Below are 115,343 nucleotides of genomic sequence, written 5' to 3' on the forward strand. Positions count from 1 at the left end.
AGAACTACTTGGACGAGTTCTGCTACAAACTCAACAGAAGATATTTTGAAAACAATATCTTTGATAGAATACTAGTCGCTTGCACCCTTACCTGAGCTACTGGCAAGAATACGGATTGTCATTAAAGAAAAAACAACATCAACAAGCCTTTCTGTATAAAAGGAGTTTTTTGAGTAATTTTCAGGAATAGATCAAGTAGAAGGGCACTTATGGAAAATATAGTTGAGCTTATTCGGAAAGGGTATGTGGATTATGCTTCTTATTTATGGCGGGAAATCACCCATCCGCACTGGAAAAACTACTTTTATTGGCTTTTGGCTGTCAGTTTGTTTTTTTTCTTGTTGGAGTTACTAAGGCCCTGGAGGAAGGGACAGGCTAAGTTCCGGAAAGACTTTTGGCTGGATTTCTTTTATATGTTTTTTAACTTCTTCCTTTTTTCGCTGTTGATCTATAATGCGGCCACCGAAGTTCTGGTCAATTTTTTCAATAAGGCATTGAGCCAAGTCGGCATGACGAATTTGGTAGCGATTGAAGTCAGCTCCTGGCCGGTATGGGGGCAATTGCTAAGCTTGTTTGTAGTGCGGGATTTTATTCATTGGTGGGTGCACCGTCTATTACACCGGAATCGATACCTCTGGGAGTTTCATAAAGTACACCATTCGGTAGAGCAAATGGGGTTTGCCGCACATTTGCGCTTTCACTGGATGGAAACGGTGGTTTACCGCAGTCTGGAATATATTCCATTGGCCATGATCGGTTTTGGTATTGATGATTTTTTTATCGTTCATATCATCGCTTTGAGTATCGGGCATTTTAATCATGCTAATTTTACATTTAGCCTTGGGCCTTTTAAATACCTGTTCAACAATCCCGCCATGCATATCTGGCATCATGCCTATTATTTGCCGGAGAAACATAAGTATGGGGCCAATTTCGGCCTGTCGCTAAGTATCTGGGATTATTTATTCGGTACTGCTTATTTGCCCAAAAGCGGAAGAAATGTGCGCTTGGGGTTTCCGGGTATGGAAGACTTTCCTCATTCCTTTTGGAAACAGGCAATTTATGGTTTTCGAAAACTGAAAAAATAACTTTCCGGAAAAAATAAGGGCATTTTTCCGGAAAGTTAAGAATGCTTTTTTGCCTAAATACTAGTATTCTTCCTCTGATTATTTGTAACTTGTTCCTAAGAATACGGCAGTTATTCCGTAACCAGAAAAAATTGTACTAAACCTACCGGTCCTGCAACAATTAATTTTTTGCATCAATTTCACTCCCCTTTGATATTGATATGGAACAAGTAGTAGATTTTTTAAAAAAACTATTCCTTGCCGAAAGCTGGCCTCCCCGGTGGATTTGCGGAACTTGGACGGAGTTTCACGGTTGGTTGTATATTTTTTCCAATTTAGCGATTTGGGCGGCCTATTTTACCATTCCGCTAATCCTGTTCTATTTTATAAAACAAAGAAAGCACGAGCTCCCTTTTGTAAGGGTATTTTGGTTGTTTATTCTTTTCATCCTGGCCTGTGGTACTACACATTTGATGGATGCCCTTCTCTTTTATTACCCGGCTTACCGCTTAAGTGGCTTGATCTTGTTTATTACCGCATTGGTTTCTTGGGGAACAATAGTGGGTCTGGCGAAAGTGATGCCTCAAGCCCTAGCTTTGAAATCGCCTATTCAATTGGAAGAAATCATTCAGGAACGGACTTATGAATTAGAAAAATTATCTCTTAGTCTGGCGCATCAAAACGAGCAACTCAATGAGTTCAGAGATATAACCTCTCACAATCTGCGTTCGCCGGTCAGCAATTTGGTTTCCTTGATCCAACTGTATGAAGACGAAAAAAATCCGGCTAAGCAACAGTTGTATGTGCGAAAACTTCGCTCGGTATCCAATCAGTTAATGGTGGTATTGGACGAGCTACATAGTGTAGTAAAAGTGACGAAAGACCATGGCTTACATTATGAAGAATTGCAGTTTGAAAATGTGTTGTATGAGGTGACTCGTAATTTAACCAACCAGATTAACCATGCCAACGCCCAAATTACCTATGACTTTTCAGTCTGCCCATCTATTTTTTATCCGAAAATATACCTTGAAAATATTTTGTTAAATTTACTAAGCAATGCCTTGAAATACCGCTCTCCACACCGCGCACCGGAAATTCATTTGTCAAGTGCCAGGCAGAACGGTGAGGTTGTATTTAGTTGCAAGGACAATGGTTTGGGGCTGGACATGCAAAAATATGGGGATAAAGTATTTAAATTGTATAAAACGTTTCATAGAAGAAAAGATGCCCGCGGCTTGGGTTTATTTCTCACCAAAAGTCAGGTGGAATCCATGGGAGGCCGAATTTCGCTGGAAAGCAAGGTAGGGCAGGGAACTGTTTTTACCATTATTTTTCAATCTCAAAACAAAACACTATGAATGTGGATACTTTAGCAGTGGTTGACGATAATGAGGTGGTTCATTTTATCATTGATGAAATTGTAAAAAAGTATCAATTGGCCAAGCGCTTGTTACCTTTTTTGGACGGAGAATCCGCTATCGAGTTTTTTAAAACTGCCTGTGAAGAACAAGAGGCATTACCTGACTTGCTTTTACTAGACATTAATTTGCCAGGTTTGGATGGATGGGATTTTCTGGAAGAATTTGCTAAAATTCAATCAAACCTGAAAAAAGAGTTGACCATCTATATGCTTAGTTCTTCTATCAATGAACAAGATATGGAAAAAGCCGCATATAATCCTTTTGTAAGTGGGTACGTTACCAAGCCTGTAACGGCCGAAAAACTGAAAAATCTATTGGAGGCGAAATAAAGAAGGTGATGCCGTTAAGGTAAATAACATCTATCCAGGCAGTGCTAGTCATGACGTGAAATGATTGGGCTGCTTAGAAAACAAGCCGGCCCGGAAGTAATCTATTCCAGGCCGGATCGTATCCCTGATTTATTCTATTTCTTTAGAATTCCCTGATTTTAATACTTCTGAAGAATACCTCATCTCCATGGTCTTGCAATAAAATCGGGCCGGCAACTGCTTCTCCAAAGTTTGGCCAATCTTTGTATTTACTGTAAGCAACCAAGGCGCGGAATATTTGAGAGCCTCTTTCAAACTCCACTACTTTAGCACCGTTAAGCCAGTGCTCAACTTTATTGTCTTTTACCAGTATTCTTGCTCTGTTCCAGTTGCCGATACCTTTAAAGACTTTCCCTCTGTTGGGTACGGATAGGTTAGTAGCCGTGATTAAATCGTACAGAGAGCCTAAGGTACGGTTACCTTTTACGCCTTTTTTAGCATCCGGGTGCTTTTTGTCATCCAGAATCTGAAATTCCAAACCAATGGCCGAACCAGCTCCTTTGTTTAACTCAGGATCTACGAAATATTTGATACCACTGTTGGCTCCTTCGGTGATTTTGAAGTCTACGATCAATTCAAAGTTGGTAAATAGCTCCTCTGTGATAATGTCTCCACCATGAGCAGATTCTTCTCCTCCGGAAGATTCCACTTTCAACACTCCGTTTTTGATACGCCAGCCTTTTTTAGGGAATTTTCCCCCTTTGGCACTTTTCCAACCTTTGGTGGATTTTCCATCCCAAAGCAATCTCCACCCCTTTCTTTTTTCGTATTCGGTGAGGGTGTTGGGAATAAAGTTTACTTCTACGGCATTGGGTTGTACGGTCCAGCGTTCTTCTTCCAGGTTTTGGGTTTTGATACGGATATTTCTCCAGCTTACTTCCGCCCCTTCTATCGACTTGTCGTAAATGCTATGTACTTGTAAGCCAATAAAGCCTTTGGCAGTCACATCATCTACTAAATTGGCACATTGTACACCGTTGATATAGGTCCGGAGGGTATTGCCAATGGCCTCAATGCGGTATTTGTTCCATTTACTTACCTGAAAAGCTTTTTGTCCTTTTTCGTTGCGGGCTAATGGATATAACCATCCTCTGCGCCCTTCATCGTAAATTCCTCCGCTATAGGCCCGGTCACTGGGGTCTATTTCTACTTGGTAACCGTGTACTCGTCCATCTTGGTAGTTAGGCAGGCTATTGCTACGGATTTGAATTCCGGAGTTCAACCGGGGATCCACTTTTACTTCTACTTCGAAAATAAAGTCCCCGTACATTTCTTCCGTACAAAGGAAAGTGTTGGGAGTTCCCATTTTGGAAGTTCCAACGATGGCTCCGTTTTCAATTCTGTATTCAGCTTTTCCGTTTAAGCGTTTCCAACCATCCAGGTTTTTTCCGTTGAAGAGTTGAATCCAACCGTCTTGTGCAACCGATTGTATTGCTATTAAGCAGCAAAAAAACATGAAGTGTAGTGATTTCATTTTCATCTTTCGATCTACTTTAATTTTTGTTTTTAAAAAAATGAGGGAGTGTTCCCTGGTGAATACTTCTTCAAATATAAATAGTAGGAATGGATATGGCAGAAAGGCTTGATGAAAATTTTGTGTTTTGCGGCTTTTAGAAAGGTTGAAGGCTGTTTTGAAAGGGAGGGTATTTCCTAGGGGGAAACAAGCACTAACGGGCTTCATACAAAGAAACAATGCTTAGAAGGGGGGAGCCTTTTAAGCATTGTAAAAACTGTTATAGGGTATTCTGTTCAGTGCAAGTGATGCCATATGAACCAAGAGGGTTATTTCAAAGCGTAAAAACGTACCACCAGTTCCTTAATGGTATTGACCGGGTCATTTGAAAATATCACTACGGACCGGTCTTGTGTACCTATTTTCCCTATATTATTGATTTTAATGTTCAAATTAACACTGCTGTAGGGCGCTATTTTATAGGATTCCAGCGAAAGCACTTCACAACCGTAGTTCGGCGAGATTTTTTGAATTACCAATTCAGTCGGACCACTGTTAACTACCGTAAAACTGATGATTTTGGAATCTTCCAGCTTGATTTTTCCCAGGTTTTTGACAGGTGGGTTGATAGAGATTTTCGGAGCTTGTGAAGTATTTTGTAAAGATTCTTCCGAAAAATATTGTTTGATGGAAGCCGAGATGGTCAAAGGAATTCGGTTATCAACCTCATCTTCCGTAAATAATACAATATTATCTAACATAAACCCGAAATCATCTTTTATTTCCGGATGGTAGAACAATGTGAAGGACCCTATACTTTTTGGCGGAATTCTTTTCGTATTTTCAACAACCACTTCAATATGTGGAGGGGTGATCAGGGTGTCACTGATGACCACGGTATCTTGGCTATTGTTGTAAAACTCGACTTTCCTTCGCAGCACGCCTTGGTTGGTGATGGTTCCCAAATGGATATTATTGCCTTTGAAGCGCAAGTTGCCTTTCTCCACAGGGTAATCAACGGAAGGCTTCAGGTCAAATGCCTGAATAAATCCTGTGATTTTTAATGTAGTTTCCTGAGAATAGTTTTCTATTTTGAGTGTAAATGTTTTTTCAAAGAAACCGGGCTTGTAAGGGTCATAGGTGATTTGTATACTGTGTGAACTGCCCGGAGCCAATTCTTCCTTGGGAAATTGGGCAACCGTACAAGCGCAATCGGTCTCTATTTCTTTGATCTTGACGGGTTGGGGGGCTGTTACCCGGAAATCAAAGGTATGAGTGACCGGAAAGTTCTCTTGTTTGAACCTGCCTAAAAAAATAGAATCTTGTAATACCGAAATGGGGCTTCCCTGGGCAAATACTTGAAGAAGTCCCAAAAATAGCCCGCTAAAAAGTAATAGTATTTTTTTCATAATTCGGCTCACTGAAATTGGTGTAGAGGTACATATGTGAAAATATGTGGTAAAGTTCATAAAAAAAATCTATTCCTCAAGAAGCAAGCCGAAGAAAGGCCCAAACACCAAAACTTATGCCTTGCCGGAAAAGTGGACTTGGGGCTTGGAAAACAGTGCCGTATACAGGCTTAGAAAACCTTGTTCATACTTCTTAGCCAGAGGGGAGAAGACACACTACGAAGCAAATATTTTGCTTTCTCTCTTTTAAATATTGGTTGCTACAAGGATAGTTTTTAAGTTTGTACCTCTTGAAAATAAGAAATATAAGCCTGTCTTATCGCTCTCTGCAGAAGCAGAGGGAGGAAAGTCCGGGCAACACAGAGCACCGCACTTCCTAACGGGAAGGGTTCCGGGCAACCGGAATACAGAAAGTGCCACAGAAAAAATACCGCCTTCCGGAGCAATCCGGCAAGGTAAGGGTGAAAAGGTGGGGTAAGAGCCCACCGCCCTGCTGGTGACAGTAGGGGCAGGGTAAACCTTGCGGGTTGAAAGACCAAATAGGTTTCGCTTGATCTTGAAAAAGATGATAGGGTTGCTCGCCCTGTTTCTCTGATGAGAATGGCGAAATGGGTAGGTCGATGGAGCTGTTTGGCAACAAGCAGCCTAGATAAATGATAAGACTCCACGCAAGTGGAGACAGAACCCGGCTTACAGGGCTTATATTTCTTGTTTTTTTATTGCTAAAATAGCTTTACATTTGAATGAGTACCATCCAACAATTGGCGGAAAGGTAAGAGTATGTTGAAAACTTGCTGTGAGAGGTGCGCCTCTTTGGTGATATAAATGTTCCGTTTAGGGTTCTCAAAATACTGCGCTGAGGTTCTTGATGTGAGAGCTTTTGAGCCAAAGGATGAAATTTAAACCTGCTCTAAAGTTCACAGAGAAAGAAAGGGAACTGTTCTCATTGTTGAAATGAACTCGCGACTTTACTTGCGTTTGAGCAGGTTACTTTGAATGTGTAATCCTTATTTCAAAATATACTTACAGCTCCTTTCTGTTAGGTGTGTTTCTCCTTCAGGATAGGTTGTAGCAATCTAATATATGTCAACTTATGGCCAAGATTCTGATTATTGATGATGAAAAGAGTATCCGCTTTACCCTACGTGAGATTCTTGAGTTCGAAAAGTACAAAGTAAATGAAGCCAAGGATGGAGAGGAAGGGATTCAGATGTTGGTAAAAGAGGATTTTGATGTGGTATTGTGTGACGTGAAAATGCCTAAGATGGATGGCATTGAGGTATTGGAAAAAGCCATGGAGCTAGGCTGTAAGGCTCAGTTTATCATGATTTCGGCCCATGGAAATATTGAAACGGCTGTGGATGCCACCAAAAAAGGAGCCTTTGATTTTATTTCCAAACCCCCGGATCTGAACCGTTTGCTTTTGGCAGTGCGCAATGCATTGGACAAAGGCAGTTTGGTAGAAGAAACCAAAGCCTTAAAAAAGAAAATTTCCGGGGCCACTGAAATTGTCGGAGACTCACCGGCTATTCAGGATGTGAAAGATACCATTGAAAAAGTAGCCCCCACCGAAGCCAGGGTAATGATTATGGGGCCCAACGGCTCGGGGAAAGAGTTAGTAGCCCGTTGGATACATGAACGCAGTTCCAGAGCGTCCGCTCCTATGATAGAGGTTAACTGCGCGGCCATTCCCTCCGAATTGATAGAGAGTGAGTTGTTTGGGCATGAAAAGGGTTCTTTTACTTCGGCTCACAAACAACGCATTGGAAAATTTGAACAGGCCAATGGCGGGACCTTGTTTTTGGATGAGATCGGAGATATGAGTTTGTCTGCCCAAGCCAAAGTATTAAGAGCATTACAAGAGCATAAAATTACCCGTGTAGGTGGGGATAAAGAAATCAAAGTAAATGTGCGGGTGATCGCGGCAACCAATAAGGATATAAAACATGAGATAGAGGAAAAGCGCTTCCGGGAAGATTTGTATCACCGGCTTAGTGTTATTGTGATTAATGTGCCTCCCTTAAAAGACCGTATCGGGGATGTCGCATTACTGGTAGATAAATTTGTAGAGGATATCGCAGTGGAATACGGAGAGGCGAAAATCAAAGTCATGGAGGGAGCCATCAAGAAATTGCAGGAGCATGAATGGTCAGGCAATATTCGTGAGTTACGCAATGTGGTGGAACGCTTGATCATCATGTGCACCAACAAAGTAATTACAGAAGAAGATGTAGAAAAGTACTTGTAAATACAAAAGCTGCCAGCCTTATATGAAACCGGCTGGAGTTTGTGTTTTCGAGAAGCCTCTTGGCATCGAATACGGAATGATAAAAAGGCCCGCATTGGTATAGGTGCGGGCCTTTTGTATATGGGAACTTTACTTTAAGATTCTGTCAAAGTTTTTAAGGTATTCAATCGCTGTGTGATTTCGGAAAGACCTTGTTCGGCCAAGTCAATGGCTTTTTTTAGCCTTTCTCTGTCATTGTTACTCAGAGGTGTATGACTGTTTTCTACAATACCGTCAAAGTATTGGGTAAGGGTTTCGATATACTCCTCCGTTTCTTTAAAATAATTCAGGAGTTCTGTTTTAGTGTTAATTTGTGGAATATACGCTTTCATTTCTGCCGCTAGTTTGTGGATTGTTAACGATGACTGGCCCATCATCAACGACTTAAGCCAGCCGTATTTAGGAGTTGTTCTTCAAAACGAGATTTGATGGAAAATTGTTATTGCAAGCGAATCAAAAATTCACTGTAGGTGAAAAGAGACGAATTGAAAATTTCTAAATAGGATGAATCATATTTACAATCTCTTCTACTAAAGAAAGATATCAATAAATATTTATTTATGAGGTGGCCTGCTATAGAGAGTAAATTATGTTTGACGCGCTAAGTTACTTAGAAATTTTGTGAGTTATCCTATGTGAAGGTAAAAAAATCCTTTGTGAAAATGCACAGTGTCCGTCACGAATATTATTTCAATGGCAGTTTGGTTATGAGGGGGTGAGGCTTTGGAATAACTTGATAATTAAGTGGTTTCCGAAGAAGGGTTTCTTTCAGTAGAGGGCGGAAGTTTGTTTGTAAGAATGAATTTATTACTTTTCGGTTTATGCCTACTTGAGTTTTGATTTGGGATATTTTACTTCCAGCATGTATACATATTCAAAACTGGAACGCCTAAATTGGAAAAATTCTAATTTTACGGCTGAGTTTCTCCTTTGAGAAGTTTGGAAAGCCTTTTCAATAAGTAAAGTGGCATTTCGTTCGGCTTTATCATCATTAAATTCTTCCTCCCAATAATAGTGAGGTGCCGTTAGTACAAATTTGTAAATCATAATAAACGTTGGTATTAAGTGTAAAAGATTTACTAAGGGAAAATATACCTTTGATGATGTATGTAATTAACTCTCAATCAATGGGATTCATTGTGTTGTTTTTGTATGGAGAAGGAGGAGAAAGCTGCAAGGTTAGGCTCGTGTTTACTGCAAAAAAGTTCGATGTACATATGTTATACTTTTTGATTGTGGTAGTTGTTATGGTTTTTTTGAAGGGTCATCAAAAATTCCCCTAAAAAAGTTTAACCTAAACCGAAAAAAATTACGTACACCCAATTGACGCACAAGAGTACTTTCAAGCCCAAATTCGACCAGCTTCAAATGAGAATTGTACCTAAACAGTTCCGATAACCAAGTAATTATACCATAAACTTAAATCACTTACAAGCTAATAAATTGACGTGAAATCTAATGAAGCAGCCTCAGAAAGAAGAACCTTCCAATTATGAATTGCAGGAAGTGAAATTGTTTGAAGACTGGAAGAATGAAAAAAAGGTGCCCGTATTTTTACAAACCCTACAAAGGTCCATTGCCAAAGCCGGGCAGTTTATTAAAAAAATTCCGGGGGTAGAAGCCGCTCTGAACAAAACCAATCAAACTTTTTTGGAAGTATGGCAGGACCTGGCTAATTGGGAGTTTAATCAAACGGAAATTTATTCTAAATTTATTCAAGCAGGCCATCAGCATATTGTATCTGCTCAAGATATTGCTACTCTCGATCTGGAAGAAATTGAAGAGGTATTAGGTGATGTTTGCAATAAGTACAAAACGCTTGCCTCTGTCAAGCAAAAGTCTTCTAATACCTTGTCAAGTATGCCTACAGACATCATTGCATTAGTAACTTTAAATCAACAAGCCATTGGTGAATACGCTACTCATTTTGGGTTTGATATCTCTTTACAACAGGAAAAACTGTTTGCCTTGAATATCCTGGAATATGCCTCCACGATGGACGAAGCGGCCAAAGAACAAATCAAAAGTCGCTTAATAAAAAACGCTTTGGAAATGACAGGATCACAAAATAGAGAGGTAGATAAACCGACCTTTATCCAAATGCTCAAAAAGCTATCTACTTCCGTATCTATTCAATTGTTGAAAGCAAAAGTCGGCCAACTTATTCCCATACACGGAGCGGTGATTGGAACCGGTTTTAATGCCTACTTTACTACCGAAGTGTGTGATATTGCCCATTGGCTATATAAACAGCGCTTTTTAGCTGAAAAATACGGAACGGAAGTGTTTGAACTGAAAGGAAATAATGTAGAATTGTTGAATGAGGAAAATCAAGCTTCGGATTGGGAACAATAGAGAAGCTTTATATTTCTATTTCCATTTTCTCTTTTGCCAACAGGCAGTTTGGAAATAGTTTTTGGCATTGAACCTCTATTTTCTTTAAAAACTGATCGTCATGATCGGGGTCATGGTGAGTCATCACCAATTGTTTTACGCCAGCCTGTCGTGCTACCTCAATCGCTTGCTCATAGCTACTGTGCCCCCATCCTGATTTTGTGCGTAGTTCTTCTTGTGTAAATTGTGCATCGTGAATCAAGAGGTCGGCATTTCGGGCAAATTCCACAATATTTTGATCAATGGATGGGCCATGTTCGATGTCCGTACAAATGACCACGGATTTGTTGCCTTGATCTACCCGGTAGGAATAAGCTCCGCCGGGATGTTGATGTGGAATAGCTTTGAGGTGCGCTTTACCTAAAATGGCAGAGCCGGATTGGAAAAAAGTAAAGTGAAAATTGGCACCCATCTCGTTCAGTTTTACAGGAAAAAAGGCCTCTTGCATTTGATTCTCAAAGATCTCTTTCAAATTCGTAGTGGCGCGTTTTTCTCCCATAGCCAATAGCGTTATGGACTGTTGAGGGATATAAGCCGGAGCAAAAAAGGGAAAGCCCTGTATATGGTCCCAATGAAAGTGGCTGAAAGTTAAAAAAATATCTTTCGGCAAAGCTCCGGGAGCATTGACTAGGTCTTTTCCCAAGTCCCGGATGCCGGTACCCGCATCAAAAATACCAATTGCATCAGAGTCGGGAGAAGAGAGTAGGATACAAGTGGTGTTTCCCCCATATGTCTGAAATTCCGGATTGCATACGGGAATGGATCCGCGGGTGCCATAAAATTTTACCTTGATACTCATCAATATGTATTCAACCTATTTTTTATTCATATAAATTTATCAAAAATTCACGCATTTCATAACAATGCCTCTTCAGTGATGCATTTTTGTATCAAGTGAAGTGGGGTTTTTTCGAAATAATAATTGCTTACTTCAATCAAAGAAGGGGCTCCGGGCCACAATTCGTCTGCTGGTTTGCGAGCTTCCTTAAGCTCCGGAGAAACTTTTTGCCGGGCAAGTTTCCGGCTGTCCGCCAAAAGAAACAGAGGGCGTTGTAGCTCCTTACAAGCCAAGCCGATGCCATATGTACCGATTTTATTAATAAACGCATCCTGAAAGATTGCATCCGCTCCCACTATGGCCATATCCCATGGTGGAAATTCCCGTGTGATGGCGGTATCGGCAACCATCGTCACTTTGATGCCGGAGTTGGCCAAATAAAGGGCTTGTTGCCTCCCTTCATGCGCAGGGCGGGATTCCGTTTGTATGATTTTGAAATTTTGCCCCTGGGCTTTGGCAAGTTGACAAATCGCTTGGATAGCACCACTGTTGGAATGTAATAAGAGAGTTTTGCGATCCAGGTTGAGATAGTTTAAGGCATTACTGGCTACTTGCTCGTTGATTGCAGACCATTGTTTTTGGTAAGCCATGATAAAGGCTGGGATATCTGTTTGGCTTGGGGCTTTCCGGAATGCTTCAATGAAATGTTCCAATACTTTGAACAAAGGGAAGACTTGTTGAACTTCGAGCAGGCCTTTGTATAAGGTATTGCGATCCACTCCGTCTTTCATGTATTGTTGAAGCTGACAGATCAGGTTTTTCAAATGGATGGAAGAGCCTGAAGTCGGGTCTTTTTTGATTTTCGCAAAAAGAGTTTTCATCATCAAAACGGAATAAAGGGTGAGCCGTAGGTAAGGATAAAGGTACAAGATTAAGCAGAAGAAGGTTGGCAAATAGAAAAATGATTGTTTGGAGCTTTGTTCCGGGGAATTGCAAGCATCCCATCGTTTTCTGTACTCTTTGTAGGTATGAGGAAGAACAAAATAAATGAAATTGACGCTTTTCAAGAATTTTGAGCATATAAAATCCAAATATAATTATAAATTAGTACCTGATAATCTGCTGATTTAAGGAATACATATGTCAATCAAAACAAAAGTATATTTAATAGTAGGAGTAGGGATTTTGATCTTTTTTTCTATACTAGGTTACAAAGCAGCCACCACCCGCTCACATAGCCCCAAAGATACCGTTCGTTATGTGCTGGATGATGTTTTATTGGAGATGGTATATTGTAGGCCTTATAAGAAAGATCGCTTGATTTTTGGAGAAAAGGGTTCTGGAGCATTGGAGTATTATGGGGAATACTGGCGTACCGGAGCGAATGAAGCGACTACATTTGAAGTAAACCAAGAGATTTATTTTGGCGACAAGCCATTGAATGCGGGCCGTTATTCTTTTTATACCATTCCAAATGAACAAGAATGGGAGATTGTACTGAACAGGGAAGCTGACCGTTGGGGGCTGTGGGAACCTGACTACTCGTTGGATGCCGTGAAAATTAAAGCCCCTGTAGTGCGCCAGCCGGAAGTGTTGGAGCAGTTTACCATTTCGATGGAAGAAACGGAGAACGGAATCCTCATTCACCTGAAATGGGATGATCTGGATATTGCCTTTCCCGTACGAAAACGTTCCTGATAAACTTAGCCGAAATTGTCACTGATTTGGGTGAGCTCCTGTTGTAAATCTTCTAAGGAATAACAAGGTAAAATCAAATCGATTCGGCGTTGGTCAAGTCGGGTGCCGGCAAGTTCATCCGCCCAGCCGGATTTTCCGGTGAGGGCCAAAATAGGTTTGTGGTACAACCAGGCAAAAGTGATTTCCGATAAAGTGCCGGCTCCACCCCCCACTGCCACAACCACATCGGCAGCTAAGGTGGTTAGTGCGTTGCGGGTATGTCCCATTCCGGTTGGGATCACTATATGACAATACGGGTTGGCTTGACTGAGGTCGCTTCCGGGTAAAATTCCTACTACCGTTCCCCCGTTATCATGAGCTCCTTTGCTCACCGCTTCCATGATGCCACCCCGCCCTCCTGTAATCACGGTAAAACTTAATTCTGCTAAAATTTGACCGATCTTTTCACCCATTTGATAAGTGGCCTCATCGGTTTCGGAATCGCCAATTACAGTTGCTTGCGGAAGTCGAAGTGGTTTCATAATTTCAGGTTTGTATTTTGGGTAATGTAATTTCAAATTTCGTCCCTGTTTCCGGTGTACTCTGTACCGAAATACTGCCTTTATGGCTTTTAATAATCTCCAAACAAATCGAAAGCCCTAAACCCGATCCTTTTTCAGTGGCTTTGGTCGTGAAAAAAGGATCGAAGATTTGTTCCTTTACTTCTTTAGTCATTCCTTTTCCGGAATCTTCAATACCGATGGTAATGCTGTTTTCTTGCTCTGTTGTGTGAATGCTAATGCTTTTTTCTACTAAGTCGTGCTGGTCTTCCAGGGCATGGATGGCATTGGTGAGTAAGTTCATAAACACTTGGTTCAATTTGCCCGGCATACACTCTATCGATGGTAAGTTTCCGTAGTATTTGTTTATTTTAATGGCATTTTTGGTCCAGTGTTTCAGAAGCAAAAGGGTAGAGTCCAAGCCTTCTTCCGGGTTGGAAAATTGCCATTTATGCTCGGGGATTCCTTTGTACTTTCTCAGTCCGATCGCGATCTCTTTTATCCGTTTTGCACCTTCTTCTATCCCTGCCAATAATGAATCAATTTCGTCAAAAAGAAATTCAGAGTCAACTGCCATTTCCTCTTTTACTTTGGCCAGGTAATTTTTGGGAATATGTTGATAGAGTAAATAGTAGTATTTTTTTAATAAGGTAAGGTCCGATCGCAATGGCACTACCCCGCTCGAAAGGAAATTGACCGGATTGTTGAGTTCATGAGTGATACCGGAAGTCATCCGGCCTACAATGGCCAGCTTTTCGGCTTGGACCAATTGCTGGAGTGTGTTTTGAGAGGTATGCCGTAGGCTTTCATTGCTAAAGGCCATATGAATATATCCTGATAAACTGAGGAGAAGTTGGGTCAATGAGTTTGTGATTTCCTGTTGGCTAAAAGCAATAAATACTTGTTGATTGTTGAATGCGAGGAGAAATAGCGATTGTAAAGGAATAGAACTCTGTATAAAGAAGGGAGGGGGGCTGAAGAATTGGGAGGGTTGTCGAATGATTTTATAAGTATTGGGTACATTCATAAAATCTAAGTTATTGAAAGAAAGTAGGGATAAGGAAAACGGAGGAGGCTCTTCTTCTTTATAGATAAAGTGCTTTACGTTTAAAGTTGCTTCTTTGAATTGCCCTATACCTAAGGCGCAAACCCCAGAAGGTTGTAGGGCGGCTTGTAGTATCCGAAGAATTTCTTTGACCGAACTCTTGCCTGAATGAATACTTTTTCCAACTTCCAGGTGTACTTGAAGAGGGTTCGAGTCTAAATGGTTACTTGAAGTTCTTAGCATTTAACTTGTCGTCTAATAGATTGTTGATTGTTTGTTTTATTAAATTATTTGTTGATTGTAAGACTGAATGATGGTTGCCTGTTTCAGGCTTGTGTTGAGTAAGTATGTTGATTGCAATGATAGTAGGGGAGAGGTATTGAAAGTAAGAAATTAATAATACCTTTTATTAGGTATTTAAATATATATAGATTTTTTTAGAAAATTTAAGGAATAAGTAGATAAAGAATTTATAAATAGTGGATTTTTTATCAAAAAAGACTAAAAAATAGTGATAAATACCTAAAAATAATAGTGAAATCTATTTATTTAAAAACTGCTGAAATAACCAGAAAAAAAGAGGGTTATTATAGTGATAACAAAGAGAATAATAGTAAACAAGTAGATATAAATTCCCTGATTTATTTAGTAATTAACCCTCACGTTTTATGAGTAAAGCACTTGACTTAGTGATGTTAGTGGACGATAATGATACTGATAATTTCATAAATAAACGTATCATTGAACTGACCGGCTTCGCGTCCAATATAATCATAAAAAATTCAGGAAAGTGTGCATTGGAGTATTTGCAAGAACATAAAGATCAACCGGAAAAATTACCTTCCATAATCTTTTTGGATATCAATATGCCAGTGGTGGATGGATTTGTATTTTTATACGAATTTGATAAGTTTTCTGAAACAACCAAGAAAAATTGCCGGGTGGTAATTCTATCCAGTTCGGATAATAAACGGGACATAGATAAGATCGTGGATAATGACTATGTATTGAAGTTTGTCACAAAACCACTGACGGAGGAGGCCCTCAATGGAATCAGGGAGATTATACAACATGTTGCCGTATAACCCCCCTCAAAACAGGAATCATAGAAGACTATGATTCCTGTTTTTTATCTTCCGTAAACCACAATTGGTTGTAGTCATATTTCTCGTGGTTGGGAAAGATCTCGTAGAATTTTTTAGATACCTCTTCAAAGAGGACTTTTCTTAACTCTTCAATGTTTTCCTTTTGGATTGCTGAGATAAAAATAGCCTTTTCATCCTTGCCCATATACAATTGCTTCCACTCGGCAATCGTACTGGGGGGATTATCTTCTTCAAACGGAGGGTATTCTTTATTGGTAAATTGATCGATTTTGTTGAACACGAGAATGTTGGTTTTATCCTGTGCCCCGATTTCAGCCAACGTCTTATTGACCACATCAATCTGTTCCTCAAAAGAGTCATGTGAGATATCCACTACATGTAAAAGAATGTCTGCCTCTACAATTTCGTCCAACGTAGATTTAAAACTTTCAATCAGCGTAGTGGGGAGTTTACGAATAAAACCCACCGTATCAGTCAGTAGAAAGGGTATATTATACAATACCATTTTCCTTACGGTAGAATCTACCGTAGCGAACAGTTTGTTTTCCGCAAATACATCGGCTTTTCCGATCACCTGCATCAAGGTAGATTTGCCCACGTTGGTATAACCCACCAAGGCAACACGTACCATCCGGTCTCTGGACTTTCGCCTTACATGGCTTTGTTTGTCCAATTTTTCCAGCTTCTTTTTCAACAAGCTGATTTTATCCCGGATAATCCTTTTATCCGTTTCCAGTTCGGTTTCCCCAGGGCCTTTCATCCCGATACCTCCTCGCTGTCTGGAGTGGTGTGTCCATAAGTTGGTCAGGCGGGGAAGCATGTATTGATACTGGGCGAGCTCCACTTGCGTTTTGGCTTGAGCGGTTTTGGCCCGCTTCATAAAGATTTGCAAAATCAACAAGCTCCGGTCGATGACCAAACAGTCTTTTAATTCACGATCCAGGTTTTTGACATGCGAAGTGGATAGATCATCATCAAAAATGATCATATCTACCTCATATTGTTTTACATAATTGCTAACCTCTTCCAGCTTTCCTTTTCCCACAAAAGTCCTTGGGTCAATTTTATCAAGCTTTTGTGTGAAGGATTTCAGGGTTTTAATCCCCATGGTTTCTGCCAGAAAAGCCAATTCATCCAGGTATTCCTGGGTTTGCTCAGCGGTTTGTTGATGGTTGGATACGGCCACTAAAACCGCGGTAGGTTGTTTCTCTTCTGTATAATAAAGTTCTTTTTTCAACGATTCCTCTCCTTTTGATGTACATTAATTTTCCATACCGGAGCATGTCCGGTTTCGTAGGCTTTGCTGAGGTGTTATATTATCTGTTACATAGGATTTGATGTTATTTTACAAAAATACATATAATTCTTTGCTTAGAGGTAAGGTATAGAGAGAAAAGCCCCCTTAAGAATGAAGTACTTAAGCTATGCTTTCTGAAATAGTTGGCATCATGAATGCTTACTTTATCCTTTCCTGTACAAGAACTTTGGCCTGTATGGTGTGCTACATTTAGTACAGCGAACTTAAAACCTCCAAAGATTTAACTTGTCCGAAATTTTCCAAATGTAGTTGGTAAAATTTAATCAACGTATTTAACAAGCTGTGGCGTTGGTGCCGGTTAAGGGGAATATATTCTTGATAAGTGCTGTCAATTACCTGTTTTAGTTTCTCTGTGTTGACAGGGTCTTCCGGATAAAAATGCAAGAGCTGGTTGGCTAACTCCTGGTGCGTGTTGAAACCAAAGCCCAAATAGTCCGGCAATTGACACATAAACTGGATATGAAAATTTTCGAAATGCTCAGTTAATTGATCCAATGTAATAAAACTTTGCCATAAGAAATGAAATAATTGCGGGTTTTCTTCCTCTTCTTTGATGGCTTTGCTCAGTATTTCAGTAATAAAAATAGCAATGGTGGTTTTAAAGGGATGTAAGGAAATCGTTTGGAAGGGGTGAAGCAATTTGGCCTCCGAAATGCGATGAATGTTGGAGGACTCTTTATGGTAAATCACCGTATCTAACAATGATAACGGTTGATACATGGCTATATGGTTGGTTTTGGCTTTTTTGCTACGGACTCCATTGACAATAAAAGACTTCAAGCCAAAACGCTCGGTATATATTTTGACAATGATTGAGCTTTCCCGGTAACGGATAAAAGTGAAGACGATACTACGTGTTTTATAAATCATTCTTTGAATGCTATGAGTCGGTAACCTGCAAAGGTACGAGTTTCACATACATTGAAGTACGTTCCGGTAGAATTATAAAATATGAAAAGAAATAGCCCGAACAGCCTCTTCTGTATACCGTAGATATGGCTTGCCAAAAATAGCCGTGTTTTGTATGAATTCCTTACCTTGTTTTCTGTACCTTTGGCTCTGAATTCCTGAATTTTTCTTACTGTTTCAATAGCTTTCAAAGTAATTTTTGATTTGTAATTCATAATTGTAATGTTAAAACCCCGCACTTTGTATCAATGCCTGACAGCCGGATTGTTGTTGGGCTTCTTCGCTTGTAATAACAATAATGAAAGTAAAGCCCCGGAGGAACCTGATATTGAATATGCATTTGAGACAGCCTTAACGAAGGAAGGGACTTTGGCAAACGAAGAAATCAACGAAGCTTCCGGCTTGGTTGCTTCCCGGAGCAATGTTGGAATGTTTTGGACACATAATGATAGTGGGGATACGTCCCGGATTTTTTTATTTGACAAAGAGGGAAAAAACCTGGCTACCTATTATCTGAATGAACTCCCGGCACGCGATTGGGAAGACATCGCTCTTGGCAAAGGACCTGAAGAGGGGGTGCATTATTTGTACATTGCCGAAATGGGTGATAATAATGCTCAATATGATACCAAGCATATTTATCGCTTGAAAGAACCGGTGTGGGATGCGGAAGGGGAGCACTTGGTGAATGAGGTAGAGGATATACAGTTTGTGTATCCCGATGGAAAACGTGATGCCGAAGCCTTGATGGCTGACCCTTTGACGGGAGATTTATGGATTGTTTCCAAAAGAGAAGAGAAAAATCGGATCTACCGTTTGCCCAGTCCTCATTCTTTGGATACCGTGATCGTAGCAGAGTATTACGGTGAAATTCCTGTGCATAATAGTAACGGAGGAGATATTTCTGCCAACGGAACGGAAATTCTGTTGAAAAACTACGACAAGATATTCTATTGGCCGCGTGCCGAAAACCAAACCGTGGCTGAAGCCTTGTTGAGTCAGGTTCCACAAGAATTGTATTATGAGGTAGAGCCTCAAGGAGAGGCGATTGCTTGGGATCCTTCAGGCAATGGATTTTATACTTTGAGCGAAGAGCGTAGTAATGTAGAAGCGGTGCTTTACTACTACGAAAGGTTGGATAAATAGAAAAAGAATTGTTCTAATAGCTCAAAAGCGGTGGATGTTAATTCCACCGCTTTTGTTGTTTTTACTTTAATGTGGCTTTGACGGCACCGCACTTTAGCATTTTATTGCCAAAATAAGGATTCAATACTTCATTTTTGCTGCTGAGCCAATAAGCACCTTGGTTGCCATTGGCCATAGGGCAATAGGCTTTGTAAAGTGCACCTGAAGTAAATTCACTTTTTTCAACCAAAGCAATTAAGGCATTGGACAAAGAACTAAAAGCAACTCTTTGTTTATCTAATTGAGTGCTCGAAGCAATTTTTTCAGCATATTGCAAAATCGTTTGGTTATTTTTTACCTTTTTCAGAGCAGTCTGCAATTGTTGAGCTGCCTTTTGAGCTTCTCCCGCATCAGAGGCCACGAGTTTATTTTCTAAAATTAAATACTGTTGAACAGCTGTTCCCAGTGCTTTTTCTGAAAACCCGGCTTGTTGTGCAACTACTACAGTAGTCGAGAATACCAGAGCGATTGATGCAATTATTGATTTGAATTTCATAACGTTGATTTGATTTTTTTGAATAGAAAAAATGCTACCCCGTGTTTTTCTTCCTCTTCTTTGAGGAAAAAGCGGAGGAGGAATGAACAGCGGTGTAAAAATGAACAAGGAGAGTATAATTCTGCTTAGGGTAACCCAAGCGAACCTTATAAGAATATTATAAGAGGAAAGACTGGACCCACAAAAAAATAACTGGCCCAATCAAGGGAGGGAGGTAACGTTTGGCTTGTAAATACTGAAGTTTATTTGCAAACGTATTGAATGTATTCGTATAGAAACCGCCAATAAATACCTGTGAGAAGGGCACTTTCACACTTGAAAGTGTCGGCGGGTATTTTTCTTTGGCAGGTACCGAAAGTGCTATTTCACTGCAACAATCTTTCTGGTGTTGCCGGTTTTTAAATTCAATTGAACAGGTATCGGAAGTGCTGGCTTGCGGTAAAGCATGTTCACAAACTTGCGCTTGTGCAAACAGCGCAATGCTTTGTAAAGCCCCTTTACATAAATGCCCGTTGATGGTAAAGCCGGTAGAGGAAACCAGCACCATGCATGTCATTAAAAAAGCTCCTATGGATTGTAACTTTTTACGCATTATAAGTGCAAAATTCCACAATCCTTTTGAGTCTGTGTTTATATAATTTCCGGAAAATGTTATAAAATTTTTTTGCCGGGTCGTTTCTGCTCTTTGGCAAAGGCTCATTCCTTTATACATAGGACAAATTTATGTACATATTCGTACAGTGGTTGTATCATTATAGATCATAAGCATAAAGTCGTTATTGAGTTGATTTGCTTGTAACTGTTTGATAAATAGTGTCTTGTTTGTTTTTGGTACAAGCTTGGCAAAAGAAAGGAAAAGTGTCGAATTAATTTTTATATAACTTTACTTCTACTATGAACTATTCAAAATCGTTTGGATTCAAATCGTTGATTGCGCTTGTATTAGGAATGGTATTTATCAGCATGTCCGCATTTGCGGATGGAGAGAAAATCACTAAAAGCCAAGCAAAAGTATTGAAAAAAGCCAAGGCAAAAGTAGAAAAAGCCAGTCCTGATGATTGGAAAACTTATGCATTGGCGGCCGAAATGTGCTTTGGTAAAAAAGTCAATATGAAAGAGGCGTACGAATGGTTGAAAAAATCCATTGAAATCAAGGAAACTCCTTTAAACCTGCGGATCAAAGGGGACTATTATACTCAAAATAATTTGCCGGAGAAAGCCATTGATGCCTATATCAAAAGTATGGAATTGGTGAAAGCCAAAGATCCTTATGCTGACTTTACAGAAATACAGGAAAAAATTGCGATGTTATCCAAAGAACTTAGCTCTTACGAACAATAAAGTCAACTTGAGCATTTTATAATTTCTAATTAGTTAGTGCATTTTCTTATATAAATTTTATTTGCAGCTCGCTAAATCCCAGTGTATTCCACTGGGATTTTTTATTCGATCACGGCTAATTTACCTACAAAGGTTTCCTCCCCCTCTTCATCGGCACTGAAGATCAGGTAAATACCCGTTTTGGCTTTTTTGCCCTTGTAGTTGTGGGCGTTCCAAGTAGCTGTACCCCCATTGGCCTGGGTTTCCCAAATCAATTTTCCGGACACATCGGTAATTTTTATGATGGCATCTTTGGCCAAGCCCGAAATTGTCACCCAGCCTCCATATTCCGGACGGACAGGGTTGGGAAATATTTTTACATCCTGATGAGTCTCTTTGGCTTCTGTGGCATCCGAGCGAAAGGATATGATTCCTTGAGAGGTACCAAAAAATACCTCACCGCTATTAGCTTGTATGGCAATACTATGGATGGCGTTCGCAAGTAAAGGACTATTATCTGTGGTAAAATGATGGATTAGTTCCGAGCCGTCTTCTGAGAAAAGCCAGACTCCTTTGTCGGTGCCTATCCATTTCCGGTTGCCTCCGTCTACGGCCAAAGCCGTGATTTTTTCATCCTTTAATAAAGGCCGTCCGTCAAACCGTGGGAAGGTCCCATCAATTTGATGGCTGTTGAGGACCGCATAGGTATCAAAGAATTCCACGATGCCGTCATCTGTCCCTACCCAGAGGCTGCCATTTTGATCCAAAGCCAAACAATTGACTCCGTTCGTAGGTAAGTTACCATTGTTTTCTCCGCTTTTGAGCAATTTGAAGCGTTGCTCATCATCAAATACCAAAATCCCTCCGCCTTGATGTTTTGCTATCCGGACCCATTTGAAGTTGTTCTTGTCTACTACCATTTCCACAGGGTAAGAAGCTGCACTTACAGGCAACCGGACAGATTGCCAGGAGCCATCCGGAGCGATGCGATGAAAGGAAGCACGGGAGGAAGGGACACCGTAGTTTGCCAGCCAAAGGTTGTCTTCTTGATCTGGAACCATCCCCGTAATATGTACCTGGCCATTGTTTGTACTTACCAAAGGAGCATCTGTCTTTTTGGAAAAGGAGTTATTTTGAAGATCCCAAAGAAATAAACCCTCTCCTAACATACCTATATAGATAAGAGATTGGCTTGCTTGGTATCCCAAGGCTACAGGATCTTTCATCAATGGTATTGCTTCGGCTCCGATATAATTGGCTCGTGAAGTATAATTCGTCCATGAGCCGTTTTCAAAGACATAAAAACCAAGCGTATTGTTCCAGGGTTGAAGGTCCGGGTCATAGCCTCCCGAAAGACAAATGATTTTGTCCTGAACGGCAAATAATTTGAAATTGGTAGGAGACAGCGGTCCGCTGGGAAAGTAAGTGCTCGATTGGTTTGACTGATGTTTGACCAAACCGGTTTCCGCATCGGCTACCCATAATACGTTTTGTTTGTCAAGTAAAGCTTTATGAGGAGCAACCAGGGGGTCGACTTGTAAAGCCGTGGCTTGTAAATTAGCATCAATCATCCATAAGGTTGAGCCGGTACTAAGTAAAAGTTTGTTTTGGGACGAGGACAAGTACGTATAGTTTTGTCCCGCTGCAATGTCCAAAGCTTTTACCTTGCCGTTTTGATATTGATAAAGATGATCTGATGCGATGGGAAAGAAAACGCCTTGTCCTGATAATGCGGCAATATGTTTTACTGCTTGCCCGGGGACATTTGCCAATGTTGTCCAGTTGCGAAAGTCCAAACGGTTGATTTCCGGGGCCAAGGATGCTACTTGTACCCCTCTTTCCGTAGCGATAAACAGACTATCCTGAGAAATACAAGAAGCGAATACTTCTACCCGGCTCCCTTCCGGTCCGATATTCAGATAGGTTTCTTTGACTTCCGGTTTGTTGATGTCCAGCTTTACTAAGCCAAAAGATGTGGCAAGGTAGGCAAAGTGATTATTCAAGGTAATGTCATATATCCGGATATTTTCAATGCCGGAGTTTAAGAGGGAGCGGATGTTGATAATTTCCGCTTCGGTAATCAAGTCGATGTTTCCATTGGTATAGGCGATGAGTAAGGTTTGATGCAGACTGCTGTATTCCAGGTCGCTGATGCCATTGTCGCTCAAATCATCCAGTTTCGATAGGGTGCCCAATTGACCATTGTTTTTTTCCAGGTAAAATAAACCGTTTTGCGAAGCACAATAGATCCGTTCGGGGGTTGCTGTCAGTGAATACGCATTGTGGTAAGTGAGGTGGGTTCTCCATGTATTCACCGGAATGTTTTGTTGTCCATAGCTAAACAGAAACTTCCCCAAGCCTAATAGCAGAAGTAAAACGGTCTTTTTCATACAAGTCTTTTCATCTCTATACCTTCATACCACCTGTAAGGATCTATTAGGGTACCACAGATAGTACTGGAAAATTGAAAGATACGAATTTGAAAGCAATATTCTGTACTTACATGTGGCCAGATGTATCCCATCGGGCTTTTATGGACAAGCTTAAATGAATAGCTTGATATTTTAAATAGATGATAAAAAAAAGAAGGCTTTTTTAGTAAAGTGCTAAAAAAAGAAGGAAATAATTTGATGAATTAAAAATCCGGGAGTGTGTAAAATATGTTTTAGGAATTTTAAGTGTTTGTAATAAATTATTCTGTATTCTGCATATAAGCAAAATATAATTCTGTGTAATAGGAGGGAAGCGGATTGCAGTATCCTGTCATTCGAAAAAATATTAAAATAATATTTGGAAATTAGTTTTAAGCTGTTTTATCTTTACTATCCGAAAGACAAAGAAGATGCTATATAATACTCTTACCATAGTGCTAATTCACCTAGTCGTTGTCATTATTCCTGAGAGAGTGATGATGGTTTGAGTATCTTTTGATAAATTTTATAGGAACCAAAAACCATTATCACTTGCCTGATAGTGGTTTTTTTTTACTTAAATCAATACACCTTAACCAACATGTCAAACACCAATACGAATGCTTTATCCAACCAAAAATACGATCGTCTTTCATGATGGCAGTTTTGTCAAAGGAGAAAAGTTAGGGGTTAACCCCTTTTCTCAGACCTTGCATTATGGCTATGGCGTTTTTGACGCCTTACGAGCTTATGATACGGCCCTGGGGCCACATATATTTAAAGCCCGTGAACATTACGAGCGCTTTATACAATCAGCGGAGAACCTGCAGTTGAAGGTGCCTTATACTACGGATGAGTTGATCAATATCACTTACCAACTGCTGGAAAAAAATAGTATGACCAATGCTTATATCCGCCCTATGTTGTACCTGGGAACCAATATGGAATTGGTGCCTGCTGAGAAAAAACATTTGTTGATTGCCGTATGGAAGTGGGGGAAATACATGGGGAAAGACCTGCTGGATGTCAAGGTCTCCTCGGTACAGAAACCCAAGCCTAAGAACTTTTTGGTAGAGGCAAAAATTTGCGGGCAATATTTATACTCCATGGTAGCAAACAATGAGGCCCGGAAAGAAGGGTACGATGCGGCCTTGATGTTGGATTACGAAGGATACGTGGCAGAAGGCCCGGGATCTAATTTTTTTTATGAGAACGAAGGAAAATTATACACTCCGCCTCGCGGAAGTATATTGCCCGGGATCACCCGGCAAACCATCATAAATCTTGCTGCCGAGCTGGGGGTAGAAGTGGAAGAGCGGCTTTTTACTCCCGAAGAATTGGCAAATGTGGATGCCGCCTTTTTTACAGGTACGGCTTCGCAGATTACCGGTTTGAAGTCAATTGATGGAAAACCTTTCAAGAAAAAGTGGGAAGATACCATTGGGAGTGCCTTACTGATTAAATACGGACATAAGGTGACCCAAAGCGAATACGACGGCTATTCGATTATCTAAACAGGAAAGAGGGTCTCTATTCAACGGGTTTTAGAGTAAAGTGCCGGTTTTGACGGCAAATAAAAAATAAATAGTGATAGTGAATTAGGTTGTATTTGTGAAAACATATCCGGCATTTCGTGCCGGGATTGTATCAACCAACAAAAACAACCATTCTTACAAACATTCGAAAAAAAGTTCAAATCAAAAAAATTAACAACAGTGGGTAAAGAATTAAATAAATACAGTAAGCATATCACGCAGGATCCTACACAGCCTGCCGCTCAAGCAATGCTTCATGCAATAGGCATGACCGATGAAGACTTGCAAAAAGCGCAAGTGGGGATTGCTAGTACTGGGTTTGATGGCAACCCTTGTAACATGCACTTGAATGACCTGGCGAAACAAGTGAAAGTGGGAGTGCAGAATGCCGGATTGGTGGGGTTGGGTTTTAATACCATTGGTGTGAGTGATGGCATTTCGATGGGAACAGCAGGGATGCATTATTCTTTACCTTCAAGAGATGTAATTGCAGATTCAATTGAGACAATCGTTGGCGGGCAATGGTACGATGGAGTGGCCACGGTAGTGGGTTGTGATAAAAATATGCCCGGAGCCATGATTGCTTTAGGCCGGTTGAACCGTCCGGGAATCCTGATTTACGGAGGAACTATTGCCTCCGGATGCTATAAAAACAAAAAACTCAATATTGTTTCTGCCTTTGAAGCACTGGGAGAAAAAATGGCGGGGAGCATGAACGAAGAAGACTTTAAAGGAGTCGTTCACCATGCTTGTCCGGGAGCAGGAGCCTGCGGTGGAATGTACACCGCCAATACCATGGCTTCAGCCATTGAAGCAATGGGAATGAGTTTGCCTTATAGTGCTTCTAACCCGGCAAAAAGCCCTGAAAAACTTCAGGAATGTGTAAAGGCCGGTGAGCAAATGCTGCGTTTGTTGGAGCTGGATCTCAAACCTAGAGACATCGTTACCCGCAAGTCTTTGGAAAATGCCGTTACACTGACCATGGCTTTAGGAGGATCGACCAATGCCGTTCTGCACATTATCGCAATCGCCAAAGCTTTTGAAATTGACTTTACCATTGATGACTTCCAACGCATCAGTGATACTACTCCTTTCTTAGCGGATCTCAAGCCAAGTGGAAAATACCTGATGGAAGACGTTCATCGCATTGGTGGTACACCTGCTGTGATGAAGTTCTTGTTACAAGAGGGCTATCTGGACGGTAGTTGTATGACCGTTACCGGAAAAACCTTGGCCGAAAACTTGGAAGCGGTTCCCGGTTTGGAAGAAGGGCAAGATGTGATCATGCCTGTTGACAAGCCTTTAAAGCAAACAGGTCACTTACAAATCTTGTATGGTAATCTGGCCGAAGAAGGTTCCGTAGCCAAAATCACCGGAAAAGAAGGAGAAACCTTTACAGGTCCGGCCCGCGTCTTCGAGAATGAAGCGGATGTTATCAGTGCCATCGGAGATAAAAAAATCCAGGCAGGTGATGTGCTTGTGATCCGTAATTTAGGTCCTAAAGGCGGTCCGGGAATGCCGGAAATGTTAAAGCCTACCTCTGCCATTATGGGAGCCGGACTGGGCAAGTCCGTTGCCCTGATTACGGATGGGCGTTTTTCAGGAGGAACTCACGGATTTGTGGTGGGCCACATTACGCCCGAAGCATATGAAGGAGGAGGAATTGCTCTGGTGAAAGACGGTGATGTGATTACCATTGATGCGGTCAATAACAAACTGGAGGTTGACCTCAGCGAAGAGGAACTGGCTAAAAGAAGGGCAGAGTGGAAACAACCTGTACCCAAAGCCACCAAAGGCATTTTATATAAATACTTGAAGTCTGTTGCTTCAGCTTCGGAAGGCTGTGTTACTGACGAAAACTAATGCAAAGGGAGAGGAACATTCTTAAGGTTTGCTCCTCTTTCTACTATTATCCTAAAAACACATTCTGTATAACATTTTACTACCAAAGGGAAATTCCTTCAAGGTTTCGGTTTGCAAAAACTGATTCGAGATCATTGGACAAAGGAGGGGGCTGGCCTCTTCCTGCAAAAGATCGAACCGTGAAGGCTGGTTCGGTATATGCCAAAAAGTTTATGCCGGGCAAAAGAGTGCGCTGATCATCAGCTAATTGATAATGAAACTTTCAAATCAAATAAATTCGATATGTCTTCTACATTGAAAGAGAGCACCTTAGAGGCGGATCCCTCAGCCGGTCAAAGTAAAAAAGTGACAGGAGCTGAAGCAGTAATTCTATCCTTACTCGAGGAAGGCGTTGATACCATTTTTGGATATCCGGGTGGAGCGATTATGCCCGTTTATGACGCGTTGTACCACTATCAAGATCAAATCAACCATATTCTGGTCCGGCATGAGCAAGGAGCGACCCACGCAGCTCAGGGCTACTCCCGGGTAACCAACGAAGTCGGTGTCTGTTTTGCTACTTCTGGTCCCGGAGCAACCAACCTGATTACCGGAATTGCGGATGCGATGATCGACTCTACGCCTATGGTTTGTATTACCGGGCAAGTGGCCAAACATCTACTGGGTACGGATGCCTTTCAGGAAACGGATGTAGTGGGGATTTCCATGCCTGTGACCAAGTGGAATATCCAAGTGACCTCTGCCGCAGAGATCGGCCCGGCAATTGCCAAAGCCTTCTATATTGCCCGTAGCGGAAGACCAGGGCCGGTAGTCGTGGATATTACCAAAAATGCTCAGAATGAAGAATGTGACTTTGAATATCAACCTTGCACACATATCCGTAGCTATAAACCCGTCTCGGACCCTAAAGAAGAGGCTTTAAATGCGGCCGCTGCCTTAATTAACTCGGCGAAGCGACCTTTCCTCTTGATAGGACATGGGGTATTGTTATCTAAAGCGGAAGAAGAGCTCAAGCAAGTTATCGAAAAAGCAGGTATCCCTTCAGGCAGTACATTGCTGGGGTTATCAGCTTTCCCAACGGATCATCCCTTGTACGTGGGTATGTTGGGAATGCATGGAAATTACGGCCCGAACGTAATGACCAATGAATGTGATGTACTGATTGCCGTGGGAATGCGCTTTGACGACCGGGTAACCGGTGATTTAAGCCGGTATGCCAAGCAAGCCAAAGTGATTCATATCGAAATTGACCCCGCTGAAATTAATAAAAATGTGAAGGCGGATGTGCCGGTGGTGGCCGATGCCAAAGAAGCCTTGACAAGACTCCTTCCCAAACTGGAGCGGAAGTCACATGCGGAATGGCTGGAAGGATTTAGAAAATGTGATGAGAAGGAATTTGAAAAGGTTATTAAACACGATTTCCACCCTCATTCTCATCGAATTCATATGTCGGAAGTCGTAAAAATGCTTTCGGACATGACCGAGGGAAAAGCCATCATCGTCACGGATGTAGGACAGCATCAAATGATTGCATCCCGGTATTATGAATTCAAACAAACGGACAGTAATGTAACTTCCGGTGGCTTGGGTACGATGGGATTTGCCTTGCCGGCAGCCGTAGGGGCAAAACTGGGACAGCCAGACCGGGAGGTAATTGCCATTATCGGGGATGGTGGTTTCCAAATGACTTTTCAGGAATTAGGTACCATTTTCCAATACAAAATACCGGTCAAAGTATTGGTGTTGAACAATCAGTTCCTGGGTATGGTGAGACAGTGGCAACAGCTGTTTTTTGACAAACGCTATTCCTTTACGGAAATGACCAACCCGAATTTTATCAAACTGGCAGAAAGTTTTGATATTGACGGAAAACAAGTGGTAGAACGAAGTGACTTAAAGGATGCTTTGCAGAAAATGTTGGATTCGAAAGATGCCTACTTCATGGAAGTAGTCGTGGAGAAGGAGCATAATGTGTTCCCTATGGTTCCTACGGGAGAGTCGGTTTCGAATATCCGTTTGGAATAGTAGCGAAACAGAAGGGACGAATCCCTTTGTTTGTCTGTGTAGCCTTTAGCTTTTTGCTCGAAGGCTACTATCCAATTCACCAATTGTCTAATACTATAAGCTCATGAAAAAGCGATTTACGCTATCGATATTTACAGAGAATACGGTGGGGTTGACCAATAAGATTACCATCATATTCACCCGAAGAAGGCTCAACATAGAAAGTTTGACTACCTCTGCCTCTGAAGTAGAAGGAGTACACCGGTTCACCATCGTGTTGGAAACCACCGAGGAAGCAATTGAAAAACTGGTCAAACAAATTGAGAAGGTGATTGATGTCATCAAGTGTTTTTACTACGAAGACAAAGAGATCTTCTTTCAGGAGATTGCTCTTTATAAAGTAGCCGTTTCCGGCTTGCAGGATGGCAACAAAATCGAGCAAATTGTCCGGGCAAATCACGCAAGGATTTTAGCGGTAAAGCCGGATTTTATCATCATTGAGAAAACCGGGCACGAACATGAAACTCATGCCCTGTACGAAGAGTTAAAACCCTATGGCTTGTTACAGTTTGCCCGTTCCGGCCGGATTGCCCTTTCGGAATCCGTTCAAAATGTGAGTGAACTGTTGAAGGAATACGAACAATAATCCTTCAAGTTTTCCCATACATGGATAAAGACCGGGGAAAGAAAACAAGATATACGATCATTTCGTATTTTTGCGAATACTCTGTGAAATCAAGCAGAAAAGTTAAAGTTTAAATCGAATCTTATTTAAATCAATTTCAAAAGTTAAAGTTTATGGCAAAGATTAATTTCGGAGGCGTAGAGGAAGAAGTAGTCACCAGAGAAGAGTTCCCATTATCTAAAGCTCAAGAAGTATTAAAAGATGAGGTGGTTGCAGTGATTGGATACGGGGTACAAGGTCCTGGCCAAGCATTGAACATGAAAGAAAACGGTATCAATGTAATTGTAGGTCAAAGAAAACCTTCGAAGAGCTGGGATAAAGCGGTTGCAGATGGATTTGTACCTGGTGAGACCCTTTTCGAAATCGAAGAAGCATTGGAAAAAGGTACCATCATCTGTTATTTGTTGTCAGATGCTGCGCAAATCGAGCTTTGGCCAACTGTGAAAAAATACTTGACTCCGGGAAAAGCTTTGTATTTCTCTCATGGCTTTGGAGTAACTTATAACGACCGTACAGGTATCGTACCTCCTGCAGACGTAGACGTATTCTTGGTAGCACCGAAAGGTTCAGGAACCAGCTTAAGAAGAATGTTCCTGGAAGGCAGAGGGTTGAACTCTAGCTTCGCGATCCACCAGGATGCTACCGGCAAGGCTCAAGAAAGAGTGGTTGCTTTGGGTATTTCTGTAGGATCCGGATACTTGTTCAAAACAGATTTCAAAAAAGAAGTATACAGTGACTTGACAGGTGAGCGTGGTACTTTGATGGGAGCTATCCAAGGAATCTTTGCTGCTCAGTACGATGTATTGAGAAAGAACGGACACTCTCCTTCTGAAGCGTTCAACGAAACAGTAGAAGAATTGACGCAAAGTTTGATGCCATTAGTGGCTGAAAACGGAATGGATTGGATGTATGCGAACTGTTCTACTACCGCTCAAAGAGGTGCTTTGGACTGGTGGAAAAAATTCAGAGACGCCGTATCTCCTGTATTTGAAGATTTGTATGACAGCGTAGCCAAAGGGGAAGAAGCACAACGTTCTATCGACTCGAACAGCCAAGCGGACTACCGTGAAAAGCTGGAAGTGGAATTGAAAGAATTGCATGACTCAGAAATGTGGCAAGCAGGTGCGGAAGTACGTAAATTACGTCCAGAAAATAACTAGTTGAAGATATTTTTCAGCTCAAAGGGACTCAATTTTGAGTCCCTTTTTTATTTCATTTATTTACCTTATGTTGCCGCCTTTATGCTTGGGAGTAAAGAGGAGCTTTTTTAACAATCTAATGAACAGTATGAAAGGTAAAATTGAGGGCTGTGTGTTTGGAATGGCCATTGGAGACGGGTTTGGACTACCTACGGAATTCCTGTCCTTTCAGGAAATTTTGGAAAAGTGGCCACCAAAGGGATTGATGGAGCCTCTGGGCAACCCCATCATGGTGTCTGACGATACACAAATGGCGATTGCCGTAGCCAAAGCACTGATCGAAAACCATCGTAATGGCCTTCAGCCTTTACATTTGGAGAAGAGCCTTTCTCATTATTTCATCGAATGGCTGAATGATCCCGAAAACACCCGTGCACCGGGGATGACTTGTATCGATGCCTGTGAAAAACTGGAAAGAGGACTCCATTGGCTTCAAGCGAGTTCGTTGAACTCCAAAGGATGCGGAGCCAATATGCGTGTAGCCACTGTAGGACTGCTTGGCCTGAAAGGGTATGACCAAACTACCATTGCCAAAGTAGCTCAATTGCAAGCCGCTATTACCCATGGGCATCCTACGGCATTGGCAGCATCCGAACTCACAGCCATTGCGATTGAACGGCTAATCCATGGAGTGGGTCCGGAGAAAATTCTGGAATATTTGACGGAATATGCTGAAAAGCAAAGAACCGTTTATCACACAGACTACCTGCAATCAGTATGGGACCGGCCTCCTTTTCACTCTCCCGAAGCATTTATCGAAAAAGGTTGGGACGAGTGCTCCAGGGTTTTACAAAAAGTGAAAACAAGTTTGAGGGAGCAACATGCAAAGGAAGACCCTTGTTTGTTGACGGGAGCTGGCTGGGTGGCGGAAGAGTCTTTTGCGACCGGGCTTTTCTGTTTTCTTTTACACCCGGATGATCCTGTTCAGGCACTGAGACGGGCTGTCAACTCATCGGGTGATTCGGATTCCATCGCTTGCTTGACAGGGGCTTTCAGTGGGGCATATTGCGGAATTGAGGCTTTTCCGGTAGATTGGGTGGAACGGATAGAATATCAACAAGAATTGGAGGAAATCGTGAAGTTTTTCCAGTGTACCACCAATCCGTTGCCAAAGAACAAAGGGAATAGAAATCGGTAAACCCTTTTGAATTAAGCTCCGGCTTTGTTATTTGTATTTTTGGGATGACTACAGTGAGCCCACTATTTTGCTCTTTAATTTGACCTATAGTGTATCTTTGCTTTGAAATGGGTGATTTTTCTAACAGTTCGTAAAAGCATATAAAATGGAAAGTGAAATAAACCTTGCCGTATTGGTTGACGGGGATAATATCCCGGCGGGCTATGTGAAAGAAATGATGGAAGAAATTGCCAAATACGGAAATCCTACCATTAAGCGGATTTATGGAGATTGGACAAAACCGCATCTTAGCAAATGGAAAAATATTTTGTTGGAAAATGCCATTACCCCGATCCAACAATATAGCTATACCACCGGCAAAAATGCCACGGACTCGGCCATGATTATTGATGCCATGGATATTTTGTATTCCGATAAGGTACAAGGGTTTTGCCTGGTATCCAGCGATAGTGATTTTACCCGCCTGGCTACCCGTCTGAGAGAAGCAGGAATTAAAGTGATCGGTATTGGCGAACGGAAAACTCCGGAACCCTTCATCGTAGCCTGTGATAAGTTTATCTACCTGGAAATACTCAAGAAAAATAAAGAAACGGAAATCAATCAAAACGATGGAAATAAAGTCTCCGCAAAAGAAGGCGTAGAGAAAATTACGCCCAAGCTGATTCGCCTGGTGGCTTCCACCATTTCCGATTTGGCGGATGACGATGGTTGGGCTTTTCTGGGTGATGTAGGAGGTTTGTTACAAAAGAAGCAACCTAATTTTGACTCTCGTAATTACGGTTTCCAAAAGTTGACTCCTTTGATCAATGCCATGAATAAATTTGAGATTGAACAACGGGAGAATCACAAAGGAAGGTCCAGGTTAATTTATGTTAGGAATAAGGATTAGGCTTATCAATTTAATCTATGTATTGATAAATAATATCATTTTACGCTATGCTGAGCCTTGTGTATCTTTGTCCTAAACCAAAATCCTGATAAAACTATGTCAATTGCATTGCATACTCAAGCGCCAAATTTTCAAGCTCAATCTACACAAGGAGAGGAACCGTTCGATCTTTACAAACAGGCACAAGGCGAAGCAGTCATCCTGTATTTTTACCCTAAAGATTTCACCCCGGTTTGTACGCTGGAAGTCTGTGAATTCCGGGATACATTTGAGTTTTTCAAAAAGTTGAACATCCGGGTGTTAGGCATTAGCAAAGACGATATCGAAACGCATAGGAAGTTCAAAGAAGCTCATCAACTACCTTTTGAACTATTGGCCGATCCCGATGGCGAAGTGGCCCGGTTGTACGATGCCTATATGCCGGAAATTAAATTTACCAAACGCGTTACCTATCTCTTAGATACAAACCACCGGATTGTGCATATCAGCAACAATATTTTTGAAAACCAGGAAGGAATCCTGGCCATGGTGAAAGAGCTGCAAGAGAAAGCTACGGTTTTGTAAATAGATACCGTCAATCCACTGAGCGTATTTATAGAATCCTCCCTTCTTTTTACATAAAGAAGGGAGGATTCATTTTAGAGAAGAAATGCCAATGGAAGCGGTTGGGCATTTTTGAAAAAATAAAGCGAATTCCTGGTTATTTAACACCGGTAATAGATTTGTGAGGAGAGTATTTTAGCTGTGGATTGAATAATTCTCAAATCTACTGACATAGGGCTGACATTATACACTCATACATTTGTGTATATACTAATATTTAATCAGAAAAAAATGAGTGACTTTCAATTGGAAGAATTTGCGATAGTGGGTATTGCGGTAAGAACAAGTAATGAAAACGGGCAAGCAGCACAAGATATTCCGGCTCTTTGGGATACTTTTCTTTCGGAAAGTATTCCTGACAAAATCCCCAACAAGGTAGATAATGTGGTGTACAGTGTATATACCGAATATGAAAAGGATCATACCAAGCCTTATACAACTGTACTGGGTTGTAAAGTAACGAGCCTGGAGTCCGTTCCCGAAGGGATGAAAGGAATTGTTATAAAAGGAGGGACGTACCAAAAGTTTATTGCGAAAGGAAAACTGTCCGAAGGGGTGGTGTATGAGGAGTGGACAAACATTTGGAACACAGATTTACCTAGAATTTATTCAACTGATTTTGAAGTGTACGGAGAGAAATCCCAACACCCGGAAGAAGCAGAAGTGGATATCTGGATAGCTGTCAACTAGGCTCCGGAGGTTCGTAAGAATTATACAATGCCAGGTTTCTTTAATAAACCTGGCATTTTTTATTAAAAAAAAATAATAGACAAATTTGTCTATTTATAAAAAAATACTCACCTTTGCTGCATGAGTTGGTCGAAACAAAGGTTTGTACTATCGTCTGGCTTTTGTTTATTGATAATGGAATCATTTTTCTATGGCCAAAAAATCTAATCCGGAAGAGCGTTTAATCCAAACTGCCGGTCGCTTATTTTATCATCAAGGGTATAATTCCACCGGAATTAACCAAGTACTGGAAGAAGCCAAGGTCGCGAAGGCGAGTTTGTACAAGCACTTTGGCTCAAAAGAGAAATTGGGTTTGGTGTATCTGCAAAAGGCGAGAGTGGAATGGTTTAACGGTTTGGACAAGGCGACTGCCAAAGAGGAAAAAGCCTTACAAAAGGTGTTGGCATGTTTTGATTTTCTGGAAAAGAATATGAAAGAAACCAACTATTTGGGGTGTAAATTCATCAATATGCTGTCCGAACTTGCCGAAGCAGAATCGGAAATGCGGGAGCAAATCATTGCACACAAGGCCCGGCTACGGAGTTATATCGGCGATTTGGTGAGAGAAGCTTGCATTCAAAAGCACAACCCTAAGGGAGAGGTTTTGGCTGATACGGTGTACTTACTATTTGAAGGGGCCATTGTCGAAAGTAAAATCGTAAAGGACACTTGGCCTATTGAAGCAGCAAGGAACAGTGTGAAATTTTTAATAGGTTCTTGAGCAGACTGTTTTTTTTATATAAATATAGACAGATTTGTCTAGTTATGCAGAAGCTGGATTCTTGTAAAGAGGTTCTTATTTGACAGTTTGATGATGTAATGGGTAAACCACGTTATAGAATAATTGAATGATTTTTTTTGAAATATAGTAGACAGATTTGTCTGTTTTGTTGTTTGGATATATTGATTATCAATAAAATACTTTAAATTAATTATTTTAAAATTATGGACAAAAGACATCCTATACCGCCTTTTACTTTGGAAACGGCAACGCAAAAAGTACAGGCAGCCGAAGACGCCTGGAATACAAAAGATCCTGTAAAAGTAAGCCTAGCCTATACCCCGGATACAGAGTGGAGAAATCGCGATAAATTTATTCAGGGGCGAGAAGACGTGAGGGCTTTTTTAGAGAATAAGTGGAGCAAGGAGTTGGATTATACATTGAAAAAAGAGCTTTGGTCGTATACGGATCATCGTATTGCCGTGCGCTTTGAATATGAGTGGAGGAATGAAGAAGGGCAGTGGTTCCGTGCATATGGTAATGAATTGTGGGAGTTTGATGAAAACGGTTATATGCAAAAACGCTTTGCTTCTATCAATGACGCACCTATTTCCGAAGACGAAAGAAGATTGAAATAAGCAACCTTGTTTTGCTAAATTTACCGTACCTTCAGAGGAGTAATCCTTCTTGATTGCCTTGCCTGTTCATTGTGTATCAGGCAAGGTATTCATCCGATTTATTCATCATTGACCATTAAAAAAATGTCACTTATTCAAACTTCCGTACAGCGTTTGTTAACGCTGGATCTGACAAAACTTAAAGAGGAAATTAGCTTATTCCAAAATGAAGGGGATTTGTGGAAAGTTCAGGGAGAAATCAGTAATTCCGCGGGAAATTTGGCCATTCATTTGGCGGGGTCCCTGCATCATTTTGTAGGGGCAATTTTAGGAAAAAACGGGTATGTGAGAGAAAGGGACAAGGAATTTTCGGATAAAGATATTCCCAGAACCGAGGTTTTAAATCGAATTGACCGGGCGATAGAAGTGATCAATCAAGTCATTCCTGCTATTTCCGAAGAACAATTGGAAGAGGAATTTCCCCATAAAACTGCCGGAGAACCTTTAAACACAGGGATGTTTTTGATTCATTTGGTAAGGCATGTGAATTATCACTTGGGACAGGTGAATTACCTTCGGAGAATATTGAAATAGTTTTAGCTCTTGTAAGAAGAATTACGAATCCCGAATCCCGAATAATGAATGCTCTATAAAGTCTTTGATACAATGCTTCTGTAAGCGGCTTTTATGAAGTCCGGTTGGCGAGAGTAGTATCTGGTATGTGCAAGCTTCGCCATTCTTGATTCGTAATTCTTCTATTTCATTTAATGAAGTGAATTAAACTTTTTCTTTTTCCTAAAAAATGTTTCAAAAAGGCCTCCTCTGTGTTACTTTTTTCAACAATAGCTTTGGCTATTCTCTTCAAAAAGTGCCTTGATGAGCCGATTTTGATTCCATTTTCGGTCAAAAACCATAAGTTTAAACCACTTCAATGATAAAAATATTTCTGGCCTTAGTTACCGAATTCCAAAATGCCTTTTTCGCCTCCTGTTGCTACAATCAAGCGAATGGTACTGAGTAGCTGTTGTCCCAAAAGTTGGGCGGATAACCGTTCGGCTTCCAATACGATTCTTTCCGCGTCTACTACTTCCAGGTAAGTGACCAGACCTTTTAAATACCGTTGGCCGGAAAGTTCCGCAGCTTTTTGCGCGGCTTGGAGAAACTCTTGTTGGGCTACTAATTGCTCGTTTAACCTGAGCAAATTGGACAAGGCCCTTTCTACTTCTTCATTCGCCATTAGCTCTTGTAGCTTGTATTCTTCTTGTACTGCCTGCACTTGATACTTGCTGATGCTGAACTGGGATTTTCTCCTTCCTCCTTCAAATAACGGAATAGACAGAGTGACGCCCGCCAGCCAATTCCTGCTTTCACTTTCAAAAAGATTATCAAAACTACCGGACAATAGGCCTAAGGAGCCATCTAGGTACAAAGAAGGATATAACTTTTTCTTTGCGTTTTTCACTTGCTCCTCATAAGCTCTTATCGAAAACTCCCTTACTTTCAGATCAGGTCTGTTGGAGGCCAATGCCCCGGATGCCACCGGGTTGATATGAGGGGGTAAATACTTGATTCCAGTTTGTTCAAGTGTAAAGGTACTTGCATTTTGCCCGGCCAAAGTGGCCAGCGCCAACTCGATTTCCGTTCTACGGAGTTGGTTGTGTTTCAATTGTACCGCCACAGACGAGAGTTCTGTTTTGGCCCTTTGTAAGTCAATCTCATTGGCAAGTCCGGCCGAATACCGGGTTTTTACAATTTCCAGATTTTCCTTTCTTGTCGTCAAAGTTCTTTCCAGAATTTTGTTTTCAGTGTCCAAGGTAATCAATTGAATATAGTTGCCGGCTACTTCGGAAGCGATAAACAGAGTAATGCTCTCCTGGCTGGCATTGCTTGCTTCCAGATGGTATTTGGATGCCTTTACATTGCTTTGCGCCTTGCCCCAAATGTCCACTTCATACCGTAAATCCAAAGGAACCGAATAGGTGTTCAGGCTTACTCTTTGTGCCGCTACATCAAAGGGCATCGGGCGGTTGGCTGAAAACTCTTGCCGGGCAAAGGAAGGATTCAAACTCACAGAAGGATACAGGTTTGCTTTGGATACTTTTACCTGTTCTTGTGCTATCCCCACTTTGCTTTCTGCAATTTTAATATTTTGGTTTTCAGAGATGGCCAACGCTGTCAATGCATTTAGTTGTTGATAACCAAATATTTCCCACCAATGTTGGTTTTCGTGAGAACCAAACGCAGGCGTGGCGCTGAGGGTATCCTCTCCCAAGGTCATGGAGGTCTGTTGTTTGGGAAGTTGCCACTTCCACTGTCCGGAATCTGCTTGCTGAGCAAGGGCCGTTTGGTTGAACAACCAAACCGCAGCGATGGCAAATATATGTTGGATTGTTTTGTTCATGGTGATTTGTCTCTTTTAAGCGAATTACTCCTGCCTCGGGAGGAATAAAAGGTGGTGACACCTTTTATCCTCCGTAAGCAAGAAGCGTCACTTACACGTATTTATAGTTTGTTATCGGGCAACTGTTCAGGCAGTTACCAATTCGTTTTTGTCTTTTTTAGGAAGGGAAATCATCCCCAGTTTTCTACAAATAACATAGAAAACCGGTGTGAACAGAAGACCAAAAAAAGTGACTCCCAACATGCCGCTGAATACGGCCACACCCAAAGCTTGCCGCATTTCGGCTCCTGCTCCGGAGGCCGTCACCAAGGGTACCACTCCCAGGATAAATGCGAAGGAAGTCATCAAAATAGGTCGCAGTCGTAGTTTGGCCGCTTCGGTAGCCGCTTGCCACAGCCCTTTGCCTTGGTCTTCCAATTGTTTGGCAAATTCCACAATCAAGATGGCATTTTTACTGGCCAAGCCGACCAGTACAATCAAACCGATTTGGGTAAGAATATTATTATCCATATTGGCGATATCCACCCCGATCATTGCGGAAAGCAAACACATCGGAACAATCAGAATGACTGCCAGGGGCAAAATCCAACTTTCGTATTGGGCGGCTAATAAAAGGAAGACAAAGAGTACTGCCAACCCGAAAGCGATGATGGCCGTATTTCCCATCCGCTTCTGTTGATAAGCGATTTCTGTCCATTCATAGTCAATTCCTTCCGGCAAGATCTCATCGGCCAGTTTTTCCATGGCTGCAATGGCATCCCCCGAACTTTTACCTTTCACCACATCTCCTACCAATTCCGAAGCGGGGTATAAGTTGTACCGGGGCATCCGGGAAGGGCCGGCTATGTCTTGGAAGGTACCCAATGTTCCGATAGGGACCATTTCACCGTTTTTGTTTCTTACTTTAATTCTGGAAATATCGTCCGGAGTCAAGCGGTAGGGTGCATCGGCTTGAGCTGTAACCCGGAAGGTCCGTCCCAGATAATTAAAATCGTTGACGAATGCAGAGCCCAAGTAGATTTCCAAGGCACTGAATACTTCTGCTACCGGAATGCCCAGTTTCTCTGCCCGAACCCGGTCAAAGTCGAAATACAATTGTGGCGTGCCTGTGTTGAAAAAGGAGAACACATTGGCCAAGGTAGGGTCTTGGTTGGCCGCAGCCGCCAATTCATTGGTGGCGTCTTTTAAGGCTTTGACGCCTCTTCCTTGCCGGTCCTGAATCATCATCCGGAAACCTCCCGCATTACCGATACCCCGTACAGGTGGCGGTGGAATTACCACGACAAACGCTTCTTCTATACCGGCCATTTTCTGACGCATGGTATTGAGTAAACCCTGGTGGGTAATCCCTTTTTTATTCCGTTCTTCAAAGTCGGCTAGCACCGGGAAAATAGTGGCCGCATTGGAAGCATTGGTGAAACTGGCACCGTCAAAGCCTGCAAAGGCTACGGCATTGACCACCCCATCGGTTTCCAGTAATTGGTCAATGGCATTCTGAATAACATCGTCTGTTCTGGATAAGGAAGACCCCGGGGGTAACTGAATGGCCACAATGAAGTAACCCTGATCCTGGGCGGGGATAAACCCGGTAGGAATCCGGTTGAATTCAAACAAGGTGAATCCCATTAATAGAATATAGACAATTCCTACTCCTGCGCTTAACTTAATCAGTTTGTTGACCAGTTTTCCATACCGTTCTGACAACCTTTCCATAAATTGCTCAAACCCCTTTAAGAATGTCGAAACCGGGTTTTTCCAAGAAGATGTTTGCGGTGTTGTTTTCTTTTTATGTGGTTTTAATAACAAGGCGGCCATAGCCGGGCTCAATGTCAGGGACACAAACACCGAGATCATGGTGGCGACTGAAATAGTAATTCCGAACTGTCTGTAAAACTGGCCCGAAATGCCTTCCAGAAAAGTAGTAGGGATAAATACGGCTACCAGCACCAAACCGATGGCGATCAAAGCACCACCCACTTCACTCATAGTTTTCCGGGCGGCTTCTTTCACGCTCATTCCTTTACTCAGGTTGTGTTCCATGTTTTCCACCACCACAATAGCATCATCCACCACAATTCCAATAGCCAGTACCAACCCGAAAAGGGTAAGGTTGTTCAGGGAAAAACCCAAGGCCTGCATTACGGCAAAAGTACCGATCAGAGAAACCGGAATCGCCAGAATCGGAATAATGGTAGCCCGCCAGGTTTGTAAAAAGAGCAAGATCACAAATACTACCAGCACGACTGCTTCAAGAATAGTATGGCCTACTTCATCGATGGACTCCTGAATAAAATCAGTGGGGTTGTAGGCAATGTCATAACTCAAGCCGGGTGGAAAATCTTTCGCAAGCTCTTCCATGGTCGCTTTGATTTCATCGGCCGTTTCTACTGCATTGGTGCCCGGGCGTTGAAAAACCGGTAAGGCGACTGCTTTTTTATCACCCAAATACCCTTTGGTAGCATAACTGGCCGCTCCCAATTCCACCCTTCCGATGTCTTTTACCCGTACAATTCTACCGTCTTTACCCGATTTTACTATGATATTTTCAAATTCCTCAATCTCCTCCAGACGACCTTTGGTTTGTACACTTAGCTCAAAAGCATGTTGCTCTCCGGTAGGCGGTTGGTTAAGGTTACCGCTGGCAATCTGCACGTTTTGATTTCTCAGGGCTTGGAGGATTTCTCCTGCTGATAAGTCCATAGAAGCGATGACATCAGGGTTTAACCAAATCCGCATTGAATACTCACTGGCGCCAAACAAACCCAGGTTACCCACTCCTTTGATCCGGGAGATGATGTCTTTGATTTGCAAGGTGGCGTAGTTGCCTATATAAATCTGGTCGTAACTGTCATCCGGAGAAAACAAGTTGATGACCAACATGAGGTCCGGAGAGTTTTTCCGGGTGGTTACCCCAATACGCCTTACTTGTTCCGGAAGCCGGGGTTCTGCAATGGCTACCCGGTTTTGTACCAATACCTGTGCTTCGTCCAGATCCGTACCTAATTCAAAGGTTACGGTAAGCGTCATGACTCCGTCCGCAGTGGACTGCGAGAGCATATACATCATATTTTCCACTCCGTTGATTTCTTGTTCAAGAGGAGTGGCCACGGTTTTGGAGATGGTTTCGGCACTGGCCCCGGGGTAGGTAGCAGTCACCACAATGGTGGGCGGAGCCACTTCGGGATACTGAGACACCGGAAGTGAAAAATACGCCAATGTACCCACAATAATGACCAGTATGGAGATGACAGAAGCCAATATCGGCCGGTCTATAAAATTATGAGAGAATTTCATGGTAAGTTCATTTCATTGGGGTGTAGGCTTCCAGGGTAGGAAGCCCACACCTACCAACTGTTTTCAAATAGTTTTTAATCGTTTTCTACTGGTGGTTTGCCAGCGTTAGTTTTTGGAAAGGCCTTCTATTTTTCTGTCTTCGGGAGTTACCTTCATACCCGGTCTTATTTTTAAAATATTACCTGTTATTAATTGATCTTCAGGGTTTAATCCGCTTCGTACGATCCGTAAATCTTTGTTGTAAAGAGGGCCCAATTGAACCGGCTTGGCTTGTACTTGGTTGCTGTCCGTTACCACAAAAACAATCTTTTGTGATTGGTCGGTACCAATGATGGCATCGGGGATCAAAATCGCCTCATGCTCTGCGCTACCTGCCAAACGTGCACTGCCAAACATTCCGGATTCGATGGCGTAATCCGTATTGGAAAAAACCGCTCTGGCTTGAATGGTTCCCGTTCCCAAATCCACCTCATTGTCGATAAAGTCCAGCTTCCCTTCGTGCACATAGCCATCCTCTCCAAGGAGTTGTACTTGGACTTTGGCTCCATCCAGGTTGCCATTATTTTGCTTGGAATATTTCATAAAAGCAGACTCGCTCCCTTCAAAATAGAAGTATATCGGGTCCAGGGTAACAATCGTTGTGAGCAATGTTGATTGATCGCTTCCACCACTGATCAGGTTCCCCGCATTGACAAAGTCTTCACTCACCTTGCCGGAAATCGGGGCTTTGACCAGGGTAAATTGCAAGTTCAGTTCGGCATTGTTTACATAGGCTTTGGCCGCTTCTACTTGTGCTTTAGCGGCATATAATGCTTGTTCCCGTTGGTCGAATTCCTCTTGAGAAATGGCCTTGGAACCTTGCAAAGATTTTACCCGGTCGAAAGCACTCTGGGCTTGCCGTTCTTCTGCTTTGGCCTGTTCCAATTGCGCCTGTGCTTGTTGTAAAGCTATTTTAAAAGGTCTTTGGTCTATGATAAACAAGACGTCTCCTTTGTGTACCATTTCACCATCTTTAAACTTTACTGCTTGAATGTAGCCACTGACCCGGGCCCGGACTTCCACTCTTTCCATGGCTTTGAACCTACCGGAATATTCGTCCCATTCGGTGATTTTCATTTGAACAGGTTTCGCAACCGGTACTGGCAGTTCGGCCGCCGTATTTTCCTTTTGTTGAGGTGTACCACAACCTCCCATGGCTATGACAAAGGAAATAAACAGTAATAGCCGCAGGTGCCTATTGTTTTTGATTAATGAGGATATATACTTAAAATTTGACATTGTTTTAGAGCCGTTTGAAATTTGAATTGGATATAAGTGTAGTAAAATCAATCCTCTGGCATTCCCAATGCCTGTGGATTTGTATCGTATTTTGTCTGAATTATTGAAAGCACATATGTGTCTGAATTTAGAGGGTGAATGGAATATTACTCTCTTTTTTGTGAATCCTTTTACTACTCGGCCGGAGTGAAAGGCACTCATTGGCCATCCGGTAGAATTAGTTTGCCTGAGAAAATCTTTCGTTAGCACATGGTTCTCAAAATTTACAATAAAAACATTTAAATATTTGAATGTATATATTAATTAAGTGTTAATTGTATGCCGGACAAAAGCTTCTTTTCCGGGTAAAAATGTCTTTTAAAAAGGTTGAAATTTGAATTTGGGACCAAGCCTGGAACCAAGTCTGAGACTCAATCGAAATTTCCGGACTTAGCTTTTTAGCGGCTTCCGGTATGTCTTATTATGGCAAAAGAAGCAGCCAACAATCCATTGTGAATGTTGCCCGAACAAGACAAAAGGTAAACTTGATGTAAATCGGTAGGCAAATATAGATTTATATATCGAAATATTTCAATATATCTTTTTATTTTTTTTAACTTTCTTTCAATTCTTCCAAAAAAGCGATGTATTCGTTCAAAACTTTTTTGTTCAAATTGTACTTTACATTTCTTCCTTCCTTAGAATACAATACCAAATCCGCTTCAATCAACTGTTTCATATGGTGTGAAATAGAAGGTTGAGTGAGTTGCACCATATCGTAAATTTCCGTACACTGTAAGCAGCTGGCTTTTTTCCTTATGGCTAATAGAATTTTCAGGCGGTTATCGTCCGATAAGGCTTTAGATATCTTTTTTATTTTTGAAAACTCCATAGTTTCTGTGTTTATCAGTAAGATTACAAATATATTAATTATTATCTATAAATATGAATGATGTAAAAAAGTGCCAGTATTGATGCATTTTCTGCCGGAAACTACAAATAATTTGATGGAAGAGGTTCCTTCTATAGCGGTTTTTGATAGCCATCCGGTGATATGTTCTTACTTGACTTGTTCATCACCGGATGGCTTGTTTTATTTTTCTATTAGAAGGCTTTTAATGTAGCATTTAATTTTATTGTTCCAACACTTCGGGAACCGGTTTTTGTAATAAGTATCTATAGATGAACTTATTGTTCTCACTTTTGTAGTGTTTGCCTTTCTTGCCTCCGATGCCATGTCTGCTTCCAGGATAAAACATCATTTCAAACTGTTTGTTGGATTCCTGTAAGGCATTGATCAACTGAAGGCTGTTTTGCAAGTGTACATTGTCGTCCATAGTACCGTGGATGATGCGTAGCATTCCTTTGTATTTGTCCACATGATTCATCACCGCACTGCTTTTGTACCCTTCCGGATTTTCCTGGGGGCTGTCCATATACCGTTCGGTGTAATGGGTGTCATACAAATGCCAGTCAGTTACACTTCCGCCTGCCAGGCCGTGAGTAATATAATCCGCTCCGCGGGTCAATGCCATGCAGCTTAAGTAGCCTCCATAACTAAACCCGGTGATGCCTATGCGTTGAGCATCGATGAAGGGGTAAGTATCCAACAAGTATTTGATGACGGTTGAGTAATCTTCAATTTCCCAGTGTCCCAAATCGCGATGCAGATAGTTTTTTCCTTTTTTGCCAAAGTGATTAGAGCCCCGGTGGTCGATATTGATTTGGATTAAGCCTTCTTGCGCCCACCATTGGTTGGTTCCGATATGATTCCATTTGTCAAAAACTTTATCGGTACTGGGTCCCCCATAGATGCTGATCAATACGGGGTATTTTTGGGATTTGTCAAGCTTGGTGGGCCAAGCAATGCGGACTGGCAAGTCAAAGCCATCTGGTGTTTCTACCCGGATAATCTCATTTTTAACCAAATTATATTCGTCCATTTTAGGGCCTTTGCTGTCACCCAGTTCCCGGAGGATTTTTCCCGTATTATCCACCAAGGCCTGGCGGGCAGGAGTTTTGTGATTGGAATAGGTAGTGATAAAGTATTGGCCATCGGGAGAAACCGAAACCGAATGGTGGAAATCCCCGAAAGTTAAACGCTGTAGTTTCTTTCCGTCCAGCTTTACTTTGTAAAAATCCATGCGGGTAGTTTCTTCTTTCCGGGCAGTAAAATACACCCAACCCTTTTTTTCATCCACATGCAGAAGGTCGTTTACGGCCCAATCTCCTTGTGTTACTTGGTTGACTAATTTGCCTTGCATATCATAGTGTGAAATATGCATCCAACCACTTTGATCGCTCATCAACAAAAAGCCTTTGTCATTTTCCAAAAAGCGCAGGCGTTTGCCATCGTCCAGTGCGATCCAGGTTTTTTGTTGTTCTTCGTAGATAGGCGTTTTTTCCCCGTTTTGGAGATTCACTTCGTAGATTTTCAAATGATCTTGTCCACGGTTCATCCATTGTACCCAAAGCGCTTGCCCGTCAGGCCGCCAATAGGGCTTGCCAAAATACTGATCGTCTTTTTCATTGAAATCAGCCCAAAGAATGTTGCCGTTTTCTATCGTAGCGATACCCATTTTCACTTCCGGGTTAGGGTCGCCAGCTTTTGGATAGCGCATCTTTTCCAACGTACCATGTTGGCCTTCGGAGCGGTATATCGGGAAGACCGGTACCTGACTGTCGTCAAAACGCATAAAAGCCAGGCGTTTGCTGTCGGGGCTCCACCAGAAAGCTTTGAACCGGGTGGATCTTCCCAGGATTTCTTCCATGTAGACCCAAGAAGCATAGCCGTTGTAAACGGTTTCGCTGCCATCTGTGGTCAAGCGGGTTTCTTGCCGGCTGGCGATATCAATGACGTACAGGTCTTTGTCCCGGGTAAAGGCGACTTTTTTGCCATCGGGAGAGAGGAGAGGGGTATGCTCGATGGCTGCTGTTTGGGTCAGGCGAAGGTTTTCTCCTTTGGAGTTTTTGTAAAAGATATCAAAATTGTTCAGGCTGACAGAAGCCTGGCCCGTGGGTTTTTCCTCCAAAGCAGTAGCCTGTCCGCTTTTGACATGGACAAGAAAATCCCCAAACCTTCCGTCTTCTTTTTGACGAAGTTCCCGGTAATGTTTGGCATCTTGCCAACCTTTTATGCGAAGCAGAGGCGAGTATAAATCTTGCCATTGCCCCTGAAAAATTTGTTCATAACTTACCGGTTTTTGTTGGGCCCGGGCATTGAGCGGCATCGCCAAGAGAAGCCCCAGGGCAAACCGGTACCATACGTTCTGATAATTCATTTTCAAAGGGATTTGATGTATATAGTTATTGATTCGGTATTGTGTACATGCTGCCAACTTGCTCATACGGATAAAGCTCCATTTGGTGGAGAAAGAAGGGTGAGCAAATATAGTAAAAAATGAAGGGAAGAGGGGAAAGTGGCTTCTTGACGGAGCTCTTAAGTCCGTTACAATCTTTTCACCTTCCCTAAACCGTTACGATCAAAGAGTTTAGTGAATTTTGTTAAAAATACCTCTAATTACGCATTGGTTTTTTAATAAGCTTTTCTACATTTGGAAATTATCCCAAATAACAAGTAACCATATATTTGTTTTTCAACCAGAAAGCTCTTTGAATTATGAGTCTAATTGCAAAACTCTACGTTGAGGATAAGGAAATTAACATTCTTGACTTCAAATTCCGCTTTACCCGTTCGGTAGACGAACACGGCAAACCGATGGGAAAGCCCAACGGGACCTTATTTGACATCACCTTTGAAACCACTTCCGATCAAAGCTTTTTTGCCTGGTCGGTGGGCATGGACATGGTGAAAAAGGTAAAGATTGTCGTCTCCCCGGTCACCCAGGACAGCAAAAGCCGGGTCTTCGAGCTGTACGATGTACACTGCGTCTTCTTTAAGAATAATTTCAACGGGGTAAACGGTGAACCCATGACCACCCAAGTCAAACTCTCCCCGGCCATCCTCTACGATGGAGGGTATAAAATCCTGGAACACTACTGGAAGGAAACCGACCTGAGCGCCCGGGATACCCCGGTAACGACCATTGCCCCGGAGAAGGAGTTGGAGATTATCAAAATGCATTACGAAGATCAAAACGGGGAGGAAATTTCAGAGCTCTTTTATGGAAATGTCACCTTGGTGATCCGGACCCGGAACGGCAGCAATAAAAAGCTGACAATCGACCTTGATGACAAGCACCACGATTTTATTTACCGTGGACAAAGCCTTGAAGACGACCTCCTCAAAGACATTGCCCTTGTAGGAGATGTCACGCGGGTGGATGTGGAAGTCGTACCCCCTCAACACTAAAATAATCCGAACTACTTAACCTTACTATCCTTATGTTTAAAGTTTCTGAATCGGGTAACCCCGGAAATTTCATTCTTGTTAAACCGCTGCAACTAGCTCAGTCGCCTTATATCGTTTCTTTTTACCGCTCCCAAATACAAGCCAAAAATAGCCTCAACAGCGGAGACTATGATACGGCTTATACCGGTACCTTTGGCTTTGACCGCTTTGACGCTAGCATTATGTCGAGCGGGCTTGTCAAGGAGTACACCAAGTTAAACGGTATAGAAACCAAGAAACCTTCGGTCAAAAGCGAAAAGGATCATTCTTATTATTGCCCTTATTTGTCCCTTTGGCCACCCAATACCGCTGGAGTAAACAGCGCCAATATTTATATAAGGCTGGAAAAAAGCAATTACTTTGACAAGGGGAATGACAAAACCGAAGTGTTGGTGGACTTTGAAAGTGAGGACGGCCAGGTCATTACGGTCAATGGAAAAACCAAAACGTCCGTTAAACTGGTACTGGATGATAAACCTGGCAATTTACCTGCCCTAAAGGTTGAATGCATAGGCGAGTTTGAAAAGGAGCTGGCCATCACAGCAAAGGTTGGCAAGGTGGTGATCGGTAAATTGCTCCTTTACCCGAACAAAGTGCGTTACAAAGGGGTGATCCAGCCGGTATATGTGCGGTTGGGCAACGCCACCAGTGATCAGCTTACGGAAGTACCCACGGCTACGATTGCGGATATTGACGAGCAGGGCTTATTGACTTGTGCCAACCAACACGGACTGAACCAAGCCTTTATCCAGTGTGAGGTAGCGCAGAAGACTCATCAAATTACTTTTGATAGAGAAGAGTTAAGGACGTATCTAGATGTGAACAGTGAAGATAGTAAAATCTACCTGCACAAAAAGGATGGTTTACGGCAAGATTTCAACCTAAAGGTAAAGGATTTGTATAAAACAGTTGTAGCAGGTGGGGTTGTAGCAGAAGAAAGGGTTGCAAAAGACAGTGCTTTTCACAGTAGCGGGATACATCAAATCCTAAAAGACTTTGCAGAGAAACTTGAAAAGAAATTTGAGGTATTTAAAGATGTCACATACAACGCAAACAATCCAAATAGCAAGTATTCATTTAATGACACTTATGAAGGGTATCACAAAAAGGTTATGAACCGTTTTTGGACTCATAAGAGCATAAACAACGGTAGAAGAGGTCTGTATGATAAATTTGAGCAAGCGGAGATGCGAATGGAACATGAGCTTGCACAACAAGGGATTGTCAACAATCAAGCAAAACATGGAGAGGTAGATAGCTTTAAAGAAAAGACACTGTATGTGTTTTATTTTCCGGATATTGAAGCAAGCTATCCCAAAACAACGACAACGGAACTTAAATATGGGGCAGTGCCCGGCTATACTCAAACAGGAAGAGGGATATCGTATATTTTTAAAAGTGGTTTTGGGTTGCCCGATGCCATTGTACATGAAATTGGTCATGGCTTAGGTTTACCCCATCCTTTTGAACACAACAAAAGTTTTGACAAAAGTATACGGAGCAAACAGCTCATTGATTCAGAGATAAGCATGTTCAATAATGATATAAGCTTTCATAAAAAGATGCAAAAGTCAGGTGAACAGACGTTAAGTGATATTGAAAAGTGTAAACTTACCAGTTATCAGGAGTATCAACGGTATAAATACTTTGAAAATGCTTATAACAAAGTTGTGGCTGAATTAGATAAAGTAAAGAAGAATTCCTACGATGCATATGTTGATTTTAGAGAGTTGGTTGTAAAGATCAGGGAGCTTGCCGCAAAAGAAAATGGGAATATTCCTGTAGAGGTAGAGGATGTAACCGCCACTTTGGAGGAGAAAAAGCAAAGAATAAAAGATGATATAGAGGCCAATGATAAAAAAAATGAGAAATTAGAGAAAAACATAGAAGAACTTAAAGTAGAGAGGAAAACGGCTCCTGATGGGAAGGCAATAGACACCTACCATCCGCAAAGTGATACCATGGAAAACTTTATGGATTATGACTTTGATGACAGTGGTAAGAAAGATAAATTCAAGAGAAAAACTTTCTACAAATGGCAATGGGATAAAATAAGAGAAACCGGAAGTGGTAATAATTTATTAACCGAGCTAAACTAATGAAAAAGTTATATGTATTGCTTTGTATCGTACTTTGTTTTCATTCCTGTAAGACGGTTCCCAAAGGGAACAGGGACAAAGTCTACTATGAATATAATGAAAAAGGTGTTCCGCAATATGCTGTGATGATCTACGACCCGAAAACAGATTATGTTACTTATATTACTACCCATGTGAATGGTAATTCCATTGTTTGGATGAAGGGTAGGAAATTTCGAACCGATGGTTTATTAGGCTATCAATACATGTCTTCTGTAGTCCTTATTAATGGCTTGTCTTTGGACATTTGTAGTCCGTCTACAGATAAAGGCTATGATTTGACTTATTTGATTGACGAAGAAAAAAATGGGGGGTCGGAAATCTATTTTGTAGGAGTCCTTCCCACAGATGACCGGTGCATCGTACCTCACAAAGCTGATTTTTTTCCCCGGAAGCTCAAACGAACTACAGGTATTGATTACAACCGGTTTTGGCCTCCCCATCACGATGTGATTAATGCGCTGAATGAAGATAAGTTTAGAGAAGCAAGGGTAATTTTGTTACAAAATGTCAGGGAAGAAGGCAAACGACAAGATGAAAAACAAAGAAGAATATTAGAAAGACTTAAACAGGAACAAGACTCTACGAAAAAGGAGTAGTGTAAAAAGCCGGGTTTGTGGTGTAATTGCTACAAATCCGGCTGTTTACCCATTGAGCTAAACGAATGAAAAAGTTATATGTATTGCTATGTATAGCACTTTGTCTGTGTTCCTGTAAGACGGTTCCCAAAGGAAATATGGACAAAGTCTATTATGAGTATAATGAAAAAGGTGTTCCGCAATATGCTGTGATGATCTACGACCCGAAAACAGATTATATTACCTATATTACTACGCATGTGAATGGTAATTCCATTGTTTGGATGAAGGGTAGGAAATTTCGAACCGATGGTTTATTAGGCTATCAATACATGTCTTCTGTAGTCCTTATTAATGGCCTGTCTTTGGACATTTGTAGTCCGTCTACAGATAAAGGCTATGATTTGACTTATTTGATTGACGAAGAAAAAAATGGGGGGTCGGAAATCTATTTTGTAGGAGTCCTTCCCACAGATGACCGGTGCATCGTACCTCACAAAGCTGATTTTTTTCCCCGGAAGCTCAAACGAACTACAGGTATTGATTACAACCGGTTTTGGCCTCCCCATCACGATGTGATTAATGCGCTGAATGAAGATAAGTTTAGAGAAGCAAGGGTGATTTTGTTAAAGAATACCGAAGCAGAAACAGAGAGGCGGTTGAAAATAATAAAAGAGTTTCAAGAAAAGCAGGACTCTATAAGAAAGGAGTAGTGTAAAAATCCGGGTTTGTGGTGTAATTGCTGCAAATCCGGCTGTTTACCCATTGAGCTAAACGAATGAAAAAGTTATATGTATTGCTTTGTATAGCACTTTGTCTGTATTCCTGCAAGACGGTTCCCAAAGGAAATGTGGACAAAGTCTATTATGAGTATAATGAGCAAGGAGTTCCGCAATATGCTGTGATGATCTATGATCCAAAAACAGGTTATATTACCTATATAGCTACCCATGTGAATGGTAATTCTATTGTTTGGATAGATGGGATAAAGAGCGGGTATAATCACCAACTGGGTTTCAGAATCATTACAGATATAATACGCATCAATGGTTTGTCTTTAGAGTCATGTAGACCCTTAGGAGAGCGGTATGATTTGACCTATTTTATTGACCATGAAAAAAACGGAGGGGCAGAAATTTATTTCGTAGGAGCTCTTCCCACAGAAGACAAATGTATAGTGCCTCACAATACCGACTTTTTTCCACAAAAGCTTAAACGAGTTTCAGGTATTGACTATAATCGGTTTTGGCCTCCCCATCACGATGTGATCAAAGCACTCAATGAAGGAAAATCAAGAAACGAAGCAAGAGAGATTTTGATCAGGAATGTCAGGGAAGAAGGCAAACGACAGGATGAAAAACAAAGAAGAATATTAGAAAGACTTCAACAAGAACAAGACTCTACGAAAAAGAAGGAGTAGTTCAAAAAGCCGGGTTTGTGGTATGATTGCTACAAATCCGGCTGTTTACCCATTGAGCTAAACGAATGAAAAAGTTATATGTATTGCTATGTATCGTACTTTGTCTGTATTCCTGTAAGACGGTTCCCAAAGGGAACAGGGACAAAATATACTATGAATATAATGAAAAAGGTGTTCCGCAATATGCTGTGATGATCTACGACCCGAAAACGCATTATGTTACTTATATTACTACCCATGTGAATGGTTATTCCATTATGTATATGATTGGTGTAGATAAGTTGTATAGTCGTAAACTATTGGGGTTTAGCCGTATCAGTAGAGTAGTACGTATCCATGGGTTGACATTAGAATCTTGTCATCCTATTTCAGAAGAGTATGATATTGATTATTTGATAAAAGAAGAGGAGAATCAAGGAGAGGAGATTTATTTTACAGGGACTCTTCCTACAGCAGATGAATGCTTGGTACCTTATAAGGTAGATTTCTTTCCTCAGAAACTCAAAAGGACTACAGGCATAGATTACAGCCGGTTTTGGCCTCCCCATCGTGAAGTGGTAAAAGCCCTGTATGAAGGGAAATTTGATGGAGAAGCAAGAGAGATTTTGATCAGGAATGTCAGGGAAGAAGGCAAACGACAAGATGAAAAACAAAGAAGAATATTAGAAAGACTTCAACAAGAACAAGACTCTACGAAAAAGGAGTAGTGTAAAAATCCGGGTTTGTGGTGTAATTGCTGCAAATCCGGCTTTTACCCATCGAGCTAAACGAATGAAAAAGTTATATGTATTGCTATGTATAGCACTTTGTCTGTGTTCCTGCAAGACGGTTCCTAAAGTAAATAAGGACAACATTTATTATGAATATAATGAGAAAGGTGTTCCGGAATATGCTGTGATGATCTACGATCCTAAAACAGGTTATGTCACTTATATTACAGCCAATACTGTAAGCAATGGAATTGTTTGGATGAAGGGTAGGAAATTTCGAACCGATGGTTTATTAGGCTATCAATACATGTCTTCTGTAGTCCTTATTAATGGCCTGTCTTTGGACATTTGTAGTCCGTCTACAGATAAAGGCTATGATTTGACTTATTTGATTGACGAAGAAAAAAATGGGGGGTCGGAAATCTATTTTGTAGGAGTCCTTCCCACAGATGACCGGTGCATCGTACCTCACAAAGCTGATTTTTTTCCCCGGAAGCTCAAACGAACTACAGGTATTGATTACAACCGGTTTTGGCCTCCCCATCACGATGTGATTAATGCGCTGAATGAAGATAAGTTTAGAGAAGCAAGGGTAATTTTGTTACAAAATGTCAGGGAAGAAGGCAAACGACAAGATGAAAAACAAAGAAGAATATTAGAAAGACTTAAACAGGAACAAGACTCTACGAAAAAGGAGTAGTGTAAAAATCCGGGTTTGTGGTGTAATTGCTGCAAATCCGGCTTTTACCCATCGAGCTAAACGAATGAAAAAGTTATTTGTATTGCTTTGTATCGTACTTTGTTTTCATTCCTGCAAGACGGTTCCCAAAGGAAATGTGGACAAAGTCTATTATGAGTATAATGAGAAAGGTGTTCCGGAATATGTTGTGATGATCTACGATCCTAAAACAGGTTATGTCACTTATATTACAGCCAATACTGTAAGCAATGGAATTGTTTGGATAGATGGGATAAAGAGCGGGTATAATCACCAACTGGGTTTCAGAATCATTACAGATATAATACGCATCAATGGTTTGTCTTTAGAGTCATGTAGACCCTTAGGAGAGCGGTATGATTTGACTTATTTGATTGACGAAGAAAAAAATGGGGGGTCGGAAATCTATTTTGTAGGAGTCCTTCCCACAGATGACCGGTGCATCGTACCTCACAAAGCTGATTTTTTTCCCCGGAAGCTCAAACGAACTACAGGTATTGACTATAATCGGTTTTGGCCTCCCCATCACGATGTGATCAAAGCACTCAATGAAGGAAAATCAAGAAACGAAGCAAGAGAGATTTTGATCAGGAATACCGAAGCAGAAACAGAGAGGCGGTTGAAAATAATAAAAGAGTTTCAAGAAAAGCAGGACTCTACGAAAAAGAAGGAGTAGTGTAAAAAGATCTCCATGAGAAACCCAATCTTATTTTATACCGCCCTGCTCTTGTTTTTCGGCTTCTGCCGGAAGGTTGAGGGTCAAACTAAATCTGACGATCTTTTATTTTATAAAGGCTCAACAAAAAACTATTCCGTTTATGTTTTATTGACTTTTCGGATAGCCTCTTTTTGGTCGGTGAAAAAATTAAATGTCGTAGTATTTCGAGATGCCACTCAATAGCGCTTACTTTTAGACAATAGGCTTCAAAAAGGAGAGAACCTGACGGGTAAAGGTTTAATTTACTGATCCTTGAAAATAAGGTTGTTTATTCGATAAAAAAACAGATATTTGGGCTAGGGATATCCGGTGTAGTGGGCGAAGATATGTATTGTGGACGGATATACTGGCTTTCTGTTTCTTTCAAGAGCCTGTTTAAGCATAGTATTTAGCGTGGTAAAAAGGTTGAAGTCAATCAAATTTCTCCTTATCAATAGAAATTATATCGCTTAAATATGCTCTGAATTTGTCCAATTGTACGGTATTAGCAAGTTCGTTATAGATTTCGAAGAGGAGGTTTAAGATGAATGTTGTTCAATTTAGTGTGCCCGTAGCCAATGAGGCTTCCGTGGTAATTGAAGAGGATATTTTACCCTATTTTTACAATGTATTTCACCGGCATAGAGAGGTGCAACTTACCTTTATTTTAAAGGGAGGAGGTACGCTATTGGTGGGAAATTATACCCAGACTTTTCAAGCTGGGGATATCTATGTGATTGGCGCCAATCAACCACATCTGTTCAAATCAGAACCGGAACATTATTCGATGTACGAAGCAGGGCAGGTACATGCGATTCATGTGTTTTTTGATCCGGAAGTTACGCTGAAAGAAATGTTTGCCCTTCCGGAATGCAGTGGTATCCGCAAATTTTTGGATTGGACCAAAAACGGAATTCAGGTTTCAAGAGAAAAGGTAGAAGAAGTGAGTTTAGACCTTCAACGTTTGAAAAGAGCCGATAGCCTGGAGCGTTTGTTGATGTTCGTACAAATCTTACAAAAGCTTTCCAAAGATGTGAACGGTTACCGCTCACTTTCCAATGGCTTTTCCAAATTTCCATTGCCTGACTCCGAAGGTATCCGGATGAACCGCATTTATCAGTATACGATCAACCACTATGGGGAAGACATTTCTTTGGAAAAAATCGCGGCAGTGGCCCATTTAACGCCTCATGCTTTTTGCAAGTACTTTAAAAAACACACCCGGAAAACGTACCGCAAGTTTTTGAATGAAATCCGGATTAACGAAGCGTGTAAAAAGATGATCCGGGGAGAGTACGAAGGCATTTCATCGGTGGTGTATAGTTCCGGGTTTACGAACCGGATTACCTTTAACCGGGTGTTTAAACGGGTGATCGGCATGTCTCCTACGGAATATTTAAGAACCCGGAAACGAAAACCCACAGACGATTCCCGGTAGTTGCCAGGAACCGCCCGTTAAGGTTCTTCAATTAGAATTGATAAAACTTCCAAGAGCTTTTAAAATTCCTCTTGGGAGCCTGGTCTATAAGAAGATACCTAAGCATTTCTACAGGGATGTTATTTTCTCTGAGAATGACATCGTGAAATTGCTTGAAACTCATTTTTCCACTGTCCACCAATTCCTTTTTCAAAGCATAAAACTGCAAGGCCCCGGTCATATAAGCCAATTGGTATAGAGGGCCGTAATTGCCCGTAAACGATCTCCGGACCTCCCCTTCGGCATTGGCCCTTTCGTGCCCGACTTTTTCCACCAAAAAATCAATGCACTGTTGAGGCGTCCATTGTTTTAAATGATAATTCAGGGAGAAGATAATCCGGGCACAACGGTGCATTCTCCAAAACAACATTCCGACACGGTCTTCCGGAGATCGGGGGAAATCCAGGTCCCAAAGGATCATTTCCCAATACAAAGCCCACCCTTCGGTCCAAAAAGGTGTCCGGAAGTTGCGATAAGCTTTAAAGCGTTGGTTCATATACCCTTGTAAATGATGTCCGGCAATGAGCTCGTGGTGGACTACGGCCCGGGAAAAATGAGGGTTATTGCCCCGGAAGCTCATCATCTTGGTCTCATGGCTCATCGCATCGGTAGGGTAGGCAATCATCAAAACTTCCCCGCCCAGAAAAAACGGACTGATCCGTTGCTGTTCTGGACTCATCATGACCATGCGCCAGGTTTCTTCTGCTAAGGGTGGAATCGTGACCAAGTCATGTTGTTTAATAAAATTTACGGACTCATTGTACAAGCCCATGATCATTTGTGGCTGTTGCCCTTCGGAAACATAAGTGTTTTTCACTTTTTCCAAAGCTTGTTTCCAGTCATTGCCAAAGCCCGTTTCCTGCGAGGCTTTCAGCATTTCTTTTTCACACCAGGCAAATTCTTTATGAGCGATTTCCACAAGCTCTTCCGGTGTATAAGAAAGCATAGCCAATTGGAGTTGTGCTAACAATTCCTGGCGTCCGATGGGATTGCCGATAATACCACTGCCATCATCTTTTGCCTCTTGTTTGATCTTTTGTTTAGCCAGTTGAGCGAATTCTGTCAGTCTTTCATCAAATTCTTCATATGGCTTTTTGACCCACCAGCTGAATTGTGGATCGTAACCATGATAAAATTGGTAAACACTTTGAAGAGCCATTTGTAAGCCTTCTAGAGTTTGGGATGTGCGGATGGCCAATTTCTTGCTCATTCCGCCGGATGCGGAAAGGGCCTCATAAGCTCGGGCAAGCTCTTGTTGTAATTCCTGAAGTTTTTGTGCCACAGCTTTTCCTTCGAGTTTAGCCCCTCTTCTGCGTAGCTTTTCCAGATGATAAATGTATTCACCAAAGGAAATATACTTTTGAATTTGCCGGTACTCTTGGGCCTCTACTTCTAATAAGCGAAGTTGATTTTTGAGCTTTCGTTCAAACAAAAGATAGTCTACCTTGTCGCTTACGGAGAGCGTTTGAAAATTATACCGGTCGAGTTGCCGTAAGTAATCCGAATAAAACTCTTGGAAGCGTTCTCTTCGTTCGGGGCTGTTGGCGATTACATAAAACCGTTGTAAACTACCGTGGTCCGCCTTATAGTTGATCAACAAATGGTGTAGTTTCCCTGTGGAATAATAGCTGTCCGGTTGTTGGTTTTGTGCTTGAGAGAAAGGAGCGTATACGATCAGTAGAAAATTGAGAAATACTACGTTAGCAATAGATTTAATAAGCATATATATGGAAAGGTTTGGGTTTCTTTCAAAAGTAATCCTTGGAGGGCGGAAAAGCTATCTGACCGTTACAAACCAATTGTGTAGCCCCAAAAGGGTTGTTTGTATGGGCTGATAGCCAGGGTTTGGGTTTGCGCGATGGTTACAACCATCGCGCAGGCCCTCCAAGGTACATATGTGCTTATTTTATCTGTGTTGGTTAGTTGTTATTCGTCTTCGGATAAGTTCTTTTTGAATCAATTCCAATTCTCTACCTGTCTGCCCGGAAATCGAACTGTTTTCCTGAGCTCTGCGCAACAAGTAAGGAATGACATCTTTAATAGGGCCGTAGGGCAAATATTTACTGACCTTACAGCCGGCTTTGGCAAGGTTAAAGGTAATATGGTCACTCATCCCGTAGAGCTGTGAAAAGTGCACATGGGGATGATCTAACGGTATCTGAGAGTCACTCATTACGTTAGTAGTAAATTCGTTACTCCATTCATTATGGGAAGCCACCACCGTACCGATACTGTTTACTTCGGCCAGGCAATATTCCACAGCGGCATTGTAGTCCCGGTCAGTGGCTTCTTTGTCGGGCTGAATGGGGGACAGGTAGCCCATTTGTTGAGCCCGCAAGTTCTCCTTCTCCATATAAGCGCCTCTGACCAGCTTGGCTCCTAATAGAAATCCATGCCTTTGTGCATAGGTATGGTTGTCTATTAAGAATTGTAAACGGTCGTGCCGGTACAGTTGATAGGTATTGTAAATCAGTAGCTGTTCATGGTTGTATTTTTCCATCATATACAGCGCCACAGCGTCAATAGCTTGTTGTATCCAGGATTCTTCGGCATCTATCAGTACACCCACTTTATGGATGGCCGCTGCCGCACAGATACGGTCAACCCTTTCAATGACTTTGAGCCATTCGGTTTGTTCCTCGGCATTCAGTGTAATACCAGAGAGGTTCACCATGGCCATGTTCTTGTCCAGCTGGATTTCTTCGGAAAGCTTCTCCAACAACTGAAAACGGGCCAAGCCGGTGAGTTTAATACTGATAAAAGGAATATTGGGTTGGGTAGCCGTATATTCAATCAAATGAATAAACTCCTTACAAGCTTGCTCAAAGCTTGCCTCCGTGGCTTTACCTTCTACACCATAGTCTAGGATAACCTCCACATGATGGTCCGCCAGTTTTTGGACTACCGTAGCGGTACGTTCAAGACTTTCTCCACCTACAAACTGCTCAAAAATAGTACTCCTTATCAGCCCTGTAATAGGGAAATTCCAATGAATTAATGTAGGAGTCAGCCGTATCCCCAGGTTTACCAACCAGGGATAACGCATCGAACTGAAAATAAACTGAGCTTTTTTCAGTTCGGCATCACTTTTATAAGCGAATGCATCGCTAGTGTTGTCAAAGGATAACTTAGATTGAAGGCGCATGGCATTTTCATTTACACATACTCACTGGGACAAATGTAAAAATGTAAACCAATTTTGCTTCTCATTGAGCAATTTTGGATTTAAGGTGGATAATTTAAGTTATATCTTCGAGTGTATTTTCCTTAAAACAGGATAAAAACGGTTACCTGATCCGGGAATGCTTCTTTGTAGATAAGGTGTTGATAGGCACTGTAAATCAGTTGGTTGTGTCCTGTTTTATGTCCGGGAAGCGTTATGACTAAGCCCCGTTGTAAGTTTTTGAGGAATGAATCCCTTTTTAACCTTATTACAAAAAGTATCCATCCCTGGTTTATCTGGAATTATCCACTTTTAGATTAAGATCTTGCAAGTCTTTTTGGATGACTTTTTGCGCTTTGTGAATTTTGTCGACAGACTTTCCTTTGGTAGAACGAGTGATAAATTTTCCCCAGGTAAGGTTGGAATGTTCTTCCTGATGTGCTTCTGCCCGTTGAATGGCCAACTGCGCGGTATGTTCTACCAGCCATTCGAAATTTTGGGCCCCTATGATAGAGTCATCAGCCAAAGGAACAGGGTTATAAACATCAATTGGATAAAGGGTTTTTCCTTTTACGGCAATTTCCACGGTATTGATGTCATATCCCAAGGACTCATTCAGTTGTAAGACAAGCTCTTTTATTCTTTTGTGCAGGAGAGAAGGAGCCTTATCCGTTTGTGCGGAGTATCGCTGTATATTACCGTTTTCTGGAGTGAATTCCATACAGTATACGTCTTTTTGTCCCAGACAATAACAGCGAAAGTATTGATCATAGGAAATGGCCTCTTGCAATATCATGACCGTTTTTCCCGTCTCTCCGTAACATTTGAAAAATTCCTCTTTGTTTTCTACTCTATGAACTAACTCCCGGTGGTTGCCTTTATAGGGTTTGAAGTAGGCCGGGAAGCCCACATAGTCAAAGATATGGGGAAAGTCCAAGGGAAAGTCCAGGTTTCGAAAAGAGTCGGCCTGGGTGTGCGGAGGCCGGTGATGGGAGGGTAAGATGACTGCTTTGGGGCTTTTGATGCCCAGTTTTTCGGCCAAAGCGCCATTGAAGAATTTATCATCGGCTACTTCCCAAAAAGGATTGTTCAACACCGCGGTGCCGTTAAGGGCTGCATTTTTTAAAAAAGAGCGGTAGAAAGGGATATCTTTGGAAATTCTGTCGATGATGACGGCATATTCCGAAGGCGCGTTTTGAAGAACTTTGTCAATTTTTACGGGTTCCGCAATAATTTTTTTTGGCTTTTTCTGGTTGATCCGCTCGATTACGGCTGTAGGAAACTTGTTTTCATCACCGTATAATAATCCAATTTTTTTCATTTGAGAGGTTTGTTAGTATGGTTGAATAATTTTAAGGCTAAGGACTTTAAGTTAAATATTTTTCAGTTCAGGAAAAAGAAATAAGCCCTTCGAAAGGTATGAATGATGCCACCAGTCGAAGGGGGATGTATCTCTGTGATCAGAAAGTTTGTTTACCTTCAATCGTACTTTTATCACTCTGCTTTCCGGTCCCCTTTTTTCTTTGTTTATTTAGATCATTGCTAATTATTCCCGGCTTGTTTAATATTGGATTATAATTGTCCATAAGTATAAAAAACAACTATCATGAGTAAAGAGAGTGTACAAAAAAAACAAAAAATTGCCGTGATTGGCGGGGGGAATTTAGGAAGGTCCATTATCGAAGGATTATTGAAGTCTAACTATGTGAAACCCAGTGACATTACTGTTACCCGGAGAAGAGTGGAAGCGTTACAAGACTTAGCTGCCGAGGGAGTGAATACCTCTAAAGATAATGCTAAAGCTGTAGGTGAAAGTGAAGTGATTATCTTGGCAATCAAACCTAAACAAATCAAACATGTGTTGGAGGAGATTCAACATGAAATCAACCCGGAAAAACATTTGCTCATTTCGGTGGTGACAGGTATAGGATTAAAGGAGATTCAGTCGGTGATCGGTGTGAAGGTTCCTTTGTTCAGAGCCATGCCGAATACGGCCATTGCTATAGGAGAGTCCATGACCTGTATTTCCACTAATAATGCCGGAGAAAACTTGCAACAAAAAGTGCTGGGCTTGTTTGATCAAATGGGTAAGTCTGTTATGATTGATGAAAACCTGATGGCAGCCGCTACCGTGTTGGGGGCTTGTGGCATAGCCTATGCCTTGCGTTTTATCAGGGCTGCTTCTCAAGGGGGAATCGAGATCGGATTTAACTCGGAATTATCGCAACTGATCGCCGCACAAACCGTAAAAGGAGCATCCAGTTTGTTGATTCAGAGCGGGCATCATCCGGAATATGAAATCGACAAAGTGACCACACCTCAGGGCTGTACCATTGCCGGGCTGAATGAAATGGAACATCAAGGTTTCAGTTCATCTTTGATCAAAGGTGTGTTGACTTCTTATAATCAGATTGCCAGTATTGCAAAGGATTTTGAATAGAAGTGATTGCTTGTGTATTACATGCGATGGCTTGGAGAATTCGGGCATGATGATAACTTTTTGCAGTGGCATTGATTTTTTTATAGGAGGGAAAAGACGAAGGCTAAAAGATTTAAGATACTGTAGCTCAGGCAATTTTGATTAAACCATGATTGTATTTATCGTAAAAACAATTTTTTATCCATGACTTCCAAAAAACTTTCGGCCAAGGAAAAACAATTTCAACGGAAAGCTTTCCTGGATCGCATTAAACTAGGAGCGAAAATTTTGTCGGTGACTTTGTTGTATTTAGGGCAGCGCTTTCTCCCGGAATTGTACAAGGGAAATGAGTATGTGACCCGTTTGGTGGATGCTTTGCTCTTCTACCTGACGGCATGGCTTGTAGTATCAGTGGTTGAAATCATTCTGGTAGAAGTTTATTCCAAAGGGCGAAAAATCCGGGCTGGCAAGAAAGATAACTTTATCCTGGGAATTTCTTGGATTGCCTCCATTCTGTCTTTTATCTTTTTGGTCATGGCGGTGTTTATGTTCTTCAAAATTGATGTAAAGGGGCTGTTTACCTCTCTGAGTATCATTGCTGCGGCCATTGCTATTATTTCCAAAGATTATATTTCAAATATGATCAATGGAATGCTGATCATGTTTGCCGACCGGATTTCTTTGAATGATTATGTGAAAATCGAAGAACACAAAGGAAAGATCATCGATATTACGCTCATGCATGTACACTTGATGGACGATGAGGACGACTTGGTGTATATTCCGAACAATACGGTATTTTCCGGAGAGGTGATTAACTATACCAAACGCCAGATTAACCGGATTAATTTTGAGTTTCAAATGGCTTATAAACATATGGAAAGTGTGGAAGTTTTGGAAGAGTATCTGAACGAAGCCCTGTATCCTTACAAAGAGTTAATTGTTCACGATAGTCAAAATTTGCGTACGGTTGAAATTAAAAGTGATTTGGCCATTTTGAATTACCAATACATTATCAAGAAAAGCAATAAGGAGATTGAAACGGAAATCCGGAAAGTTATTGCCCGGAAGGTGATTCAGTATGTGAGTGATAAAGAAAAAGTAGGGCAATAAAAAAACAAAAACCTTCCGGAAAGTGAATCCGGAAGGTTTGAAGCCGATAATGTTACTTACTACTTGTTCATTGCTTTAGAAAACTTTTTCTGGCTTGCCGGCCGTCTATTTGCACCCATAATTGATACAAGCCGGCAGGCAATGTCTGTAAAGAAAACTGTCGCTCAAAGTGTTCGCGCTGTTTGACCTGTTGTATATCTACCAATGTTCTGCCCATCAAATCAATTACTTTTATTTGAAGTGTTCCTCTGGCCGCATGATTGAGTTGCAAATGGAATTGCCCTTCATTGGGGTTAGGGTAGAGGAGTAGAGCGGCTTTTAGGGTAGGGTCTTCGAGGGCATTGACCACGGTGGGTTCTGAAATGAATTTGCATTGTGTGTCAAATACTTCTATTTGATAGTTGCCTTGTCCTTGAAAGTCCAAGGTGCGCGTGTTGCCCTGTGCAATGGCTTGCCCGTTAAAATACCATTGATAATTCGGAGCGATTACGGAACTACGCATGACGTTGCCTTCTATTTCTATAGATGGAGTGGAAAATCCCGAAGCGTTTTCTTCAATGGTGATTTGCCGGGAAATTGACCGTTGATTGGCTCCGTCCGAGACTTCCAAGGTGACAATATACACCCCGGGAAAACTATAGGTATGAGTAGGGTGCTGTTCCGTTGAGCTGTTTCTGGCAGGAAACTGATCGTCTCCAAAATCCCATGACCAACTGCTAGGGCTACCGGTACTTTCATCCATAAATTCTGTTTTGCCCATTTCGCAGGTAAAGGAGGTGGAAAAGTCGCCAAACAACACATCTTCACAATCGCCAATGACCCAGCCAAAGCTACTGTTGCTGACCGTGCTGTTGTTTCCGGAAACATAAAAAGTCTCACCGATGACGGAGATATTTTGCACATTTAAATAGTCAAAACAAAAGCGTAAGTTAGGGTTGTCGGTAAAAATTTCCGCATTTTCGGTACCGCTGGTTTTTAAAGTAATGATTTGCCCCGAAGTGCCCAAAGCCTCAAAAGCTTCGTTGATGGCAAATTTTCCCTTGGAGGCAAAAATCAATTCCGAACCTTCTGCCACAATTAAGGAATCGATACTACTGCTGTCACTTTCCAATTCCAGGTTGCCATTCACCAGCAGTTTATTATAATTATTCTCCCCGATAATTTTGAGATTTACCCCATCTGCAATGATGTTGTGAAAACTTTGTTGGCCGGTGGTAAAGGTGAAATCATTGACTCCTTGACTATTGGAAAAAATGATGGTGGAGTTTTCAAAATTCCCCCGTACATCCTGGTTGATGGAAAATGCCTGGGTGATTGTCAACGTGCTATTCCGGAAGTTAAGATTTTGAGAAAGCCCGGAAGGAGCGGTAATATTTTCCAAAGCCAACTGAATACCTGAGCTGCTGAGGGTTCCGGCCAAAAGATTAACATTCTTTACTTTGGCATCACTTAAAATATTCCAGCTGCCTGTAGGAGCATTGATTTGCAAGTTGATTTGTGCAAACACTTCATTGGGGATGGCTAAGCTATTGCTCTTAGAGGTTTGTCCCCGAAGTTCCACCGTCCCGTTGAGAAAAGCGACTTTTTCACTTTCTATATTCACCGAGCCGTTAATATTCAGTGTATTGCCATTTAATTGGAACGTAGTATTTATATCCGGAAAAAAGTTTATACTATAACAGGACGCATTGGCCGGAAACGTAATTGTAGGGGTACTACTGCTGAATGAATTATTGTCAAAAAAGACCGGGTTTTGAATTCCCGGAAGACTTCCAGCGGTTGTTCCACCACTACTCAACGACCAGTTGGCCGGATCGTTCCAGTTACCACCGCTTTTGCCAATCCAGTAGTAAGGGGTTAAATCAAGGTCCAGATTTTTGGAGGAAACAACCAAAGAGTAATCCTGTTTATTTCCGTCCAATTCACCTTTATGCGCTATCCGGATGATGTACAAACCTGGTTCCGGATCGTTAATTTCAATTTTCTCAACATTGTCGCGGGTATTGTCTCCTGGCTCTGCCGCTTTGCTGGGATTGATGGGGTCTAAGGTCCAAGGAAGAAACGTGTTCCCGTTTTGATCGAATACCTGGATGTCCAAGTCATTGACTAACAGTAAATCACTGGGGTTTAAGCCGGGAGGGGGAGGGGTGCCCGGTACATCCGTCCAGCTTAAGGTGACGGTAATGGGACTGGAACCGTCTGCCTGAAAGGGAATAAAAGAAACTTGTTGGTTGTTGAGTGTCGCTTCGTTGATTTGCACACTTTGATTGTCATCTTGAGTAATCAGGTTAGCAGCCCGGTCGATACTCAACAGACCCCAACCTTGCTCATAATCGGGGCCGGGATTCAAGCCGGCTTCCCGGGCGGTATGAATGGCCAAGGCCTTTAAGGTGGCGGATTTCATAAATTCCCCCCCATGGGTTTGAGCATAAAGTTGTTGTAAGAGAAGTAAGGAGCCCGTGACTGCCGGAGCGGCCATAGATGTGCCGGAGAGTAAACCGTACTGACCGTCTCCTTCGGCAATAGGAGAGAGAATATCCACACCGGCCGCTACGATATCAGGTTTGACGCGTCCGTCATCGGTAGGGCCCCAACTACTGAAAGTACTCATGATGACATCGTCCCGGGTTTCGTACCGTTCGGGAATGGTTTCCACGGCTCCTACGGTTAACACATTTTTTGCGACCGCTCCCGGACCCAGACAATCGTACGGCCCATCGGGAGGACGGCTGCCATCTCCTTCATCACTGCGGTCGTTGCCTGCCGCCCGGACGTGCAAGTAGTAAGGAGCGTTGAAAGCAAATTCATCCAGGTCTCGGCTTAACTCCGAATAATACCCAAAGCGGAAGTCCTCCGAAGCACCTGGGTCTCCCCGCCACTGCCATCCGCTTTCGGAGGCATTCCAACCTAACACCAAGCCATACGAATGGTTAGAGAGGAGTAAGGGCATATCTTCATTGGCCAGTTCATTGGCTAACTCTGCCATATCATCGCTAAAATCGTATAAAAATCCCTCCGCTTCGGGGGCCATTCCTTCCGCTTCTTTGTTTAACCCTGCGGAAAAGATGGTTCCGCTGACATGCGTTGAATGGTTACCGCCTAACCCTAAAGGCTCGCTGGAAATAGATCCCCGGGTTTCTACTCTCCCTTGGAATTCTTGGTGGGTTTCCCGGAAGTTGTCTCCGTCCCACACACCTGCCATCATGCCTTTGCCTGTCAGATTGAGACCTAAAGAGCTACCCGGACGGAGAAAGTCCAGGTTTAAGGTGAGAATGGAGTTTTCATTAAAAGTTTTGTAATAATAGGGTAAGCCTTGTTCGGAAACCCATTGCAAAGCCATGACATTGCCGTTGAAGGAACTTTTGAGAGGCAACCGGTTCGCTTTGGCAAAGGTCGTTGCCGCTTGTTTTCGGGCGAGAGACTGACTGGTAAGTGCTTGAGCTTTTTGTTTGAAATAGTGGAAGTTGGTTTCCTTTTTCCAGGATTGAGCCCAAAGTGGGTGGGCGAACAGTAGGATAAGGCTGATGAAAGTCCAGGTCTTCATAGTCAATGCTTAATTTGCGAGTGCTTTGAATGTATACATGATAAATCCAGGTTCGTAAATCGGTATATCGGAATTGGAAATGTCAAATGCCGGAGTAAGTTTGAAGCCAAACTTAAACGTGGTGGGCTGTATCTCCCGGACTTCATAATCAATTCCTCCGAGGGTAAATTGCCCGCTGGTATTGTCGAAGGACCAGACTGTAACAATGGGTTCCGAGCTTCCGCAAAAGTGGTCGGAAATAATCAGTTCCCGGTTTTGCTTCACAAATGTGAGGGTACCCGTCAGAAAACAATCCGGTTGAAGGTTGATTTCCCCAAAATCTTCCACATCGAAGATAAAGACGGCCGCTTCTATTGTCCAGGATTTTTGCGTACCGCCTGTCAGGACATCCGAGTAAGTGGCCGGAGTGACATCCGGGTCTTCGGAACAGCCGGACCATAGCAAGCTGCACAGGCAGCAGAAAGTGTATATTTTTAGATGTTTGAAAGTCATAATCAAGCAGGGTTAAGAAGGTAATGGTTGAGATAGCAATCAAAGTTGCGCTTATTCCTCCTGAATCGTAGCGACAAGCACCCAATTGACACTTCCCAGGCGGTCGAGGTTATAGGTAATGCGAAGGATGCCGCTTTCTTCGTCAAAAGTGCCGTGGCGGAGAGAGCGGACATTACCCAAGTTTTCACTTCCTCCCGATACGGCCTGTTCAGGGATGAAAACCTGTTTGGAACAAAGGTCTAAGTTGGCAAATATACTGGCTCCCTCAATGCCAGCGAAATTGGTGATGCGGATGCGGTTGTTAAAGTCAAAGTCCACATCCACTTGAAATTCGTGTGTGCGGGCTTCTACCGTGGTGTCGTTTTCTACGGTTTCTTCCGCTTCCCATAGGCCATTCATTTTGCGCAAATCCGCCAGGCAATCATCGTCCTGAAGGGTGTAGCGCATGGTTTTTCCGATAATGCCGTTCAGTCCCCGGCCTTTCTCCAAACCGTTATTGACACCGGTGATGTTGAAGAGGATTTCCCGGTCGCCATCCCTTTCCTGATTGTTGAGCGGAACAAAGTATAAATAAGCGAAGCTTTCGTTGGGAGGAATGACCAACTTTTGTGATTCGGGCTCTATCAAAATATAATCTTCCCCTTCTTTGGCATCTCCGAGCATCTCAAAGGTTATTTCGGTATTATCGGACATTTGAGGGCCCACCAGATGCACAGATACTCGAGTGGCCAGGTTTTGATTTTCAGTAAAGGGGTAATTGTAATTTTCCAATACACTGCCTTCCATTTCGGTAAACCGGACATGATACGGTCCCTCGAAGAGTGTTTCTTCTTCCTCACAGGAAAATAAAAAGCCTAAGCTGGTGAGAAGTATCCAAAATGATAAGTTTTTCATTGGTTGAAATTTGAGTAATGGTATTGAATTAATAACCTGGGTTTTGATCTCCTGCCAAAGCAGGATTATTGGAGATTTCCCGTTGGGGCACAGGCCAAAGTTTGTTTTTTACAGTCCAGTTAGAGGTGACGGCACTCATCACCGCATCATCGCGATTCGTTCGTTTCAAATCATACCAACGATGTCCTTCAAAGGCCAATTCAACCCTGCGCTCTTCTTCAATGGCGGTTAACAAGCGGTTTTTATTGTCGAGGTTCAAGGCAGGGACCCCTGCCCGGTTGCGGATGCGGTTGAGGTCGGAAAGCCCCCCTTGTAGCTTGTTTTGTTGTGCCCGGGCTTCGGCACGAATCAGGTAAATTTCCGCTAAACGGATGACCTGAACATTGTCAAAAGGTCCGTACCGGGTGACGGTCCAGCCATTGTCATTACCTACTGCCAAGGCCGCATCAAACTCAATCATTTGGCTGCGGCTTCCGCCATTGCTTTGCAACTCGAAGATGATTTCGTTTCGGGGGATGATTTCCCTCCGGCTCTCGAAAAGGTTGTTGAGGCCGAAGTTGGTAGAGGTGCCGGGGTTGTCATTTGCACTGTAGACGACTTCTAAGATGGATTCATCACTAAAGTCACTGAGTACATCCACAAAATTACTTTCCAAATTGTAGTTGGCTGTGTTCTGTCCGTTGATGATTTCGGAGGCATACTGTTCTGCCTTTGTCCAATCTTGCCGGTACAAATAGTAACGGGCCAAGAGGGCTTTGACCGCCCCATTGCTGAGCATTCCACTGTTATCCGGATCGGTGGGCAGTTTATTCAGTGCAAAGAGTAAATCTTCTTCAACAAACTGTAAAACCTCATTGGCGGGCGTTCTGGGTATTTCGCTGTTGGCCTCCACATCGGTGCTGGTGACCAAGGGCAAATCTCCATAAGTATTGACGCCTGCGAAATAGCCATAAGCCCGGAAAAAGCGAGCCGTAGCAAGGAATTCATTCAACAAGCTTTCCGGGATGTCATCCAATTGCGGTAAGCCTTCTATCAGGAAGTTTACAGTAAACATCATTCCGTACATCGTTCCCCATAAGGCTGAAGCCGAGCCGTTGGAGGCTGACATATTGAAGGTGCCGATTTCAATGTATTGTGTAAAAGTGCCGTTATGCCGTAAATTATCGGCACTCATGTCTCCTGCAATGATGTTAATGGCACTCAGGTTGGCAAAATTCCGATACAAACCATTGACCACATTGAAGGCCGAACCGACATCCTTAAGCACCAAGTCATCCGTGATTCGGTCTACGGGTTTGGGCTCCAATACACTTTCTTCGCAAGCAAAGTTGCCACAGAGTAAAGCGCCTATCAGGGGCAGTTGAATGGTAAATTGTCGAAATAAAGTAAATACGTTTTTCATGGTTGAAAAAGAGCAAAGTCAAGAATTACAATCCTATATTGATTCCCACTAACAGCATTTTTACCGGAGGCAATGTGAAGAAATCCATTCCTTGAGAAGCCGTAGAGCCGTCAAACGTATTGACTTCGGGATCTACCCCGGAGTAATCACTCAAGGTAAATAAATTCGAAGCGGAGACGTATATCCGGGCATTGCTTAGCTTGTACCGGTCTACAAAGCCTTTTGGCAATGTGTAGCCCAGTGTGAGGGTTTTGAGACGCAGGTAGGAAGCATCTTCTACAAAACGGCTACTGAAACGGTTGTTAAAAGTGTTGTCTAATTCGTAACGGGGTACATCGGTAATGTCTCCGGGCTTTTGCCAACGGTCCAAAGCTTTACGCACTTGGTTGGTTTCGATACTTTGGCCGGAGTTGAGCAAGTTGCTATTTGTGAAATTGATGATTTGATTGCCATAAGAATATTGGAAAAAAACGGTAAGATCCAGCCCCTTGAAGTTGAAAGTACTGGTAAGACCTCCGGCAAAATCAGGTTGGGCATTTCCGATGATTTGCCCGTCTTCTTCCGTAATTTGTCCGTCATTGTTAAAATCATCATAAATCGCGTCTCCTGTAGCGGGATCTACGCCCAAAAATTTCAATCCCCAAAAGGTACCCAAAGCTTGTCCGGGGGTTACGATATGCGTGCTATTGGTTGAAGTTTGGTAGCCGGAAAAAATAGGCTCATCGGTGGCCATCTCTTTCACTTTATTCCGGTTGACGGATACATTCAAATTCAAATCCCAGGTTAAAGGAGTTTCGATGACCCGGGCATTGATTCCTAATTCAATACCCCTGTTGGTAACTTTTCCGATATTTCCTTGAATGGAACCGAAGCCGGTGGTCAATGGAAGGGTGACCCCGAACAACAGTTTGGACGTCTCCATATGATAAACATCCGTAGTGACCGAAAGGCGCCCCTGATACAGAGACAGGTCAAAACCTACGTTCAGTTCAGCCGTGGATTCCCATTGTAATTCGGTATTGGCCAGGTTTACAGGTACTACCGTAGGCAAATTATTATAAGCGGTGGAAGAAGCCCAAGCCTCCAAGAATTGGAAATTACCGATCCGCTCATTTCCCGTATAGCCAAAGCTGGCGCGGAGCTTTAATTCCTCAATAATTCTGTTGTTTTGCAAAAAGGGCTCTTCGCTGACTCGCCAACCCAAGGAGAATGCCGGAAAAAATCCATAACGCTTGTCACGACCAAAACGAGACGAGCCATCGTAGCGGGCATTTAAGGTAAAGAGGTATTTATCTTTTAAACGGTAATTTACTTCGCTGAAGAAGGATACCAGGCCACTGTTCACTTTAAAGGAGGAACCTGAAAAGACAAGTCCAGCCGAAGTGAGGTAGGTAAAGTCATCGCTGGGGAAAAGAATTCCCTGTACATTGGACGACCGGCTGGTACGTTGTAGCATCTCAAATCCCGCCAGGAAGCTGAGTTGATGATCCTTGTTGATGGAGTAGTTGTAGGCCGCAGTGGTGGTGTTCATGAGGGTAGCGAATTCGGAAGTGCTGTAAATCCCATAGCCTTGTCCGCCTACACTTTCCAAAAAACCTCCGATAGCCGTAGTGGAGGGTTCAAACTGGTCTTCTTGTACTTGATTGTCATCAATGCTGAACTTGGTTTTGAAAACCAGATTACTGAGTGGTTCGTATTCGGCAAATATTCCGGCAACCAACTTGGTGGTATGGGTGTCGAAGCGGGGTTCGATGGCTTGTGCCAAGGGATTGAAATTGGGGAAGCCGGCATATCCTACATCCCCCGGGGCAATCAATCCTCCCCCTTCATCATAGGGACTAAACCATGGCAAACTTTGTAAGGCTCCGGAATAGACACCATCTAAAAAATTATCACCTTTGATCCGTTTGTTGAGGGTACGGGCAGCACTAAGGTTCAAGCCGAAGCGCAATTTTTCACTGGCATTGTGGTCTAAAGTGGCGGTACCGGTAAAACGGGTGAATTGGTTATTATGAATTACCCCTTCTTCGTCCCGGTAGGAACCACTCACGTAGAATTTGGTCATATTGCTCCCTCCCTGAGCCGAAAGTTGGTATTCTTGCAGGTAGGCTGTCCGGCTGACAGCATCTATCCAGTCAGTATTCACTAAGTCGGTGACCCCTTTAACCCCGGCAATTTCGGGATTGTTTTCAGGGTTTTGATTGACAACTGCTTCTTGAAACAGGTCCAATAATTCCGTAGAGTTAAGCAAGTCCAGTTTGTCTACGGGTTCGATCATGCCGGCTTGCATCCGGAAATTGATTTTGGTTTTGTCCGTGCTTCCCCTTTTGGTAGTGATGACCACCACACCGTTAGCAGCTCTGGAACCGTACATGGCTTTGGCCGAAGCATCTTTAAGTACTTCAATGGATTGAATATCATTGGGATTGAGAGTGGCCAAGGCGTTGTCTTGTTGCCCTCCGAAACTCCGGGAAGACAAGGCCCCGTCTTCAATCGGAATTCCGTCCAGAATAAATAGTGGGCGGTTAGAACCGGAGATAGAGGAGTTTCCCCGGATACGGACCATAATGCCCCCTCCCGGTGTACCGGAAGATTGCACCACTTGCACTCCGCTGGCTTGGCCTTGTAAAGCCTGATCGACTCCCATCAGGGGCATTTCCGCAAATTTCTCTGTGGCAACCGAAACGATGGATCCTGTAATGTTTTTCTTCTCTTTGGTTTGGTATCCGGTGATGACTACCTCTGTTAAGGTTTTGATATCTTCTTCCAGGGCTACATTGATGACCGGGCGGTTGTTTACCGGTATTTCTTGAGAGAGGTATCCTACAAAAGAAAAGATCAAGGCCTCGTCTTGAGGGGCAAGATTGATCTGATACTTTCCATCCAAATCGGTGATGGCTCCTACGGATTTTCCTTTAATGAGGACTGTTACGCCAATTAAAGGAGTTCCGTCTTCCGCAGAAGTAACGCGTCCGGTCACCGCTCTTTGTTGAGCGTGAAGGGTTGAAAGGAAGGCAAACACGAATACTAAGGGTAAAAGATGCTTCATAGCATTTAATTCATCATCATGTCCATTAAACTAGAGATATAGTTTGCTAATGTTGTTGTTTGGTAAGGTCGTATCATTAGAGCCAAGTGGTGAGAGTTGAGCTCTATAACAATCCGTAAAAGCTAACTTCAGGGACACTAAAGTTTATCCGTTTTTGAATGCAGTGGTATGTTTGATGTTTTGATAAAGTTTGAAATCAACTGTTCCCGAATCAAGAAAGAATATAGGCCATCCATCCGGTGTTTTGCTGGGTATGGACTTTTTGAACAAATTGTAAATGATTTATACCCAATAAATTAATTTGGAATTAGAGCATATTTAAAATTCGTTGCGGGACCACCCTTTTGCTGGTAAAAATTCTCAGTTCAGAGTTCTCAGAATGTGGCATTGAGGTTCCTGAAATGGGAGTTTTTAACCCAAAGAATGAAATTTAAACATGTTCTTAATGCTTTTGGCTTATTCTGTTTTTCAAGCTTTGTTTTTTTAAAAAACATCACCCCTCAAGGGTCAGGTAATAAAGCCCCTATGTTGGCAATGGGGCGAAAATGTTCGACTTGTATGATTCTCTTAACTACTTGATAAAAAAGAAATTGGAAACTTGGAATAGAGCTTCCTTATCTTATTCAAATACATTTTAAAAAAGTAATTTCTAATCTACAAGCTTTTTGCAGTATTTTCTCTATTTAAACAAGCAATTCCCCAAAATTGATTTGCACTATTTTAAGCATTGTTATTATTGCTGCTTATGATGACCACATGAGAGACAGAATGCCGGGCCGTACAAAATATGATGATGTTTCTATTCAATGTCTTCTTTAAGATAGGCAAAGTCAAAATCGTTAATTTCTTTGAATAAAAGCTAAAAAATCAAGGCCGGATAGTTAAACAATAAAAAAAGTTTAATATTTTAAGCATAACAAGTAGCCACCCATTAAGGATATCACTACACTACACAAGACTGAAACAGCATACGCTTTGGCATCTCGGGAAAGAATGTGTCTTACTATGAAGGCAGTAGGACCGGTTCAAAGGCGTAGCTTCTGAAGAGTAGTTGAAAAAGCAAAGCAAGTGTTGAACCCTGAATTCAACAGGGGTTGAGGTGCATCAAATCCTCAACCTTCTGTAAAAAGGCCCACCCGTTGACAGCTTTGCCCAGGTAGTAAGAGATACACACTGAAAGTATCCGGAATAACCTTCAATGTAGATATCAACGATTCTATCATTTTAAATAAATACTACAGTTATGCGAAGCATTTATAGTCTTTTATTTATTATCTCGCTTTTTGTTGTGGCACTGGCCTGTAAAAGCGATGATTCAGATCCTCTACCAGCTCCTACAGCCGAATTTACCATGGACAAGCGATTTGCCGAACTGAATGAGCTTGTCAGTTTTACCAATAATAGTGCAAATGCAGTAAGTTATAATTGGGCTTTCGGAGACGGTACCTCTTCCACTCAGAAAGACCCTTCGAAATCGTATAATGTTTTGGGGAAACATATAGTAGAGTTAACCGCTACCACCGAAGATAACCAAATGGACAGCTTTAGCGATACGGTGACGGTGGGCAACAGAACTTTGCAAATTATTTTTGTAGGAAGAATTAATTGGTTAAACCCTGAAACTTCAAACCCTTGGGATGATGATGGGACAGGTCCGGACCTTGTCATTGGTTTTACAAGAAGTGCCCTTTTCCCTTCTTTTGAAACCTTGGCTTTAGTAGCAGAAAACGCCAGCCAAGATGACATAGCGAATTTAACAGTGGGCGTGCAATTTGACGAAGATGGATTAACGCTCAGGGACGAGAACTATATCATAGCACTCTTTGAATATGATGAAGACAAACCTGAAGAAGAGCAGTTAGAGTTAATGTCCCTGAATGAGTTGAATCCTATCGATGCATCAGCATTTGATCCCGACAGTGGAGATCCAGGTAAAAATCCGGAGACGGGAGAAGGCTTTTTTGTTTCGGGAGCCAGTTCTGAAAATGATTCTACACTCAATTACTTTTTATTTAATATCCGTTAAAGTTGCATTTTTATTAGAATGCGTTGGATGGCTGTCACCCTGAGGGAAAATGTCCGTATATTGATTATAAACAAGAACCCATTTTATAATCAACTAAAATCGAATTAAACATGATTCTGTCCACCACAAATTCTATTGAAGGAAAAGCCATCAAAGAATACAAAGGGATTATTACCGGAGAAGCCATTATCGGGGCCAATTTGTTCAAAGATTTTTTTGCCAGTATCCGGGATATTGTCGGCGGGCGGGCTGCTTCTTATGAGCAGGTATTGCGGGAAGCCAAAGACAATGCCTTGGCCGAGTTAGAAGAGAACGCCAAGCGAGTTGGGGCCAATGCCGTCATCGGAATTGACTTGGATTATGAAACCATCGGAGGTCAAGGAAGCATGTTGATGGTGAGTGCCAGCGGTACGGCTGTCATCGTAGAATAGTATTTGTTTCGATATACATAATAAATTGCCACTTTTAGGTTGATACCAGAGAAGTGGCAATTTTTTTATTCGGTTTTTAACCTGCTCCGTTTTCAGGGAATGTACTCTTAATTCTGGGTAAAATGTCTTTTCAAAAGAGGTGAAAAGAAGACCTGTTTTTCAGCCAATGCACTTATTGTTTCATTAATAATGAAAGAGGTGTTAACTTTACCCCGCACCAATTAACTTTTATTGAATACTCAACGACAAGGAAACATAGGATGTTTTCAAAAATACTTTTATATTGAACTAGCTGATTTATTGACTAATAACTTAACACATTGACGATTCAAGTTATCATAAAATCAATGTAATATTATATAAAAAGCTATATCACTTGAACCCTGAATTTCATAAGTACACGGTTTTATTAGTCATCGTATTTATCTTTTTCAGTCTTTTTAAGGAAATCGTTCGTCCTGCCATCAGCTTTTTAATTGGCGCGCTTGTCCTCCTGGTTTTGGGGGTGATTTCTCCCGAAGATTTTTTGACCGGCTTTGCTAATAAATCCATCGCGACAATTATATTGTTGATCTTGATTTCTTCTGCCTTCCGGAAGAATTTTGATGTCAAACGGTATTTTGATCAGACTTTCAAAAATGCCAAAAGCCCACGGAAATTTCTCGCGTTATTAATGGCTTCGGTGGCTTCGCTATCATCGATCATTAATAATACTCCGGTAGTGGCAATGATGACCCCTTATGTGTATGATTGGGGAAAAAAGCATAATGTAGCGCCTTCCAAGCTTTTAATCCCCTTGTCCTATGCTACAATACTGGGAGGGATGATTACCGTTATCGGCACCTCTACCAATTTGGTCGTGAACGGTTTTATTTCGGAAAACGGGCAACAAATTCTTACCTATACGGATTTTTTGTATTTAGGTCTAATCGTGACGTTTAGCGGGCTAGTTTTTCTGGTCGTGGCCGGCTATCGTATGTTACCCAATAACCAAGATACCCTGGATGCCTTTCAAGAGCATCCAAAGGAATATATCGTAGAAACCATTTTACAAAAAAGCTCTCCACTTGTCGGAAAAACCGTAGCGGAGGCAAAGTTAAGAAACCTGAAAGGGGTCTATCTGGTGGATATTTTGCGAAACGGAGAAACCATTTCTCCTGTGTCACCGGATGAAAAGCTACTGGGAAGAGATGTGTTGATTTTTGCAGGAGATACCTATAAAATCGTGGACCTGTTCAAAAAAGACAATGGGATTGTATTGCCCAAACATGGACGGATCTTAGATCAAAAACAGCTGAATGTAGTAGAAACCGTGATTCCTTATAATTCATACCTTTCCGGAAAGTTGGTGAAAGAGTCGGATTTCCGGCAACGTTACCAGGCTGCTATTATCGCGATTCATCGCAATGGCGAACGGGTTAAAGGAAAAATCGGAGACATGCATTTGGCTACGGGCGATTTGTTGTTGTTGACCACCAGCGATGAGTTTTTTAAGATCAATGAACGGACCCATGATTTCTTCATTGTCTCCCGGAAAGATCAAACCATCGAGCCGGAATCCAGTGCTAAAATATGGGGGTTACGTGTTGGTTTGCTTCTGCCTTTATTGTTATGTTTATTTGGCGTAATTGAATTTTTCGTTGCCTTGATGTTGATTTTATTGGTATTGTTTGTCCTAAGGTATATCAATATCAAAGAAATCAAATACGAACTGGATTTGAACCTGATTGTCATTCTGGTCTGTGCTTTGACCCTGGGCAATGCCTTGATAAATTCCGGGGCAGCCGAACTGATCTCCCACCTGATGATGGAATTTTTAAAGCCGTATGGTGGGATAGGAATATTAATTGGCTTATTTTTGCTCACTGTATTACTAACTTCATTCGTAACAAATGTTGCGGCAGTATCTATAGCCTTTCCTATTGCATACAGTTTATGCGCAGAGTTAGGCCTGCATCCTACCCCATATTATGTGGGGATTGCCTTTGCCGCGTCCGCAGCCTTCATGACACCAATCAGCTATCAGACGAATCTGATGGTTTTCGGGCCCGGTGGCTATACATTCAAGGATTATTTCCGTATAGGCCTTCCCCTCACCATCTTGTATTCCATAGTCTGTATTTCCTTTATAGTACTGAGATATAATATATCATTTGAATGATGGAAAAACTCAATATTATTCCGCACGATCATAAAGTAAACAAAGAAGATCGGCAGCGGCATAAAAAACAAAAACCTGTAGTGATCTGGTTTACAGGTCTTTCGGGATCTGGTAAATCTACCTTGGCGAACATGCTGGAACAAGGCCTGTACGAGTACGGTTTTCATACATACATTTTGGATGGAGACAATGTACGGATGGGACTGAATAAGGGTTTGACGTTTAGTGAAGAAGACCGGAAAGAGAATATCCGGAGAATCAGCGAGGTAGCCAAATTGATGGTAGATGCCGGGCTGGTGGTCATTACGGCTTTTATTTCTCCTTTTAAGAAAGACCGGGCCATGGCTCGAGAACTGTTAGAAGAAGGCGAATTTATTGAAGTATTTGTTGACTGTCCTTTGGAAGTGTGTGAACAGCGAGATGTAAAGGGCTTGTATAGAAAAGCCAGAGCGGGAGAAATTACCAAATTTACCGGGATTGATTCTCCTTTTGAAGCCCCGGAAAATCCGGAAATTCATATAAAAACAGCGGAACAATCCTTGGAAAGTTCTATAAATCAATTAATTGACTTAGTTTTGCCAATAATTCAGATAAAGAATTAAAGTAATGCATAGTTATTATCTCAACAATCTGCAAGAGCTCGAAGCGGAATCTATTTATGTGATTCGGGAAGTGGTGGCTCAGTTTGAAAACCCTTGTCTGTTATTTTCAGGAGGGAAAGATTCAATCATTTTGACACATTTGGCCAGAAAAGCCTTTTTTCCAGCTAAAATTCCTTTCCCTTTGGTTCATATTGATACCGGGCATAACTTTCCGGAAACTATCCAGTTCAGAGATGAATTGGTGAAAGAACTGGGTGTGAACCTGATCGTAGGATCTGTCCAAAAGTCGATCGATGAAGGCAAGGTAGTAGAAGAAAAAGGGGTGTATGCCAGCCGTAATGCCTTACAAACGGTGACTTTGTTAGACACTCTGGAAGAACATAAGTTTGATGCCGCCATGGGAGGGGCACGGAGAGACGAAGAAAAAGCCCGTGCCAAAGAGCGTTTTTTCTCCCATAGAGATGACTTCGGTCAGTGGGATCCTAAAAACCAACGCCCCGAACTGTGGAACCTGTTTAATGGCAGAAAACAAATGGGAGAGCATTTCCGGGTGTTTCCGATCAGTAATTGGACGGAGATGGACGTATGGAACTATATCAAATATGAAAATATCAAAATTCCTTCGATCTATTTCACTCATACTCGTCAATGTATCGAAAGGGACGGAGGTTTATTGGGGCATTCGGATTATTTGAATTTGAAACCTACGGAAAAACCGATGGAAAAGCGGGTTCGCTTCCGTACCATTGGTGATATGACCTGTACCGGGGCTGTGGAGTCTGAAGCAACTACCCTGGATGATATCATTGCCGAAGTTGCGGCCTCCCGTCAAACGGAACGCGGTACCAGAGCAGATGATAAACGTTCGGAAACGTCAATGGAAGACCGTAAAAAACAAGGGTACTTCTAGAATTTTTCCTTCAATTAAAGCATAGATGGATTTTGTGAAGAGGTTGAGAGAAGAAAAGATTTGTCTCAACGTTCCGCAAGCCATGAAAATTATTTATTTCGAACTTATTAAATAAGGATATATACAATGTCTCAAGATTATTCGCATATGGAATTGCTCCGGTTTACTACAGCCGGAAGTGTGGATGATGGGAAAAGTACATTGATCGGGCGGTTACTGTACGATTCCAAATCAATCTTCGAGGATCAATTGGAAGCCGTGGAAAAATCCAGCCAAAAGAAAGGCCTCGGACATGTGGACCTTTCCTTGCTGACGGATGGATTGAAAGATGAAAGGGAGCAGGGAATTACCATTGATGTAGCCTACAGGTATTTTGCTACGCCTAACCGTAAGTTTATCATTGCCGATACACCCGGTCACGTACAATATACGCGCAATATGGTGACGGGGGCTTCTACCGCAAATCTGGCCTTAATTCTGGTAGATGCCCGGAAAGGTGTGGTAGAGCAGACTTGCAGACACTCCTACATCGCTTCACTCTTGAAAATTCCTCATATCGTCTTATGTGTAAACAAGATGGATTTGGTGGATTATGATGAAGAGATCTACAATAAAATCGTGGAAGATTACAAGCGCTTTGCTTCCAAACTGGAAGTAAACGATGTGCATTTTCTGCCAATTAGTGCTCTGGAAGGAGATAATGTGGTGGATCGCTCTGAAAAAATGGATTGGTACAAAGGCTCTACACTTTTGTATCTCTTAGAAAATATCCATATCGGTAGTGACGAAAACCATATCGATGCCCGTTTTCCAGTGCAAACAGTCATCCGTCCTCATTCTACGGAATACCATGACTACCGGGGCTATGCAGGCCGGGTAGCCGGGGGGATCTTTAGAAAAGGGGATGAAGTAAGTGTATTGCCTTCGGGGTTCAACTCCAAAATTAAATCTATTGATACTCTGGAGGGAGAGTTGGAAGAGGCCTTTGCTCCGATGTCTGTGACGATGCAATTGGAAGACGATATCGATATCAGCAGAGGAGATATGATTGTGAAAGTCAACAATCAACCCAAAGCTTCTCAAGATCTGGAGGCCATGGTATGTTGGATGAACCCGAAAGCGCCTGTGCCCCGGGGAAAATATTTTATCAAGCATACGAGCAATGAGGCACAAGCCATGTTGAAAGAAGTCGTATACAAAGTAGATATCAATACACTGCACCGGAATGAGGAAGATAAAGAAATTCAAATGAATGATATCTTCCGGGTGAAAATCCGCACTACCAAGCCCATGTTTTATGATAGCTACCGGAAAAACAGAAATACAGGTTCGTTTATCCTGATTGATCAAGCTACAAATGAAACGGTGGCTGCAGGAATGATTATCTAATACCTTTGGTACCGGAAATATATTCTTAAATATCAATATTTTGGCTGGTAGTCTTTTTCTGATTACCAGCTATTTTTTTTAACCCCATTAACCCTCACACGTATGCTTAGCGAAAACTTTTTGAACGAATGGATTGAAAAATCAAAGTCCGTAGCGATTGAAGCCGGTGAACAAATCTTGACGGTATACAATTCCGGAGAGTTCGGAGAAGAGGCGAAAGATGACAAATCTCCTTTGACCTTGGCCGATAAGCTTGCTCATAAGGCAATCGTGGCGGTGTTGGAAACTTCTTCCGTGCCTATTTTAAGTGAAGAAGGCAAGGATATTGATTATACGGAGCGAGCTAATTGGGATAGCTTTTGGTTGGTAGATCCATTGGACGGTACCAAGGAATTTATCAAGCGCAATGGGGAGTTTACAGTGAATATTGCACTGATTGAAGGTGGGAAGCCCGTCTTGGGAGTTGTTTATGTTCCCGTAAAAAAAGAAATGTATTGGGCTGTGAAAGGTCAGGGGGCCTTCAAGTCGGTAGAGGGGCAAACTGCCGTGCAACTGCAATGTGCGGATTATCATCTCAGTACTCCCAGTATGAAAGTAGTGGGTTCCCGTTCGCATATGAACGATGAAACGGTGGCTTTTATGGAGCAGTTGAAAGAGCCGGAAGTGGTAAGTATGGGCAGTTCTTTGAAATTTATGTTGGTGGCAGAAGGGAAAGCCCACGTATATCCCCGCTTAGCCCCTACTATGGAATGGGATACGGGAGCGGCCCAAATCGTCGTGGAAGAAGCCGGTGGATCAGTCATCAATTATAAGACCCAACAACCTCTGGCTTATAATAAAGAAATTTTACGAAACCCATATTTTGTGGCCTACGGAAAGCGCTAGGTTTTAGGTGAAAAAACAATTCCCGGGTGAAGGTATTTCGAATGCCTTCATCCGGGAATTGAATAAGGGCTTTAACACCTATTAAAAATGTTTTAAGGTAATATCCGCGATGGTTTCACCAATGGCCAAGGAAGAAGTGGCGGCAGGTGATGGAGCATTTAACACATGGATACTCCGTCTATCTTCCAGGATTTTAAAATCATCCAATAACCCACCGTTTTTGTCACAGGCTTGGGCCCTTACTCCAGCTCCGCCTGGTTTTAAATCCTCCTCTTTGATTTCGGGTAACAAACGCTGTAGTGCTTTGGTAAAGGCTGCTTTTGAATAGGAACGGTACATTTCACCCAGTCCGGTTTGCCAGTATTTTGCCGCCACTTTTTGAAAGCCCGGCCAGCTGATCGCCTCATAAAACTCTTTCAGATCAAAATCGGTCTTTTGGTATCCTTCCCTTTTGAAAGCCAATACCGCGTTTGGCCCGGCCTCAATGCCTCCGTCCATCATCCGGGTAAAGTGGACTCCCAAGAATGGGAAGCTGGGATCGGGTACCGGGTAAATCAGGTTTTTGACCAGATGCTCTTTTTCCTTTTTCAATTCGTAATATTCCCCTCTGAACGGAATAATCCGGACATTGACTTGCTGACCCGCCATTTGCGCTATTTTATCGCAATACAACCCGGCACAGTTCACCAAAAGTTTGGTGCTGTATTCCGATTGGTCGGTTTGGATTATCTGACCACTGCCAAATGCCTGAATACTTTTGACTTCTTCATTGAAGAAAAGCCGGCCTCCGGCTTCACGGATCTTATCGGCAATTTTTTGAGCCACTTTTTTATAATTGATAATGCCTGCATAGGGCACCCAAAGCCCCTCAATACCGGATACGTAAGGTTCTTTGTTTTTTAGCTCTTCGGCAGACATACGGCTGATTTGGTCCAAGCCGTTTTCCTTCCCCCTTTGATAAATTCGCTCCAAGGCAGGCAGTTCTTTTCTATCCGTAGCCACAATGATTTTTCCACATAATTCGTACGGAATTTCCTCCTGATTGCAGAATTCAAGGAGCTTTTCATAGCCTTTGCGGCAATTGGTAGCTTTGAGACTACCGGGTTTGTAATAGACACCGGAATGGATGACCCCACTGTTGTTCCCGGTTTGATGTGTGGCCGTTTGAGCTTCCTTTTCAATGATGGCTACCTTGAGTTTTGGTTGCTGCCGGAGTAGTTGGTAGGCACTTGCCAAACCAACGATTCCTGCTCCCACTACTACTATATCGTATTTCATAGCTTGGCTATTTTTTAGATTATTTTGCGATTGATTTACTCTGTGGGCAAAGTTAAAATTACCCGGGTAATTTTAGTGTAATGCTTGGTGTTTTTACGAAAGAAGGGCCGTACCCCCCATTCTCATAGAAGTAAATTTTATTCAAAAGCATATTTGCGTAACCCTGTTTTCCCGATCCTCGTAAATTTTATATCACTTGACATGGAACATATACTTTTGCAAAGCATCTTTAAGTTATATTAATTAAATTTGCAACATAGTCAGAGATATCTGAAATAATAAACATAATGCTTATTGCACTTTTTTAACTATCTGATAATTAGAGTTTTTATAAAACAAATTTAACCAATCATGTTTGACACACAGGTTGACCGGGCAATGATCGAAATCATTGAGAAAAAAAATAAACTCAATGCCCTGGATTACAATGACGAGCAATACGATCGTCTGGAAGATGAATTACATAAAATTGAAGATGAATTTTTAGCCAAGTATGGTTCGGAACTCGAAGAAGTGATCGCCGATATCCACGATGAGTATTGTCCGGATATTGATGTGCTTTCCCCCCTCAGCTATATTGCTCGGGAGTATAATAAAGTAGGCGAGAATGAAATCGGAAGCATCTATGATGTAAAAGCCAATCAAGGCGTCACGGTGGATTTGGACGATTTCCCGGATAATGAAACCAAACTGGCACTGATACCGAATCCTATGAGAGTGGTATTAAACATAGACAACCAGCAACAAGAAGAAATTTGGTCAAAAGAGAAATCCTCCTGGGTCTAAGGAGACTTTCAGCTTTAATAAAAAAAGGCTCTGTCTTAATTCATAAAGACAGGGCCTTTTTTGTGGAGCATGTTTTTCTTTTAGCTGTAATGCATGAGCAAGCATTTTATAGTTTTGTATGAATTATTAATTTTAATGAGTTTTTAAAGAAGTATGATGGAGAGTGTAGAAATAATTCAGAAATACTTAATTCATCAAGTCATTGGAAGAAGATAAAAACAAAGAGGATTCTCAAAAGCCCCGAGAAGAGTTGTCGGCGGAAGAAGCGAAAAAGAGTATTCAGGAGTTCAGAAGACTTCTGACCAATTACCGCTTTAGTCATAAATTCGAGGACCCTATTTATGCTAGTTTAAAAGAAGATGAGGTCTATAAGGCCATTTTTGAAGCAGGAGGATTTACCAAGCACGAGCAAGAGCTGATTACCCGTTTGTATCCAAGCCTGGAAGAAATGGAAGAGATGCGTAAAAACCGTTCGGAGGAAGAACGGGAGGGAACAATCAATTGGAAAAATTACGAAAATAAAGTCTATGTAAAAGAATTCTTAAAAGATGAGGCGGTCATTCAAGAAGAGATTGCCCAAATGAAATCACAAAAGGAGAGCAAGAAAGGCCCTTTATTAGATAAAATTCCTACAGACCTTCCGGAAATTAAAAAGGATCTGGAAGAGTACATCGGAGAAAATATTATCAACAAAGTAGCCGTCCTGATCATCTCCATTGGGGTGCTCATTTTGTTTCGTTACGGTGTGTCTACAGGAATGGTCAGTGAGGGACTCCGGGTTGCTACCGGCATCCTGATTGGAGGAGGCTTTTTTGGCCTGGCCCATTACTTGTTAACACAAGAAAAATCGTATACCAATATTTTAGTTTCGGCCGGTACCTTTGTACTGTATTATACCACCTTGTTGGCGTATGAGGATTATGGCTGGTTTAATCAAACCCAGGCATTTGTCACCATGGTATTGATTACCTGCCTTTGTGTGCTTTTTGCCGTGTGGTATAATAAAGGAAAACTGTCTGTGGCAGCATTGATCGGAGGCTATGCCACACCTTTGTTGGTGAGCGATGGAGGCGGTAATTATGTTGCTTTCTTTTCGTATATCAGTGCTTTGAACGTTTCTATGTTGGCAGTGGCCTACATGAAACGTTGGAAAATAATTCATGTAATAGCTACCGTCATCACCACTTGCTTTCTTGGCGGATGGATGTTTTTAGAGAAATCTACCGGAGTGGAAGTGTATTTGTGGTTTTTGTTTTTTACTTCTCTGGCCTATTTGACTTTAACGACTTCCAACCTGTTATTTCATGACCGGAATAAGAAGACCTTCTTCAAGCCGGACCATTCTCTTTACCTACTCTTAACGGTTTTATATGCTTTTTCTACCTGGCTTTCCTTAGTGAAGTTAGCGGCTCCCACCAGCTGGTATGCGGCCTTTTCCATCGGAATCGGCATGGTCAATTTAGCGTATTTTTTGGTGGTGTTTCACCGGCATATTGTCAATCAGGAATATATCAACAACTTTTATTTGGTCATCGCTTGTGCTTTTACGATACCCGGTTATTTATTAATTCCTACCGTTTACCTCAATACTTTTTTTGCAGTAGAGGCGATGGTGATTTTTTGGTTAGCCATACAACTGGAAGAAAGTTATCTGAAAAAAATTGCCTTTTATATATGCCTCTGCACAGTGGCAAGTCTGGGATATACCTGGATAAAAACCTACTTTACCCCGGAGAGTGGTCTGGAATTTATGTTTAACCGGGGATTTTGGGCGAGCTTGATTACTTGTGGGGCTGTAATGCTGATTCGTTTAATGGTTTTGGACGATCGCAAAACTCAAAGAGTGGCCGGGATAGGCCGTGTGTCCGTGATCCGGTTTTTAGGAGGGGTATTATTGTTGTCCGGGTATTTGACGGTATTTCTGGAAATTGTTTTTCATACTGAGGGGCTTTCCGGGGGCAACGATTTGCGGGTTTTATTGGTCGGAATCTTTACCATGTTGTATTTATTGCTTTTCCGGAAAATTATCTTTGATTATGAATTGGACCGCTATATTGTTTTCAATGCCAGCTTGATGGTGCTTACAGTATTGTCCTATCTGTTTTTCGGACATTCCAGTACCATTACCCTGCGGAATTTATTTTTGGTGGGTGAATTGCCTTTCTATGCCTATGGAATTCATTATATCAATGTAGGACTGACCCTTTATCTGGCAATCGTTTTGATTACGGATATCCGGCGGGCCGAAAGCTATCAACAGGGTTCTTACAGCTTTGTCATTTGGCTATTGTGTATCATGGGCATTGCCCACGCGACTTTTGAGTTGGAGCATACGATTTTGTTGGTGAAAGCTGGAATTCAGGGGGCAAAAGTTGAGAGCATGCTTGAACCCATCCGGCTGACGGGCTGGTCTGTATTATGGAGTGTGATTTGTCTTTTGCTGATGTTTTTGGGAATGAAATACAAAATCAAAGAACTCCGTATGATTTCCCTGACTTTGTTTACCCTGACCATTGTGAAGTTTTTTGGATTTGATATATGGAAACTGGATACCATCGCACAAATTATCGCAACAATCCTTATCGGAGTTGTGATGTTAATTGTAAGTTTACAGTACAAATATGTCAAACAGTTAGTGAATACGGGAAATTTGAACGCAGAGGCCGACAATCTGACAGATGAATACTTTTCGGATGAGATGTTGTTGGATGATGAAGACAACGATGAGGATGATTGGGAGTATTAAGTTTCTATACGGAAGTCCGTGACGGCTCATAGTTGTTCAAAGCAAAAGAACGTATTACAAGTTTGTAAAAGCATAGATCATACTATTTGAATAATCACTCATCGAGTGAATTTCACACTTTCATGATCTTTTCTCTTTTAAAAGAAATGCTTTTAAATTGTTGAATGCTCAGGAATTAGAATACACTACTAACAATTAATGACGAACTTTCTAAATCTATGACAGCATTAATCAAGTTTCTGATAATCGCAATTGTGATTATTTATATAATTTCCCGCTTTGCAGGTTACTTTTTAAGGGTAGCTTACTGGTTTATGGGAAAGCAAATTCAGAAAGAAGTTAAAAAAGAACAAGAAAGGCGGCAAGGGAAACGCTCTTGGAGCCAGGGAGACCTTAAAATTACGGTGTCTAATAAAAATGAAAAAAAGCAGCGGAAAAGCTATAATGGAGGAGAGTATGTTGATTTTGAGGAAGTGAAGGGGAAGTCTGATTAAGTCTAGGTTCTTGGAAAAACATTAACGGTTTTGACAGGGAAGCCCTGTTTTCATAATGAAGGTTTCGTTGCATCAGTATACATAAAAAATCCCTTCCATACTCATTTTCAGGAAGGGATTTTTTTCTCTCGTTAGATAAGGGATATTTCGAATGCTTATAAAAAAGCTTATTTAGGCTCTAGCATTTGCTCGATTCTCGCTAACAATTCATCGTAATGATATTTAGTCAATTCGTCTCTGGATAGTGTATAGCCTCTTTTAACGAGTGATTGTAATTTTTTTAACTCACCCCGTGCAATAGGCCGGATGTCCGATTGGCTAACATCCACAGAGGTATGTCCATACATAGAGGCATAAGCTGACGGAACGGAGTTTTGTTCCTTTTTTACCAATACTTCCAGGCTTTCGATATACGCTCTTTGTAAATTTCTCCGGTAAGTGTCGACTTTATGTCCTCTTTGGGTTTCGGACCAAACCCCTTCACGTAAGTCATCCATCATTTCCAACACGGAATAGGCTTTGTCATCATTCAGTGTTTCGTTTTCGATCATTCTGGCCAAACGACTAAAATCCAATACATTACTCAATACTCTTACTTGTGCTGAGCGGATACGGTTCACGATTCCCGCATCTTCGATCCTGTTGAGAATTTCCGTATTGATCATCCATTCGGGGGTAACGAATGCCTGTTCGATTAAAAAGTTCAATGCTTCTTTTTGCTTTTCTTTCGATACATGTACATAGACAGCTCCTGCCTGATCATAGGTTTTATCATACTCGTAAATGCCCCCTATATTGGCTCCCACATGGCCCATATACCGGTTCCATTGTCCGATGACGTTGCTATAGAGTTCTTGTAAGTCTTCATAGTCTTTTCCATCTTCTGCGGTCCATTCGATCAGGTTCGGAACAATGCGTTTCAAGTTGGCAATGCCGTATGAGCTGGCTTTTACAGCATCATCCCCCAAATCTTCCGTTTGTGCGGAGGGGTCGATCGGGCGGGCGGTTTGTTGGGCGAAACGATACATCGGATCATTTTCGTGTTTGCGAATCCAGGCATGTAAAGTAACCTTTTCCTCTTCGGGAGAATTTGCTTCCAAGATGGGGCGATAACCCCAGTAGATTGAATGCATATCGTACACTCCGATTTTAGGATATAAAGCGACACCTTTATCCTCTGGCTGAGCTATGTAATTGAACCTGGCGTAGTCCATAATGGAAGGAGCCGTTCCCATTTTATGTGTGAAGCTGGCAGAGCGTAAAGAGTCCACTTGATAAGAAGAGCTGGCGCCCATATTGTGGGGTAAGCCCAAAGTATGGCCCACTTCGTGAGACGATACAAAACGGATCAGTTGTCCCATTAACTCATCGCTGAATTTTGTTTTTCTGGCTTCAGGGTTGATGGCGGCAGTCTGAACGAAAAACCAGTTTCTCAACAGGTTCATCACATTGTGGTACCAAATAATATCGCTTTCGATGATTTCACCGGAACGGGGATCATGCACATGAGGGCCCATGGCATTTTGAATTGGGTTGGTCACATAGCGGATCACGGAATACCGCACATCTTCCGGGTCAAATTCCGGATCTTCTTCTTTACTTGGAGGGTCTTTGGCCAAAATTGCATTTTTAAACCCGGCCGCTTCAAAAGCCGTTTGCCAGTCTTCAATGCCTTTTTTCAAATAAGGTCTCCATTTTTCAGGAGTGGCAGGGTCAATGTAATACACAATCGGTTTTACGGGTTCAACCAGTTCGCCTCTTTTAAAGGCCTCTCTGTCTTTAGGCTCCAATTTCCATCGTGTAATATAGGTGCGTTTGGCCGCTTTGTGTTCTTCCGAACCATAATCGTATTGCTGAATACTGAAATAGCCTACCCGTTCATCGGCGATACGAGGCATCATAGGAGTTTTGGGAAGCAATACAAATGATTGGTTCATCTCCAGAGAGAGCACTTGCGTAGTGGCATTGCTTGGAGGCTTGCTGGCATCATAGGTGAGAATATGACGGACTTCTACGTTTTGCGGGAAGCTTTTCATCCGGACGACCAAAGAGCGTGAGCGGTCCAAGCGTTTTACTCCGAAGTTTTTACGTTGGCTTGATGTCAATGGGCCGATCATTTCCACATCACTGGTGAAAAAGCCGGATACCTCTACTACATAACCGGTGGAGTCATTGCTTAGCGCAGAAATATCAAAGGAGGTGATGATGGGCTCAAAGTTGTTATTTCTCACCGATTTATAGATCGGTTGGTCAGGATCGGCCACATTGTTGAACGACACCGAACGCAACAAGAGCTTTTCTTCGTGTTTTTGGAAGCGCACCACTTGCTGGGGGCGGGAGCGCATTCCGGCACCTCCGAAATTAAAGTTTTGTACGGTCCCCGAAATCCGGCTAATGACTAAGATTTCCCTTTCCAAAAGTGAATCGGGAATTTCAAAATAATACTTCTCCTCCACTTTATGAACCGTGAACATGCCTTCGTCACTGATCGCCTTATCCGTAATGATGTCCTTGTAGGGTTTGATTTTAGAGGTGCTTTTCGGCTTTTTAGGCGGGGTTACTTGCTCTGTTTCGCCTTTTTTACTTTTCTTCTTTTTCTTTGATTGAGCCCGGCCGTCTCCGGGTTGGGCCAGTATGAATCCACTCAGCAATAAGCTATAAAGCAACTGCTTGAATATGGGAAGTTTATTGATCATTTTGTTAATTAATTTATGAATGATAAAAATGAAAAATGTGGGTGTTCATTCTTTGATTTCCTTGGAACCGTAGAATAAAGCCGGAAATTAGACATATTTTACCAAACCTTTACTCAAGAATAGGATGAGTGGTCAGAGTAGTGGGTTTGTGGTTAGAAAATGGAGCTTTGCAAGGGTCGTTTTTTTCTGCCAAGACAGTCAAGAAATAGAAAACTGTGGAATTTTATCGGTTTTACATAGTGTTGTAAGAGACAAGAGGGGTCTGCAAAAAAAACTTGGTAGATTCCATCCATCAATGCAATCATCTACGTCCTGCTATACAAGTATCCTCAACTCAAAATAACACACCCCGGTTTTCTAACCTTGAATACCTGACTTACTAATAGGAGGGTGTTTTTTGCCTATGGTATGTATGTACTATAATTAACTCATCACCATTCGTTTAAACAATTGTTATCTTATCAACTATGTTTACCAAAGTACAAAATTGGGCCTTGGGTTTGGTGGCTGGTTTCGGTGTGTTGTATGCTTGTAGCTCATCCGATGACGATGTAACCCCGCGCTTTGATTGTGGAGCGAATCCGGTTTCACTTTCCTTAAACAGCAGCTCTCCAAGTGCTTGTGACCAAGCCACCGGAGAAATTTCAGTGACGGCCTCAGGAGGAGGAGGGGAAGGGTACCGGTATAGCATTAATGACGGGCCATTCAGAAGTGGGGGCGTATTTTCACAACTTACCGCCGGAACTTATCAGATAAAAGCACGTGATCAAAATAATTGTGAAGCCTCTTTAAGTGTAACCTTAACCGATGAATCAGGGATTGTGTTGGAATTTGACATTGTGCCTTCCGGCTGTGGAGAAAGTAATGGGGTAATCAATGCTTCGGTAGAAGGGGCTTCTGGCAATTTGATGTTTTCTTTAAACGGAGGGGCTTTTCAGGAAAGCGGCACTTTTACCAATCTGGAAGCGGACGGGTATTCCGTAACAGTAAAGGATAATCAGGGGTGTGGGGCCACGGCATTTGTACAAGTAACTTCAGGGATTACCTATCAAGATCATATCCGTCCGTTGGTGCAAAGTAAGTGTGCAATCTCCGGCTGTCATGTATCCGGTACGGGACGGGTGAATTTTAATTCCTTATCCAATATTCAACAAAATGCAGCGGAAATGAAATCGCGTACTCAATCCAGGGATATGCCTAGGACAGGTTCGTTGACGCAAGCACAAATCGATCAGCTGGCTTGTTGGGTAGATGATGGAGCATTAAACAATTGACATGCCTGGGGGTTTGTGTTTGGGAGTATTGACCAAGAAGCATAAAAGAACACAAGGGGTTAGCCAGTTTTCAAATTGGTTAACCCCTTGTGTTCAATAGTGCTAAGTTCCAACGTTTATATACTGGATGCTTGCATTTGGTTCTCCTCGTATTTAGACGGGCACTTCATCAGGATTTTATTTGCCACAAACTGATTTCCATCCGCACGCCCAATAATTACCACCTTTTCAGATTTTACAAAATCTCTCATGGAAGCGGGAGGGTTACTACATATTACTTTATGCTCTTCTTTGTTGTTGTCTACCAACGTAAAGGCAATGTAGTTGGGGTTTTTGGCGGGGTCGTACTCAATGCCCACCACTTGGTTGCTGGCATCTTTCTTTAATTCTCCCACCACATGGACTTTGGACGTATTTCCATTTTCAGCCATTGTAAAGGCCGTATCGAAAGTCACATATTGACTGGCATCTCCCGCTGTGGAGACGATGATTCCTACGGCTATTGCCAGAATTACGATCGCAAGGATATGTGATTTTTTCATAGTTTATTTTTCGATTGATTGAATAGTCTCTTCCAGTTTCTTTACCTTCCGGTCCAGAATCACCACGTATGTCAGGAATCCGGCCATGATAATACCCAAGGTAGCCACTACCACATAGATCTTTCCGTTTTGGCGGAAGACATCGGCCATTTCCACTTGGGTATTGGTATAATCATCCTCCGTAATCTGGATCTTATCCTGGGCTTGGCAAACCGGGCTTATCAAAAGCACCGAAAAGGTCCAGCACAATGCCAGGGTAAAATATTTGAGTTTCTTATTTAATAACATTTTTCAGTATATACAGTTTGAGAATTATTTCCTTATGCGCTTAGTCTATAGTGTATCCAACTTGTGTTGAATGATTTGCAAACGTACCCGTAAGCTTACCAACCAAACTCCTAATAAGGTCCAGCCAATCACCGCCGGGTAGAATACATACCGTAGCTTGGAATCCATGTCATAGGCATTGAAGCCCGGATTGCCACCGCTGCCCGGGTGCAATGAGTCTGTCATCCGGGGAAGAATGAAAATCAAGACCAAGAATAAAACATAGGCAAAGATATTATAAATCGCGCTGATCCGGTTGCGTTGCACTTCATCGCTAAAAGCTCCTCGCAAAATCAAGTAGGCAAAATATACCATTAAGGCCACGGCTGATGCGTTTTGTTTAGGATCCCCCGACCAAAACTGATCCCAGGTATAATGGGCCCACATCATTCCGGTAAGGATACCCAAAATGCCAAAAAGCAAACCCACATTGACACATTCAGAGGCTTTGATGTCATAGGTTTCTTCTTGAGTATTCAGGTACTTAATAGAGTAATAGACAGAACTGCCCAACAACAGGATCATGCCAAACCACATGGGTACATGGAAGTAGAGGTTCCGGATGCTTTCATTGAGGATGTTTAACCGGGGTACTTCCAAGAGGAAGCCTCCGATCAGAGTATAAAACAACAACAGCACTGTCAAGACTTTCCACCAAGTATTTTTCATCGTATGTTCAAGATTACGCTTACACCTCTGTTGTTAACTGCGCCAAAGATAGGGGAACAGGATGTAAGAAACAGTGACCACTATCAAGTTGATAGCAAATATCGTTAAAATTTCGTCATAACTGACACTCCGGTCCAAACCATCCACCGCATTTTTAGAAACCTTGATGAGCATCAAAATCATGGGGATGATAATGGGAAAACCCAAAATAGCCATTAGGCCCGTACTTTTATTAGCCTTAATGGCTACTCCGGCAATCAAAGTAAGTGAAACCGCAAAACCAATAGCTCCCAGTATCAGGTTGCCGATGAACAAAGCCAGGTCTTGCACAGGGTTGCCCATTACCAATATAAAAATGATCAATGCAAAGATTGCCGTCACGATCATTAATAGAGCATTGTACAAAATCTTGGCAAGGATCATCACCTGAGGGCTCACCAAAGAATAATAGAAATAATATTGCCCGTCACTTTCCTGGACAAAGCTTTTGGCGATGGTATTGATAGCCGAAAATAATAGAATAATCCAGAAAAGGGTATTCCAGGTAATGGGATTGAGCTGCATGGCTACCAGACTGAAACTCAGATAACAGACAAACACGGTGCTGAATACATACAAGAGGATGCTATTCAGGGCTGAGCGTTGTCTGAATTCTAAGAGAAAGTCCTTTTTGACCAGCGTAAATATTTCGGAAAATAGCTGTTTCATATACCGGGGCAAATGTAAACACCCGGACCCGATTGGCAAAAAACTTTAGAGGGATTTGGGCTTTTTTCTAGCGAGGTAGTTTGAATCTGACCCGTAGGGTAACCTCTTGGCTTACGCTTTGCCCACCTTCTTGAGCCGGTATCCAAGAGGGGCCTTCTTCGATGAGCCGGAGTGCTTCTTCATCACAGCCATATCCCAGGCCACTGTGAATTTTTGCATCCGAGATGTTACCATCGGGCAATACTGTAAAACGTACTTTCACGATTCCTTCCACCTTCTCTTTGAGAGCTTCTTCAGGGTAGCGCAAATGAGCCTTTAAATATCTCTTGTAGCCATTAAAACCACCGGATGGCTTTGCCGCAGTAGAGGTTGAATGGCTTTTTTCTTCTTTTTGCCCTTTTGTTACAACCACCTCTTCCAGCGCCATTAACTCCGGCTCAAGCTGCACATCGATTACCGTTCTGGACGCTTGCGGTATTTCAAGTGTTTGGTATCCGATACAAGAAAATACCAAGGGGTTTTGACGTAAATTTTGAGGGACTTGTAAAGTGTATTTACCTTCGATATCCGTATTTGTGCCTATAGCAGTTCCTTTTACGAGAACATTCACTCCCGGGAGCGCTGCTTCATCATTAGCCCCTTTAATTGTCCCGCTAATGTTGATCAAGTGTTCCGTTTCTTGTTTCTTCTTGGCCCTTTGTGTAATATTTATTCCGGAAGATTTTCCTGAAAGAGCGTTAAGAGTTGTGTTTGCCTTTGGCGTAAGAGTATCTTGCAGTAATGTATCTTGTTCGTAATCTTGAATAGTAGGATCAGCTACAAACTCTTCCAATGCCTCTTCTTCTTGTAAGGCTATCTCCTCATCCATGATATCCAATTCCATAAGCTCGATTTCTTCTGTGTCATCGGTAGGTGTTGGAACTGGAAGAGCCGAAGGAGAAGATTTTACGGTGGGGCTAGGAGCTTTCACAGTGGGAGCTGCTACTGCAGGTGATAGCTCCTGACTGTCCTCCTTTGCTTTTCCCATAGGGGCGGTTTCCGATACTCCCGGCTTGTTTTGAGTTTTAGGTTGGGTAGTGGGTTTAGGCGCTTCATAGGCTAGTTCCGAAGGAGCTTCTTCTTGAGGCGGCCTTAAGGCAAAATACCCGACAAATATTAAAATTAGAACTGCGGCTGCCGAGCCGAGCCAACGGTATTGTGGCACGAACCTGTGCCGTTTGTTTGTTTGAGTTTTTTGAGCCAATGATGCTTTTAGCCCTTCTACATCCTGAGCAAACACTTCCGTATTCTCAAATTCCTCCATGCCTTCCAAGGCGTCTTGTAAAAACGGATCACGCATAACCGCCCTTTCTACCCGGTACATCTCAGCAGGGCTGAGTGTCCCTTCCAGGTATTTTTTTAGCATTTCTGCGGTAATTTCAGGGTCGGTATGGAATGTTGAATTACTCACCTTTATGATTCTCCATGCAAATTTTTAAATTTCTTTTTCCATTCTGAATATAGCTCTTCACTTTTTTGAGTTCATAACCTGTATCTTGAGTAATATCCTGATAGCACTTTTGTTTCAGGTAAAACAACTCCACACATTTTTTTTGTTCTTCTTTCAGGTGTTTTAAACATTCATCCAAAGCACTCAGGTTATTTTCAAGCAGTTCTTCATTAGTAGGATGCAATGATTCATACTTTTCCATATCTTCGGGCAAAAGACTTTCTGAAAATGCTTGATGTTTATGCGCCGACTTGGCCCGGAGTTGCATGAGACAGAAGTTTTTAGTGACTACGTAGAGCCAAGTCTTGAAATTCTGAATTTCTGGACTTTTTTCTAACTCTTGTGCCAGCTTTTCAAAAAGCTGCATGACCGCATCCTGACTTTCTTCCCGGTTTTTCAAATATTTAAAACAAACACCGTATACCAATTCAATATACCGGTTGTAGAGTTCTCCTAAACTGGCCATATCTTTTCCTGCCCGGTATTGCAAAAGCAATTCCTGGTCGGTTTTTTTTGCCGGTTTGGAAGAAAGTCTGAAAATCATGTTACTCAAACATCATGTTTACCCTGGAATAGGATGAGCCTTTGGCTAAGGCTGTCCGTTGATTTGATTGAATTTGGTAAAAGTAAACAGTGCTAGCGATTGTACAAAATGCTCTAAAAGTTTTGGAGCGTTTAAAGGCTAATTGATACAGAGGAGTTTCTTGTGAAAAATTTGTAAATCCCAAGAAATAGTGAGCAGCTACAAGATACTTGCCAGAAAGAGTGATATGCGCTTTGTATCACTTCGAGCCATTGCCACAATTTATGTTATTTTCTTAATGAATTCTTAGAGATTGTTATTTTTGAAGAATAAATAAACAACTATACTTATGGACCCATTACATCCTAAGAAAGTGGATCATGTGCGACTGGCAGAGACGATTTTAAAGGACAATCCGGTATTGACAGGTAAAATAGCGAAAGGTGTACCCGTTGAAGAAAAAGAGGTGTTGCCTGTGCTTACCGAAGTGATCAAGTTTTTAAATTTAATTGCTTTTTCCGATCAAAAATTATCTCCTTCACTTAAAGTGGATTATGCCTGGCATGAATTTATTCTTTGTACCCGGTATTACTATAATTTTTGTGAGGTGAATTTCGGAAGAATGATTCATCATCATCCCGGAGGGTCCCAGAATGAAAACCATCGCCAATATCAACAAACCTTGAAACTGTATACAACGTTTATAGGCAAACCTCCGGTTGTGTATTGGGGGGAAGAAGCGAGCCAATTGTGGGAAGAAGCACAATGCGGCCTGTGTTCAGGCAACCCATAAGGAACTACCTGAATTACTAAATAGATAAGCAATGGTTCTAACCCAACGTTTTTTAAAGCATAGGAAGACACCAGGCCTCTAGTCAATGAATAGCACATCACATAGCTTGTGATTTTTTAAAATGTGTTTTTCTTCATAAAGAGAAATTTTGAACAGATACATCATATCCAGATAGTTTAAATAGCTTGTTCCTGAATTTACTTTGACGGGTTTTAGCGATCAAAGCGGGCTTGGCAATGAGCTAAGTCAATAGCATTAGTTTTCACATTATAAGAAGAATTTGTTATGTATTTTAATGGTACCTTGTCCATTGACCCTTCTCAATTAACTAAAATTCAAAGGGTTCCACCCAAAGGGGCTTTTCGTAGGTTGCTGAACTTTATCACCATCGGAGGCCTTTCCGAAAAAAAAGAATTAGAAACTTTTACAGCCATTTCCATCTTACAGCAGTTCCACAGTGTATTCCGTTCAATGGGAATCAATAATGTGGTGAGAATTGCTCAGGATGATTTGGATTTTTATCTGGATGAAGAAGGCAAAGAAGACGATTTGAAAGAAGCACTGGATAAGTACGAAATTGAAATGGACGCCACCGTGGCGCAGTTTTTCAATCATTTGTATTTGGTGCTTGAGCACAGAGAAGGCAGTTTTAATTATTTGATTGACATTTCGATCAATCGCTCACATGAGGTAGGGGAGTATCCTATCAGTATTACTGTGAACGGCTTGCTTTCGGAATTTGAATGTAATAATGGAAGCGCCAATGAGGTGTTGAAATCAAAAATGAAGTCGATCTTTTCCTCCCAAAAGAGTTACGATACTTTTGCCTCGGAAAAGTCGAAAGAATTTCAACTGTTCATGAATAAGTTGGAGCAAAATATTAAAAAGTTCATTAAAATTGATGATATCATTAATAAGTACGACACCAAAATCGTAGCTCCGACTCAGCCAGTCAATAGCCCCAAAGAAATCTATCACAGTCGTACTGCCGAGCCTGTGTATCACGGATACAGTGGTATGGACGCTTCTTTCCTGTATAGCTTTATGTGGTATGACATGTGCCATAACCACAATATCTATATCAATAATGTAGATGTGGTAAATGAAAATGGAAGTGATATGCTATATGTAGGAGAAGAAGGATACAACTTGGGAGAGTATGATACGACCAGCTTTCAGACCATGGCGGAAGATGTAGTAGAACCGGCAGAGGTGGAAGTGCCGGTTGATTCGCTGAGTAGTGATTCGGATAGTAGTTGGTTTAGCGGTTGGGGAGATTCGGACAGTAGTAGTGATAGCAACAGCGGAAGTAGTTGCAGTTCTTGCAGTAGCTGTAGTTCCTGTAGTAGTTGTGGAGGAGATTAATAAACGGATTCGTTGGAGGTTTGTATTTTTTACTAATGCTAGATTTATGAATATACTTTGACGCAACAATCAATTACTTTCAAAATTGGCTCATAAAGAAGCCTCTTGAGTGTACTATCACTCAAGGGGCTTCTTGTTTGTTTTCTTCGCCCAAGTTAAGTTGTTTTGAGGCTGGGTATCGTTCAGACAAAGTACATTTATATAATCATACCGGCAATGGTTGCTGTCATCAAACAAGCTAATGTGGCAGCCAAAAGAGCCCGCATACCCAATTGAGACAAATCACTTTGACGCTGGGGGGCCATGCCTCCGATTCCCCCGATTTGGATAGCGATTGAACTGAAGTTAGAAAACCCACATAAGGCATAAGTGGCTATGATAACGGATTTGGGACTCAACAGTTCTTTTACTTTGCCTAAACGTTCATAGGCAAAAAATTCATTGACAACAGTTTTTTCACCGATCAAACTTCCCACCATTAAAGTGTCCGACCACTCAACACCAATGGTCCAGCTCAACAAGCGGAAGACTTGTCCAAAAATGTATTGCATGGTAAATCCGTTGAATGCCCCGTCAGTAGACTTTACTATCCATTGGTTTAAGGTACAATCACTAAGAGCAATCAGGTCTCCCAGAATATCTTTGAAAAAGTAGTTCATCAACGCGATCAAGGCCGTAAAAGCCAAGAGCATTCCCCCTACATTTAAGGCTAGTTTCAAGCCATCGGCAGCTCCTCTAGACAATGCATCAATGAGGTTCACCCCCATTTGTTCGCTGTTAACTTCTAATTTCTGATTGATCAAATCTTTTTGAGTTTCGGGAATGATCATTTTGGCCATTACAATGGCTGCAGGGGCATTCATGATAGATGCACTGAGCAGGTACGCAGCAAATTTGGTCTGTTCTTCCGGGTTGTCTCCTCCCAAGGTTACCACAAAAGCGGCTAATACTCCTCCGGCAATGGTAGCCATTCCCCCTGTCATCAGACACATCAATTCCGAAGAGGTCATCTTATTGATAAAGGGCTTTACCAATAGTGGAGCCTCTGTTTGACCTAAAAAGATATTACCTGCGGCTGAAAGGCTTTCCGCTCCGGATAGTTTCATGGTTTTGGCCATGACCCAGGCAATACCCTTTACTATTTTTTGTAAGACACCCAAATAGTACAGTGCGGCTGAAACGGTAGAAAAAAATAGAATAGTGGGGAGAATCTGAAAGGCGAACATATTTCCAAGGTTGCCATTAGCCAGATCGCCAAAAAGGAAGATGGAGCCTGCGGAAGTAAAGCTCAATAACTTTACAAAACCTTTACTCACCCAGTGAAAAGCCTGGGCTACCGCGTCTATTTGAGTAATAAGTACACCAAATGTTATTTGTAAAAACACTCCGGTAATCACCAACCGCCAATCTACTTTTGATTTATTTTTGGAAAATAGCCAAGCAATCCCGATTAGGACACAAAGACCAAATGCTCCTCTGATAATATCCATTTTATGTGTGTTAAGGATTAGGAATTGATATTTTTTTTGCAAAAACCTGCGCAAAATACAAATTAATAGTCTGATTGTGAAACCTAAAGCCCTATAGAAGTTTGGTTTATCTAAAAAAATAAAATACAGAGCCCGTCAGGAATATCAGGGTATGGCTTGTGAAGCCCGGAAAAGTTTAGAGTCTAATTAAAATATTTGCTGTAATTTTGAAAAAAGGAGGTATGTCGAGCCGTTTATGCAAGAGGTCAGGAAAATAATCCATATCGATATGGATGCGTTTTATGCATCTGTAGAGCAACGGGACCATCCGGAATACCGTGGAAAACCTATTGCCGTAGGCGGAGCAGGAAAAAGAGGGGTAGTTGCCACAGCCAGTTATGAAGCCCGGAAGTTTGGAGTACACTCTGCCATGGCTTCGGTGTTGGCGTACCGTAAGTGTCCGGAAATCATTTTCGTAAAACCCCGATTTGATGTATACAAACAGGTTTCCCGCCAGGTTCGGGAGGTTTTCTTTGAATACACGGATTTGGTAGAGCCGCTCTCTTTGGATGAGGCCTACCTGGATGTGACAGAGAATAAACCACAGGTAAAATCAGCGACAATCATTGCGCAGGAAATAAAACAAAAAATCAAACAAGTGACAGGGTTAACCGCCTCTGCGGGAGTTTCTTTCAATAAATTTTTAGCGAAAATTGCATCTGATTATCAAAAGCCGGACGGTTTAACCGTAATTACCCCTAAGGAAGCTCCTGCCTTTATCGATCAGTTACCTGTTAGCAAAATTCATGGAATAGGCAAAGTAACCGCCCATAAGATGCATGAATTGGGGATTTTTGAAGGGAAAGATTTGAAAAGCTGGGACCGTTTTGCATTGATCCGGCATTTTGGTAAATCCGGTATTTTTTATTACAATTTAGCGAGGGCAGAGGATGAACGCAAAGTAAACCCACACCGGATACGGAAGAGCGTCAGTGTAGAAAATACTTATACGGAAGATATACAGACCAAACAGGGAGTGTATTTACAAGTGGAGCAACTGGCTGAACTCTTGTTGAAACGAATAGAAAAAAGTCATGCATATGGACGAACTTTGACCGTTAAGATTAAATTTGACGATTTTAAACAAATTACCAGAAGTAAAACTGTCGCTTATTTGATTACCAGTGAAAGTCAAATACGGGAAATTGCTAAAGAAATTATAGAACAGGCACAAATTGAAGACAAGGCCATTCGCTTATTAGGGATAGGGGTTTCGAATTTAGACCCGGTAGGAGTGGGAGTTCAACTGACTTTGTTTTCTTCAGTGATTGAATAAATTCAGGAAAAATCCAACTTTGAGTATTGGTGATGTTTGCTGAAAAATACTAATACTCATAAAAGCAAAATACTAACAATAGATCTACTTAAATAATGAATAATTCAAAGGTAGCGGTAATCGGAGGAGGTAGTTGGGCAACTGCCATTGTAAAAATCCTTTCGGAAAATAAAGTGGTGACCCATTGGTGGCTCCGCAATCAAAAGGATATTGAACATATTCGCAAGTTTCATCACAATCCTAGTTATCTGAGTAGTGTAAATATTGATGCCGATATTATCCGTCCCACAGAGGATTTGGAATTGGCCGTACGCGAAAGTGATATCATCTTTTTAGTGGTTCCTTCGGCTTTTGTGGCAGAAGTGTTGCTTCATCTGGACACTCAGATATTGAAGGGGAAGATCGTTGTGTCGGCTATCAAAGGCATGATTCCGGAAGAAAACATTCTGGTAACCGACTATATCCAAAAGCGTTTTGGAGTGCTGGAAAAAGATATTGCCGTCATTGCAGGCCCCTGTCATGCCGAAGAAGTTGCGATGGAAAAACAATCGTATCTTTCAGTGGCTTCAGAAGCCAGGGAAACCGCCATACGTATAGAGAAAATGTTGCAATGCCGCTTTATTAATGTACATACTATCCAGGATGTAGTGGGGGTAGAATACAGTGCCGTGATCAAAAACATTATTGCCATTGCCTGTGGAGTGGCTCACGGGCTGAACTATGGGGATAATTTTCAGGCGGTTTTGGTCTCGAATGCCATGCAAGAAATTAGCCGGTTTGTACAGGCTATTTACCCTAAAGAACGGGACCTGAATGCCTCGGCTTACTTAGGCGATTTGTTAGTGACAACTTATTCTCAGTTTAGTCGTAACCGTACCTTTGGCAATATGATTGGACGGGGGTATTCGGTAAAGTCGGCTCAAATGGAAATGGATATGGTGGCCGAAGGCTATTATGCGCTGAAAAGTATTTTTGAAATCAATAAAAAATACAAAGTCAATATTCCCATCATCACTGCAGTATACAATGTCATTTATGAGCGGATTACCCCAATCATAGAATTTAAAATTCTCCAAGAAAAGCTTAATTAGCCTTCTCGGAGTTAAATAATTCATGTTGAGTGTACGGGAAATGAGAGATGAAGTGAAATAGTGAGTAGCCTTTTCAATAGCTTTTGGCAAAAAAGCTGCCTTTATACAACTTCCAATCTCTCATTTGCTTACAAAAAATTAGAAACAAGACCCTGCAATTTGGCTTAATGGCTATGCATGGTTGAACTTGGATTTACTTCAGTCAATATCCTTCGTTTTTATCTGAGAAAATAACTTCAGCGATGTATAGTGTTTTGTCTTTCATCAAAAGTGGGACAGAGCATTGGGTGTAATCAGAAAATTCACATTCGCCTTATCCTCTACTTCTTATTTCAGTCTTTTTCCGGGAAATTTTCTTGAAATATGGCTACTACCTTTCGGAGTTGCGAATAGCTCGAAAATGCTTGCTTTTTTGGGAAAAACTTGCCATTTGCACAGATAGACAGACTTTGGAAAAGAGCTTTTAATTTTTTTGATAAATCAGTGATTAGCTATTAACTTGGCTGATAAAGTTGTGTAGTGTGTTGAGTGCTATTTACCTATTCTTACTGAGAATGTGAGGAGAAAAATAAGTGCTTGACCAACATGCTCCTTCACGAGTTTACTAGAGATGACTATTCATTAACCAATAATTTCAAACACATAAACAAAACATGGAAATGGAAAAGGATTTTTTGCCAATTAACGGCACTGATCATCTTGAATTTTATGTAGGGAACGCAAAACAAGCGGCCTATTACTACCAATCTGCTTTTGGCTTTCGGCTGATTGCCTATGCAGGGCCTGAAACGGGGGTGAGAGACCGAGCTTCTTATGTACTTGAACAAAATAAACTTCGCTTTGTTTTTACCACTGCTTTACAAGTGGATTCTGAGATTGCCGCACATGTAAGCAAACATGGTGACGGTGTAAAAGCTATTGCCTTATGGGTGGACGATGCTGAAAAGTCCCTGAACGAAACTGTAAGCAGAGGGGCAAAAGTAGCTGCACCTCTACAGGTAGTAAAAGACGATCATGGGCAAGTGCGTATGGCTAGCATTCATACCTATGGGGATACCATTCACACCTTTGTAGAAAGAAAAGATTACCAAGGGGCTTTTTTACCCGGCTTTGTGGAAAAAGAACCTATTCAAGAGGTTCAGTCTGTGGGACTGAAGTATGTAGATCATTGTGTTGGAAATGTGGAGTTGGGACAAATGAACACTTGGGTGGAGTTTTATGAAAAAGTGATGGGCTTCAGTTTGTTAGTTACCTTTGATGACAAAGATATTTCTACGGAATATTCGGCTTTGATGTCAAAAGTAGTGTCTAATGGAAACGGGTATATCAAATTCCCGATCAACGAACCTGCAGCGGGTAAACGCAAATCTCAGATAGAGGAATATCTGGACTTCTATAATGGTGCAGGGGTGCAACACATTGCTATTGCTACAGATGATATTTTACATACCGTATCGGAATTGCGGAGACGTGGTGTGGAGTTTTTATATGTTCCGGATACTTACTACGATGATTTACTCGAGCGGGTGGGGAATATTGAAGAGGAAATAGCCGCTTTAAAAGAATTGAATATTTTAGTAGATAGAGATGAAGAGGGCTATTTGCTTCAAATTTTTACCAAACCTGTGGAAGACCGCCCCACGTTATTTTATGAAATTATCCAGCGAAAAGGAGCAAGGTCTTTTGGGAAAGGGAATTTTAAAGCGTTGTTTGAATCCATAGAACGAGAACAGGCACTGAGAGGGAATTTATAAAAACGAAGGGGCTTTATAAGCCCCTTTTGGTTTTAGTATATTAACTTATCGAGCTGTTGCAATTCGCTGATTATCGCAATACAGATCGCAGTACTTTTTTGTAACAAGAACGGGATAGTTTTTAGGTCTTTTCGATGTAAAGCAACATACTCTATACTGGCAAAGTGGTTTATTTGGGGATTTACCCCTATAAGGCGCATGGAAGACTTTAAGGCATGGGCCAAGTGGTACACTTTAGCCCAGTCTTTTGTTTTTACGGCTTGTTGTAATTGTTTTAGTTTTATTGGAGTTTTTTGTAAAAAGAGTTGAATAATATTTTCAATCATCTTGTCATCTCCCATGCTGATTTCTTTTAAATAAGAAAAATCAGTCAACTGGTTTTGTCGGTCACTTTTCTGTCGTTGTTCGGAATGCTTGGAAAGTGATATACACTCTGATAAATTGTAATTCGTAGTTGCTAAACTCATAATTTTCATCTTCAGTTCTTAAAAAATCACCTAAAAAACGACTACTCAACTTTGTATGGCCTAAAGACCGGAGTATTTTTCATAGTGCTATTAGGTATGGAAAATAGTTTTGAAATGAGGTCTTGAGTTTTTAAATGATCAGGCGGAGTTACTTCACTTCAAAACGATCAAAAAAGCGACTCACAGCTATCGGACTTACAGTAAGGGATATTTCCAAAAAGAAACGATCCAAGAGATAAAGTAGGAGGCTATCAGCCGCTTTTTGAATATATCATGGTTTTTGAGTAGTTGAATGGATTGACTCAAAGAGGAAAGTAGTGAATCTATTTGTATTGTTAGTTGAATCAGGTATTTTACATAAAGGATCACTTCAGAATTATCGAGAAGCTCCTCTGTTAAATATTTCGTGTGGCAAGCGGTTTTTTTATTAGATTTAAAACTCTCCTTAAAATTTGTTTTTTTGCTCTTAGAAGTTAAATGATTGTTTGTATTTTTGGTTTCGCATTCTCTATTTACCTTGTTTTTACTAGTTCTTATTTGACGGGCAATGTTTCCAAATTCACAAAATACATGGTCTGTAGGTAAGGTATTTTCCTTGATTTCATCATCATTACCCATTTCAAAGTCTAGATATTTTATCATGATATCATCGGCTTCTGTACCCATAGTAAGTTGTAATTATATTTGTTTTTTGTTGATTAGTTGAATTAACTTTCAATGGTCACCCAGTTATTTGAAAATAATGAAAGACAAGTAAAAAATAGGGCAAAGAGGGTTACCTATAGTTCGTTAGATTATTAAAAAATACAGTGAATGCAAGAATATTCTATCATTGAGAGCATAAAGAACGGAGAAGAAGAAGCTTTAACTCAATTATATATACGGTACCGTACCGAATTTATCGCTTGGATGAATAAGGCATATGGCTGTTCGTCCGAACAAGCCCGGGAAATTTACCAACAAGCCATCATTATCTTTTATGAAAATATTACTACTGGAAAACTAACTGAATTAAAGAGTAGCGAAAAGACGTATTTATTTGCCATAGGAAAAAATAAATTCTTAGAAGAAAGCAAAGCTGCTCAACGATTTACGGATGAAACAGAGGATGTCTTACAGGGACTGACTTATGAAAAAGAAGAGTACAAAGAGGAGGAAGAAAAAGTGTTAGTGGTAGTGGAAGAATGTTTGGGAAAGTTAGGGGATCCTTGTAAAACGCTTTTGGAATTATATTACTATCATAAGAAGTCCATGGCTGAAATATGTGAGCTTTTGCAATATAAAAACCCTGCAACAGCTAAAAATTTGAAATATAAATGTATGAACAGGCTTCGTAAGATTATCGAGCAGGAATCACCAAAATTAACATTTTAAGGTAATGAAATCTCAATACGACCTAGAATTAATCGAAAAGTACTTAGACAATGCACTATCTGCCAAAGAAGTTGAAGAGGTCAATCAGCGCTTAGCTGAAGACGATGAATTCAGACGGTGTGTTGATCAAAGCAGACTGATGATTCATGGAATCCGACGAAATGCCAGAATGCAATTGAGGAGAAAATTGGATGAAATTGAAGAGTCTCTTATTGAAACTGATGAGACCAAAGAAGCAAAAATTATCAGTTTGACTCATTCCAGAATACTGGTTTCCATTGCAGCCGCTGTAACGTTGTTGATTATTAGTACGCTTCTAATTATTAACCTCCCTGAAACACCTCAGAATTTATACGTGCAATATTATCAACCTTATCGCAACATTGTAACTGCGAATGTCAGAGGGGAACTTCAGGAGCTTTCCAAATATGAGTTGGCCTTTACTGCGTATGACAGTGGTAATTACGAGCTTGCAACAAACCTGTTTAAGGAATTACTCGCCAAAGAGGCGACTGCTACTTACTTATTCTACTTGGCAAATTCGTATTTGGCCCTGGAGAAAAATACACAAGCGGCTAAATATTTTGAACAGGTGATTCACCTGAATGAGGATTTTGTAGACCAGGCCAAATGGTATTTGGCCTTGATTGCCTTGAATGAAAAAAATATAGAGGAAGCAAAAAGCCTTCTTAAAGAACTAAAAACCAGCGGTTATAGAAGTGAAGAGGTAACTGAAATTCTAACTAAACTATAATATACATTCTTTTCATTATTTAAACTAAATGAATATGTCAGTACCTGAAGATGAGGACAAAGCAAGAGATGTCCGAGTACCCAATGCTAGTGCCAGTAGCGGCATGTTGAGTGCACAAGATGCCGAATCAACTTCTGATACAGAGTCAGGGGAAGGCGATGGTGAAGAAGATGAAGATAAATCACGGGATGTCCGTTTACCGTAAAGAGTTTTGTATAAAAATCCGGAATTTACTTCCGGATTTTTTTTAATATCTTTTTGGATAACAAACCTAAAGTAATGACTAGCGCAGCAATGACCACCCATTGTAGTAATTGTCGCTGATGCATTTGTTCTTCTGTTACAATACGGGTCATTTTACCCAACGGCACAAAACTAGCCCAGTAGAGAGGATGGGCTTCAAGTGGATCGGAGCTGTTAAGGTAGTTGTTTTTTGCCTGGTAGAGTCCTTCATCTATCGAATGCCCCTCATTGAGCTGTTGGTAAAAATTTGACATGATATCCGCAGTAATGCGGTCGTTAATCTCCCAAAGGCTCATAACTATTGTAGGGCTGCCCGCATAGGTAAAAGCCCTGGCCATACTGTACACCCCTTCTCCTTGGTACAACTTACCTAGCCCCGATTCGCAGGCACTCAGTACAACTAATTGTGCATTCAGGTTCAAATTATAGAGTTCGTAAGGGTGTAGCCTTCCGTCTTCCTCTGAAGTGTGATCATCTCTGAACCGTAATAAGGTGTTTTGATTTTGTTCTTGATCGGCCGATCCATGTAAAGCCAAGTGAATCAAGTCATATTGGGTTGCATGTTTTTTGAAATAATCTTCCGTGGCCGCTTTTCCTTTCAAGTAGTTTCCCGGCAGAATTTGTTGAATGGCATCCAGTTCTCGTGAAGTATTTAATATATCCTGAGTAAGTCCATTGCTTCGCAATATATCGCTCTCTTTGGAAGATGTGGGAGAGGAATAACTTAAAGCCAGCATTTTCAATGCCTGCTTATTGGATTGCCGAAACCTATGGTGTTTTAATAGTTCATAAGAGTAGGCATAACTAATACAGTATTCCTGATGAAGGTATGCTAGGTTTTTGTAATTGATAGCCTTTGTGAGGCTTTCTTGAGAAATGAGTGCATCAAAAGGAAGAAATGCCAAAGGCCCATCCGGGATGATCAAAAGCTTTTGTACTTTCTCTGGGTTACGCTTGAAAGGAAAAATTTGCCGATATAAAGACAGACTTACTTCCGTAAATTGATGAAATTGATCTTGTTGGGATTTTTGAGGAGCCAAAGGCCCTTGTTTGATAAGGGAAATCAGAGAAAGAACACTTTCATATAAAGAATGATTGTTGTCTATCTTTTTGAAGAATATGTCACCATGAGTATCTACTCCTATGGCATACACAGCATTTTTTCCCCAATAATATTCTAAAACAGCAATGTTGTGTTCTTGATGATAAGCTAATAGTTCTGAAAAACGGACACTCCGCTTATGGTAGATGGAACTGTAATAGTTCGGGTAATTTTTTTGTAAAGAATTGGACAGCTTTTCTTGGGAGCGAATGATTTCAAATATTTTGTTTTGGAATGACTGTACTTTGGCTTGATCCGGAGTGGCTTTTTTTTCTTCATCGTGCAGCTTATTTCTGTAGTGAGCGAGTTGGACTTGTAATTTTTTCTCTAGTGAAAATAAACTGTCGGGAAGCCCTGCCTGATTTTTCAATTCTGCTTTTAAAATGGATTCTAACAAAACCCTCGACTTACTTTTTTCAATGAATTGAAATGCAATATTCGTATAGGCTGAATCTTTGGTCTGATTGTACAGTAAATACGCACAATCAATAGCTTGTTCGTATATAGGTTGTATTTTATCCGAAAAATAAAGCTTCGCTCCTTCCTGGATGAATAAGGTGCGGTAGATATCAATAATGGAGTCAGCTAATAACGAAGCTTCAATGGATTGGGTAAGCAACTGAATGGAGTCCTTTTGAGCCAAGTACTTTTTTTTGAGCGTTTTTGCTTTGGCTCCTATGATTTGGTATAAATATAGGTTGGTTTTTGACTTTTCAAGGATATTATGAATTGTGTCGTTTTCAGGTTTTTCCATATCTATCGCTGCCTGGTAATAGTGAACAGCCCGATCATACTCATTTCTGGCCTGATAAAAATTACCGATGTATAATTTGGCTTTACTCGATTCTCTATGCCTTTCTCCGTAAAACTTCAAATTTCCGGAGAGTAGTTTTTTATAATAATAAGCAGCCGAATCATACTGTTCCTTTGCAAGGTGGAGGTCGGCTAGGCCCATGTAGGCGTCAGACAAAACTTTTTGATGTTTTAGCTTTTTGCCAAGCCGCAGTGCAGCATAAAAATGTTGGAGGGCTGAGTCATAGTGCTTTTGCTTTCGCAAGGCATAGCCCAAATTGTTATAATATACAGGAAGTTCCCAACCGATTTTCGATTTGCTGAGTTTGTAAAGTTCAATGGCTTTTTGATAATGAAATGTAGCCTTATCCAGTTGGTTCCTAGTGTTGTAAATATTGGCTAACATTGAATGGCAGTAGTTTGCCCTGGAGCTTGCCGAATCAATTAAAGACAATGCTTTTAAACCATAAAATAAAGCACGGTCCAGATCTCCTTTTCCCCGGTTTGTAGTGGCCAGGTTGTAATAGCTCACAAAGAAATTTCGCGATGAAAGGACATTTTCTGATTGTTGATCTAACTGTTCTTTAATGTTTAAGGATTTGGTGTAAAAGTGATCTGCGTTGTAATAATCGCGCCAATACCAACGGTAAACATCCCCAATTCCATTGTAGCTTTTAGCTACGTCCAAATGTTGCTCCCCAAGCAAATGCAAGCGCATTTGCAAGGCTGTGTTATGGTAATACAGCGCGGAGTCCGGTTGATTGGTATAGTCATAACAGATGCCGAGCAAGTAGTAGGCCGTAGCCACTAAAGGATGTTCTTCTCCCAAATATGTTTTACCATCCCGTACATTGGTGGTCAATTGAATTTTAGCATCGTTAAAATTGCGTGTGAGCCGCAAGCAATCAGTGTATTGATTTAAACAATAGAGGTATCCTTCCCACTCATTTTCTGCCTGGAATTTTTTGGCGTATTGTAAATACAGGTCAGAAGCTTTAAAATAATTTTCAGCTAAAAACAAATCCTCAACCTCTTGGAGTTCGGGGTTTTCATACTGGTAATCGACAAAAGCAGGAGAAGGGTTGTCGGTGCCGGATGCCGGAAGTACTTCTTGTTGGCTAACCAGTTGAGCAAACAAATGTATATTGCCAATGAATATCAGGACAACGCAAAAAATTAAAGGTAAAGGTTTTCTCATGTAATTTAAAGCTTCTTACTTTAAGACATCTATACAAATCTCTACTTTAATTTTTTATATTCAAATGTATCCAAAAAATTAAGTATTCCTCAATGAGGGTTTACGGCTGACAATACTCCGGATTTCAAAGAGAAAATCAAGAGAAATTACCTCAGGTAAAAAGGATGAATGAAATAGAAGCAAGGATTTTGGCCTACTTAATCAATATGCCGAGTAATATGTGCCTTTTGAAAAGGGCCGGCAGGGATAAATGGCTGGTTGTCTGGTTGCTGGCTACTGGAGCCCCTTCGGAATTCTCTTTGAAGGCAGAAGAACTTTTACAGCACTGGGAAGACTTTGCTTTTGGAGGGTTAGGGGGGGTAACCGCAGAGGTACTTACTTGTACACGGTTTGCCTTGCCTAAATAGAATTCATTCATAATTTCATTTTCCGCCATAAAAGATAAAGCACTAAGCAAGCATAACACAAAAATTGTTTTGATGTAGTAAGGCCTTTTCATGGGTTAAAATGTCAAGTGAAATATCCGGAATGAAAGATACGAGAAAGTTTGTCCTCAGAAAAGTAAATTGGAGTTAATTGTTAAAATGTGGTGGTGAAATGAACTTTTTGTGAATTGGTTTTTTGTAGGCAGAAGGAATTTGTATTTGCATTAGAATTTCTAGTTTTTTGATTGTATATTCTCACTTTACTAACAAACTCAATTAACATGGAATTTTTGGATCAAGATTTAAAACAATTTGAAAGTAGAGGAATTAGCCTAACCACTGTAGAAGCTCAGATTAAGTGTTTTCAAAAGGGCTTTCCATATATGAAAGTAACCCGGCCGGCCACTCTCGGTGACGGTATCCTGAACCTGGATGAAGATCAACTGGATGACTATATTGCTGCTTATGAACAAGCCCTTACACATAAATCGGTTCTGAAATTTGTACCCGCATCTGGTGCGGCTAGCCGTATGTTTAAGGCTTTATTTGAATGTATGGAGTCTTATCAAAATACGGAGGAGGATTATGCAAAACTCAAAGGCAACCAGGGACCTCAATCGCTGTACACCTTTTTTAAGCAATTGGAAGATTTTGCATTTTTTGAAGACCTCAAAACAGTGTTCCGGCAAAATGAAGGAATGGAGTTGGAGGAGGCTCTCTTAAAAAGAAAATATGTCTCAATTTTGACTTCTCTGTTAACTGAGAAAGGTTTGAATTACGGTGCCTTGCCCAAAGGCTTGTTGAAGTTTCATTCATACTCTTCCGAATCCCGGACTCCGGTAGAAGAACACTTGGTGGAAGGAGCGAATTATGCCAAGGGAAAGAATGCCCAGGTTCAGTTACATTTTACCGTGTCTTTAGAACATGAAGAGGGCTTTCAGGCGTTGCTTGATGAAGTTCGTCAGCAGTACGAAACAGCATTTGATGTTAAGTATCGGATTTCCTTTTCCCATCAAAAACCGTCTACGGATACTCTTGCCGTGGACTTGCAGAATCAGCCGTTTCGATTGGCCGATAATTCTATCTTCTTCCGGCCCGGAGGGCATGGGGCCTTGATTGAAAATTTGGCAGAAGTAAACGCTGATTACGTATTTATTAAAAACATCGATAATGTGGTGCCCGACCGCTTGAAAGAGATTACTTATAAGTATAAAAAAGCTTTGGGAGGAGTATTGGTGTCTTACCAAGAGCGGATTTTTGCCTATTTGAATAAGTTGGAGCAAATGGAAAACGGGGAAAATGAGGGGTTACTAGCAGAAATTTTAACCTTTTTGGAAGACGAACTGAATATAAGGCGCCCTGCCGGAGAAAGTTTGCAAACAGGCTTAGAACAACTGGAATATTGCAAAGCTAAGCTAAACCGGCCCATAAGAGTTTGCGGAATGGTGAAAAATGAAGGTGAGCCGGGAGGAGGCCCTTTCTGGGCTATTAATGCCGACCAAACGGAAAGTCTACAAATTGTGGAAAGTGCCCAATTGGATATGGACCAGACCGCCGTTCAGCATATCGTAAAGAAAGCGACACATTTCAACCCGGTGGACCTTGTGTGTGCCATCAAAGATTACCAAGGAAAATCCTTTGATTTAGGGCAGTATATTGATCCCCAAACAGGTTTTATTTCCCATAAATCAAAAGATGGAAGAGCCTTGAAAGCATTGGAATTGCCAGGCTTGTGGAATGGGGCAATGTCTGATTGGATCACTTTGTTTGTAGAGGTGCCGATTATTACATTTAACCCGGTCAAAACAGTGAATGACTTGTTAAGAGAGACGCATCAATAGTTTCTGGCCGGGAGCCGGAATGTTTTCGTATTGGCTTGTGTACTACTGCAAAAAATAGCGTAAACGATTCTGATACTTAAAAAATGTCTGGGGAGTGCGACAGTTGTCTAACTCCCCGGAGTGTTTTTAATCCCCAGTTTTTGACAGAGACTTTCAATCTGTTGGGTCAAACCTTTCTGGTGAGGTACGATGCCCTTGAGTTCTTGCAAAGTAGCTAATGCCATCTTCTCAGCGCCCAATTCCATATAGATGGTTGCCAACCCGGAGATGGCCCCAAAATGACGGGGTTCTAAAGCCAGTGTCCGGCAAATATCCCAAATGGATGCTTTAAAGCTGCCTCTCAAGTAATATGCCGTGGCCCTTTTATTCCAACCTTCGGCATAATCCGGAAAGTATTCAACTACTTCGGTGAAAATTTTGATGGCGTCATTATAGGCCTCCATTGCCAGTTGCTCTGAGCCGTATTTCATCAATTGATTGATATCCGGAGAGCCTGTTTGCATCCATATCTCCCAGATTTGCTTTTGTAGATCGTCTATGGAAGTCTGTGATTCTGCAACTTGCAATTGTTCAAATAGTTGATTCAATTCTTCCCGTTGATTACTTTTACTCATTCTTCAAAGGATTTTTCTGCTAAACTTTTGTGTTTGCTTTTTGTGACTAACCTGTCTTTCAAAAAGGATAGTTTCTTTGGTTTAGTTCGAGTTATTGGATGCTGCGTTGGGCAAAGTAAATAACAAGTTCATTGTATTGAATGGTTATTATAAGAAACAAATTTTTGACTTCTTTGTTAGATTTATTTTTTTCAATTACTGTGTTTGTAAAAAAGAAAAGGATTGAAAAGTACTTCATATTTTCAATTCTTTTTAGGTATAGTTACCAAATTCAAAATCCTTGTAAGGGTCGGTAACGGTTTGAATTCGAGCTTTTTTTATTATTACTATTTCCTCTGTTTTGCATGAGGTGAAAAAAAGAAATATTGAATTGCCTTGATAGAACTATATTGAGTTGAAAAAATGAAAAGCATGGTGCTTATTGATCTAGTTTTTCTCTCAAAAGAGCAATCAATTCGTCTTTATCCGCAAGTTGATCTTTTAATAATTGAACCTCCTCTTTCAGCGCATTGACTTGGTTTTGAAGTTCCGAATGAGGATTGTCATTTGACTTGTACTTACGGAGAATATGTAAATATTCATCCACTTTGGAAGAGTCTTTATTGGGATCTGATTTCCAGATTAGTCCCTCTGCCACCCCCATAAAAAAGGCGGTAGCGATCTCACTGAAATTTTCTTTTGGATTTGCCATAATAAATGTCAGAGCTATATTAGAAATGAAGTGGTTTACACGTATGGTTTTTGACCGAAAATGGAATCAAAACCGGCTCATCAAGGCACTTTTTGAAGAGAATAGCCAAAAAGCTATTGTCGAAAAAAGTAACACAGAGGAGGCGTTTTTGAAACATTTTTCAGGAAAAGAAAAAGTTTAATTCACTTCAATAACAATTTCTTTAGGATGTAAAATCCATTGCTGGTACCAAAGGGGGTAAATATGTTATTCTACAAAGGGGTTGCCGGCATTGGATTGGTTACTATCAAATACCCGGATGGCGATCACTTGTGCCTCAGCAGTTATTTCTCCCTCTGCATACACGTTACACTTCATGGTTGTTTTCTTCCCTTTTACCTCTTCCACCACGGCTCTGAGCTCTATGGGTTTGTTGTTAGGGGTCGGTCTAAGATATTTCACCGTTATGGTTCCGGTAGCGTACCGGTACACCGGGTTTGAGTCCAATGAACGGTTTTCAATTTTGTATGCATAAGCCATGGCCGAACACATACAATGGCAGTCGATGAGTGTGGCTAAAATCCCTCCGTTCAGCAAATTGGCCCATCCGTGGTATTTTTCTTCGGAACTCCATCGGCACACGGCTTCTTCTCCTTCCCAGTAACTTTTTATTTGTAAACCCTCCGGATTGTTATTTCCACAACCGAAACATACATTCCCAGGCATAAAATCCTGAAAGTAGATTTTTTCCTCTGTCGTCATAAAGATTAGTAGTCTGTTTTTATGTGTTTGGACAAAATTGACTAATAAGCGCCTGTGCTCCTTTTGCTTCATTGAATATTTAAACTTATGAATAGCAGGACACAGAAGTATCAAAATAAAAAAAACTAATGACTTGACAGGCAAATCATTAGTTTTTCTTATGTCGTAAGAACGTTTTATTTATTTTCTTACTTAGATTCTTTTACAATTTCCAACAATTCGATCTCAAAGATCAGGGTCGCATTGGCAGGGATAGGTCCTCCCGGACGTACATTTGTACTATATGCCAATTCGGTAGGAATGAATACTTTCCATTTAGAACCTACAGACATCAATTGCAATATTTCAGTCCATCCTTTGATTACTTGAGTCACTCCGAAAGTAGCCGGTTCACCTCTTTCTACGGAACTGTCAAAAACGGTACCGTCAATCAAAGTACCATGATAGTGTACTTTTACTTTGTCTTCCGTAGTCGGTTTTTCTCCATTGCCTTCGTTCAAGACTTGATATTGTAAACCATTCTCCAAACTTACAATTCCTTCGATTTTGGCATTTTCTTCCAAAAACTTTTGTCCTTTTTCCAGGTTCTCTTGGTTGTCTTTATTTTGCTTTGCCATCATATAGGTTTGGATGTTTTGTCCGGCTTCCTCTTGACTACATAGCAATTCTTTATCTGCAAGAACATCTTGGATGGCTTTTGATATAATTTCAGTATCCAAGTCGTCTTTTAAACCCGAAGACTTAAGACCACTACCAATGTTGACACCGATACTATAGCTGATTTTTTGCTTTTCTTCATTCATGTCTACACTAATATCCTCGGCACTTTGATTTTGCTTACATGACCATGCCGTTGTAGCAAGTGCAATAAAGATAAAAAACCGTTTTGGAAATCTTACCATGGTGATTTTTGAATTAATCAGATTTTAGAATTCGTTTAAAAATGCAAATTAACTTAAAATGTAGAAAAAGTAAGGAACTCAGAAGATTTTATCTTTTATTAAGAAATTGAGAAAGTGTATTGATAGGCACTCTGTATTGCTTGAAGTTCCCTCTTCGCTTTTTCAGGAAAATTACTGATTTTTCGTTTCGACTGCCAAGGATTCTACTTTTTCCAATAGGGAATCCAAGGCCTCTCGATTAAAAACAGTGCCTCTCATAATAACGGTTTGAATGTCCCGGGTGGCTTTGATATCGTGCAAGGGGTTGGTATTCAATATCAAAATATCCGCAGACTTTCCCTTTTCAATACTTCCATATCGATCCGAGTTGCCAAAGTAGCGGGTTCCATTGATGGTTGCAGCCTGTAATGCTTGTAAAGGTGTGAGCCCTGCATTTACATACAGCTCAATTTCAGTATGTAAGCCTATTCCGGGATATACATAGGAGTTGAGAAAGCCCGCATCCGTTCCGGCAATGATGTTTACTCCGGCCTTTTGTAACAATGGTAAGAGGGCACTGGTTTTGGCATATTGCTCCCTGCGTTTGTCAAAATCTTCTCGGGTGGCTCCTTCCAGACTTTTTACTCTTCCTGCATAGGTTTTGATAAGGCCGCCTCCCAAATATTTCAGGTAATCGTCCTGAGTGGGATTGTGCTTGTCCCAATTGGCAAAGGTATAAGTCATATTTATGGTAGGGACTACAGCTGTTTGGTTTTCTGCCAGTTTACGGTAGACATTTAAAGCATATTCTTTATCAAAACTTTCATTGATCTCCTCCCGGGCTACCCAGAAAGATAGCTTTTTAGCAGCGTATAAATCTGAGATTTCTTTGTCGCGCTTCGAGCCGGCTTTCAAGAGGTACGATAAATGTTCTACAGAGCTTAAACCGGCATCCGACAGCTCTCCCAAGGGTACGGAAAACGGAATATGACCGGATACTGGGAGATGACGCTTCCGGGCTTCTTTGACCGCTGTTACAAATAACTCGGGGCTTAAGGTATTGTCCGTGATTTTTACAAAATCTACTTGAATTTTTTCCAATGAATCCATTGCCTGGAGCATTTCTTCTTCCGTTCCTACTTCCAAGTCGCCAGGCCATACGGAGTTGATTCCTTCGATTTTAGGACCTGCGGTAAATACTTTTGGCCCTAATAGCTTTCCTTGGTTGATGGCTTTGCGCCATTCGAGTACGCTGGGGCTGATGTCTGCTGCGGCATCGCGTACAGCCGTAATGCCATGTGCAACATACAGAGGAAGGAGGTTTTTGTTTTCTTGTATCAAGGTATCATCTCCAAAGTGCACGTGCATGTCCCAAAGGCCGGGGATAAGGAATTTTCCGGGAGCGGTTATTACTTCTTTTGCCTGATAGGTATTCGCTTCAGAAGCATTAATAATTGCCTGAATTGTGTCAGCACTAATTACCAACGCTCTCTCTTGTATCAGTTCTCCCGATTTAACATCAACTATAGTAGCTCCGGTAATCAAGAGATCTACTGAGGTCTTTTTTTCCGGTTGGCAGGCCAAAAGCAACCAACAAGCAAAGAAGGTGTACAATAATCTTTTCATTTTTGAAAATAGTAGTTGTATATGAATTTTTATCAACAGACTAAAGTATATGAAAAAATCTAATTTAATCCTTTCTTGTGAGGTTCCGGGCAAAGTTTGTAGATAAGTACAAGGGTAAATATAAGTTGTTATCGGTATAAATATTTCCCTATATTTTTTGATTTTAAAAAAAATAATGTTAATTAAAGTCTCTTCTTTCACTAGCGAATGAAATCAATTCCTCATTAGGATTCTCAACATTCAATACCTACTCGTGAACTTCATAGTACGACTAACCTTCAATGGATAAAGTGTATTAAATCTCCTTTGAAGAGTGACTTTCTATGTTTGAATTTTACTACTTCACCATTTGATTTTAATGGATATGGTCTGTTCCTTGAATTTGTCTCAATGCATAAGCAAAATCTTGCTGGGAGTTTGTTTCGGCACTTTTATTATTCAAACAGGGTACGCCCAACTCAAACCCGAATGGAATGAATACAAAGAAGCTCAGGGGCTGGCCTCTAATTACATTTATAAAATGAAAGAAGGCCGGAACGGGGCCTTATGGCTGGCTACCGAAAATGGCTTGGTAAAATTTGACGGTTATCGTTCTGTCGTAATTCCGGAACTTAAAGATAGCTTGGACCGGCCTGTTCCGGTTTACGGAATGCATTTTATGCCGAATCGGCAATTGTGGCTAGGAACTAAAAACGGACTGAAAATCTATGACCTCTTAAATCAAGAAGTTTGGGATGCTATTCTACCTACCGCTCCCGTTGGCGATATTGTTTACTTGGGGAATCAAAAAGCGCTAGCCCGATATTCTAAGGGCTTGTATTTTATTGAATTGGACGAGGCTTTTCATCCGGTGGGTTATCAGGTGATTGATCTTGCGTTTTTTACCAAAATCCAAAAGGAAATTACACTCAAAGCATTGTATGTGGCGAAAGAGGAGGTTTTTTTGTCGTTGAATGGTTATGGCGTAATCAAAGGAAAATTGGCGGATTTGGGGCAATGGGAAAAATTCGAACTCATTACCAAATCCATGGCTTCAGAAGTCCATCCGTTTCTTTACGGCTATACGATTAGCCCTTTACCTGCAGACCGGCTCTTGATCAATTTCGCTCAGGAAGGATTGTTTATATATGATGTCCTTTCGGAGAAACTGGAAAAGGTGCCGGGACTTAATTGTTTTGACGATCCCGGTCTTGGCTATATTTCAGCAGTCTATTATCACCAAGGTAATCTATACTTTTCTGCCATTGGCAAAGGCTTGTGCCGTAAGTCGCTGACAGACCCCTCTCATCCCATTGAACGGATTAGCTTTGAAGCCATCCCACAGTTTAATTTTATGGATGATATCATTTCCAGCATTTATGTGCGGGGAAACATGCTTTGGATAGGTACTTTGGGTGATGGTTTGAAAAATGCAGCATTACAACCCAAAGGACTTTCAGTCATTCCTTTACAAAGTCATATAGGGCAACGAACCAGTATTTATAGTGTAAAAGCTGATCAGCAAGGAGCCCTTTTGGTAGGTAGTTTTGGAAAGGGTGTATTATTATTGGATTCATTGCACAAGGAAGATGTGCATATCGAAACCATCAACCAAGCTCATAACCGTTTACTATTGCCATCCGACAGCATTAGCGAATTTCACTTTGACCAAAAGGGAAATTTTTGGATCGGTACGTATAAAGGAGTCTGCTTTTATACAAGAGAACAATACCAGCAATTAAAAAAAGGGGCTGTGATTCGTCCGAAAATATACTCGTCTCAAAGTGGCTTGTCTTCCGAATTAGTGAATGATCTTTTTGAGGATGCCAGTGGCAATATGTATTTCACTACATATGCAGGGTTGAATTTTTTAAACCTTCAAAATGATCAAATAAGCAATGCCTGGAATGACAAAACCAAGGCGTATTTTCCTAAAGTACCTTTGTATTACGGAGAGTTTTTAAGGGACAGTAGTATGGTGTTGTTTAGTCACTGGCTGAATGCCATGTTGCGGAAGGATAGTTTGGTTAGTCTCGGTCCCATCTTTCCGGATACTTATGATGTTTATATTTTTCATTCGGTGAGTGAGAAAAACATTTCTTGGTTGGCTACTAACAAAGGACTGTATAAATACGATCATCATACGCAAACCACGGTCGACTTTGCTGCAAAAGCGTTTTTCAGAAACAAAAAAATCAATGCCATTACTTGCGATCAAACCGGAACGTTGTGGATGGGGACCAATCAAGGCATCTTTTCCTTTCAGCCGGCTACCGGGGCCACCGAGCAGTACAAAGTGCCGGGAACCAAGGGCTGGCCTTTCATTCACTATGGAGCGGTAAGCAGCGATGCGGAGGGCAATGTCTATTTCGGAAGTAACAAAGGGGTGATTCGAATTAATACGCAAGAATTGACTCAGAGTGCTTCTGCCTGCTTGGCTACTTGCCGTATTCTTATTTCCGGTATTCTAATTAATGAAGTTCCGCTTAATCAGGAGCAGCTTCTTTTGGAACCGGGAACAGTTCCTCTGAAAGTAAAGGACCAGGATGTGGTCAATATATTGT

The 115,343-nt window shown here is 41.5% G+C and carries 96 protein-coding genes and 1 other RNA gene (1 of these 97 running past the window's edge); 55 read left to right on the forward strand and 42 right to left on the reverse strand.

Going from position 1 to position 115,343, the window contains the following annotated elements; all coding sequences use genetic code 11:
- The first annotated feature begins 209 nt into the window (after nt 1–209).
- The 3 genes from AAG747_RS17165 to AAG747_RS17175 all read left to right on the forward strand — a co-directional run bounded on the left by AAG747_RS17165 (nt 210) and on the right by AAG747_RS17175 (nt 2,820).
- The gene (locus AAG747_RS17165; RefSeq protein WP_346822436.1) at nt 210–1,088 is read left to right on the forward strand and encodes a sterol desaturase family protein; all 879 of its coding nucleotides are present in this window, start codon (nt 210–212) and stop codon (nt 1,086–1,088) included.
- Between the two features lie 200 nt (nt 1,089–1,288).
- The gene (locus AAG747_RS17170; RefSeq protein ID WP_346822437.1) at nt 1,289–2,428 is read left to right on the forward strand and encodes a sensor histidine kinase; all 1,140 of its coding nucleotides are present in this window, start codon (nt 1,289–1,291) and stop codon (nt 2,426–2,428) included.
- 2 nt (nt 2,429–2,430) lie between these two features.
- Entirely contained in the window at nt 2,431–2,820 is a 390-nt protein-coding gene (locus AAG747_RS17175; protein WP_346822438.1) for a response regulator, read from the forward strand.
- 142 nt (nt 2,821–2,962) lie between these two features.
- Here the strand turns inward: AAG747_RS17175 and AAG747_RS17180 are convergent, their stop codons facing one another.
- Nucleotides 2,963–4,339, reverse strand: coding sequence for a 3-keto-disaccharide hydrolase (locus tag AAG747_RS17180; RefSeq protein WP_346822439.1), 1,377 nt, complete (start codon nt 4,337–4,339; stop codon nt 2,963–2,965).
- Between the two features lie 302 nt (nt 4,340–4,641).
- A complete protein-coding gene (locus AAG747_RS17185) occupies nt 4,642–5,721 on the reverse strand; it encodes a DUF1573 domain-containing protein (protein WP_346822440.1) in 1,080 nt (359 codons plus the stop codon).
- A gap of 303 nt (nt 5,722–6,024) precedes the next feature.
- On the opposite strand from AAG747_RS17185, the gene rnpB reads away from it, so the two are divergent.
- Together rnpB and AAG747_RS17195 are read left to right on the forward strand one after the other, a co-directional pair.
- An RNA gene (gene rnpB / locus AAG747_RS17190) (RNase P RNA component class A) lies at nt 6,025–6,430 on the forward strand.
- A 384-nt stretch (nt 6,431–6,814) separates the two neighbouring features.
- Nucleotides 6,815–7,969, forward strand: a complete 1,155-nt coding sequence (locus AAG747_RS17195) for a sigma-54-dependent transcriptional regulator (RefSeq protein ID WP_346822441.1) — start codon at nt 6,815–6,817, stop codon at nt 7,967–7,969.
- A 134-nt stretch (nt 7,970–8,103) separates the two neighbouring features.
- Here AAG747_RS17195 and AAG747_RS17200 read toward each other — a convergent pair whose 3' ends face one another.
- Nucleotides 8,104–8,340, reverse strand: coding sequence for a hypothetical protein (locus AAG747_RS17200; RefSeq protein ID WP_346822442.1), 237 nt, complete (start codon nt 8,338–8,340; stop codon nt 8,104–8,106).
- Between the two features lie 1,126 nt (nt 8,341–9,466).
- Here AAG747_RS17200 and AAG747_RS17205 point away from each other — a divergent pair.
- Nucleotides 9,467–10,363 (forward strand): EcsC family protein, encoded by an 897-nt coding sequence (locus tag AAG747_RS17205; RefSeq protein ID WP_346822443.1) that lies wholly within the window; start codon nt 9,467–9,469, stop codon nt 10,361–10,363.
- Nucleotides 10,364–10,370: 7 nt separating this feature from the next.
- Here AAG747_RS17205 and AAG747_RS17210 read toward each other — a convergent pair whose 3' ends face one another.
- The gene (locus tag AAG747_RS17210) at nt 10,371–11,201 is read right to left on the reverse strand and encodes an MBL fold metallo-hydrolase (protein ID WP_346822444.1); all 831 of its coding nucleotides are present in this window, start codon (nt 11,199–11,201) and stop codon (nt 10,371–10,373) included.
- Nucleotides 11,202–11,257: 56 nt separating this feature from the next.
- Nucleotides 11,258–12,064 carry an eIF2B alpha/beta/delta subunit family protein gene (locus AAG747_RS17215; protein WP_346822445.1) on the reverse strand — a complete coding sequence of 269 codons (807 nt, stop codon included), beginning with the start codon at nt 12,062–12,064 and terminating at the stop codon, nt 11,258–11,260.
- Nucleotides 12,065–12,320: 256 nt separating this feature from the next.
- On the opposite strand from AAG747_RS17215, the gene AAG747_RS17220 reads away from it, so the two are divergent.
- The gene (locus AAG747_RS17220) at nt 12,321–12,878 is read left to right on the forward strand and encodes a DUF2911 domain-containing protein (RefSeq protein ID WP_346822446.1); all 558 of its coding nucleotides are present in this window, start codon (nt 12,321–12,323) and stop codon (nt 12,876–12,878) included.
- Between the two features lie 5 nt (nt 12,879–12,883).
- Here AAG747_RS17220 and AAG747_RS17225 read toward each other — a convergent pair whose 3' ends face one another.
- Nucleotides 12,884–13,399, reverse strand: a complete 516-nt coding sequence (locus AAG747_RS17225; protein ID WP_346822447.1) for a TIGR00725 family protein — start codon at nt 13,397–13,399, stop codon at nt 12,884–12,886.
- A gap of 4 nt (nt 13,400–13,403) precedes the next feature.
- Complete coding sequence (locus AAG747_RS17230) at nt 13,404–14,705, reverse strand: sensor histidine kinase (RefSeq protein ID WP_346822448.1); 1,302 nt, start codon at nt 14,703–14,705, stop codon at nt 13,404–13,406.
- Nucleotides 14,706–15,130: 425 nt separating this feature from the next.
- Between AAG747_RS17230 and AAG747_RS17235 the strand changes: the two genes are divergently transcribed.
- Nucleotides 15,131–15,547, forward strand: a complete 417-nt coding sequence (locus tag AAG747_RS17235) for a response regulator (RefSeq protein WP_346822449.1) — start codon at nt 15,131–15,133, stop codon at nt 15,545–15,547.
- 28 nt (nt 15,548–15,575) lie between these two features.
- Here AAG747_RS17235 and hflX read toward each other — a convergent pair whose 3' ends face one another.
- The gene (gene hflX / locus AAG747_RS17240; RefSeq protein WP_346822450.1) at nt 15,576–16,805 is read right to left on the reverse strand and encodes a GTPase HflX; all 1,230 of its coding nucleotides are present in this window, start codon (nt 16,803–16,805) and stop codon (nt 15,576–15,578) included.
- A gap of 270 nt (nt 16,806–17,075) precedes the next feature.
- On the reverse strand, nt 17,076–17,756 hold the full coding sequence (gene recO / locus AAG747_RS17245; protein ID WP_346822451.1) for a DNA repair protein RecO: 681 nt from the start codon (nt 17,754–17,756) through the stop codon (nt 17,076–17,078).
- Between the two features lie 261 nt (nt 17,757–18,017).
- Between recO and AAG747_RS17250 the strand changes: the two genes are divergently transcribed.
- Nucleotides 18,018–18,941, forward strand: coding sequence for a hypothetical protein (locus AAG747_RS17250; RefSeq protein ID WP_346822452.1), 924 nt, complete (start codon nt 18,018–18,020; stop codon nt 18,939–18,941).
- Between the two features lie 61 nt (nt 18,942–19,002).
- Here the strand turns inward: AAG747_RS17250 and AAG747_RS17255 are convergent, their stop codons facing one another.
- Complete coding sequence (locus AAG747_RS17255) at nt 19,003–19,476, reverse strand: DUF3347 domain-containing protein (protein WP_346822453.1); 474 nt, start codon at nt 19,474–19,476, stop codon at nt 19,003–19,005.
- 157 nt (nt 19,477–19,633) lie between these two features.
- On the reverse strand, nt 19,634–20,068 hold the full coding sequence (locus AAG747_RS17260; RefSeq protein WP_346822454.1) for an HYC_CC_PP family protein: 435 nt from the start codon (nt 20,066–20,068) through the stop codon (nt 19,634–19,636).
- 302 nt (nt 20,069–20,370) lie between these two features.
- Here AAG747_RS17260 and AAG747_RS17265 point away from each other — a divergent pair, with 302 nt between their 5' ends.
- Entirely contained in the window at nt 20,371–20,817 is a 447-nt protein-coding gene (locus AAG747_RS17265) for a soluble NSF attachment family protein (protein WP_346822455.1), read from the forward strand.
- A 101-nt stretch (nt 20,818–20,918) separates the two neighbouring features.
- On the opposite strand, the gene porZ is transcribed toward AAG747_RS17265, so the two are convergent.
- Complete coding sequence (gene porZ, locus AAG747_RS17270; protein ID WP_346822456.1) at nt 20,919–23,186, reverse strand: type IX secretion system anionic LPS delivery protein PorZ; 2,268 nt, start codon at nt 23,184–23,186, stop codon at nt 20,919–20,921.
- A 641-nt stretch (nt 23,187–23,827) separates the two neighbouring features.
- On the opposite strand from porZ, the gene AAG747_RS17275 reads away from it, so the two are divergent.
- The 12 genes from AAG747_RS17275 to AAG747_RS17330 all read left to right on the forward strand — a co-directional run bounded on the left by AAG747_RS17275 (nt 23,828) and on the right by AAG747_RS17330 (nt 35,784).
- A complete protein-coding gene (locus tag AAG747_RS17275) occupies nt 23,828–24,721 on the forward strand; it encodes a branched-chain amino acid transaminase (protein WP_346822457.1) in 894 nt (297 codons plus the stop codon).
- Between the two features lie 201 nt (nt 24,722–24,922).
- Nucleotides 24,923–26,605, forward strand: a complete 1,683-nt coding sequence (ilvD, locus tag AAG747_RS17280) for a dihydroxy-acid dehydratase (RefSeq protein ID WP_346822458.1) — start codon at nt 24,923–24,925, stop codon at nt 26,603–26,605.
- Between the two features lie 282 nt (nt 26,606–26,887).
- Nucleotides 26,888–28,630, forward strand: coding sequence for a biosynthetic-type acetolactate synthase large subunit (ilvB, locus tag AAG747_RS17285; RefSeq protein ID WP_346822459.1), 1,743 nt, complete (start codon nt 26,888–26,890; stop codon nt 28,628–28,630).
- Between the two features lie 103 nt (nt 28,631–28,733).
- A complete protein-coding gene (gene ilvN, locus AAG747_RS17290) occupies nt 28,734–29,255 on the forward strand; it encodes an acetolactate synthase small subunit (RefSeq protein WP_346822460.1) in 522 nt (173 codons plus the stop codon).
- A 152-nt stretch (nt 29,256–29,407) separates the two neighbouring features.
- Nucleotides 29,408–30,454, forward strand: coding sequence for a ketol-acid reductoisomerase (ilvC, locus tag AAG747_RS17295; RefSeq protein ID WP_346822461.1), 1,047 nt, complete (start codon nt 29,408–29,410; stop codon nt 30,452–30,454).
- A 127-nt stretch (nt 30,455–30,581) separates the two neighbouring features.
- The gene (locus AAG747_RS17300; RefSeq protein WP_346822462.1) at nt 30,582–31,631 is read left to right on the forward strand and encodes an ADP-ribosylglycohydrolase family protein; all 1,050 of its coding nucleotides are present in this window, start codon (nt 30,582–30,584) and stop codon (nt 31,629–31,631) included.
- A gap of 145 nt (nt 31,632–31,776) precedes the next feature.
- Entirely contained in the window at nt 31,777–32,520 is a 744-nt protein-coding gene (locus AAG747_RS17305; protein ID WP_346822463.1) for an NYN domain-containing protein, read from the forward strand.
- A gap of 96 nt (nt 32,521–32,616) precedes the next feature.
- The gene (locus tag AAG747_RS17310; protein WP_346822464.1) at nt 32,617–33,084 is read left to right on the forward strand and encodes a peroxiredoxin; all 468 of its coding nucleotides are present in this window, start codon (nt 32,617–32,619) and stop codon (nt 33,082–33,084) included.
- A 270-nt stretch (nt 33,085–33,354) separates the two neighbouring features.
- Nucleotides 33,355–33,813, forward strand: a complete 459-nt coding sequence (locus AAG747_RS17315) for a GyrI-like domain-containing protein (protein WP_346822465.1) — start codon at nt 33,355–33,357, stop codon at nt 33,811–33,813.
- Nucleotides 33,814–34,003: 190 nt separating this feature from the next.
- Nucleotides 34,004–34,573, forward strand: coding sequence for a TetR/AcrR family transcriptional regulator (locus tag AAG747_RS17320; RefSeq protein ID WP_346822466.1), 570 nt, complete (start codon nt 34,004–34,006; stop codon nt 34,571–34,573).
- 224 nt (nt 34,574–34,797) lie between these two features.
- On the forward strand, nt 34,798–35,211 hold the full coding sequence (locus tag AAG747_RS17325; RefSeq protein WP_346822467.1) for a DUF1348 family protein: 414 nt from the start codon (nt 34,798–34,800) through the stop codon (nt 35,209–35,211).
- A gap of 123 nt (nt 35,212–35,334) precedes the next feature.
- Nucleotides 35,335–35,784, forward strand: a complete 450-nt coding sequence (locus AAG747_RS17330; protein ID WP_346822468.1) for a DinB family protein — start codon at nt 35,335–35,337, stop codon at nt 35,782–35,784.
- Between the two features lie 358 nt (nt 35,785–36,142).
- On the opposite strand, the gene AAG747_RS17335 is transcribed toward AAG747_RS17330, so the two are convergent.
- From AAG747_RS17335 to AAG747_RS17355, 5 genes are all read right to left on the reverse strand, one after another.
- Nucleotides 36,143–37,591: an efflux transporter outer membrane subunit gene (locus AAG747_RS17335; RefSeq protein WP_346822469.1), complete on the reverse strand. Its 1,449-nt coding sequence runs from the start codon at nt 37,589–37,591 to the stop codon at nt 36,143–36,145.
- Nucleotides 37,592–37,717: 126 nt separating this feature from the next.
- Entirely contained in the window at nt 37,718–40,885 is a 3,168-nt protein-coding gene (locus tag AAG747_RS17340; RefSeq protein ID WP_346822470.1) for an efflux RND transporter permease subunit, read from the reverse strand.
- Between the two features lie 105 nt (nt 40,886–40,990).
- Nucleotides 40,991–42,163: an efflux RND transporter periplasmic adaptor subunit gene (locus AAG747_RS17345; RefSeq protein WP_346822471.1), complete on the reverse strand. Its 1,173-nt coding sequence runs from the start codon at nt 42,161–42,163 to the stop codon at nt 40,991–40,993.
- A gap of 592 nt (nt 42,164–42,755) precedes the next feature.
- Nucleotides 42,756–43,034: an ArsR/SmtB family transcription factor gene (locus tag AAG747_RS17350; protein ID WP_346822472.1), complete on the reverse strand. Its 279-nt coding sequence runs from the start codon at nt 43,032–43,034 to the stop codon at nt 42,756–42,758.
- Nucleotides 43,035–43,275: 241 nt separating this feature from the next.
- Entirely contained in the window at nt 43,276–45,423 is a 2,148-nt protein-coding gene (locus tag AAG747_RS17355) for a S9 family peptidase (protein WP_346822473.1), read from the reverse strand.
- A 338-nt stretch (nt 45,424–45,761) separates the two neighbouring features.
- Between AAG747_RS17355 and tssD the strand changes: the two genes are divergently transcribed.
- The 9 genes from tssD to AAG747_RS17400 all read left to right on the forward strand — a co-directional run bounded on the left by tssD (nt 45,762) and on the right by AAG747_RS17400 (nt 54,192).
- Complete coding sequence (tssD, locus tag AAG747_RS17360; RefSeq protein ID WP_346822474.1) at nt 45,762–46,454, forward strand: type VI secretion system tube protein TssD; 693 nt, start codon at nt 45,762–45,764, stop codon at nt 46,452–46,454.
- A gap of 32 nt (nt 46,455–46,486) precedes the next feature.
- Nucleotides 46,487–48,592, forward strand: coding sequence for a zinc metalloprotease (locus AAG747_RS17365; RefSeq protein ID WP_346822475.1), 2,106 nt, complete (start codon nt 46,487–46,489; stop codon nt 48,590–48,592).
- Nucleotides 48,592–49,230, forward strand: coding sequence for a hypothetical protein (locus AAG747_RS17370; RefSeq protein ID WP_346822476.1), 639 nt, complete (start codon nt 48,592–48,594; stop codon nt 49,228–49,230). Before AAG747_RS17365 ends, AAG747_RS17370 begins: the two co-directional genes overlap by 1 nt.
- Before the next feature lie 65 nt (nt 49,231–49,295).
- A complete protein-coding gene (locus tag AAG747_RS17375) occupies nt 49,296–49,922 on the forward strand; it encodes a type 1 glutamine amidotransferase family protein (protein ID WP_346822477.1) in 627 nt (208 codons plus the stop codon).
- A 65-nt stretch (nt 49,923–49,987) separates the two neighbouring features.
- Nucleotides 49,988–50,629, forward strand: coding sequence for a hypothetical protein (locus tag AAG747_RS17380; RefSeq protein ID WP_346822478.1), 642 nt, complete (start codon nt 49,988–49,990; stop codon nt 50,627–50,629).
- 65 nt (nt 50,630–50,694) lie between these two features.
- Nucleotides 50,695–51,336 (forward strand): hypothetical protein, encoded by a 642-nt coding sequence (locus AAG747_RS17385; protein ID WP_346822479.1) that lies wholly within the window; start codon nt 50,695–50,697, stop codon nt 51,334–51,336.
- 64 nt (nt 51,337–51,400) lie between these two features.
- Nucleotides 51,401–52,039 carry a hypothetical protein gene (locus AAG747_RS17390; RefSeq protein ID WP_346822480.1) on the forward strand — a complete coding sequence of 213 codons (639 nt, stop codon included), beginning with the start codon at nt 51,401–51,403 and terminating at the stop codon, nt 52,037–52,039.
- Between the two features lie 64 nt (nt 52,040–52,103).
- Complete coding sequence (locus tag AAG747_RS17395) at nt 52,104–52,733, forward strand: hypothetical protein (protein WP_346822481.1); 630 nt, start codon at nt 52,104–52,106, stop codon at nt 52,731–52,733.
- Between the two features lie 565 nt (nt 52,734–53,298).
- On the forward strand, nt 53,299–54,192 hold the full coding sequence (locus AAG747_RS17400; protein ID WP_346822482.1) for an AraC family transcriptional regulator: 894 nt from the start codon (nt 53,299–53,301) through the stop codon (nt 54,190–54,192).
- A 31-nt stretch (nt 54,193–54,223) separates the two neighbouring features.
- Here the strand turns inward: AAG747_RS17400 and AAG747_RS17405 are convergent, their stop codons facing one another.
- The 3 genes from AAG747_RS17405 to AAG747_RS17415 form a co-directional block, all read right to left on the reverse strand.
- A complete protein-coding gene (locus AAG747_RS17405; RefSeq protein ID WP_346822483.1) occupies nt 54,224–55,954 on the reverse strand; it encodes a DUF885 family protein in 1,731 nt (576 codons plus the stop codon).
- Nucleotides 55,955–56,137: 183 nt separating this feature from the next.
- Entirely contained in the window at nt 56,138–57,376 is a 1,239-nt protein-coding gene (locus AAG747_RS17410; protein ID WP_346822484.1) for a proline dehydrogenase family protein, read from the reverse strand.
- A 310-nt stretch (nt 57,377–57,686) separates the two neighbouring features.
- Nucleotides 57,687–58,715: an ATP-grasp domain-containing protein gene (locus AAG747_RS17415; RefSeq protein WP_346822485.1), complete on the reverse strand. Its 1,029-nt coding sequence runs from the start codon at nt 58,713–58,715 to the stop codon at nt 57,687–57,689.
- Nucleotides 58,716–59,000: 285 nt separating this feature from the next.
- Here AAG747_RS17415 and proC point away from each other — a divergent pair, with 285 nt between their 5' ends.
- Nucleotides 59,001–59,834, forward strand: coding sequence for a pyrroline-5-carboxylate reductase (gene proC / locus AAG747_RS17420; RefSeq protein WP_346822486.1), 834 nt, complete (start codon nt 59,001–59,003; stop codon nt 59,832–59,834).
- A 183-nt stretch (nt 59,835–60,017) separates the two neighbouring features.
- Nucleotides 60,018–60,926 (forward strand): mechanosensitive ion channel family protein, encoded by a 909-nt coding sequence (locus AAG747_RS17425; protein WP_346822487.1) that lies wholly within the window; start codon nt 60,018–60,020, stop codon nt 60,924–60,926.
- A 67-nt stretch (nt 60,927–60,993) separates the two neighbouring features.
- Here the strand turns inward: AAG747_RS17425 and AAG747_RS17430 are convergent, their stop codons facing one another.
- The 5 genes from AAG747_RS17430 to AAG747_RS17450 are packed head-to-tail and all read right to left on the reverse strand — an operon-like array spanning nt 60,994 to nt 70,307.
- Nucleotides 60,994–64,470, reverse strand: a complete 3,477-nt coding sequence (locus tag AAG747_RS17430) for a S8 family serine peptidase (protein WP_346822488.1) — start codon at nt 64,468–64,470, stop codon at nt 60,994–60,996.
- Between the two features lie 9 nt (nt 64,471–64,479).
- Complete coding sequence (locus tag AAG747_RS17435) at nt 64,480–64,962, reverse strand: hypothetical protein (protein WP_346822489.1); 483 nt, start codon at nt 64,960–64,962, stop codon at nt 64,480–64,482.
- 51 nt (nt 64,963–65,013) lie between these two features.
- Nucleotides 65,014–65,856, reverse strand: a complete 843-nt coding sequence (locus AAG747_RS17440) for a hypothetical protein (RefSeq protein WP_346822490.1) — start codon at nt 65,854–65,856, stop codon at nt 65,014–65,016.
- Between the two features lie 28 nt (nt 65,857–65,884).
- Nucleotides 65,885–67,258: a RagB/SusD family nutrient uptake outer membrane protein gene (locus AAG747_RS17445; RefSeq protein WP_346822491.1), complete on the reverse strand. Its 1,374-nt coding sequence runs from the start codon at nt 67,256–67,258 to the stop codon at nt 65,885–65,887.
- 25 nt (nt 67,259–67,283) lie between these two features.
- Nucleotides 67,284–70,307, reverse strand: coding sequence for a SusC/RagA family TonB-linked outer membrane protein (locus AAG747_RS17450; protein ID WP_346822492.1), 3,024 nt, complete (start codon nt 70,305–70,307; stop codon nt 67,284–67,286).
- A gap of 1,243 nt (nt 70,308–71,550) precedes the next feature.
- Here AAG747_RS17450 and AAG747_RS17455 point away from each other — a divergent pair.
- The 7 genes from AAG747_RS17455 (at nt 71,551) to cysQ (ending at nt 78,711) form a co-directional block, all read left to right on the forward strand.
- The gene (locus AAG747_RS17455) at nt 71,551–72,333 is read left to right on the forward strand and encodes a PKD domain-containing protein (protein WP_346822493.1); all 783 of its coding nucleotides are present in this window, start codon (nt 71,551–71,553) and stop codon (nt 72,331–72,333) included.
- A gap of 110 nt (nt 72,334–72,443) precedes the next feature.
- Nucleotides 72,444–72,764, forward strand: a complete 321-nt coding sequence (locus AAG747_RS17460) for a heavy metal-binding domain-containing protein (protein WP_346822494.1) — start codon at nt 72,444–72,446, stop codon at nt 72,762–72,764.
- Nucleotides 72,765–73,140: 376 nt separating this feature from the next.
- Nucleotides 73,141–74,925, forward strand: a complete 1,785-nt coding sequence (locus tag AAG747_RS17465) for an SLC13 family permease (RefSeq protein WP_346822495.1) — start codon at nt 73,141–73,143, stop codon at nt 74,923–74,925.
- Nucleotides 74,922–75,527 (forward strand): adenylyl-sulfate kinase, encoded by a 606-nt coding sequence (gene cysC, locus AAG747_RS17470; RefSeq protein WP_430300660.1) that lies wholly within the window; start codon nt 74,922–74,924, stop codon nt 75,525–75,527. The genes AAG747_RS17465 and cysC overlap by 4 nt, the downstream gene beginning before the upstream one ends.
- A 4-nt stretch (nt 75,528–75,531) precedes the next feature.
- On the forward strand, nt 75,532–76,437 hold the full coding sequence (gene cysD / locus AAG747_RS17475; RefSeq protein ID WP_346822496.1) for a sulfate adenylyltransferase subunit CysD: 906 nt from the start codon (nt 75,532–75,534) through the stop codon (nt 76,435–76,437).
- 126 nt (nt 76,438–76,563) lie between these two features.
- Entirely contained in the window at nt 76,564–77,826 is a 1,263-nt protein-coding gene (gene cysN / locus AAG747_RS17480; RefSeq protein WP_346822497.1) for a sulfate adenylyltransferase subunit CysN, read from the forward strand.
- 102 nt (nt 77,827–77,928) lie between these two features.
- Nucleotides 77,929–78,711 carry a 3'(2'),5'-bisphosphate nucleotidase CysQ gene (gene cysQ, locus AAG747_RS17485; protein WP_346822498.1) on the forward strand — a complete coding sequence of 261 codons (783 nt, stop codon included), beginning with the start codon at nt 77,929–77,931 and terminating at the stop codon, nt 78,709–78,711.
- 81 nt (nt 78,712–78,792) lie between these two features.
- Here the strand turns inward: cysQ and lhgO are convergent, their stop codons facing one another.
- On the reverse strand, nt 78,793–79,989 hold the full coding sequence (gene lhgO / locus AAG747_RS17490; RefSeq protein WP_346822499.1) for an L-2-hydroxyglutarate oxidase: 1,197 nt from the start codon (nt 79,987–79,989) through the stop codon (nt 78,793–78,795).
- A gap of 351 nt (nt 79,990–80,340) precedes the next feature.
- Here lhgO and AAG747_RS17495 point away from each other — a divergent pair, with 351 nt between their 5' ends.
- The 3 genes from AAG747_RS17495 to AAG747_RS17505 all read left to right on the forward strand — a co-directional run bounded on the left by AAG747_RS17495 (nt 80,341) and on the right by AAG747_RS17505 (nt 84,015).
- A complete protein-coding gene (locus AAG747_RS17495; protein WP_346822500.1) occupies nt 80,341–80,775 on the forward strand; it encodes a hypothetical protein in 435 nt (144 codons plus the stop codon).
- Between the two features lie 202 nt (nt 80,776–80,977).
- Nucleotides 80,978–83,521 (forward strand): DUF2339 domain-containing protein, encoded by a 2,544-nt coding sequence (locus AAG747_RS17500; protein ID WP_346822501.1) that lies wholly within the window; start codon nt 80,978–80,980, stop codon nt 83,519–83,521.
- A 218-nt stretch (nt 83,522–83,739) separates the two neighbouring features.
- On the forward strand, nt 83,740–84,015 hold the full coding sequence (locus tag AAG747_RS17505; RefSeq protein WP_346822502.1) for a DUF4834 family protein: 276 nt from the start codon (nt 83,740–83,742) through the stop codon (nt 84,013–84,015).
- A 167-nt stretch (nt 84,016–84,182) separates the two neighbouring features.
- On the opposite strand, the gene AAG747_RS17510 is transcribed toward AAG747_RS17505, so the two are convergent.
- Complete coding sequence (locus AAG747_RS17510) at nt 84,183–86,711, reverse strand: zinc-dependent metalloprotease (protein ID WP_346822503.1); 2,529 nt, start codon at nt 86,709–86,711, stop codon at nt 84,183–84,185.
- Between the two features lie 467 nt (nt 86,712–87,178).
- Here AAG747_RS17510 and AAG747_RS17515 point away from each other — a divergent pair, with 467 nt between their 5' ends.
- Nucleotides 87,179–87,985, forward strand: a complete 807-nt coding sequence (locus AAG747_RS17515; protein WP_346822504.1) for a hypothetical protein — start codon at nt 87,179–87,181, stop codon at nt 87,983–87,985.
- Nucleotides 87,986–88,101: 116 nt separating this feature from the next.
- On the opposite strand, the gene AAG747_RS17520 is transcribed toward AAG747_RS17515, so the two are convergent.
- From AAG747_RS17520 to AAG747_RS17545, 6 genes are all read right to left on the reverse strand, one after another.
- Complete coding sequence (locus AAG747_RS17520) at nt 88,102–88,527, reverse strand: cytochrome c maturation protein CcmE domain-containing protein (RefSeq protein WP_346822505.1); 426 nt, start codon at nt 88,525–88,527, stop codon at nt 88,102–88,104.
- Nucleotides 88,528–88,530: 3 nt separating this feature from the next.
- Nucleotides 88,531–88,815 carry a CcmD family protein gene (locus tag AAG747_RS17525; RefSeq protein WP_346822506.1) on the reverse strand — a complete coding sequence of 95 codons (285 nt, stop codon included), beginning with the start codon at nt 88,813–88,815 and terminating at the stop codon, nt 88,531–88,533.
- A 45-nt stretch (nt 88,816–88,860) separates the two neighbouring features.
- Nucleotides 88,861–89,523: a cytochrome c biogenesis protein CcsA gene (gene ccsA / locus AAG747_RS17530; RefSeq protein ID WP_346822507.1), complete on the reverse strand. Its 663-nt coding sequence runs from the start codon at nt 89,521–89,523 to the stop codon at nt 88,861–88,863.
- A 33-nt stretch (nt 89,524–89,556) separates the two neighbouring features.
- Nucleotides 89,557–90,231, reverse strand: a complete 675-nt coding sequence (locus tag AAG747_RS17535) for a heme exporter protein CcmB (RefSeq protein WP_346822508.1) — start codon at nt 90,229–90,231, stop codon at nt 89,557–89,559.
- A gap of 67 nt (nt 90,232–90,298) precedes the next feature.
- Nucleotides 90,299–91,681, reverse strand: a complete 1,383-nt coding sequence (locus AAG747_RS17540; RefSeq protein ID WP_346822509.1) for a TonB family protein — start codon at nt 91,679–91,681, stop codon at nt 90,299–90,301.
- On the reverse strand, nt 91,674–92,264 hold the full coding sequence (locus AAG747_RS17545) for an RNA polymerase sigma factor (RefSeq protein ID WP_346822510.1): 591 nt from the start codon (nt 92,262–92,264) through the stop codon (nt 91,674–91,676). Before AAG747_RS17545 ends, AAG747_RS17540 begins: the two co-directional genes overlap by 8 nt.
- Nucleotides 92,265–92,592: 328 nt before the next feature.
- On the opposite strand from AAG747_RS17545, the gene AAG747_RS17550 reads away from it, so the two are divergent.
- Both AAG747_RS17550 and AAG747_RS17555 read left to right on the forward strand, forming a co-directional pair.
- Entirely contained in the window at nt 92,593–93,036 is a 444-nt protein-coding gene (locus tag AAG747_RS17550; protein WP_346822511.1) for a glycine-rich domain-containing protein, read from the forward strand.
- A gap of 285 nt (nt 93,037–93,321) precedes the next feature.
- The gene (locus tag AAG747_RS17555; RefSeq protein ID WP_346822512.1) at nt 93,322–94,401 is read left to right on the forward strand and encodes a hypothetical protein; all 1,080 of its coding nucleotides are present in this window, start codon (nt 93,322–93,324) and stop codon (nt 94,399–94,401) included.
- A gap of 197 nt (nt 94,402–94,598) precedes the next feature.
- Here AAG747_RS17555 and AAG747_RS17560 read toward each other — a convergent pair whose 3' ends face one another.
- A complete protein-coding gene (locus AAG747_RS17560; RefSeq protein ID WP_346822513.1) occupies nt 94,599–95,891 on the reverse strand; it encodes a NupC/NupG family nucleoside CNT transporter in 1,293 nt (430 codons plus the stop codon).
- A 268-nt stretch (nt 95,892–96,159) separates the two neighbouring features.
- Between AAG747_RS17560 and dinB the strand changes: the two genes are divergently transcribed.
- From dinB to hppD, 3 genes are all read left to right on the forward strand, one after another.
- Nucleotides 96,160–97,206, forward strand: a complete 1,047-nt coding sequence (dinB, locus tag AAG747_RS17565; RefSeq protein ID WP_430300661.1) for a DNA polymerase IV — start codon at nt 96,160–96,162, stop codon at nt 97,204–97,206.
- Nucleotides 97,207–97,301: 95 nt separating this feature from the next.
- Nucleotides 97,302–98,297 (forward strand): NAD(P)H-dependent glycerol-3-phosphate dehydrogenase, encoded by a 996-nt coding sequence (locus AAG747_RS17570; RefSeq protein WP_346822515.1) that lies wholly within the window; start codon nt 97,302–97,304, stop codon nt 98,295–98,297.
- Between the two features lie 659 nt (nt 98,298–98,956).
- Nucleotides 98,957–100,051, forward strand: coding sequence for a 4-hydroxyphenylpyruvate dioxygenase (hppD, locus tag AAG747_RS17575; RefSeq protein WP_346822516.1), 1,095 nt, complete (start codon nt 98,957–98,959; stop codon nt 100,049–100,051).
- A 32-nt stretch (nt 100,052–100,083) separates the two neighbouring features.
- On the opposite strand, the gene AAG747_RS17580 is transcribed toward hppD, so the two are convergent.
- Together AAG747_RS17580 and AAG747_RS17585 are read right to left on the reverse strand one after the other, a co-directional pair.
- Nucleotides 100,084–100,518, reverse strand: a complete 435-nt coding sequence (locus tag AAG747_RS17580; RefSeq protein WP_346822517.1) for an Hpt domain-containing protein — start codon at nt 100,516–100,518, stop codon at nt 100,084–100,086.
- 195 nt (nt 100,519–100,713) lie between these two features.
- A complete protein-coding gene (locus AAG747_RS17585; RefSeq protein ID WP_346822518.1) occupies nt 100,714–101,184 on the reverse strand; it encodes a hypothetical protein in 471 nt (156 codons plus the stop codon).
- 147 nt (nt 101,185–101,331) lie between these two features.
- Here AAG747_RS17585 and AAG747_RS17590 point away from each other — a divergent pair, with 147 nt between their 5' ends.
- Genes AAG747_RS17590 through AAG747_RS17600 form a run of 3 tightly spaced genes read left to right on the forward strand, consistent with a single transcriptional unit; the run spans nt 101,332 to nt 102,851 of the window.
- Nucleotides 101,332–101,892: an RNA polymerase sigma factor gene (locus tag AAG747_RS17590; RefSeq protein WP_346822519.1), complete on the forward strand. Its 561-nt coding sequence runs from the start codon at nt 101,332–101,334 to the stop codon at nt 101,890–101,892.
- Nucleotides 101,893–101,896: 4 nt separating this feature from the next.
- Nucleotides 101,897–102,646, forward strand: coding sequence for a tetratricopeptide repeat protein (locus AAG747_RS17595; RefSeq protein ID WP_346822520.1), 750 nt, complete (start codon nt 101,897–101,899; stop codon nt 102,644–102,646).
- 34 nt (nt 102,647–102,680) lie between these two features.
- Nucleotides 102,681–102,851 carry a hypothetical protein gene (locus tag AAG747_RS17600; RefSeq protein ID WP_346822521.1) on the forward strand — a complete coding sequence of 57 codons (171 nt, stop codon included), beginning with the start codon at nt 102,681–102,683 and terminating at the stop codon, nt 102,849–102,851.
- Between the two features lie 25 nt (nt 102,852–102,876).
- Here the strand turns inward: AAG747_RS17600 and AAG747_RS17605 are convergent, their stop codons facing one another.
- The gene (locus AAG747_RS17605; protein ID WP_346822522.1) at nt 102,877–105,981 is read right to left on the reverse strand and encodes a CHAT domain-containing protein; all 3,105 of its coding nucleotides are present in this window, start codon (nt 105,979–105,981) and stop codon (nt 102,877–102,879) included.
- A gap of 164 nt (nt 105,982–106,145) precedes the next feature.
- On the opposite strand from AAG747_RS17605, the gene AAG747_RS17610 reads away from it, so the two are divergent.
- Both AAG747_RS17610 and AAG747_RS17615 read left to right on the forward strand, forming a co-directional pair.
- Complete coding sequence (locus AAG747_RS17610; RefSeq protein WP_346822523.1) at nt 106,146–106,388, forward strand: hypothetical protein; 243 nt, start codon at nt 106,146–106,148, stop codon at nt 106,386–106,388.
- 299 nt (nt 106,389–106,687) lie between these two features.
- Entirely contained in the window at nt 106,688–108,247 is a 1,560-nt protein-coding gene (locus tag AAG747_RS17615; RefSeq protein WP_346822524.1) for a DUF4301 family protein, read from the forward strand.
- 107 nt (nt 108,248–108,354) lie between these two features.
- On the opposite strand, the gene AAG747_RS17620 is transcribed toward AAG747_RS17615, so the two are convergent.
- From AAG747_RS17620 to AAG747_RS17640, 5 genes are all read right to left on the reverse strand, one after another.
- A complete protein-coding gene (locus tag AAG747_RS17620) occupies nt 108,355–108,861 on the reverse strand; it encodes a tetratricopeptide repeat protein (protein ID WP_346822525.1) in 507 nt (168 codons plus the stop codon).
- Between the two features lie 418 nt (nt 108,862–109,279).
- A complete protein-coding gene (locus tag AAG747_RS17625) occupies nt 109,280–109,552 on the reverse strand; it encodes a hypothetical protein (RefSeq protein ID WP_346822526.1) in 273 nt (90 codons plus the stop codon).
- A 246-nt stretch (nt 109,553–109,798) separates the two neighbouring features.
- The gene (locus AAG747_RS17630) at nt 109,799–110,293 is read right to left on the reverse strand and encodes a PaaI family thioesterase (protein ID WP_346822527.1); all 495 of its coding nucleotides are present in this window, start codon (nt 110,291–110,293) and stop codon (nt 109,799–109,801) included.
- 188 nt (nt 110,294–110,481) lie between these two features.
- Nucleotides 110,482–111,195, reverse strand: a complete 714-nt coding sequence (gene bamJ, locus AAG747_RS17635) for a BamJ family beta-barrel-assembly machinery protein (RefSeq protein ID WP_346822528.1) — start codon at nt 111,193–111,195, stop codon at nt 110,482–110,484.
- 171 nt (nt 111,196–111,366) lie between these two features.
- Entirely contained in the window at nt 111,367–112,800 is a 1,434-nt protein-coding gene (locus tag AAG747_RS17640; RefSeq protein WP_346822529.1) for an amidohydrolase family protein, read from the reverse strand.
- A gap of 406 nt (nt 112,801–113,206) precedes the next feature.
- Between AAG747_RS17640 and AAG747_RS17645 the strand changes: the two genes are divergently transcribed.
- A protein-coding gene (locus tag AAG747_RS17645) for a hybrid sensor histidine kinase/response regulator transcription factor (protein ID WP_346822530.1) crosses the window boundary here: on the forward strand, nt 113,207–115,343 show its 5' portion. 1,901 nt of this gene lie beyond the right edge of the window; only the first 2,137 of its 4,038 coding nucleotides appear in the window; the start codon lies at nt 113,207–113,209; the stop codon falls past the right edge of the window.

Origin of the sequence: Rapidithrix thailandica (assembly GCF_039710355.1) — a bacterium.
Classification (GTDB): domain Bacteria; phylum Bacteroidota; class Bacteroidia; order Cytophagales; family Flammeovirgaceae; genus Rapidithrix; species Rapidithrix thailandica.

Excerpts from the sequence above, each read along its gene's own strand:
- AAG747_RS17165 (WP_346822436.1), top strand. The coding sequence starts at position 210 with ATGGAAAATATAGTTGAGCTTATTCGGAAAGGGTATGTGGATTATGCT.
- AAG747_RS17170 (WP_346822437.1), top strand. The coding sequence starts at position 1,289 with ATGGAACAAGTAGTAGATTTTTTAAAAAAACTATTCCTTGCCGAAAGC.
- AAG747_RS17180 (WP_346822439.1), bottom strand. The coding sequence starts at position 4,339 with ATGAAAATGAAATCACTACACTTCATGTTTTTTTGCTGCTTAATAGCA.
- AAG747_RS17185 (WP_346822440.1), bottom strand. The coding sequence starts at position 5,721 with ATGAAAAAAATACTATTACTTTTTAGCGGGCTATTTTTGGGACTTCTT.
- AAG747_RS17195 (WP_346822441.1), top strand. The coding sequence starts at position 6,815 with ATGGCCAAGATTCTGATTATTGATGATGAAAAGAGTATCCGCTTTACC.
- AAG747_RS17200 (WP_346822442.1), bottom strand. The coding sequence starts at position 8,340 with ATGAAAGCGTATATTCCACAAATTAACACTAAAACAGAACTCCTGAAT.
- AAG747_RS17205 (WP_346822443.1), top strand. The coding sequence starts at position 9,467 with ATGAAGCAGCCTCAGAAAGAAGAACCTTCCAATTATGAATTGCAGGAA.
- AAG747_RS17210 (WP_346822444.1), bottom strand. The coding sequence starts at position 11,201 with ATGAGTATCAAGGTAAAATTTTATGGCACCCGCGGATCCATTCCCGTA.
- AAG747_RS17215 (WP_346822445.1), bottom strand. The coding sequence starts at position 12,064 with ATGATGAAAACTCTTTTTGCGAAAATCAAAAAAGACCCGACTTCAGGC.
- AAG747_RS17220 (WP_346822446.1), top strand. The coding sequence starts at position 12,321 with ATGTCAATCAAAACAAAAGTATATTTAATAGTAGGAGTAGGGATTTTG.
- AAG747_RS17225 (WP_346822447.1), bottom strand. The coding sequence starts at position 13,399 with ATGAAACCACTTCGACTTCCGCAAGCAACTGTAATTGGCGATTCCGAA.
- AAG747_RS17230 (WP_346822448.1), bottom strand. The coding sequence starts at position 14,705 with ATGCTAAGAACTTCAAGTAACCATTTAGACTCGAACCCTCTTCAAGTA.
- AAG747_RS17235 (WP_346822449.1), top strand. The coding sequence starts at position 15,131 with ATGAGTAAAGCACTTGACTTAGTGATGTTAGTGGACGATAATGATACT.
- recO (WP_346822451.1), bottom strand. The coding sequence starts at position 17,756 with ATGATTTATAAAACACGTAGTATCGTCTTCACTTTTATCCGTTACCGG.
- AAG747_RS17250 (WP_346822452.1), top strand. The coding sequence starts at position 18,018 with ATGTTAAAACCCCGCACTTTGTATCAATGCCTGACAGCCGGATTGTTG.
- AAG747_RS17255 (WP_346822453.1), bottom strand. The coding sequence starts at position 19,476 with ATGAAATTCAAATCAATAATTGCATCAATCGCTCTGGTATTCTCGACT.
- AAG747_RS17260 (WP_346822454.1), bottom strand. The coding sequence starts at position 20,068 with ATGCGTAAAAAGTTACAATCCATAGGAGCTTTTTTAATGACATGCATG.
- AAG747_RS17265 (WP_346822455.1), top strand. The coding sequence starts at position 20,371 with ATGAACTATTCAAAATCGTTTGGATTCAAATCGTTGATTGCGCTTGTA.
- porZ (WP_346822456.1), bottom strand. The coding sequence starts at position 23,186 with ATGAAAAAGACCGTTTTACTTCTGCTATTAGGCTTGGGGAAGTTTCTG.
- AAG747_RS17275 (WP_346822457.1), top strand. The coding sequence starts at position 23,828 with ATGCTTTATCCAACCAAAAATACGATCGTCTTTCATGATGGCAGTTTT.
- ilvB (WP_346822459.1), top strand. The coding sequence starts at position 26,888 with ATGTCTTCTACATTGAAAGAGAGCACCTTAGAGGCGGATCCCTCAGCC.
- ilvN (WP_346822460.1), top strand. The coding sequence starts at position 28,734 with ATGAAAAAGCGATTTACGCTATCGATATTTACAGAGAATACGGTGGGG.
- ilvC (WP_346822461.1), top strand. The coding sequence starts at position 29,408 with ATGGCAAAGATTAATTTCGGAGGCGTAGAGGAAGAAGTAGTCACCAGA.
- AAG747_RS17300 (WP_346822462.1), top strand. The coding sequence starts at position 30,582 with ATGAAAGGTAAAATTGAGGGCTGTGTGTTTGGAATGGCCATTGGAGAC.
- AAG747_RS17305 (WP_346822463.1), top strand. The coding sequence starts at position 31,777 with ATGGAAAGTGAAATAAACCTTGCCGTATTGGTTGACGGGGATAATATC.
- AAG747_RS17310 (WP_346822464.1), top strand. The coding sequence starts at position 32,617 with ATGTCAATTGCATTGCATACTCAAGCGCCAAATTTTCAAGCTCAATCT.
- AAG747_RS17315 (WP_346822465.1), top strand. The coding sequence starts at position 33,355 with ATGAGTGACTTTCAATTGGAAGAATTTGCGATAGTGGGTATTGCGGTA.
- AAG747_RS17320 (WP_346822466.1), top strand. The coding sequence starts at position 34,004 with ATGGCCAAAAAATCTAATCCGGAAGAGCGTTTAATCCAAACTGCCGGT.
- AAG747_RS17325 (WP_346822467.1), top strand. The coding sequence starts at position 34,798 with ATGGACAAAAGACATCCTATACCGCCTTTTACTTTGGAAACGGCAACG.
- AAG747_RS17330 (WP_346822468.1), top strand. The coding sequence starts at position 35,335 with ATGTCACTTATTCAAACTTCCGTACAGCGTTTGTTAACGCTGGATCTG.
- AAG747_RS17335 (WP_346822469.1), bottom strand. The coding sequence starts at position 37,591 with ATGAACAAAACAATCCAACATATATTTGCCATCGCTGCGGTTTGGTTG.
- AAG747_RS17340 (WP_346822470.1), bottom strand. The coding sequence starts at position 40,885 with ATGAAATTCTCTCATAATTTTATAGACCGGCCGATATTGGCTTCTGTC.
- AAG747_RS17345 (WP_346822471.1), bottom strand. The coding sequence starts at position 42,163 with ATGTCAAATTTTAAGTATATATCCTCATTAATCAAAAACAATAGGCAC.
- AAG747_RS17350 (WP_346822472.1), bottom strand. The coding sequence starts at position 43,034 with ATGGAGTTTTCAAAAATAAAAAAGATATCTAAAGCCTTATCGGACGAT.
- AAG747_RS17355 (WP_346822473.1), bottom strand. The coding sequence starts at position 45,423 with ATGAATTATCAGAACGTATGGTACCGGTTTGCCCTGGGGCTTCTCTTG.
- tssD (WP_346822474.1), top strand. The coding sequence starts at position 45,762 with ATGAGTCTAATTGCAAAACTCTACGTTGAGGATAAGGAAATTAACATT.
- AAG747_RS17365 (WP_346822475.1), top strand. The coding sequence starts at position 46,487 with ATGTTTAAAGTTTCTGAATCGGGTAACCCCGGAAATTTCATTCTTGTT.
- AAG747_RS17370 (WP_346822476.1), top strand. The coding sequence starts at position 48,592 with ATGAAAAAGTTATATGTATTGCTTTGTATCGTACTTTGTTTTCATTCC.
- AAG747_RS17375 (WP_346822477.1), top strand. The coding sequence starts at position 49,296 with ATGAAAAAGTTATATGTATTGCTATGTATAGCACTTTGTCTGTGTTCC.
- AAG747_RS17380 (WP_346822478.1), top strand. The coding sequence starts at position 49,988 with ATGAAAAAGTTATATGTATTGCTTTGTATAGCACTTTGTCTGTATTCC.
- AAG747_RS17385 (WP_346822479.1), top strand. The coding sequence starts at position 50,695 with ATGAAAAAGTTATATGTATTGCTATGTATCGTACTTTGTCTGTATTCC.
- AAG747_RS17390 (WP_346822480.1), top strand. The coding sequence starts at position 51,401 with ATGAAAAAGTTATATGTATTGCTATGTATAGCACTTTGTCTGTGTTCC.
- AAG747_RS17395 (WP_346822481.1), top strand. The coding sequence starts at position 52,104 with ATGAAAAAGTTATTTGTATTGCTTTGTATCGTACTTTGTTTTCATTCC.
- AAG747_RS17400 (WP_346822482.1), top strand. The coding sequence starts at position 53,299 with ATGAATGTTGTTCAATTTAGTGTGCCCGTAGCCAATGAGGCTTCCGTG.
- AAG747_RS17405 (WP_346822483.1), bottom strand. The coding sequence starts at position 55,954 with ATGCTTATTAAATCTATTGCTAACGTAGTATTTCTCAATTTTCTACTG.
- AAG747_RS17410 (WP_346822484.1), bottom strand. The coding sequence starts at position 57,376 with ATGCGCCTTCAATCTAAGTTATCCTTTGACAACACTAGCGATGCATTC.
- AAG747_RS17415 (WP_346822485.1), bottom strand. The coding sequence starts at position 58,715 with ATGAAAAAAATTGGATTATTATACGGTGATGAAAACAAGTTTCCTACA.
- proC (WP_346822486.1), top strand. The coding sequence starts at position 59,001 with ATGAGTAAAGAGAGTGTACAAAAAAAACAAAAAATTGCCGTGATTGGC.
- AAG747_RS17425 (WP_346822487.1), top strand. The coding sequence starts at position 60,018 with ATGACTTCCAAAAAACTTTCGGCCAAGGAAAAACAATTTCAACGGAAA.
- AAG747_RS17430 (WP_346822488.1), bottom strand. The coding sequence starts at position 64,470 with ATGAAGACCTGGACTTTCATCAGCCTTATCCTACTGTTCGCCCACCCA.
- AAG747_RS17435 (WP_346822489.1), bottom strand. The coding sequence starts at position 64,962 with ATGACTTTCAAACATCTAAAAATATACACTTTCTGCTGCCTGTGCAGC.
- AAG747_RS17440 (WP_346822490.1), bottom strand. The coding sequence starts at position 65,856 with ATGAAAAACTTATCATTTTGGATACTTCTCACCAGCTTAGGCTTTTTA.
- AAG747_RS17445 (WP_346822491.1), bottom strand. The coding sequence starts at position 67,258 with ATGAAAAACGTATTTACTTTATTTCGACAATTTACCATTCAACTGCCC.
- AAG747_RS17450 (WP_346822492.1), bottom strand. The coding sequence starts at position 70,307 with ATGAAGCATCTTTTACCCTTAGTATTCGTGTTTGCCTTCCTTTCAACC.
- AAG747_RS17455 (WP_346822493.1), top strand. The coding sequence starts at position 71,551 with ATGCGAAGCATTTATAGTCTTTTATTTATTATCTCGCTTTTTGTTGTG.
- AAG747_RS17460 (WP_346822494.1), top strand. The coding sequence starts at position 72,444 with ATGATTCTGTCCACCACAAATTCTATTGAAGGAAAAGCCATCAAAGAA.
- cysC (WP_430300660.1), top strand. The coding sequence starts at position 74,922 with ATGATGGAAAAACTCAATATTATTCCGCACGATCATAAAGTAAACAAA.
- cysD (WP_346822496.1), top strand. The coding sequence starts at position 75,532 with ATGCATAGTTATTATCTCAACAATCTGCAAGAGCTCGAAGCGGAATCT.
- cysN (WP_346822497.1), top strand. The coding sequence starts at position 76,564 with ATGTCTCAAGATTATTCGCATATGGAATTGCTCCGGTTTACTACAGCC.
- cysQ (WP_346822498.1), top strand. The coding sequence starts at position 77,929 with ATGCTTAGCGAAAACTTTTTGAACGAATGGATTGAAAAATCAAAGTCC.
- lhgO (WP_346822499.1), bottom strand. The coding sequence starts at position 79,989 with ATGAAATACGATATAGTAGTAGTGGGAGCAGGAATCGTTGGTTTGGCA.
- AAG747_RS17495 (WP_346822500.1), top strand. The coding sequence starts at position 80,341 with ATGTTTGACACACAGGTTGACCGGGCAATGATCGAAATCATTGAGAAA.
- AAG747_RS17505 (WP_346822502.1), top strand. The coding sequence starts at position 83,740 with ATGACAGCATTAATCAAGTTTCTGATAATCGCAATTGTGATTATTTAT.
- AAG747_RS17510 (WP_346822503.1), bottom strand. The coding sequence starts at position 86,711 with ATGATCAATAAACTTCCCATATTCAAGCAGTTGCTTTATAGCTTATTG.
- AAG747_RS17515 (WP_346822504.1), top strand. The coding sequence starts at position 87,179 with ATGTTTACCAAAGTACAAAATTGGGCCTTGGGTTTGGTGGCTGGTTTC.
- AAG747_RS17520 (WP_346822505.1), bottom strand. The coding sequence starts at position 88,527 with ATGAAAAAATCACATATCCTTGCGATCGTAATTCTGGCAATAGCCGTA.
- AAG747_RS17525 (WP_346822506.1), bottom strand. The coding sequence starts at position 88,815 with ATGTTATTAAATAAGAAACTCAAATATTTTACCCTGGCATTGTGCTGG.
- ccsA (WP_346822507.1), bottom strand. The coding sequence starts at position 89,523 with ATGAAAAATACTTGGTGGAAAGTCTTGACAGTGCTGTTGTTGTTTTAT.
- AAG747_RS17535 (WP_346822508.1), bottom strand. The coding sequence starts at position 90,231 with ATGAAACAGCTATTTTCCGAAATATTTACGCTGGTCAAAAAGGACTTT.
- AAG747_RS17545 (WP_346822510.1), bottom strand. The coding sequence starts at position 92,264 with ATGATTTTCAGACTTTCTTCCAAACCGGCAAAAAAAACCGACCAGGAA.
- AAG747_RS17550 (WP_346822511.1), top strand. The coding sequence starts at position 92,593 with ATGGACCCATTACATCCTAAGAAAGTGGATCATGTGCGACTGGCAGAG.
- AAG747_RS17555 (WP_346822512.1), top strand. The coding sequence starts at position 93,322 with ATGTATTTTAATGGTACCTTGTCCATTGACCCTTCTCAATTAACTAAA.
- AAG747_RS17560 (WP_346822513.1), bottom strand. The coding sequence starts at position 95,891 with ATGGATATTATCAGAGGAGCATTTGGTCTTTGTGTCCTAATCGGGATT.
- dinB (WP_430300661.1), top strand. The coding sequence starts at position 96,160 with ATGGATGCGTTTTATGCATCTGTAGAGCAACGGGACCATCCGGAATAC.
- AAG747_RS17570 (WP_346822515.1), top strand. The coding sequence starts at position 97,302 with ATGAATAATTCAAAGGTAGCGGTAATCGGAGGAGGTAGTTGGGCAACT.
- hppD (WP_346822516.1), top strand. The coding sequence starts at position 98,957 with ATGGAAAAGGATTTTTTGCCAATTAACGGCACTGATCATCTTGAATTT.
- AAG747_RS17580 (WP_346822517.1), bottom strand. The coding sequence starts at position 100,518 with ATGAGTTTAGCAACTACGAATTACAATTTATCAGAGTGTATATCACTT.
- AAG747_RS17585 (WP_346822518.1), bottom strand. The coding sequence starts at position 101,184 with ATGGGTACAGAAGCCGATGATATCATGATAAAATATCTAGACTTTGAA.
- AAG747_RS17590 (WP_346822519.1), top strand. The coding sequence starts at position 101,332 with ATGCAAGAATATTCTATCATTGAGAGCATAAAGAACGGAGAAGAAGAA.
- AAG747_RS17595 (WP_346822520.1), top strand. The coding sequence starts at position 101,897 with ATGAAATCTCAATACGACCTAGAATTAATCGAAAAGTACTTAGACAAT.
- AAG747_RS17600 (WP_346822521.1), top strand. The coding sequence starts at position 102,681 with ATGTCAGTACCTGAAGATGAGGACAAAGCAAGAGATGTCCGAGTACCC.
- AAG747_RS17605 (WP_346822522.1), bottom strand. The coding sequence starts at position 105,981 with ATGAGAAAACCTTTACCTTTAATTTTTTGCGTTGTCCTGATATTCATT.
- AAG747_RS17610 (WP_346822523.1), top strand. The coding sequence starts at position 106,146 with ATGAATGAAATAGAAGCAAGGATTTTGGCCTACTTAATCAATATGCCG.
- AAG747_RS17615 (WP_346822524.1), top strand. The coding sequence starts at position 106,688 with ATGGAATTTTTGGATCAAGATTTAAAACAATTTGAAAGTAGAGGAATT.
- AAG747_RS17620 (WP_346822525.1), bottom strand. The coding sequence starts at position 108,861 with ATGAGTAAAAGTAATCAACGGGAAGAATTGAATCAACTATTTGAACAA.
- AAG747_RS17625 (WP_346822526.1), bottom strand. The coding sequence starts at position 109,552 with ATGGCAAATCCAAAAGAAAATTTCAGTGAGATCGCTACCGCCTTTTTT.
- AAG747_RS17630 (WP_346822527.1), bottom strand. The coding sequence starts at position 110,293 with ATGACGACAGAGGAAAAAATCTACTTTCAGGATTTTATGCCTGGGAAT.
- bamJ (WP_346822528.1), bottom strand. The coding sequence starts at position 111,195 with ATGGTAAGATTTCCAAAACGGTTTTTTATCTTTATTGCACTTGCTACA.
- AAG747_RS17640 (WP_346822529.1), bottom strand. The coding sequence starts at position 112,800 with ATGAAAAGATTATTGTACACCTTCTTTGCTTGTTGGTTGCTTTTGGCC.